The sequence below is a fragment of the Streptomyces sp. bgisy027 genome (assembly GCF_057710365.1).
The window spans coordinates 168,548-280,496 of record NZ_JBYIVZ010000006.1; the positions used below are offsets into that span (position 1 = coordinate 168,548).

The 111,949-nt window shown below is 72.3% G+C and carries 104 protein-coding genes, 3 pseudogenes and 2 riboswitches (2 of these 109 cut by a window edge); of the genes and pseudogenes, 35 read left to right on the forward strand and 72 right to left on the reverse strand.

All coding sequences use genetic code 11. From position 1 onward, the window contains the following. The 10 genes from AC3ETA_RS08715 to AC3ETA_RS08760 form a co-directional block, all read right to left on the reverse strand. Positions 1-482: the beginning of an alkaline phosphatase family protein gene (locus AC3ETA_RS08715; RefSeq protein ID WP_432192224.1), read on the reverse strand. The gene continues 904 nt to the left of window position 1, outside the view; only the first 482 of its 1,386 coding nucleotides appear in the window; the start codon lies at positions 480-482; the stop codon falls past the left edge of the window. Then, a complete protein-coding gene (gene eboE / locus AC3ETA_RS08720) occupies positions 479-1,636 on the reverse strand; it encodes a metabolite traffic protein EboE (RefSeq protein ID WP_432192225.1) in 1,158 nt (385 codons plus the stop codon). The genes AC3ETA_RS08715 and eboE overlap by 4 nt, the downstream gene beginning before the upstream one ends. Positions 1,637-1,643: 7 nt before the next feature. Further along, the gene (locus AC3ETA_RS08725; protein ID WP_432192226.1) at positions 1,644-2,498 is read right to left on the reverse strand and encodes a TatD family hydrolase; all 855 of its coding nucleotides are present in this window, start codon (positions 2,496-2,498) and stop codon (positions 1,644-1,646) included. Positions 2,499-2,500: 2 nt separating this feature from the next. Beyond that, positions 2,501-3,202, reverse strand: a complete 702-nt coding sequence (locus tag AC3ETA_RS08730) for an EboA domain-containing protein (RefSeq protein ID WP_432192227.1) — start codon at positions 3,200-3,202, stop codon at positions 2,501-2,503. Positions 3,203-3,306: 104 nt separating this feature from the next. Next, positions 3,307-4,167 carry a sugar phosphate isomerase/epimerase family protein gene (locus AC3ETA_RS08735; RefSeq protein ID WP_432192228.1) on the reverse strand — a complete coding sequence of 287 codons (861 nt, stop codon included), beginning with the start codon at positions 4,165-4,167 and terminating at the stop codon, positions 3,307-3,309. Positions 4,168-4,200: 33 nt separating this feature from the next. Further along, the gene (locus tag AC3ETA_RS08740) at positions 4,201-5,457 is read right to left on the reverse strand and encodes a UbiA family prenyltransferase (RefSeq protein ID WP_432192229.1); all 1,257 of its coding nucleotides are present in this window, start codon (positions 5,455-5,457) and stop codon (positions 4,201-4,203) included. A 130-nt stretch (positions 5,458-5,587) separates the two neighbouring features. After that, positions 5,588-7,000, reverse strand: coding sequence for a phytoene desaturase family protein (locus AC3ETA_RS08745; RefSeq protein WP_432192230.1), 1,413 nt, complete (start codon positions 6,998-7,000; stop codon positions 5,588-5,590). A gap of 100 nt (positions 7,001-7,100) precedes the next feature. Next, positions 7,101-7,949: an inositol monophosphatase family protein gene (locus tag AC3ETA_RS08750; RefSeq protein WP_432192231.1), complete on the reverse strand. Its 849-nt coding sequence runs from the start codon at positions 7,947-7,949 to the stop codon at positions 7,101-7,103. Between the two features lie 118 nt (positions 7,950-8,067). Beyond that, positions 8,068-9,894 (reverse strand): gamma-glutamyltransferase family protein, encoded by a 1,827-nt coding sequence (locus AC3ETA_RS08755; RefSeq protein WP_432192232.1) that lies wholly within the window; start codon positions 9,892-9,894, stop codon positions 8,068-8,070. Between the two features lie 52 nt (positions 9,895-9,946). Then, positions 9,947-10,372, reverse strand: coding sequence for a (2Fe-2S) ferredoxin domain-containing protein (locus AC3ETA_RS08760; protein WP_432192233.1), 426 nt, complete (start codon positions 10,370-10,372; stop codon positions 9,947-9,949). A 56-nt stretch (positions 10,373-10,428) separates the two neighbouring features. Continuing rightward, a riboswitch (cobalamin riboswitch) is annotated at positions 10,429-10,603 on the reverse strand. A gap of 111 nt (positions 10,604-10,714) precedes the next feature. Between AC3ETA_RS08760 and AC3ETA_RS08765 the strand changes: the two are divergent. From AC3ETA_RS08765 to AC3ETA_RS08775, 3 genes and pseudogenes are all read left to right on the forward strand, one after another. Next, positions 10,715-10,840, forward strand: a pseudogene (locus AC3ETA_RS08765) (3-hydroxyacyl-CoA dehydrogenase family protein); the annotation flags it as partial. Then, positions 10,834-11,055: riboswitch (cobalamin riboswitch) on the forward strand. It overlaps the preceding pseudogene by 7 nt. Positions 11,056-11,210: 155 nt before the next feature. After that, positions 11,211-13,529, forward strand: a complete 2,319-nt coding sequence (metE, locus tag AC3ETA_RS08770) for a 5-methyltetrahydropteroyltriglutamate--homocysteine S-methyltransferase (protein WP_432192234.1) — start codon at positions 11,211-11,213, stop codon at positions 13,527-13,529. Positions 13,530-13,623: 94 nt separating this feature from the next. Next, entirely contained in the window at positions 13,624-14,211 is a 588-nt protein-coding gene (locus AC3ETA_RS08775; protein ID WP_432192235.1) for a histidine phosphatase family protein, read from the forward strand. Positions 14,212-14,321: 110 nt separating this feature from the next. Here AC3ETA_RS08775 and AC3ETA_RS08780 read toward each other — a convergent pair whose 3' ends face one another. Together AC3ETA_RS08780 and AC3ETA_RS08785 are read right to left on the reverse strand one after the other, a co-directional pair. After that, complete coding sequence (locus AC3ETA_RS08780) at positions 14,322-15,080, reverse strand: CbtA family protein (protein ID WP_432192236.1); 759 nt, start codon at positions 15,078-15,080, stop codon at positions 14,322-14,324. Positions 15,081-15,100: 20 nt separating this feature from the next. After that, entirely contained in the window at positions 15,101-15,322 is a 222-nt protein-coding gene (locus AC3ETA_RS08785; RefSeq protein WP_432192237.1) for a CbtB domain-containing protein, read from the reverse strand. Between the two features lie 365 nt (positions 15,323-15,687). Between AC3ETA_RS08785 and AC3ETA_RS08790 the strand changes: the two genes are divergently transcribed. The 3 genes from AC3ETA_RS08790 to meaB are packed head-to-tail and all read left to right on the forward strand — an operon-like array spanning position 15,688 to position 20,680. Next, complete coding sequence (locus AC3ETA_RS08790) at positions 15,688-17,490, forward strand: methylmalonyl-CoA mutase family protein (protein WP_432192238.1); 1,803 nt, start codon at positions 15,688-15,690, stop codon at positions 17,488-17,490. After that, positions 17,490-19,652: a methylmalonyl-CoA mutase gene (scpA, locus tag AC3ETA_RS08795; protein WP_432192239.1), complete on the forward strand. Its 2,163-nt coding sequence runs from the start codon at positions 17,490-17,492 to the stop codon at positions 19,650-19,652. Before AC3ETA_RS08790 ends, scpA begins: the two co-directional genes overlap by 1 nt. Beyond that, positions 19,649-20,680 (forward strand): methylmalonyl Co-A mutase-associated GTPase MeaB, encoded by a 1,032-nt coding sequence (gene meaB, locus AC3ETA_RS08800; protein ID WP_432192240.1) that lies wholly within the window; start codon positions 19,649-19,651, stop codon positions 20,678-20,680. The genes scpA and meaB overlap by 4 nt, the downstream gene beginning before the upstream one ends. On the opposite strand, the gene AC3ETA_RS08805 is transcribed toward meaB, so the two are convergent. Together AC3ETA_RS08805 and AC3ETA_RS08810 are read right to left on the reverse strand one after the other, a co-directional pair. Next, on the reverse strand, positions 20,629-21,318 hold the full coding sequence (locus tag AC3ETA_RS08805; protein ID WP_432192241.1) for a response regulator: 690 nt from the start codon (positions 21,316-21,318) through the stop codon (positions 20,629-20,631). The genes meaB and AC3ETA_RS08805 overlap by 52 nt on opposite strands. Further along, complete coding sequence (locus AC3ETA_RS08810; protein WP_432192242.1) at positions 21,315-22,418, reverse strand: sensor histidine kinase; 1,104 nt, start codon at positions 22,416-22,418, stop codon at positions 21,315-21,317. Before AC3ETA_RS08810 ends, AC3ETA_RS08805 begins: the two co-directional genes overlap by 4 nt. A gap of 167 nt (positions 22,419-22,585) precedes the next feature. Here AC3ETA_RS08810 and AC3ETA_RS08815 point away from each other — a divergent pair, with 167 nt between their 5' ends. Next, entirely contained in the window at positions 22,586-23,593 is a 1,008-nt protein-coding gene (locus AC3ETA_RS08815; protein WP_432192243.1) for a carboxymuconolactone decarboxylase family protein, read from the forward strand. Positions 23,594-23,743: 150 nt separating this feature from the next. Beyond that, positions 23,744-24,412 (forward strand): hypothetical protein, encoded by a 669-nt coding sequence (locus AC3ETA_RS08820; protein ID WP_432192244.1) that lies wholly within the window; start codon positions 23,744-23,746, stop codon positions 24,410-24,412. 21 nt (positions 24,413-24,433) lie between these two features. Here AC3ETA_RS08820 and AC3ETA_RS08825 read toward each other — a convergent pair whose 3' ends face one another. From AC3ETA_RS08825 to AC3ETA_RS08865, 9 genes are all read right to left on the reverse strand, one after another. Beyond that, a complete protein-coding gene (locus AC3ETA_RS08825) occupies positions 24,434-25,981 on the reverse strand; it encodes an NCS1 family nucleobase:cation symporter-1 (RefSeq protein WP_432192245.1) in 1,548 nt (515 codons plus the stop codon). Positions 25,982-26,210: 229 nt separating this feature from the next. Further along, positions 26,211-27,233, reverse strand: a complete 1,023-nt coding sequence (locus tag AC3ETA_RS08830) for a TIGR03842 family LLM class F420-dependent oxidoreductase (protein ID WP_432192246.1) — start codon at positions 27,231-27,233, stop codon at positions 26,211-26,213. 11 nt (positions 27,234-27,244) lie between these two features. After that, positions 27,245-28,648, reverse strand: coding sequence for a dihydropyrimidinase (gene hydA / locus AC3ETA_RS08835; protein ID WP_346185308.1), 1,404 nt, complete (start codon positions 28,646-28,648; stop codon positions 27,245-27,247). A gap of 89 nt (positions 28,649-28,737) precedes the next feature. After that, a complete protein-coding gene (locus AC3ETA_RS08840; RefSeq protein ID WP_432192247.1) occupies positions 28,738-29,580 on the reverse strand; it encodes a nitrilase-related carbon-nitrogen hydrolase in 843 nt (280 codons plus the stop codon). Positions 29,581-29,735: 155 nt separating this feature from the next. Beyond that, positions 29,736-31,334, reverse strand: coding sequence for a PucR family transcriptional regulator (locus AC3ETA_RS08845; RefSeq protein ID WP_432192248.1), 1,599 nt, complete (start codon positions 31,332-31,334; stop codon positions 29,736-29,738). Between the two features lie 30 nt (positions 31,335-31,364). Next, positions 31,365-32,648, reverse strand: a complete 1,284-nt coding sequence (locus AC3ETA_RS08850; RefSeq protein WP_432192249.1) for an aspartate aminotransferase family protein — start codon at positions 32,646-32,648, stop codon at positions 31,365-31,367. Next, positions 32,645-33,487, reverse strand: a complete 843-nt coding sequence (locus tag AC3ETA_RS08855) for a nitrilase-related carbon-nitrogen hydrolase (RefSeq protein ID WP_432192250.1) — start codon at positions 33,485-33,487, stop codon at positions 32,645-32,647. Before AC3ETA_RS08855 ends, AC3ETA_RS08850 begins: the two co-directional genes overlap by 4 nt. A gap of 191 nt (positions 33,488-33,678) precedes the next feature. After that, complete coding sequence (locus tag AC3ETA_RS08860; protein WP_432192251.1) at positions 33,679-35,280, reverse strand: hypothetical protein; 1,602 nt, start codon at positions 35,278-35,280, stop codon at positions 33,679-33,681. A 132-nt stretch (positions 35,281-35,412) separates the two neighbouring features. Then, the gene (locus AC3ETA_RS08865) at positions 35,413-35,673 is read right to left on the reverse strand and encodes a helix-turn-helix domain-containing protein (protein WP_432192252.1); all 261 of its coding nucleotides are present in this window, start codon (positions 35,671-35,673) and stop codon (positions 35,413-35,415) included. Between the two features lie 60 nt (positions 35,674-35,733). Here AC3ETA_RS08865 and map point away from each other — a divergent pair, with 60 nt between their 5' ends. The 7 genes from map to AC3ETA_RS08900 all read left to right on the forward strand — a co-directional run bounded on the left by map (position 35,734) and on the right by AC3ETA_RS08900 (position 44,097). Next, a complete protein-coding gene (gene map / locus AC3ETA_RS08870; protein WP_432192253.1) occupies positions 35,734-36,510 on the forward strand; it encodes a type I methionyl aminopeptidase in 777 nt (258 codons plus the stop codon). Between the two features lie 341 nt (positions 36,511-36,851). Beyond that, on the forward strand, positions 36,852-36,962 hold the full coding sequence (locus tag AC3ETA_RS08875) for a keywimysin-related RiPP (protein WP_330356978.1): 111 nt from the start codon (positions 36,852-36,854) through the stop codon (positions 36,960-36,962). A 25-nt stretch (positions 36,963-36,987) separates the two neighbouring features. Then, complete coding sequence (locus AC3ETA_RS08880) at positions 36,988-38,835, forward strand: lasso peptide isopeptide bond-forming cyclase (RefSeq protein ID WP_432192254.1); 1,848 nt, start codon at positions 36,988-36,990, stop codon at positions 38,833-38,835. A 30-nt stretch (positions 38,836-38,865) separates the two neighbouring features. Further along, on the forward strand, positions 38,866-39,120 hold the full coding sequence (locus AC3ETA_RS08885; RefSeq protein ID WP_432192255.1) for a lasso peptide biosynthesis PqqD family chaperone: 255 nt from the start codon (positions 38,866-38,868) through the stop codon (positions 39,118-39,120). Further along, the gene (locus AC3ETA_RS08890) at positions 39,117-39,542 is read left to right on the forward strand and encodes a lasso peptide biosynthesis B2 protein (protein ID WP_432192256.1); all 426 of its coding nucleotides are present in this window, start codon (positions 39,117-39,119) and stop codon (positions 39,540-39,542) included. Before AC3ETA_RS08885 ends, AC3ETA_RS08890 begins: the two co-directional genes overlap by 4 nt. Further along, a complete protein-coding gene (locus AC3ETA_RS08895; protein ID WP_432192257.1) occupies positions 39,539-41,410 on the forward strand; it encodes an ABC transporter ATP-binding protein in 1,872 nt (623 codons plus the stop codon). The genes AC3ETA_RS08890 and AC3ETA_RS08895 overlap by 4 nt, the downstream gene beginning before the upstream one ends. A 134-nt stretch (positions 41,411-41,544) precedes the next feature. Next, complete coding sequence (locus AC3ETA_RS08900; RefSeq protein WP_432192258.1) at positions 41,545-44,097, forward strand: ATP-dependent Clp protease ATP-binding subunit; 2,553 nt, start codon at positions 41,545-41,547, stop codon at positions 44,095-44,097. A gap of 12 nt (positions 44,098-44,109) precedes the next feature. On the opposite strand, the gene ggt is transcribed toward AC3ETA_RS08900, so the two are convergent. Beyond that, positions 44,110-45,909, reverse strand: coding sequence for a gamma-glutamyltransferase (ggt, locus tag AC3ETA_RS08905; RefSeq protein WP_432192259.1), 1,800 nt, complete (start codon positions 45,907-45,909; stop codon positions 44,110-44,112). 118 nt (positions 45,910-46,027) lie between these two features. Between ggt and AC3ETA_RS08910 the strand changes: the two genes are divergently transcribed. Then, entirely contained in the window at positions 46,028-46,786 is a 759-nt protein-coding gene (locus tag AC3ETA_RS08910) for a hypothetical protein (protein ID WP_432192260.1), read from the forward strand. Positions 46,787-46,902: 116 nt separating this feature from the next. Next, entirely contained in the window at positions 46,903-48,471 is a 1,569-nt protein-coding gene (locus tag AC3ETA_RS08915; protein ID WP_432192261.1) for an alpha/beta fold hydrolase, read from the forward strand. Between the two features lie 395 nt (positions 48,472-48,866). Here the strand turns inward: AC3ETA_RS08915 and AC3ETA_RS08920 are convergent, their stop codons facing one another. Then, positions 48,867-49,274, reverse strand: coding sequence for a DUF6278 family protein (locus AC3ETA_RS08920; protein ID WP_432192262.1), 408 nt, complete (start codon positions 49,272-49,274; stop codon positions 48,867-48,869). Positions 49,275-49,487: 213 nt separating this feature from the next. Here AC3ETA_RS08920 and AC3ETA_RS08925 point away from each other — a divergent pair, with 213 nt between their 5' ends. Beyond that, a complete protein-coding gene (locus tag AC3ETA_RS08925; RefSeq protein ID WP_432192263.1) occupies positions 49,488-51,254 on the forward strand; it encodes an SGNH/GDSL hydrolase family protein in 1,767 nt (588 codons plus the stop codon). 15 nt (positions 51,255-51,269) lie between these two features. Here AC3ETA_RS08925 and AC3ETA_RS08930 read toward each other — a convergent pair whose 3' ends face one another. The 9 genes from AC3ETA_RS08930 to AC3ETA_RS08970 all read right to left on the reverse strand — a co-directional run bounded on the left by AC3ETA_RS08930 (position 51,270) and on the right by AC3ETA_RS08970 (position 63,136). After that, complete coding sequence (locus AC3ETA_RS08930) at positions 51,270-52,049, reverse strand: exodeoxyribonuclease III (protein WP_432192264.1); 780 nt, start codon at positions 52,047-52,049, stop codon at positions 51,270-51,272. Between the two features lie 56 nt (positions 52,050-52,105). Continuing rightward, positions 52,106-52,741: an MBL fold metallo-hydrolase gene (locus AC3ETA_RS08935; RefSeq protein ID WP_432192265.1), complete on the reverse strand. Its 636-nt coding sequence runs from the start codon at positions 52,739-52,741 to the stop codon at positions 52,106-52,108. A 33-nt stretch (positions 52,742-52,774) separates the two neighbouring features. Further along, complete coding sequence (gene pcaDC, locus AC3ETA_RS08940; RefSeq protein WP_432192266.1) at positions 52,775-54,073, reverse strand: bifunctional 3-oxoadipate enol-lactonase/4-carboxymuconolactone decarboxylase PcaDC; 1,299 nt, start codon at positions 54,071-54,073, stop codon at positions 52,775-52,777. A 117-nt stretch (positions 54,074-54,190) separates the two neighbouring features. Next, positions 54,191-55,198, reverse strand: a complete 1,008-nt coding sequence (locus AC3ETA_RS08945; protein ID WP_432192267.1) for a hypothetical protein — start codon at positions 55,196-55,198, stop codon at positions 54,191-54,193. Between the two features lie 111 nt (positions 55,199-55,309). After that, positions 55,310-57,502 (reverse strand): SWIM zinc finger family protein, encoded by a 2,193-nt coding sequence (locus AC3ETA_RS08950; RefSeq protein ID WP_432192334.1) that lies wholly within the window; start codon positions 57,500-57,502, stop codon positions 55,310-55,312. Between the two features lie 44 nt (positions 57,503-57,546). Then, positions 57,547-60,369 (reverse strand): DEAD/DEAH box helicase, encoded by a 2,823-nt coding sequence (locus AC3ETA_RS08955; RefSeq protein WP_432192268.1) that lies wholly within the window; start codon positions 60,367-60,369, stop codon positions 57,547-57,549. Positions 60,370-60,491: 122 nt separating this feature from the next. Continuing rightward, positions 60,492-61,070 carry a sugar kinase gene (locus tag AC3ETA_RS08960; protein ID WP_432192269.1) on the reverse strand — a complete coding sequence of 193 codons (579 nt, stop codon included), beginning with the start codon at positions 61,068-61,070 and terminating at the stop codon, positions 60,492-60,494. Beyond that, a complete protein-coding gene (locus AC3ETA_RS08965) occupies positions 61,067-62,215 on the reverse strand; it encodes an ROK family glucokinase (protein ID WP_432192270.1) in 1,149 nt (382 codons plus the stop codon). Before AC3ETA_RS08965 ends, AC3ETA_RS08960 begins: the two co-directional genes overlap by 4 nt. A 183-nt stretch (positions 62,216-62,398) precedes the next feature. Then, complete coding sequence (locus tag AC3ETA_RS08970) at positions 62,399-63,136, reverse strand: GntR family transcriptional regulator (RefSeq protein ID WP_107907907.1); 738 nt, start codon at positions 63,134-63,136, stop codon at positions 62,399-62,401. A gap of 129 nt (positions 63,137-63,265) precedes the next feature. Between AC3ETA_RS08970 and AC3ETA_RS08975 the strand changes: the two genes are divergently transcribed. Then, on the forward strand, positions 63,266-64,288 hold the full coding sequence (locus AC3ETA_RS08975; RefSeq protein ID WP_432192271.1) for a Gfo/Idh/MocA family protein: 1,023 nt from the start codon (positions 63,266-63,268) through the stop codon (positions 64,286-64,288). A 98-nt stretch (positions 64,289-64,386) separates the two neighbouring features. On the opposite strand, the pseudogene AC3ETA_RS08980 reads toward AC3ETA_RS08975, so the two are convergent. The 3 genes and pseudogenes from AC3ETA_RS08980 to AC3ETA_RS08990 all read right to left on the reverse strand — a co-directional run. Continuing rightward, positions 64,387-64,611 (reverse strand): annotated as a pseudogene (locus AC3ETA_RS08980) (cytochrome P450); the annotation flags it as partial. 44 nt (positions 64,612-64,655) lie between these two features. After that, positions 64,656-65,336, reverse strand: a complete 681-nt coding sequence (locus AC3ETA_RS08985) for a response regulator transcription factor (RefSeq protein WP_432192272.1) — start codon at positions 65,334-65,336, stop codon at positions 64,656-64,658. Positions 65,337-65,758: 422 nt separating this feature from the next. Then, positions 65,759-67,003: a sensor histidine kinase gene (locus tag AC3ETA_RS08990; RefSeq protein ID WP_432192273.1), complete on the reverse strand. Its 1,245-nt coding sequence runs from the start codon at positions 67,001-67,003 to the stop codon at positions 65,759-65,761. Positions 67,004-67,181: 178 nt separating this feature from the next. Here AC3ETA_RS08990 and AC3ETA_RS08995 point away from each other — a divergent pair, with 178 nt between their 5' ends. Beyond that, positions 67,182-67,382 carry a hypothetical protein gene (locus AC3ETA_RS08995; RefSeq protein ID WP_432192274.1) on the forward strand — a complete coding sequence of 67 codons (201 nt, stop codon included), beginning with the start codon at positions 67,182-67,184 and terminating at the stop codon, positions 67,380-67,382. 60 nt (positions 67,383-67,442) lie between these two features. On the opposite strand, the gene AC3ETA_RS09000 is transcribed toward AC3ETA_RS08995, so the two are convergent. The 4 genes and pseudogenes from AC3ETA_RS09000 to AC3ETA_RS09015 form a co-directional block, all read right to left on the reverse strand. Further along, complete coding sequence (locus AC3ETA_RS09000; protein ID WP_432192275.1) at positions 67,443-67,829, reverse strand: guanyl-specific ribonuclease; 387 nt, start codon at positions 67,827-67,829, stop codon at positions 67,443-67,445. Between the two features lie 153 nt (positions 67,830-67,982). Continuing rightward, positions 67,983-68,609, reverse strand: coding sequence for a dihydrofolate reductase family protein (locus AC3ETA_RS09005; protein WP_432192276.1), 627 nt, complete (start codon positions 68,607-68,609; stop codon positions 67,983-67,985). A 65-nt stretch (positions 68,610-68,674) separates the two neighbouring features. Continuing rightward, positions 68,675-68,911, reverse strand: a pseudogene (locus tag AC3ETA_RS09010) (P1 family peptidase); the annotation flags it as partial. A 16-nt stretch (positions 68,912-68,927) separates the two neighbouring features. Next, positions 68,928-69,149, reverse strand: coding sequence for a hypothetical protein (locus AC3ETA_RS09015; RefSeq protein ID WP_432192336.1), 222 nt, complete (start codon positions 69,147-69,149; stop codon positions 68,928-68,930). A gap of 131 nt (positions 69,150-69,280) precedes the next feature. Between AC3ETA_RS09015 and AC3ETA_RS09020 the strand changes: the two genes are divergently transcribed. Next, a complete protein-coding gene (locus AC3ETA_RS09020) occupies positions 69,281-70,027 on the forward strand; it encodes an SDR family oxidoreductase (protein ID WP_432192277.1) in 747 nt (248 codons plus the stop codon). Positions 70,028-70,400: 373 nt separating this feature from the next. Here AC3ETA_RS09020 and alc read toward each other — a convergent pair whose 3' ends face one another. Continuing rightward, positions 70,401-71,516 (reverse strand): allantoicase, encoded by a 1,116-nt coding sequence (gene alc / locus AC3ETA_RS09025; protein WP_432192278.1) that lies wholly within the window; start codon positions 71,514-71,516, stop codon positions 70,401-70,403. Between the two features lie 38 nt (positions 71,517-71,554). Then, positions 71,555-72,892 carry an allantoinase AllB gene (gene allB, locus AC3ETA_RS09030; RefSeq protein WP_432192279.1) on the reverse strand — a complete coding sequence of 446 codons (1,338 nt, stop codon included), beginning with the start codon at positions 72,890-72,892 and terminating at the stop codon, positions 71,555-71,557. A 250-nt stretch (positions 72,893-73,142) separates the two neighbouring features. Here allB and AC3ETA_RS09035 point away from each other — a divergent pair, with 250 nt between their 5' ends. Beyond that, a complete protein-coding gene (locus tag AC3ETA_RS09035) occupies positions 73,143-73,937 on the forward strand; it encodes an IclR family transcriptional regulator (protein ID WP_432192280.1) in 795 nt (264 codons plus the stop codon). 93 nt (positions 73,938-74,030) lie between these two features. Here AC3ETA_RS09035 and AC3ETA_RS09040 read toward each other — a convergent pair whose 3' ends face one another. Next, on the reverse strand, positions 74,031-74,315 hold the full coding sequence (locus AC3ETA_RS09040) for a DUF5955 family protein (protein ID WP_432192335.1): 285 nt from the start codon (positions 74,313-74,315) through the stop codon (positions 74,031-74,033). 212 nt (positions 74,316-74,527) lie between these two features. On the opposite strand from AC3ETA_RS09040, the gene AC3ETA_RS09045 reads away from it, so the two are divergent. Together AC3ETA_RS09045 and aceB are read left to right on the forward strand one after the other, a co-directional pair. Then, positions 74,528-75,130 (forward strand): nucleotidyltransferase family protein, encoded by a 603-nt coding sequence (locus AC3ETA_RS09045; RefSeq protein WP_432192281.1) that lies wholly within the window; start codon positions 74,528-74,530, stop codon positions 75,128-75,130. A gap of 210 nt (positions 75,131-75,340) precedes the next feature. Further along, a complete protein-coding gene (gene aceB, locus AC3ETA_RS09050; protein ID WP_432192282.1) occupies positions 75,341-76,963 on the forward strand; it encodes a malate synthase A in 1,623 nt (540 codons plus the stop codon). Between the two features lies 1 nt (position 76,964). Here aceB and AC3ETA_RS09055 read toward each other — a convergent pair whose 3' ends face one another. Together AC3ETA_RS09055 and AC3ETA_RS09060 are read right to left on the reverse strand one after the other, a co-directional pair. Next, positions 76,965-77,246: an Rdx family protein gene (locus AC3ETA_RS09055; protein ID WP_432192283.1), complete on the reverse strand. Its 282-nt coding sequence runs from the start codon at positions 77,244-77,246 to the stop codon at positions 76,965-76,967. Then, the gene (locus AC3ETA_RS09060) at positions 77,243-78,157 is read right to left on the reverse strand and encodes a HipA family kinase (RefSeq protein WP_432192284.1); all 915 of its coding nucleotides are present in this window, start codon (positions 78,155-78,157) and stop codon (positions 77,243-77,245) included. Before AC3ETA_RS09060 ends, AC3ETA_RS09055 begins: the two co-directional genes overlap by 4 nt. Before the next feature lie 160 nt (positions 78,158-78,317). Here AC3ETA_RS09060 and AC3ETA_RS09065 point away from each other — a divergent pair, with 160 nt between their 5' ends. Further along, positions 78,318-78,995 (forward strand): DUF429 domain-containing protein, encoded by a 678-nt coding sequence (locus AC3ETA_RS09065; RefSeq protein ID WP_432192285.1) that lies wholly within the window; start codon positions 78,318-78,320, stop codon positions 78,993-78,995. 40 nt (positions 78,996-79,035) lie between these two features. Here the strand turns inward: AC3ETA_RS09065 and AC3ETA_RS09070 are convergent, their stop codons facing one another. Then, positions 79,036-80,550, reverse strand: a complete 1,515-nt coding sequence (locus AC3ETA_RS09070) for an IucA/IucC family protein (RefSeq protein WP_432192286.1) — start codon at positions 80,548-80,550, stop codon at positions 79,036-79,038. A 93-nt stretch (positions 80,551-80,643) separates the two neighbouring features. Between AC3ETA_RS09070 and AC3ETA_RS09075 the strand changes: the two genes are divergently transcribed. The 3 genes from AC3ETA_RS09075 to AC3ETA_RS09085 are packed head-to-tail and all read left to right on the forward strand — an operon-like array spanning position 80,644 to position 84,282. After that, a complete protein-coding gene (locus tag AC3ETA_RS09075; RefSeq protein ID WP_432192287.1) occupies positions 80,644-82,164 on the forward strand; it encodes an IucA/IucC family protein in 1,521 nt (506 codons plus the stop codon). A 43-nt stretch (positions 82,165-82,207) separates the two neighbouring features. Next, positions 82,208-83,479, forward strand: a complete 1,272-nt coding sequence (locus tag AC3ETA_RS09080) for a VWA domain-containing protein (RefSeq protein WP_432192288.1) — start codon at positions 82,208-82,210, stop codon at positions 83,477-83,479. Then, positions 83,479-84,282, forward strand: a complete 804-nt coding sequence (locus tag AC3ETA_RS09085) for a hypothetical protein (protein WP_432192289.1) — start codon at positions 83,479-83,481, stop codon at positions 84,280-84,282. The genes AC3ETA_RS09080 and AC3ETA_RS09085 overlap by 1 nt, the downstream gene beginning before the upstream one ends. A gap of 49 nt (positions 84,283-84,331) precedes the next feature. Here the strand turns inward: AC3ETA_RS09085 and AC3ETA_RS09090 are convergent, their stop codons facing one another. Next, complete coding sequence (locus AC3ETA_RS09090; protein ID WP_432192290.1) at positions 84,332-84,958, reverse strand: winged helix-turn-helix transcriptional regulator; 627 nt, start codon at positions 84,956-84,958, stop codon at positions 84,332-84,334. Positions 84,959-85,045: 87 nt separating this feature from the next. Here AC3ETA_RS09090 and AC3ETA_RS09095 point away from each other — a divergent pair, with 87 nt between their 5' ends. The 6 genes from AC3ETA_RS09095 to AC3ETA_RS09120 all read left to right on the forward strand — a co-directional run bounded on the left by AC3ETA_RS09095 (position 85,046) and on the right by AC3ETA_RS09120 (position 89,249). Then, positions 85,046-86,257 carry a pyridoxal phosphate-dependent aminotransferase gene (locus AC3ETA_RS09095; protein ID WP_432192291.1) on the forward strand — a complete coding sequence of 404 codons (1,212 nt, stop codon included), beginning with the start codon at positions 85,046-85,048 and terminating at the stop codon, positions 86,255-86,257. A 26-nt stretch (positions 86,258-86,283) separates the two neighbouring features. Beyond that, complete coding sequence (locus tag AC3ETA_RS09100; protein WP_432192292.1) at positions 86,284-86,823, forward strand: HAD domain-containing protein; 540 nt, start codon at positions 86,284-86,286, stop codon at positions 86,821-86,823. Next, positions 86,820-87,419: a histidine phosphatase family protein gene (locus AC3ETA_RS09105; protein ID WP_432192293.1), complete on the forward strand. Its 600-nt coding sequence runs from the start codon at positions 86,820-86,822 to the stop codon at positions 87,417-87,419. Before AC3ETA_RS09100 ends, AC3ETA_RS09105 begins: the two co-directional genes overlap by 4 nt. 43 nt (positions 87,420-87,462) lie before the next feature. Then, the gene (locus AC3ETA_RS09110) at positions 87,463-88,101 is read left to right on the forward strand and encodes a hypothetical protein (RefSeq protein WP_432192294.1); all 639 of its coding nucleotides are present in this window, start codon (positions 87,463-87,465) and stop codon (positions 88,099-88,101) included. A 51-nt stretch (positions 88,102-88,152) separates the two neighbouring features. Continuing rightward, the gene (locus AC3ETA_RS09115) at positions 88,153-88,575 is read left to right on the forward strand and encodes an acyl-CoA thioesterase (protein WP_432192295.1); all 423 of its coding nucleotides are present in this window, start codon (positions 88,153-88,155) and stop codon (positions 88,573-88,575) included. A gap of 152 nt (positions 88,576-88,727) precedes the next feature. Continuing rightward, complete coding sequence (locus AC3ETA_RS09120) at positions 88,728-89,249, forward strand: 3'-5' exonuclease family protein (protein WP_432192296.1); 522 nt, start codon at positions 88,728-88,730, stop codon at positions 89,247-89,249. Here the strand turns inward: AC3ETA_RS09120 and AC3ETA_RS09125 are convergent. From AC3ETA_RS09125 to AC3ETA_RS09240, 24 genes are all read right to left on the reverse strand, one after another. Then, complete coding sequence (locus AC3ETA_RS09125) at positions 89,215-90,600, reverse strand: nucleobase:cation symporter-2 family protein (RefSeq protein ID WP_432192297.1); 1,386 nt, start codon at positions 90,598-90,600, stop codon at positions 89,215-89,217. The genes AC3ETA_RS09120 and AC3ETA_RS09125 overlap by 35 nt on opposite strands. Before the next feature lie 220 nt (positions 90,601-90,820). Continuing rightward, a complete protein-coding gene (locus tag AC3ETA_RS09130; RefSeq protein ID WP_432192298.1) occupies positions 90,821-92,200 on the reverse strand; it encodes an 8-oxoguanine deaminase in 1,380 nt (459 codons plus the stop codon). Between the two features lie 110 nt (positions 92,201-92,310). Then, on the reverse strand, positions 92,311-93,234 hold the full coding sequence (pucL, locus tag AC3ETA_RS09135; protein ID WP_432192299.1) for a factor-independent urate hydroxylase: 924 nt from the start codon (positions 93,232-93,234) through the stop codon (positions 92,311-92,313). Between the two features lie 8 nt (positions 93,235-93,242). Continuing rightward, positions 93,243-93,635: a hydroxyisourate hydrolase gene (uraH, locus tag AC3ETA_RS09140; RefSeq protein ID WP_432192300.1), complete on the reverse strand. Its 393-nt coding sequence runs from the start codon at positions 93,633-93,635 to the stop codon at positions 93,243-93,245. A gap of 4 nt (positions 93,636-93,639) precedes the next feature. After that, positions 93,640-94,152 (reverse strand): 2-oxo-4-hydroxy-4-carboxy-5-ureidoimidazoline decarboxylase, encoded by a 513-nt coding sequence (gene uraD, locus AC3ETA_RS09145; RefSeq protein WP_432192301.1) that lies wholly within the window; start codon positions 94,150-94,152, stop codon positions 93,640-93,642. A gap of 123 nt (positions 94,153-94,275) precedes the next feature. Further along, positions 94,276-94,644, reverse strand: a complete 369-nt coding sequence (locus AC3ETA_RS09150; RefSeq protein ID WP_432192302.1) for a helix-turn-helix domain-containing protein — start codon at positions 94,642-94,644, stop codon at positions 94,276-94,278. Beyond that, positions 94,641-94,892, reverse strand: a complete 252-nt coding sequence (locus AC3ETA_RS09155; protein ID WP_271666597.1) for a YkoF family thiamine-binding protein — start codon at positions 94,890-94,892, stop codon at positions 94,641-94,643. Before AC3ETA_RS09155 ends, AC3ETA_RS09150 begins: the two co-directional genes overlap by 4 nt. A gap of 163 nt (positions 94,893-95,055) precedes the next feature. Next, positions 95,056-96,111 (reverse strand): hydrogenase expression/formation protein HypE, encoded by a 1,056-nt coding sequence (gene hypE, locus AC3ETA_RS09160; protein WP_432192303.1) that lies wholly within the window; start codon positions 96,109-96,111, stop codon positions 95,056-95,058. Further along, on the reverse strand, positions 96,104-97,231 hold the full coding sequence (gene hypD, locus AC3ETA_RS09165) for a hydrogenase formation protein HypD (protein WP_432192304.1): 1,128 nt from the start codon (positions 97,229-97,231) through the stop codon (positions 96,104-96,106). Before hypD ends, hypE begins: the two co-directional genes overlap by 8 nt. After that, positions 97,228-97,533, reverse strand: coding sequence for a HypC/HybG/HupF family hydrogenase formation chaperone (locus AC3ETA_RS09170; RefSeq protein ID WP_432192305.1), 306 nt, complete (start codon positions 97,531-97,533; stop codon positions 97,228-97,230). The genes hypD and AC3ETA_RS09170 overlap by 4 nt, the downstream gene beginning before the upstream one ends. Positions 97,534-97,561: 28 nt before the next feature. Next, entirely contained in the window at positions 97,562-100,132 is a 2,571-nt protein-coding gene (gene hypF / locus AC3ETA_RS09175) for a carbamoyltransferase HypF (RefSeq protein WP_432192306.1), read from the reverse strand. Further along, on the reverse strand, positions 100,129-101,040 hold the full coding sequence (gene hypB / locus AC3ETA_RS09180) for a hydrogenase nickel incorporation protein HypB (protein WP_432192307.1): 912 nt from the start codon (positions 101,038-101,040) through the stop codon (positions 100,129-100,131). The genes hypF and hypB overlap by 4 nt, the downstream gene beginning before the upstream one ends. Positions 101,041-101,043: 3 nt before the next feature. Then, positions 101,044-101,442, reverse strand: a complete 399-nt coding sequence (hypA, locus tag AC3ETA_RS09185; RefSeq protein WP_432192308.1) for a hydrogenase maturation nickel metallochaperone HypA — start codon at positions 101,440-101,442, stop codon at positions 101,044-101,046. Positions 101,443-101,581: 139 nt separating this feature from the next. Continuing rightward, entirely contained in the window at positions 101,582-101,695 is a 114-nt protein-coding gene (locus AC3ETA_RS09190; protein WP_373309792.1) for a DUF6893 family small protein, read from the reverse strand. Next, positions 101,692-102,228: a hydrogenase maturation protease gene (locus AC3ETA_RS09195; protein ID WP_432192309.1), complete on the reverse strand. Its 537-nt coding sequence runs from the start codon at positions 102,226-102,228 to the stop codon at positions 101,692-101,694. Before AC3ETA_RS09195 ends, AC3ETA_RS09190 begins: the two co-directional genes overlap by 4 nt. Continuing rightward, positions 102,225-103,640: a hypothetical protein gene (locus AC3ETA_RS09200; protein ID WP_432192310.1), complete on the reverse strand. Its 1,416-nt coding sequence runs from the start codon at positions 103,638-103,640 to the stop codon at positions 102,225-102,227. Before AC3ETA_RS09200 ends, AC3ETA_RS09195 begins: the two co-directional genes overlap by 4 nt. Next, entirely contained in the window at positions 103,637-104,320 is a 684-nt protein-coding gene (locus AC3ETA_RS09205; protein WP_432192311.1) for a DUF6084 family protein, read from the reverse strand. Before AC3ETA_RS09205 ends, AC3ETA_RS09200 begins: the two co-directional genes overlap by 4 nt. Continuing rightward, positions 104,317-104,946, reverse strand: coding sequence for a DUF5947 family protein (locus tag AC3ETA_RS09210; protein ID WP_432192312.1), 630 nt, complete (start codon positions 104,944-104,946; stop codon positions 104,317-104,319). Before AC3ETA_RS09210 ends, AC3ETA_RS09205 begins: the two co-directional genes overlap by 4 nt. Next, complete coding sequence (locus AC3ETA_RS09215) at positions 104,943-105,458, reverse strand: hypothetical protein (RefSeq protein ID WP_432192313.1); 516 nt, start codon at positions 105,456-105,458, stop codon at positions 104,943-104,945. Before AC3ETA_RS09215 ends, AC3ETA_RS09210 begins: the two co-directional genes overlap by 4 nt. Beyond that, a complete protein-coding gene (locus AC3ETA_RS09220; protein WP_432192314.1) occupies positions 105,455-107,239 on the reverse strand; it encodes a nickel-dependent hydrogenase large subunit in 1,785 nt (594 codons plus the stop codon). Before AC3ETA_RS09220 ends, AC3ETA_RS09215 begins: the two co-directional genes overlap by 4 nt. 92 nt (positions 107,240-107,331) lie before the next feature. After that, complete coding sequence (locus AC3ETA_RS09225; RefSeq protein ID WP_432192315.1) at positions 107,332-108,420, reverse strand: NADH-quinone oxidoreductase subunit B family protein; 1,089 nt, start codon at positions 108,418-108,420, stop codon at positions 107,332-107,334. Positions 108,421-108,557: 137 nt separating this feature from the next. Next, positions 108,558-110,264, reverse strand: coding sequence for an enoyl-CoA hydratase-related protein (locus AC3ETA_RS09230; RefSeq protein ID WP_432192316.1), 1,707 nt, complete (start codon positions 110,262-110,264; stop codon positions 108,558-108,560). A gap of 205 nt (positions 110,265-110,469) precedes the next feature. Continuing rightward, entirely contained in the window at positions 110,470-110,718 is a 249-nt protein-coding gene (locus tag AC3ETA_RS09235) for a hypothetical protein (protein ID WP_432192317.1), read from the reverse strand. Then, on the reverse strand, positions 110,705-110,950 hold the full coding sequence (locus AC3ETA_RS09240; RefSeq protein ID WP_432192318.1) for a DUF6400 family protein: 246 nt from the start codon (positions 110,948-110,950) through the stop codon (positions 110,705-110,707). The genes AC3ETA_RS09235 and AC3ETA_RS09240 overlap by 14 nt, the downstream gene beginning before the upstream one ends. A 219-nt stretch (positions 110,951-111,169) precedes the next feature. Between AC3ETA_RS09240 and AC3ETA_RS09245 the strand changes: the two genes are divergently transcribed. Then, on the forward strand, positions 111,170-111,949 hold the 5' portion of the coding sequence (locus AC3ETA_RS09245; RefSeq protein ID WP_432192319.1) for a TIM barrel protein. 60 nt of this gene lie beyond the right edge of the window; 780 of the gene's 840 nt are visible here — the first part of the coding sequence; it begins with the start codon at positions 111,170-111,172; its stop codon lies off the right edge, out of view.

Below are 111,949 nucleotides of genomic sequence, written 5' to 3' on the forward strand. Positions count from 1 at the left end.
GGTCCCCAGTAGGTGAACAGGGGGAACGGGCCGAGCCGGTCGGTGAGTTCGTCGTGCAGGGCGGGCGGCCAGGTGTAGCAGTCGGGTTCCTTGCGGCCGTCGGAGTAGTAGACGGGGCGCGGGGTGACCGTCCAGTCGACGTCGGCGCCCATCGCGTACCACCAGCAGATGTTGGCGACCTTGTAGCCGGGGTTCGACTTCCGGGCCGTCTCCCAGATCTTCTCGCCGCCGACGAGGGCGTTGTGCTGGCGCCACAGCATGACTTCGCCGAGGTCGCGGAAGTACCAGCCGTTGGCCACCGCGCCGTGGGTGGCGGGGGGTTCGCCGGTGAGGAGGGTGGACTGGACGGTGCAGGTGACGGCGGGGAGCACGGTGTCGAGCCGGGCCTGGAAGCCGCGTTCGCCGAGGGCGGCGACGGACGGCATGTGCTTCAGCAGCTTCGGGGTCAGGCCGACGATGTCGAGTACGACCACACGGTTCATGAGGGGTCCTCCTTGAGGCCGAGGCCGGTGAGCCGGTCGCGGGCCCAGGCGAGTTCGGCGGCGATGCCGCCGGGCAGGTCGGTGGGCGGTTCGGGCAGGACGGACCAGGTGTAGGTCTCGACCTCGATGTGTGCGCAGTCGGCCGAGGGGCCGCCCAGCAGTCCGGCGAGGACCTGGTCGAGCTGGGCGGAGGTCGTGCGCAGCGGGGGCTCGGGCCGGGTGTGCAGCGGGGCGTGGAAGTGCACGCGCCAGGGCCCGCCGGTGTCGGGGAGGCCGCCGTCGAGGGCGTCCGGCAGGTCGTCCACGCCGAGGACGTCACCGTCGGCAGGCGTACGGGTCTGGTGCAGGAACCGGGGTTCGGCGAGCCGGTGCAGGGCCGCACGGGCGGCGGGGTCGGCAGGGCGGGCGGCCTCCACGGCACAGGACGCCTGGAGCTTGACGACGGGCAGGCCGGCCTCGGCGAGCCGGTGCAGCGCGGCCGCCGGGTCCTCGAACTGGACGGCGAGATGGCAGGCGTCGAGGCAGACGCCGAGCCGGTCGGGGTCCAGTCCGCCCAGTTCGCGTACCGCCTGGGCGGTGGTCTCGACGACACATCCGGGTTCCGGTTCGAAGCCGACGCGGATACGGCGGCCCGTCCACGACTCCAGCGCGGCGAGCCCGGTGGTGAGCCGCTCCAGGGCGCGGCGTGCCTCCTCGGCGCGGGCGCGGGGCCACGGGGTGCGCCAGGCGAGGGGCAGGGTGGAGACGCTGCCCTGTTCGACGTCGTCCGGGAGGAGGGCGGCGAGGACGCGGGCACAGTCGAGCGTGTACTTCAGGCGGGCCTCGTCCGCCCAGTCGGGCAGGTACACGTCCTTCTTGACGACCTCGCGGTGGAAGCCGGCGTACGGGAAGGCGTTGAGGGTGACCGTCTCCAGTCCGCGCGCCCGCAGCTCGCTCTTGAGCCGCCCCAACGCAGCGGCGTCATCGGCGAGTTCGCTGACGACGCCGCGGGCCAGCCACAGCCCGATCCCGAGCCGTCCGGCCCCGAGGCGCTCGCGGACGGGCTCGGCGTGGTCGGCGAGCTGGGCGATCACCCCGTCCAGGTCCTCCGCCTGATGGACGTTGCTGCAGTAGCCGAGGTGGACGGTGCTGCCGTCCGGGTGCACAAGGCGCATCGGATGCTCACGCTCCCCCGCGGCGTATGGAGTTGCCCTGGAAGGTCGCCGTCTCGTCGGGCTTGGGCTCCTCCAGCTCCAGTCGTCCGCTCTGCCCGTAGAAGGCGACGGGGTTGCGCCACAGCACCTTGTCGACGTCGTCCTCGTCGAACCCGGCGGCGAGCATGGCGTCGGCGGTCCGCCGGGTCTTCAGCGGATCCGAACGGCCCCAGTCGGCAGCCGAGTTGACGAGCACCCGGTCGGTGCCGTGCTCCTTGAGGATCTCGACCATCCGGTCCTCGCTCATCTTGGTCCTCGGGTAGATCGAGAACCCGGCCCAGCAGCCGCTGTCGAGGACCGGGCCGACGGTGAGCTCGTTGAGGTGGTCGAGGACGACGAGCCCGGGGGCGATGCCCGACTCCCGTACGACGTCCAGGGTGCGGCGCGTCCCGGCGGCCTTGTCGCGGTGCGGGGTGTGCACGAGGGCGGGCAGCTCGTGCTCGACGGCGAGCCCGAGCTGACGGGCGAGTGCCTCGTCCTCCTCCGGTGTCATCGAGTCGTAGCCGATCTCACCGACGGCGACGACCCGGTCCTTGGCGAGATAGCGGTCCAGTTCGTCGAGGACCGCCAGGCAGCGGGGGTCGTTCGCCTCCTTCGGGTTGAGCGCGATGGTGCAGAAGTGCTGGATGCCGAACTGGGCGGCCCGGTGCGGCTCCCAGCCCAGCAGCCCGTCGAAGTAGTCGTAGAAGCTCTCCGGCGAGGTACGGGGCTGGCCCAGCCAGAAGGCGGGCTCGACCACGGCACGCACCCCGGCCGCGTACATCGCCTCGTAGTCGTCGGTCGTCCGGGAGGTCATGTGGATGTGGGGATCGAAGATGCGCACGGTCAGTCCTCTTCCTTGAGTACGTCCGCTTCGTTGAACGCGTCCATGAGTGCGGGCGCGAGCGCGGTGTCGACGACGTCCGGGAAGGCACGCACGACGGGCCGGACGTCGCGGGGCACGTCCCGTCCGGCGACGATCCGCTCGTGCGCGAAGTCGGCCAGCATCCGGGCCAGTTCACGGTCGGCGCGGATGTCGAGGCCGCTCACGCGGTCGAGCGGGATCTCGCAGAACACGCACTTCAGTACGGCCTGGCGGTACTCGGCGTCCGGGAGGTGCACGGCGGCGTACGGGCCGAGCGCGGCCTCGATCAGGGTGGTGTCGTTGCCCCGCAGCGCCTCCCGGACCAGGGGCAGCGCCAGGTCGCCCAGGTCGAGCAGCGGCAGGGCCCGAAGGACCGCACGCTGTTCGGCCGGGTCGCCGTGCCGATGGAGCCGGGTGACCTCGTCGGCCAGCGCCCGCCCGCGCAGGGGCAGCGCGGTGAGCAGTACGGCCCGGGCGGCCTCGTCGACGGTCCAGTACGCGGTGAGGCGACCGCGCCCGCAGCGCCGCCGGACGGCGGGGAACAGCCGCCGCACGGCGCCGGGTTCGGCGGCCACCTCGGCGGCACTGCCGGCGAGCCAGGCGCGGGCGGCGGGGTCCAGTACGCCGGCCAGGGCGGGGCGGGGGTCGGGAGGGGGCGAGGAAGAGGCGGTCGTTTCAGCCATGGGGGCAACTTCCAGAGAAATGGGGAGAGTAGGTGCGGTGACCTGGTGAGGGAAGAGTGGGCCCGGCAGGGACCGGAAGCGGTCCCTGCGCGTGAGGAGTGGGGCTACAGATCCGCGGCGGCGCGTTCGGCCGCGCGCAGGAACTCGATCGAGCGGCGGGCGACCTCGGGTGCGTCGAGCGAGCCGCCCTGGATCTCCACGGAGACCAGTCCGCGACGGTCGAGGTCGTGTAGAGCGGCCAGCACGGCCGGGAAGTCGATCTCGCCTGCGCCGAACTCCAGATGCTGATGGATCCCGCGCCGCATGTCCTCGATCTGCACATTGCGCAGAAGAGGCGCGGCCAGGCGGACGCACTCCAGCAGCGGGCTCTCCTCCACACAGTGCGCGTGGCCGATGTCCAGGGTGATCCCGAACAGCGGGTGCTCGCCGACGAGTCGGGCCAGCCGCAGACACCGTTCGACGGTGTCGACGAACATGTACGGCTCCGGCTCGAAGGCCAGCGCCACTGTGTACTCCTCGGCGCTCTCCAGCACCACCTCGACGCCTGCCGCGAGCCGCTTGAAGGCGTCCTCTTCGGGCAGCCCTTCCGGCGCCGGGCCGCTGCACAGGTGCACGGTGGGCGAGCCGAGGTCGGCGGCGATGCGCAGAGCGCGGCGCAGCAGGTCGCTCCTGGGCTCGGAGCCCTCCGACATCAGCGTGGGCAGGTGCTTGCCCCAGGGGTCGAGGAAGAAGGGCGCGCCGGTCTCCACGGTCACGTCCAGCCCGAGCCGGCCGAGTTGCCGGGCGAGCGCGGTGACGCGGCGCGGCAGGTCGTCGGCGTACGGGTCGAGGTGGTTGTGGTCCAGGGTGAGCGCGACACCGTCATAGCCGAGGTCGGCGAGGACGACGAGGACGTCGGCCAGCCGATGGTGGCTGAAGCCGTTGGTGCCGTAGCCGAACTTGAGGGGCGTGGGGGGAGGTCTCATGCTGCCGGTTCCTCACACGGAGGTGGGTGGGTCTCAGGTGGGGGATATACGCCGTGCCAGCCGTCGCGCGAGGGGATGGACGATGCCGAGGGCAGCGGCGGCACGGGGTGCGCCGCCCCGCGCGATCAACGCCGCCTGAAGAGGCATCAGCCCGAGGATCCCCGCCCCGACGGCCCGCTGCACGTTGTCGGCCGAGGGCTCTCGCACGGCCCGGATCTGCGCGGTCCCGTACGCCCCGAGATAGGCGAGAGCGGCACCGGTGGTGACAGCGGCCCGAAACTTTCCGGAGGAGGCGACCCGCAGCCCTTCGGAGGCCGAAGCGCGGATGCCTGCGGAGAGTGAGGTGCGCATGCCTGCGGAGGCCGAAGCGCGGATACCTGCGGAGGCCGAGCCACGCATGCCTTCTGAGACTGAAGCACGCATGCCTGCGGAGGCTGACGCACCGAGCCTCTCAGAGGCGGCGACGCGCAGCCCTTCGGGCGCGGCGGCGCAGAGTTCCCTGAAGCGGGCGGTGCCGGCAACGCCCTTGAGGGGCGCGGGGAACTGCGCGACCAGCCCCGACGGCGCCGCAGACGAAACCCGCCCGGTCCCGGCACCCCCGAACCCTCCCAGCACAACCGGCCCGACCACACCGAGCACGGTCGCCACCGACACACCCAACGTCCGAACCGGAACCCGCACCGGCGCCCCACCGATCTCGTGCCGGCTCAACGCCATCAACGTCCCGGTATGCGCACCGACCACCACCGCAGGCACAGCCGCACGCCGCAACGCGGTACCCACCGACGCGGCACCGGCCCCCGGCACGACCGCCCCGGCCAGAACATCCAGCATCCGGGCCCCCGCCATCGCGGCGCCGCCCGCCCCCGTGGACTTCAGCTTCAGGTCGTACGCCCAGACCAGCCCGGCCAACGGAAGCGCGGCGCAGACACTGCGGCGGCCACCCGCAACCGCCGCGAGACCCAGCCCCACCGCCGTCAGCCCACCGGCCACGGCGAGAGCGGCGCGGCGCGGGACGCGCCCGGAAGGCACCGGCCGATCGGGACGTTCGACGCCGTCGACGGCCGCGTCGGCGTAGTCGTTGAGGGCCATGCCGGCCCAGTACAGACAGACGGAGGAACCGATCACTCCGAAGGTACGGGCCCCCAGCGGCCGTCCGGCGGCGACCGCTCCCGCGATCACGTCACCGGGGACACTCAGCGCGGCCGGCGCTCTGACGAGCAGGGCGAGGTCGGAGAGGCGCACGGCAGACCGGGATCGACAGCGGACAACCGCTTTCCGATCTTTCATGGCCGCACCCTACTCGCGGCCGTTGAGCATCCAGCCACCTACCCCCCGGTAAGCGAAGTGACAAAGAAGACACAGGTTTTCCTTACCCTGCGACCTCAACTACCGGTAAAGGTAAGTCGTTTGGGCGGCGTCAGGACTCCTGCCGCAGCCGCCGCCACACCGCCTTGGCCGCGTTGTGCCCCGACATGCCGTGCACCCCCGGTCCGGGCGGGGTCGCCGACGAGCAGATGAAGACCGCCGGGTGCGGGGTGGTGTAGGGGAACAGCGACAGCTTGGGGCGCAGCAGAAGCTGGAGTCCGGACGCGGCACCGGAGCCGATGTCGCCGCCGACGTAGTTGGCGTTGCGCGCGGCGAGTTCGGCGGGGCCGGCCGTCGCACGGGCGAGGACGCGGTCGCGGAATCCCGGGGCGAAGCGCTCCAGTTGGCGCTCGATGGCGTCCGTGAGGTCGCCGGTCCAGCCGTTCGGGACGTGTCCGTACGCCCAGAAGACCTGCTTGCCCTCGGGGGCGCGGGAAGGGTCGACGACACCGGGCTGCACGGTGATCATGAACGGCTTGTCGGGTGCCCGGCCCTGCCGGGACGCGGCGCGCAGGGCGGCGTCGATCTCCGCGCTGTTCCCGCCGATCTGCACGGTGCCGGCGCGGCGGGCCTCCGGCGCGGTCCACGGCACCGGGCCGTCCAGCGCGTAGTCGATCTTGAAGACGCCGGGGCCGTAGCGATAGCCCTCGTAGTAGTTGCCGAGGCCGGCGATGCGGGCCAGGGCGGTGGGCGAGGTGTCGAAGACGTACGCGCGCGCGGGCGGCAGGTCGTCGAGCCGCTTGACCTCGTAGTCGGTGTGGACGCTGCCGCCGAGGTCCTCCAGGTACGCGGTGAGCGCGTCGGAGATGGACTGCGAGCCGCCGCGGGCAAGGGGCCAGCCGCGGGCGTGCGCGGCGAGGGCGAAGACCAAGCCGATGGCGCCGGTGGCGAAGCCGCCGAGGGGGGCCATGACGTGCGCGACGAGACCGGAGAAGAGGGTCTTGACCTGCTCGTCCCTGAAGCGCCGCATCAGCCACGTGGACGGCGGCAGCCCGACCAGGCCGAACCGGGCGAGGGTGACCGGGTCGCGGGGCAGCGCGGTGAGCGGCAGGGACATGAAGTCGCGGGCCAGGGTGTCCCACTTGGGCAGGAACGGTTCGACGAGCCTGCGGTACGGTCCCGCGTCGCGCGGGCCGAAGGAAGCCGCGGTCTCGGCGACGGACCGGGACAGCACGGCGGCGGTGCCGTCGGCGAAGGGGTGCGCCATCGGCAGGTCGGGGTGCAGCCACTCCAGGCCGTAGCGGTCCAGGGGCATGGTCCGGAACACGGGTGAGTTGATGCCGAGGGGGTGCGCGGCGGAGCACGGGTCGTGACGGAAGCCGGGGAGGGTCAGCTCCTCCGTACGGGCGCCTCCGCCGACGGTGTCGCGTGCCTCGAACACGGCCACGGAGAAGCCGCGGCGGGCCAGCTCCACGGCAGCGGTCAGTCCGTTCGGCCCCGCTCCCACCACGACCGCATCGAGCATCGACGGCACCTTCGGACTCCTTCGTCAGCCGACGGCCTTGAAGGATCAGGATATGCCGGGGCACTGACGGCGCAGGGCGCGGGCGGCTTCGCCCTGGGGGTCAGCGCACCCCGCCGGACAGCAGTCCCGCCACCCGACGGGCCGTGGCCGCGTCCCGCGCCGCCGTGAACGGCAGTGCGTTGCCGCCGGTGATCCGGAACGGCTCGCCCGTGCGGGTCAGGTGGGCGCCGCCCGCCTCCTCGACCAGGAGGATGCCCGCGGCGTGGTCCCAGGCGGCCTCCCAGCTGAACGCGGTCGCGTCCAACTCGCCCCGTGCGACGGCCAGATACTCCAGGCCGGCCGATCCGCAGGAGCGCGGTGCGACGCCGTCGGTCCACAAACCGAGCAGGCCGCGCTTTTGGTCATCGGTCGTGTAGTCCGGGTGGGACGTGGCGATTTCGAGGTCACGGCCGGGTTCCGGCGCGCCGGACCGCAGCCGTACGCCGTCGAGGTGGGCGCCCCGGCCACGTACCGCCGTGGCGAGTTGGTCGCGGGCCGGGGCGTAGGTCCAGGAGGCGAGCAGGACGCCGTGCCGGGCGAGCGCGACCAGCGTGCAGAAGCCGGTGTCGCCGTTCACGAACTGGCGGGTGCCGTCGACGGGGTCGATGATCCAGACCGGCGCGTCGCCGCGTATCGCCTCGTACGACGCCGGGTCGGCGTGCACGGCCTCCTCGCCGACCACGACCGAGCCGGGCAGGAGCGCGCTGAGGGCTCCGGTGAGGAACCGCTCGGCGAGCCGGTCGGCGTCGGTGACCAGGTCGTGCGGTCCGCTCTTCTGGTCGATCTCGTGCTCGGCGAGCTGCCGGAAGCGGGGCATGATCTCGGCCGCGGCCGCCTTGCGGACCGCTTCCTCCACGTCGGCCGAGTGCTGTGCGAGAAACTCTTCGATGGTTTCGTTGTATTCGATCACGCGTCAATAAGAACACGACCCTCTGACAGTCCCTGCCCGCCGGGTGGCCGGCGGATGGCATCGACGTGAACATGAGGGGCCGGTATCAGCAGGTCGGAAGCCCGGGGGCGGCGTTTCCTCAGCGCCCGACCGCGTATCCCTGCATGCCGCGCGGATTCGCCGCGGCCGACAGGACGCCGGTCTCCGGGTCCCGTGCCACCACGCACAGCCGGCCCTCCGACCAGGCGTCACCGACGGTCACCTCGTGACCGCGCCGCCGCAGCTCCTCCACCACCGCGGCGTCCGTCCGGGACTCCACGGTGACGCTCCCCGGTCGCATCCCGCGCGGGTGGAAGGAGCCGGGGAAGCTGTCGTTGTGCCAGTTCGGGGCGTCGATCGCGCCCTGGAGGTCGAGACCGCCGCGGACCGGGCCGCGCAGGGCGACGGCGAGGAGGAAGTGCAGCTGCCACTGGTCCTGCTGGTCCCCGCCGGGTGTGCCGAAGGCCATGACGGGCACCCCGTCGCGCAGGGCGATCGAGGGCGTGAGGGTGGTGCGGGGCCGCCGGCCCGGCGTCAGGGAGTTCGGCAGGCCCTCCTCCAACCAGGTCATCTGGAGCCGCGTGCCGAGCGGGAAACCCAGCTCGGGCACGAGGGGGTTGGACTGGAGCCAGCCGCCGCTGGGGGTCGCCGCGATCATGTTGCCCCAGCGGTCGACGATGTCGAGGTGGCAGGTGTCGCCCCGGGTCCCGCCGTCGGCGGCGACATCGGGCTCCCCCGGCACCGGGGACGTGGGGCGCTTGGCGACGGTCGGTTCCCCCGCGCCCGGCGCGTCGGAGGCGGGCCGGACGTCGGCCGCCACGCGCGCGTGCGCGGACAGTCGCGGGGTGCGGCCGCCCGGGCTGCCGGGCCGCATCTCGTGGGACGCCTTCTCGCCGATCAGCTCCCGCCGGTCGGCGTTGTACTCGTCCGACAGCAGGTCGGCCAGCGGCACCTCGGCCGCGTCGCCGTACCAGGCCTCCCGGTCGGCCATGGCCAGCTTGCAGCCCTCGATCAGCAGGTGGACGTACTCGGCGGACCCGTACCGCGGCAGCTCGGGCGGGAGCAGCGCGAGCTGCTGGAGGAGGACGGGGCCCTGGCTCCAGGGGCCGGCCTTGCACACGGTCCAGCCGTTCCAGTCGTACGTCGCCGGCGCCTCGTAGGTCGCGGACCAGCCGGCGAGGTCGGCGGCCGTGAGCGTGCCGGAGTGCCGCTCGCCGCTGGTGTCCACGGTCGGGCGGCCGGCCTGCCGTACCAGGGCCTCGGCGATGAATCCGGACCGCCACACCTCGCGCGCGGCCTCGATCTGGGCGATCCGGTCGCCTGCGCCCGACACCTCGTCGAGCAGCCGCTTCCAGGTGGCGGCGAGGGCGGGATTGCGGAACGGCTCCCCGGGGCGGGGCGCCCGGCCGCCCGGCAGATACACCTCGGCCGAGGAGAGCCACTCCGTCTCGAACAGCTCCCGCACGGTCTCCACCGTCTCGCCGACCCGCTCCACGGGCGCGTGCCCGTGTTCGGCGTACCCGATGGCGTACCGCAGCACCTCCGCAAGGGGCTGGGTCCCGTGGTCCCGCAGCAGCAGCATCCAGGCGTCGAAGGCGCCGGGCACGGCGGCGGCCAGCGGCCCGGTCCCCGGCACCAGTTCCAGTCCGAGTCCCCGGTAGTGCGCGACGGTCGCCCCGGCCGGCGCCGGACCCTGCCCGCACAGCACCCGTACCTCGCCGCCCGCCGGGGCGAGAAGGATCGGCACCTCGCCGGCCGGACCGTTCAGGTGCGGCTCGACCACGTGCAGCACGAACGCGCCCGCCACCGCGGCGTCGTACGCGTTGCCCCCGCGCTCCAGCACCGCCATCGCGGACTGCGAGGCGAGCCAGTGCGTGGAGGACACCATGCCGAAGGTGCCCTGGAGGGTGGGACGGGTGGTGAACATCGGGTCTGTCACCTCGCTGTCGCGCGGATCGGTCCTTCCGATCTTCAGGCACTCACTGTTCGGGGTTCAACCTTCCGGCGTCCCCGGCCCGCCGGGGCGGTGTGAAGGTGTAGAGGTCGAGGACGTCAGGGCAGGGCGCGACGCCGGGGCCGCCGGCCCTGACCCAGGTGATGACGTCCTCGGTGGCCTCGGGGTCGTTCACGAGGCCGAGCCAGACCGGGCGGGCGCCGGCCGCGCGGGCGGCTGCGGACGGCTGGACGACGATCACGTTGGCGTGCTCGCACACGTCGAGGCAGCCGGAGACGCGCACGGGCACGTTGTCGGCGAGGCGAGCGGTCTGCCGCGCGTGGTCGACCCCGGTCACCTTCGGGGTGCCGCAGCAGCAGTCCCGGCAGACGACGACACGGCACGGTGCGGGTGCGGCGGCGGTGGGTGCCGGAGGGTCGGTGGGCGCGGGGCGGGAGGGGAGCACGGGCATGCCTCGGGTGTCGGGGCTCGTACGCGGAGCCTGGCCTACGGACGTCCTCCCCGCCCGGGGGCGTGAAGGTGCCAGCAGGTCTTCGGACTCGGGTTCGTCCGGTCGGGGCGCCTTCCCGGTCTCCCAGTGGCGCGTGCCCCGCCCGTCCCCCTCACCGCTGCGCGTCAGTTCCGGATTCGCACCGGATTCCCTGGCCTCGGTTGTGGCTCGACTGGCCCGCCGAGGCTATCAACTCCGCATGCCGCTCAGGTCGTGCGCCCGGTCACGGGGTACGGCACGAACGTGCTGGTGTTCTCGTCGACGCGCAGGGTCCGCCCGAGGAGCGGCGCGGCCCGCCGGGGGTCCCTCTACGACGCGTTCAAGGAGCCCCTGTATGCCCCTCCCCCGTTGCCGCTGCGGATGGTCGAGGCGGGGCTGCTGGGCCGCAGGAGCGGGCGGGGGTTCCACACGTACGGCCGGGTAGGCTGATCCGTGCAGCTGGTTCGCCCCGTCCGCCAGGCGGGGTGTCGTAAGAGGGAACCCGGTGGAAATCCGGGACTGCCCCGCAGCGGTGAGCGGGAACGACCGCCGTCATGAGCACTGAGCCCGACGTACCGGGCCTGGGAAGCGACGGCCATTAGGAGTCCTCAGGAGATGAGGACGTGCCCGCGAGTCCGAAGACCTGCCAACTGCCCGCGCGCGAACCACTCGTGCGCGGACATCCCGGTGACCTCGAGGGCGGGTCGGCGTACATGACCGAGCGGACGGCCCTGCGGCCGCTGCCGTCCGGTCCGTCACCCCTTCGCACTCTCGTCCCGTCGCCGGGATCTCAGGGAATCGTCTCGCGAAGGAGATCTCCGTGACCACCAAGCCCACAGCCGCGGCAGCACGGGCCACCGTGTACGGCTACCCCCGTCAGGGCCCGGACCGGGAACTGAAGAAGGCGATCGAGGGCTACTGGAAGGGCCGCGTCACCGCCGACGCCCTCCGAGCCACCGCCGCCGAACTGCGCCGGGCCAACTGGCGCCGCCTCGCCGACGCCGGCATCCACGAGGTGCCCACCGGCGACTTCTCGTACTACGACCACGTCCTGGACACCAGCGTCGCCCTCGGCGCGATCCCCGAGCGGCATCGCGTCGCCGTCGAGACCGACGCCCTGGACGGCTACTTCGCCATGGCCCGCGGCACGCAGGACGTCGCGCCGCTGGAGATGACGAAGTGGTTCGACACCAACTACCACTACCTCGTACCGGAGTTGGGCCCGGACACGGTCTTCACGGCGGACTCGGCCAAGCAGGTCGCCGAGCTCAGGGAGGCCCTGGCGCTGGGCCTGACCGCCCGGCCCGTCCTCGTCGGCCCGGTCACCTACCTCCTGCTCGCCAAGCCGGCGCCCGGTGTCGCCGCGGACTTCGAGCCGCTCACCCTGCTGGACCGGCTGCTGCCGGTGTACGCGCGGATCCTGGCCGACCTGCGCGCGGCGGGCGCCGAGTGGGTCCAGCTGGACGAGCCTGCGCTCGTCCAGGACCGCACCCCGGCCGAGCTGAACGCCGCCGGGCGCGCCTACCGTGACCTCGGCGCGGGCACGGACCGGCCGAAGCTGCTGGTCGCCTCCTACTTCGACCGGCTCGGCAAGGCGCTGCCCGTGCTGGCGAAGGCGCCGGTCGAGGGGCTGGCGCTCGACTTCACCGAGGCCGCGGGCGCCAACCTCCAGGCGCTGGCCGCGGTCGGCGGACTGCCCGGCAGGCGGCTGGTCGCCGGTGTCGTCAACGGCCGCAACGTCTGGGTCAACGATCTGTCGGCGTCGCTCGCCACGCTCGGCACCCTGCTGGGCCTCGCTGACCGGGTCGACGTCGCGGCCTCGTGCTCCCTGCTGCACGTGCCGCTGGACGCGGCGGCCGAGCGCGACATCGAGCCGCAGATCCGGCGCTGGCTGGCCTTCGCCCGGCAGAAGACCGCCGAGGTCGTCACCCTCGCCAGGGGCCTCGCCCAGGGCACCGGCGCGATCACCGCCGAACTCGCCGCGAACCGGGCCGACCTGGCCTCCCGCGCCGGCTCCCCGATCACCCGCGACGCGGCCGTACGGTCCCGTGCCGCGGCCGTCACCGCCGAGGACTCCCGCCGCTCGCAGCCGTACGCCGAACGGGCCGCGGCCCAACGCGCCCATCTCAGGCTGCCGTTGCTGCCGACGACCACCGTCGGCTCGTTCCCGCAGACCGGCGAACTGCGCTCCGCACGCGCGGACCTGCGGGCCGGCCGGATCGGCACGGCCGCCTACGAGGACCGCGTCAGGACCGAGATCCAGGAGGTCGTCGCCTTCCAGGAGAAGACCGGCATCGACGTGCTGGTGCACGGCGAGCCCGAACGCAACGACATGGTCCAGTACTTCGCCGAGCAGCTCACCGGGTACCTCGCCACACAGCACGGCTGGGTGCAGTCCTACGGCACCCGCTGCGTCCGCCCGCCGATCCTGGCCGGCGACATCTCCCGGCCCGAGCCGATGACGGTGCGCTGGACGGCGTACGCCCAGTCCCTCACGGCTCGCCCGGTCAAGGGCATGCTCACGGGGCCGGTCACCATGCTCGCCTGGTCCTTCGTCCGCGACGACCAGCCGCTCGGCGAGACAGCCCGCCAGGTCGCCCTCGCCCTGCGCGACGAGGTGACCGACCTGGAGGCGGGCGGCGCCTCCGTCATCCAGGTCGACGAACCGGCACTGCGGGAGACCCTGCCGCTGCGTGCCGCCGACCGCGCCGGGTATCTCGCCTGGGCCACGGAGGCGTTCCGGCTCACCACCGGCGGGGTCCGGCCGGACACCCAGATCCACACCCACATGTGCTACGCAGAGTTCGGCGACGTCGTCCAGGCCATCGACGACCTCGACGCGGACGTCATCAGCCTGGAGGCCGCCCGCTCGCACATGCAGGTGGCCCGTGAACTCGCGGCCCACGGCTACCCGCGCGAGGCCGGTCCGGGTGTCTACGACATCCATTCCCCGCGGGTGCCGAGCGCGCGGGAGGCCGCCGAACTGCTCCGCACCGGCCTGAAGGCGATCCCCGCCGAACGGCTGTGGGTCAACCCCGACTGCGGTCTGAAGACCCGCGGCTGGCCGGAGACCCGGGCCTCGCTGGAGAACCTGGTGGCAGCGGCCCGTACGGTACGGGGCGAGCTGTCCCCGTCCTGACCCGGCCGACCGGCCGGGTGCCCTCGCCGCGGAAGCGGTGAGGGCACCCGGGCAGCCAGGAGCACGTCATGACCCCGGCCCGAGGAGCGACCACGTGACCAGCCGCGTCACCTTCATCCCACCCGCGATGAACGCAGCCCTGCGCCGGGCCCGCTTCGACGACGGCCGGACCCCGCTCGACGACACCGGCACGGCACAGGCACACGCGGCCGCAGGCGCCCTGCCGCCGGCCGCCCGGGTGCTCACCTCGCCGAGCCTGCGCTGCCGGGAGACCGCCGAGGCGCTCGGTCTGCACGGCCCGGCGGTCCCGGAACTGGCGGGGCCGGACGTGAGCCGCTGGCGGGGCCGCCCGCTCGACGAGGTGAGTGCCGCCGAGCCGGAGTCGGTGGGCCGCTGGCTCACGGACCCGGACTGCGCGCCGCACGGGGGTGAGTCGGTGCGGGAGTTCTGCGGCCGGATCGCCCGGTGGCTGACGGACGCCCGGGACCTGGACGGCCGTACGTTCGCCGTGGTCGAGCCGGAGGTCGTGCGCGCGGCTGTCGTGCACGCGCTCGGGATGCCCGAGGCGGCCTTCTGGCGGCTCGACGTCGCCCCGCTGACGGCGACGGAGCTCAGTGGGCGGAGCGGGCGCTGGAACCTGCGGCTGGGGCGGCCCCTCGCCGCACCCGACGCCGACCGGTGACGGCCACCGGGGTCACGGCTTGCCCTGTCTGTCCGGTCGACTCGGTGCCCGGGGAACGCGAGAGGGCCCCCGGACGGTTCCGCGGGCCCTCGTGCGTGAGCGCGTACCGGTCAGCTGGGCGCGGCCGCCGCCGAGGCCCGTGCCGCGGCGGCCGGCCGGGGGTTCAGCAGCCGCTCGGCCAGCTCGCCGAAGAGCAGCCCGAAGCCCGCCCACAGCGTGACCTGCATGGCCAGCGCGGACAGCCGGAACCGCCACAGCACGGTGGCCGGGAAGTCGGCGGGAACCTCGTTGACGACCGGCAGGAACGCGAACGCCAGGCCGGTCACCAGGGCCAACGCGGCCAGGGCGACGACGGTGGCGTACCAATTGCCCAGTCTCGGGGCGAGTCGCTTGCCCAGGATGGTCGCGGCCACCGCAAGGAGGACGCTGAGCACCATCATCAGGAAGTACAGGGTGGTCCGCCTGCCGATGGTGTCGGGGTCGCCGACGGCGGGCGGGTTGGCCGGGTACTTCAGGAACGGCACGATGTAGACGGCGAGCAGCGCGCAGCCGGACAGCAGCAGCGCGGTGGCCCGCGGGGAGAAACGGCCGACGCGGCCGAGGGCGAAGCAGTAGGCGAGAGCGGCGATGCCGCCGAAGGAGACGCCGTAGATCAGGACACCGGTGGCGAGGCCGGCGGTGGACTGGAGGCTGCGGGAGACGAGTTCGGCCTCGTGCTCGTGCCCGGCGGCGTGGGCCTCCTCGAAGCCGATCGCCTTGTCGACGCTCGGCTCACCGAGGACGTAGGCCACGATCAGCGCGAGGACGCCCGCGCCGAGGCCGGCGAGCATGCCTCGCACGAGCAGATTTCGTACGGTTGCGGAGTTCATGAGGGCCTGGCTCCCCGGCGTCAGTGGCAGGGGAAGCCGAGCAGGTGGCGGGCGTCGTGCACCCACTCGTGGACGTCCGCGCCGGAGACGACGGAGGTGGCGCCCTGCTCGGCGCCGACGAAGTACAGCAGGACCAGCATCAGGATGCCGAAGAAGACCGCCCACGGGACGATCGTGCCGATCGGCAGTTTGGCGGGGAGAGCGGTGGGGTCGGCGGTCGGCTGGGCGACATGCTGTGCCATGGCAGGGCTCCTTCGGGAGTTCGCGTCCCATCTCGGTGGTGCACATGACGACGGCCACGGGTCTGACTCACCACCCCCGCGAGGAGGGCGGCATACAGTGGCGCGACCGTGCCGGATTCCCACCGGCTTCCGTCGTGCCGTCGTCGATATCGTCCTGACCGTACTCCTCGACCAGGACATGACCAATGGCAGGCGGGCTCGTGGGACCTTGCTCTGACCGAACCTTTGCCTGAGACGAAAGCCGCGGAACGCCCCTTCCCCGACCACCGGGAAGGGCGCGGAGACGCAGGTCACAATGTGGGAGAGGGCAAGGTCACAGCCCTGCCCACTGCTGCTCCTTTGTCGATCTGACCTAGCATCCGAGCATGACGGTCCTGCCTGACGACGGGCTCTCGCTGGCCGCCGAGTTCCCTGACGCAACCCATGAGCAGTGGCAACACCTGGTGGAAGGTGTGCTGCGCAAGTCGGGCAAGGACGTCTCGGGCCCGGCCGCGGCAGACGCCCTGTCCACTGCCCTGGAGGACGGGTTGCGCACCCGCCCTCTGTACAGCGCGCGTGACGCCGCGCCCGATGCCGGCCTGCCCGGGTTCGCCCCGTTCGTCCGCGGCGGTCGCGCCGAGGGCAGCACGGCCGGCGGCTGGGACGTCCGGCAGCGGCACACGGCCCTCACGGACGGTGTGGTGCTCGCGGACCTGGAGAACGGCGTCACCTCGCTCTGGCTGGTCCTCGGCGAGGGCGGCATCCCGGTGACGGAACTCGGCCGCGCGCTGGACGGCGTCTACCTCGACCTGGCCCCCGTCGTCCTCGACGCGGGCACCGAGGTGGAGCCCGCCGCGCGCGAGCTGCTGCGGCTGTACGAGGAGCGGGGCGTCGCCAAGGAGGCGGCGCGCGGCAACCTCGGCGCGGACCCGCTGGGCCACGAGGCCCGTACCGGAAAGTCCTCCGAGTTCGCCGCCGCTGCCGCGCTGGCGCGGCTGTGCGCCGAGGAGTACCCGGGGGTGCGGGCGCTGACCGTGGACGCGCTGCCGTACCACGAGGCCGGTGGCTCGGCGGCGCAGGAGCTGGGCGCCTCGCTGGCGACCGGCGTCGCGTATCTGCGGGAGCTCGACGAGGCCGGGCTAACGGTCGAACAGGCCGCCGCGCAGCTGGAGTTCCGCTACGCCGCGACCGCCGACCAGTTCCTGACGATCGCCAAGCTGCGCGCCGCGCGCCGGCTGTGGGCGCGGGTGACGGAGGTGTGCGGGGCGTCGAGCGCGCAGGTGCAGCACGCCGTGACCTCGCCGGTGATGATGTCGCGCCGCGACCCCTGGGTGAACATGCTGCGCACGACGGTCGCCACGCTGGCCGCCGGCGTCGGCGGCGCCGAGTCCGTGACGGTGCTGCCCTTCGACCACGCGCTCGGCCTGCCGGACGCGTTCGCGCGGCGTATCGCCCGCAACACCTCGACCATCCTCATCGAGGAGTCCCACCTGGCCCGGGTGATCGACCCGGCGGGCGGCTCCTGGTACGTGGAGCGGCTCACCGACGAACTGGCCGAGGCGGGCTGGGAGTTCTTCCAGCGCATCGAGCGGACCGGCGGCCAGGCGGCCGCGCTGCGCTCCGGGCAGCTGGGCGAGGACCTCGCCGCCACCTGGGAGGCCCGCACCGGCAGGCTCGCCAAGCGCCGCGAGCCGGTCACCGGAGTGAGCGAGTTCCCGAACCTCGCCGAGCAGCCCGTGGAGCGCGAGCCCGCCCCCGAGCCCCGCTCCGGCGGACTGCCCCGCGTCCGGCGCGACGAGGCGTACGAGGCGCTGCGCGCCCGCTCCGACGCCCACCTGGCCGCGACCGGCTCCCGGCCGCGGATCTTCCTGGCCGCGCTCGGCCCGGCCGCCGCGCACACCGCGCGCCTCACCTTCGCCTCGAACCTGTTCCAGGCGGGCGGCATCGAGCCCGTCACCGGGGGCACCTTCGCCGAGAGCGGCGCCACCGAGGTGTGCCTGTGCTCCAGCGACGCGGTGTACGAGGAGCAGGCGGAGGCGGTGACCGGGCAGCTGAAGGGCGCCGGCGCCTCGCACGTGTTCCTCGCTGGGCGGCCGGGGGACCACCCCGGTGTCGACTCGTACGTCTTCGCCGGCTGTGACGCCGTCGCCGTGCTGTCCGCCACCCTCGACCGCATGGGAGTGTCCTGATGGGAATCCCCGACTTCTCCGGGATCGAGCTCGGGGAGCCGAGGACCGACGCCGGCGTCGACGAGTGGCGGAAGGCGGCCGGGAACGACGGAGCCTACTGGGAGACCCCGGAAGGCATCGCGGTCAAGCCGCTGTACACCGGCCGTGACCTGGAGGGCCTGGACTTCCTCGGCACGTACCCGGGCATGGCGCCGTATCTGCGCGGCCCGTACCCGACGATGTACGTCAACCAGCCCTGGACGATCCGCCAGTACGCGGGCTTCTCCACCGCCGAGGAGTCCAACGCGTTCTACCGGCGCAATCTCGCGGCCGGCCAGAAGGGCCTGTCGGTCGCCTTCGACCTGCCCACGCACCGGGGTTACGACAGCGACCACCCGCGGGTGACGGGCGACGTCGGCATGGCGGGGGTCGCCATCGACTCGATCTACGACATGCGTCAGCTCTTCGACGGCATCCCGCTGGACCGGATGACCGTGTCGATGACGATGAACGGTGCCGTGCTGCCGGTGCTGGCGCTCTACATCGTGGCGGCGGAGGAACAGGGCGTCGCGCCCGAGAAGTTGGCCGGGACCATCCAGAACGACATCCTCAAGGAGTTCATGGTCCGCAACACCTACATCTATCCGCCGAAGCCGTCGATGCGGATCATCTCCGACATCTTCGCCTTCACCTCGCAGCGGATGCCGCGCTACAACTCCATCTCCATCTCCGGCTACCACATCCAGGAGGCCGGTGCGACGGCCGACCTGGAGCTGGCGTACACGCTCGCGGACGGCGTCGAGTACATCCGCGCGGGCCGTGAAGCGGGCCTGGACGTGGACGCGTTCGCGCCGCGCCTTTCGTTCTTCTGGGCGATCGGCATGAACTTCTTCATGGAGGTCGCCAAGCTGCGGGCGGCGCGCCTGCTGTGGGCGAAGCTGGTGAAGCAGTTCGACCCGAAGAACACCAAGTCCCTGTCCCTGCGCACCCATTCGCAGACCTCGGGCTGGTCGCTGACCGCGCAGGACGTGTTCAACAACGTCACGCGCACGTGCGTCGAGGCGATGGCGGCGACGCAGGGCCACACGCAGTCGCTGCACACCAACGCCCTCGACGAGGCGCTCGCGCTGCCCACCGACTTCTCGGCCCGTATCGCGCGCAACACCCAGCTGCTGATCCAGCAGGAGTCGGGCACGACCCGGGTCATCGACCCGTGGGGCGGCAGCGCGTACGTGGAGAAGCTGACGTACGACCTCGCCCGGCGTGCCTGGCAGCACATCCAGGAGGTCGAGGCGGCGGGCGGCATGGCCAAGGCGATCGACGCCGGCATCCCCAAGCTGCGCATCGAGGAGGCCGCGGCCCGCACCCAGGCCCGGATCGACTCCGGACGCCAGCCCGTCATCGGCGTCAACAAGTATCGCGTCGACAGCGACGAGCAGATCGAGGTGCTCAAGGTCGACAACTCCTCCGTGCGCGCCCAGCAGATCGAGAAGCTGCGGCGGCTGCGGGCGGAGCGCGACGAGCGGGTCTGCCAGGACGCGCTGGAGGCGCTCACCCGGGCCGCCGACGGCGAGGGCAACCTGCTGGAGCTGGCGGTGAACGCGGCCCGCGCGAAGGCCACCGTCGGGGAGATCTCGGACGCCCTGGAGAAGGTGTACGGGCGGCACGCGAGCCAGATCCGTACGATCACCGGCGTGTACCGCAACGAAGCCGGCGAGTCGCCGTCCGTGGACCGCACCCGCACCCTCGTGTCCGACTTCGAGGAGGCCGAGGGGCGCCGTCCGCGCATCCTGGTCGCCAAGATGGGCCAGGACGGCCACGACCGCGGCCAGAAGGTGATCGCGACCGCGTTCGCCGACCTCGGCTTCGACGTCGACGTCGGCCCGCTGTTCCAGACGCCCGCCGAGGTGGCCCGCCAGGCCGTCGAGGCCGACGTGCACATCGTCGGGGTGTCGTCGCTGGCGGCCGGTCACCTCACCCTCGTACCGGCGCTGAAGGAGGCGCTGGCCGAGGAGGGCCGCGAGGACATCATGATCGTGGTCGGCGGGGTGATCCCGCCGCAGGACGTGCCGACGCTCCTTGAGATGGGTGCGGCGGCGGTCTTCCCGCCCGGGACGGTGATCCCGGACGCCGCGTACGACCTCGTACGGCGGCTGGGGGCCGACCTCGGGCACGAGCTGTGATCGATCTCGACGCGTATGTGAAGGGCGTGCTCGACGGGAAGCGTGCGATCGTCGCGCGCGCCATCACGCTCGTCGAGTCGACCCGGTCGCAGCACCGGGTGCTGGCGCAGCGGTTGCTCACCGAGCTGCTGCCGCACAGCGGCAAGGCGCGCCGGATCGGTGTGAGCGGGGTGCCTGGGGTCGGGAAGTCGACGTTCATCGACGCGTTCGGGACCATGCTCACGGGGCTCGGGTACCGGGTCGCGGTGCTGGCCGTCGATCCGTCGTCCAGCCGGACGGGCGGGTCGATCCTGGGTGACAAGACCCGGATGGAGCGGCTGGCGGTGGACCCGGCGGCCTTCATCCGTCCCTCCCCCACGGCCGGCACGCTGGGCGGCGTGGCCAAGGCCACCCGGGAGTCGATCGTGGTGATGGAGGCGGCCGGCTACGACGTCGTCCTGGTCGAGACGGTCGGCGTCGGCCAGTCGGAGACCGCGGTCGCGAACATGGTCGACTCCTTCCTGCTGCTGACACTGGCCCGTACCGGCGACCAGCTCCAGGGCATCAAGAAGGGCGTCCTGGAACTGGCCGACGTGCTCGCCGTCAACAAGGCCGACGGCCCGCACGAGCGCGACGCGCGTGCCGCGGCCCGGGAGCTGGCGGGTGCCCTGCGGCTGATGCACGGCAGGGACGCCGTCTGGACACCGCCCGTCCTGCACTGCAGCGGGCGAGAGTCGATCGGCCTGGACACCGTCTGGGACCGGCTCGAACAGCACCGCACGCTGCTCGACTCCACCGGTCGGCTCGCCGCCAAGCGGCGCGAGCAGCAGGTCGACTGGACCTGGACCATGGTCCGCGACGAGCTGCTGGGCCGGCTCCATGCGGACCCGTCGGTGCGGGAGGTCGCGCCGGGCCTCGAACAGCAGGTCAGGGACGGCGAGTTGACGGCGACGCTGGCCGCCGAGCGCATCCTCGCGGCGTTCGGGGGCGAGCGCGATCAGCCCACCGGGCTGTCGGGACTGCGCGGCGCGACCAGCCCCGACTCGTAGGCGAACACGACGAGTTGGGCCCGGTCCCGCGCCCCCAGTTTGGTCATCGCCCTGCTGATGTGGGTCTTCGCCGTGAACGGGCTGATCACCATGTGCGCGGCGATCTCCTCGTTGGTGAGCCCGCGCGCCGCCAGCGCCGTGACCTCCCGCTCGCGCCGGGTCAGGCACTCCAGACCGGGTGCCGTGGCCCGGTCGGGAGGGCGGGCGACGAACTCGCCGATGAGGGTGCGGGTGACGGCCGGGGACAGCAGCGCCTCGCCGCGGGCCACCACCTCGATCGCCTGGAGCAGGTCGGCCGGTTCGGTGTCCTTCAGCAGGAAGCCGCTCGCGCCGGCCCGCAGCGCCTCGAAGACGTACTCGTCGTGACCGTAGTTGGTGAGGATCACCACGCGCACGGCGGCGAGGGCGGGGTCCGCGGCGATGCGGCGGGTCGCCTCGATGCCCGTCATCACCGGCATCTGTACGTCGATCAGCGCGATGTCGGGGACCTGGGCGCGGATCAGCGCGAGGCCACGCGCGCCGTCGCCCGCCTCGCCGACGACCTCGATGCCGTCCTCGGCGTCCAGCAGGGCCCGGAAGCCCGCCCGCATCAGTGCCTGGTCGTCGACGAGGGCCACCCTGATCACGTCGTCCGTCATCCCGTCTCCCCCAGCGGCAGCCGCGCCCGCACCGCGAATCCGCCCTCCGCGCGCGGGGCGGCCTCCAGTGTGCCGCCGAGAGCCGCGACGCGCTCGCGCATACCGGTGAGGCCGATGCCGGCGGTGGGGGGACGGGACGGGTCGGCGGTGCCGTCGTCCTCGACACCTATCGTCAAGTCGCCTTTCGTGTAGGTGAGCTGGACGCTCACCTTGGCCGGGCCCGCGTGCCGGGCCGCGTTGGTGAGCGCTTCCTGGACGATGCGGTACATGGCCCGGTCGACGGTCGCCGCGAGCGGCCGCTCGTCGCCGGTCACGGTCAGGTCGACCGCGAGCCCGGCGGCCCGCGCCCGTTCCACGAGCAGCGCGGGCGTGCCGGTCGGCTCGTCGGTGCGCAGCACCTCCAGCGTGGCGCGCAGTTCGCGCATGGCTTCGCCGCTCGCCTCCTGGATGGCGAGCAGGGCGGGCGGCACGTCCTCGCCGCGCTTGCGGGCGAGGTGCACGGCGACCCCGGCCTGAAGCTTGACGATGGAGATGCTGTGGGTGAGGGAGTCGTGCAACTCCCTTGCGATGCGCAGGCGTTCCTCGCCCGCCCTGCGCAGCGCCGCTTCCTCGCGGGTGCGTTCGGCCTCCAGCGCGCGCTGCTCGGTCTGGCGCAGGTACGCCTGCCAGTTGCGGTCGGCGAGGCCGGTCACGACGGCGCACAGGAACCATCCGGCGAGGAGCAGTGCCTCGCGTACCACGTCCGAGGTCGCCGAGCCCACCGTGACGTAACCGGCGAGGAAGACGCCGGCCGCCGCGGCCGCCGTGCCCCGGTGCCCGGTCCGGGCGGCGGTGTGCACCGCGCCCACGACGGGGAGGGCGAGGCTGCCGGCGGGTCCGGCGTGGACGACGTCGGCGAGCAGGCAGGCGGTGGTGATCGCGAGCACCGCGCGCGGGGCGGTGCGGTGTGCGGCCAGGGTCAGTGAACCGGCCGCGATCAGTACCCAGTCGACGGGCCCGGCACGGTCGTCCGCCACGGCGGCGAGCACGGTGATCGCGCCGACCACGACCGCGACGGTCGCGTCGGCGAACCGCTCGCGTGTGCTGCGTTGCCCGCTCATGCCCGCACACTAGACCGCGCCACCGGCAGCGACGTCAGCCCTGTGGACGGCTCCTGGACTACTCCCGGCGCGGTAGTGCGGCACATCGGCCCGCCCCGCCGGCGCAGCCCGGACTCCGTTCGCCGGTACGACGACCCGCACGGCCCCGGCGGCGCAGGCTACTGCCCATGTCCACACCCTTCCGTCACACCGAGCCCCTGCCGCCCGCCTCGGCCGCCGGCACCGTCGCCGAGGTCTACGCGCAGATCGCCCTCGACTTCGGCATCTCCGAGCCCTCCACCTTCGTGGTCCTGTCCTCCGCACCCGAACTCCTCGCCCCTGCCTGGGCGTTGATGCGCGAGTCGCTCATCGCCGGTCCGGGCAGCCGGACCGGCAAGGAGCTGGTGGCGCTCGGGGTGTCGCTCGCCAACAGGTGCCCCTTCTGCGTGGACGCGCACACCGTGCTGCTGCACGCCACCGGGGACCATGCGCTCGCCGAGCGGGTGGCCCGCGGGGACATGCCGCAGAACGAGGAGCACGCGCGCCTGCTCTCCTGGGGGCAGGACACGCGCGTACCCGGCGCCGACCTGGAGCCGTACCCCTTCCCGCGCGAGCACGCCCCCGCCTATCTCGGCACCGCGCTCACCTTCCACTTCATCAACCGGATCGCGTCGGCCCTGCTGACCGAGAACCTGCTCCCGGCGGGCGCCCAGCGCTTCCGGGCGGTACGGAGCGTCGCGGGCCGCGCGCTGTCCCGGACCGTGCGCCGCACCGCCCGCCCCGGCCAGTCGCTGGCGCTGCTCGACGACATCGACGCCGGTGAGGCGCCCGCGTGGGCGCGTGGCACGCCCGTCGGTGTCGCGTACGCGTCGCTGCTCAGGGCGGCCATGAGCGGCGCGGGCCTGCTCGGCGCCGAGGACCACGACCTCGTGGAGGCGGCCCTCCAGGACTGGGACGGCACACATCCGCCGCTCGCCCTGGACGGGGTCCCGGACCGCCGGGAGCGTCCCGGTGCGCGGCTGGCGCTGCTGGCCGCGCTGGCGCCGTACCGCATCACCGACGAGGACGTGGCCGCGTGGCGCGGGCCGGAGCACACCGACCACTGTCTGGTGCATCTCGTCGCCTACGGCGCCTTCATCGCCGTGGACCGCATCGAAAGCGCCTTTTCCGCCCAAATCACCCAAGAGGCTCTGTAATTGACCCAGGGCACCACGTAATCGAGACCCGTCCGTAATGGCGTCGGCACGGAGCGAGTTGACCCTTCCGCCTCACAGTCAGTCATGTGACACTGGCGTCCCGTCCGCAGTGCGGACTGCTTCCGCACCGTCCCCCACGAGAAGTGCGCCGTGCGTTGTCTTCCCTTGCCGCTTGCTCTCACCGCACGACTGTCGCCCGTCGTCGTGCTCGCCGCCGCGGGCTGGGCGCTGTCGTCCTCACCCGCCGCGACGCCGGCCGCCGAGGAACGGACGGCGACGCAGAAGACGGACGAGGACTCGCCCTCGGCCCCCGCGACGGCGGCTGCGTCGAAGACGTACGCCGCCGCTCCCTCGCCCTGCGGCAGCCTGGGCTCGAAGTCGATAAAGGACCTCGTGCCCGGCGCCAAGACGGGCGGCAAGGAGATTCCGTCCTCCGACTCCAAGCTGCGCCGCACCTGCTCGTGGAACGCGCTCAAGGGCTACGAGTACCGCTGGCTGGACGTGTCCTTCGAGATCACGGCGTCGGACGAGGCGGCCGAGGAGTCCTACAAGGGGCGCGTCGCGGACAAGAGCGGCGGGGGCACCGTGCCCGGGATCGGCGACGCGGGCTACTCCGTGGTGAACCTCAGCACCGACGACGGACAGCAGACCCGCGAGGGCACGGTGCTGGTCCGCGCGTCCAACGCGCTGGTCTCCATCACCTACAGCGGCAGCGACTTCGAGTCGAAGAAGGCGCCCGGCACCGACGACATCAACAAGGGCGCGATCAAGGCGGCCAAGGAGGCGGTCGCCGCCCTGGAGGACGGTCAGAAGGGCTGACCGTCCTCCCCGGCTGCCTTCTCAGGCGTCCGCGCGTTCCTTGCGGCCGCCCATCAGCACCACGTACAGCACCAGCGAGGTGCCCAGACCCACCGCCCAGCCGTAGTCGGCGAGCGGCTTGAGGAACGGGATCACTCCGTCGGCCGGGAACGGTCCGGTCTTCGAGCCGTCCGCGCCCACACCCGAGTACGAGCCGCCGACCGCGAGGACGCCGCCCACGACGAAGGCCGCGACGGCCCGCCAGTTCCAGCCCGAGGAGTACCAGTAGCGCCCACCGGGCGTGTACAGGTCGGCCAGGTGCAGGACCGTACGGCGGACGATCCAGTAGTCGGCGATCAGGATGCCCGCGACCGTGCCGAGCAGGCCGCCGACCACGCCGAGCCAGGTGAAGATGTAGAACTCCGGGGTGGAGATCAGCTTCCACGGGAAGATCAGGACGCCGACGACACCGGTGATCAGCGCGCCCGTACGGAAGTTGATGAGCTTCGGTGCCAGGTTCGCCAGGTCGTACGCCGGGGAGACCACGTTCGCCGCGATGTTCACGGAGACCGTGGCGACCAGCACCACGATGAGGGCGAAGAGCAGGCCGAAGGCGTTGTCGGCCTTGGCGGCCAGGGCGACCGGGTCCCAGATGGCCTCGCCGTAGACGACCTCGGAGCCGGAGGTGACCAGGACGGCGAGGATCGCGAAGAGCGTCATGGTCGTCGGCAGGCCGAGGGACTGCCCCCAGGTCTGCGCCCGCTGGCTGGCGCCGAAGCGGGTGAAGTCGGGGATGTTGAGGGAGAGCGTCGCCCAGAAGCCGATCATTCCCATCAGGGACGGGAAGAAGACCGGCCAGAAGTCGGCGCCCCAGCCGAGCTTCGAGGGCTGGTCGAGCAACGCGCCGAACCCGTCCGCCTTGACCGCGATCCAGACCAGCAGGACCAGCGCGCCGACGATCACGAAGGGCGCGGCCCAGTTCTCGAAGTGCCGCAGGAAGTCCATGCCGCGGTAGATGATGGCGATCTGCACGGCCCAGAACAGGATGAAGCAGAGCCACAGCGGCCAGGGGTTGCCCGCGATCTTGCCGGCATTCTCCCAGTGGCCCCCGGTGAGCCTGGAGCCGAGCGCGAAGATGCCGCTGCCGCCGATCCAGGTCTGGATGCCGAACCAGCCGCAGGCCACGGCCGCCCGGATCATCGCCGGGATGTTGGCGCCGCGCAGCCCGAAGGAGGCCCGCGCAAGGACCGGGAAGGGTATGCCGTACTTGGGCCCGGCATGCCCGGTGGCCAGCATCGGCAGCAGCACGATGACGTTGGCCAGCGCGATGGTGAAGACGGCCTGCTTCCAGTCCATGCCGAGCGCGACCAGGCCGGAGGCCAGGGTCCAGCTGGGGATGCAGTGGGCCATCGAGATCCACAGGGCGGCGAAGTTGTACGTCGTCCACTTGCGCTCGGCGACCGGGACGGGACGCAGGTCCTCGTTGGCGAAGGGGCTGTCGGCGGGGTACGCCTCCGGGGCGAGCTCGATCCGGCCGCCGGTGTCGGCGGACCGGGATATGGGCGACCCCTTGGGGACTGTATTGGTCATGAGCAGGCCAATCGATCTTGGACGGGAACGGGAGAGGCCGTGCGGGGGCCGGCGGGGCGACGGGAAGGAGTGGGTGCGGTGCCGCGAGTGCGGGCGGGCCCACCCCTGCCCGGGCCCCGCCACCCCTCCCCTCCCCGGGACGGCGGGGAGGCCGGGACCGGTGGGGAGGGAGACAAGGGGTGGGGGGTCGGTGGAGCGGTGTGGTGCTGTGTGAACTCGCCCAGCGGCGTCAGGAGTTGACCGCGGGGATGACCGACGAGCCGTACGCGTCGATCACCGCTTCCTGCGCGTCGTGCATGTCGTAGACGGCGAACTGGTCGACACCCAGCTCGCGCAGGGCGTTCAGCTTCTCGATGTGCTTCTCGACCGGGCCGATGAGGCAGAACCGGTCGACGATCTCGTCGGGCACGAACGCGGTGTCCGGGTTGTCGGCACGCCCGTGGTGGGAGTAGTCGTAGCCCTCACGGGCCTTGATGTAGTCGGTGAGTTCGTCGGGTACGGCCGCTGAGTGCTCGCCGTACTTCGACACCAGGTCGGCCACGTGGTTGCCGACCATCCCGCCGAACCAGCGGCACTGCTCACGGGCGTGGGCGAGCTTCTCGGGCGAGTCGTCCTCGGTGACGTACGCCGGGGCCGCCACGCAGATCCTCACCTCGGACGGGTCGCGGCCGGCCGCGCCGGCCGCGTCCTTCACGGCCTTGACCATGTACTCGGTCAGATAGAGGTCGGCGAGCTGCAGGATGAACCCGTCGGCCTCCTCGCCGGTCATCTTCAGGGCCTTCGGGCCGTACGCCGCCATCCACACGGGGAGTTCGGCGCCGGGCTTGATCCACGGGAACCTGACGACCGTACCGCCGCCGAGATCGGCCTCACGGCCGCTGCCGAGCGCCCGGATGACCTTCATGGCCTCGCTGATCCGGGCCAGGGTGTTGGGCTTGCGGCCGGCGACGCGCATGGCCGAGTCGCCGCGGCCGATGCCGCAGACCGTGCGGTTGCCGAACATGTCGTTGAGGGTGGCGAAGGTGGAGGCGGTGACCTCCCAGGTGCGGGTGCCCGGGTTGGTCACCATGGGCCCGACGGTCAGGTTCTGCGTGTTGGCCAGGATCTGGCTGTAGATGACGAACGGCTCCTGCCACAGCACGGCCGAGTCGAAGGTCCAGCCGTAGGTGAACCCGCTGCGCTCGGCGCGTTTCATCAGGCTGACGACCCGCGAGGCGGGCGGGTCGGTCTGCAGGACGAGTCCGAAGTCCATGTGCTCCGCTCCTAGTTGAGGTACTGGCAGGTGGAGCGGGGCGTGTAGACACCGTGCCCGGCGTGACCGGTGTACTCCCGCTCGGTGATGACGAGTTCGCCGCGCGAGAGGACCGTCTCGACCCGGCCGGTGGTCCGCCTGCCCTCGTAGGCCGAGTAGTCGACGTTCATGTGGTGCGTCTCGGCGGACATGATCTGGGTGGCCTGCGGGTCGTAGATCACGACGTCCGCGTCGGCGCCCGGCGCGATGGTGCCCTTCTTCGGGTACATGCCGAACATGCGGGCCGGGGACGCGCAGGCGATCTCGATCCAGCGGCGGCGCGTGATGCGGCCCTCGACGACGGCCTGGTGGAGCAGGTCCATGCGGTTCTCGATGCCCGGCATGCCATTGGGGATCTTGGAGAAGTCGCCCCGGCCGAGTTCCTTCTGGCCGACGAAGCAGAAGGGGCAGTGGTCGGTGGAGACGACCTGGAGGTCGTTCGTCCTGAGGCCCTTCCACAGCTGCGCCTGGTGCTCGCGCGGCCGCAGCGGCGTCGAGCAGACGTACTTCGCGCCCTCGAAGTCCGGCTCGGCGAGGTTGTCGGTGGACAGGAACAGATACTGCGGGCAGGTCTCGCCGAAGACGTTCAGGCCCTCGTCGCGCGCCCTAGTCAGCTCGGCCACCGCCTCCATGGCCGAGACGTGCACGACGTACAGCGGAGCGCCGGCGACCTGCGCGAGCCTGATCGCCCGGTGGGTGGCCTCGGCCTCCAGCAGTGCCTTGCGCACCTCGCCGTGGTAGCGCGGGTCCGTCTCGCCCCGGGCGAGTGCCTGCTCCACCAGCACGTCGATCGCGATGCCGTTCTCGGCGTGCATCATGATCAGTCCGCCGTTCTCGGCGGAGCGCTGCATGGCGCGCAGGATCTGGCCGTCGTCGGAGTAGAAGACCCCCGGGTAGGCCATGAACTGCTTGAAGCTGGTCACGCCCTCCTCGACCAGCAGGTCCAGCTCCTTGAGCGTGTCCTCGTTCACGTCGGAGACGATCATGTGGAAGCCGTAGTCGATGGCGCAGTTGCCCTCGGCCTTGGCGTGCCAGGCGTCGAGGCCCTCGCGCAGGGAGCGGCCCACGCTCTGCACGGCGAAGTCGACGATCGTGGTCGTGCCGCCCCAGGCGGCGGCCCGGGTGCCGGTCTCGAAGGTGTCGGAGGCGAAGGTGCCGCCGAACGGCAGCTCCATGTGGGTGTGGACGTCGACGCCGCCCGGGATGACGTACTTCCCGGTGGCGTCGATGGTCCGCTCGGCCGTCCATGCCTCGGCGGCGGACGTTCCGGCGGCGGCGAGGGCGGCGATACGGCCGTCCTCGATCAGGACGTCGGCGTGCAGCTCGTCGGATGCGGTGATGACGAGGCCGCCGCGGATTACTGTTCGGCCGGTCATGGGTCCTCTCCCTCGTGGTCGCGTGCGGGTCGTTCGTGGCTGGTCGCGCAGTTCCCCGCGCCCCTGAGTCGGCTGCGCTGCCGGCGTTTTTACGGTGCCGTCAGCGGGCCGTACGTCCCCGGCTCCCGGTCCCGGTAGAACTGCCAGCGGTCGCGGACCTCGCGGAGCTTGGCCAGGTCCAGGTCGCGGACGACGAGTTCGGTCTCCTTGTCGCTCGCCACCTCGCCGACGAACTGGGCCTCCGGGTCGACGAAGTACGTGGTGCCGTAGAAGTCGTTGTCGCCGAGGTCCTCCACGCCGACCCGGTTGATCGCGCCGACGAAGTACTCGTTGGCGACGGCCGCCGCCGGCTGCTCCAGCTGCCACAGATAGCGGGAGAGTCCGCGCGAGGTGGCCGAGGGGTTGAACACGATCTCGGCGCCGGCCAGGCCCAGCGCCCGCCAGCCCTCCGGGAAGTGACGGTCGTAGCAGATGTAGACGCCGATCTTCCCGACCGCGGTCTCGAAGACCGGCCAGCCGCTGTTGCCCGGGCGGAAGTAGAACTTCTCCCAGAATCCCTGCACTTGGGGGATGTGGGTCTTGCGGTACTTGCCGAGGTAGGAGCCGTCCGCGTCGATCACGGCGGCGGTGTTGTACAGGACGCCCGGCTGCTCCTCCTCGTACATCGGCAGCACGAGGACGATGCCCAGCTCCTTGGCGAGCGCCTGGAAGCGCCGCACGGTCGGACCCTCGGGGATCTGCTCGGCGTACTCGTAGAACGCCTTGTCCTGCACCTGGCAGAAGTAGGGCCCGTAGAACAGCTCCTGGAAGCACAGCACTTGAGCACCCTGCGCGGCCGCGTCGCGAGCCGCCTGCTCGTGGACCTGGATCATCGACTCCTTGTCGCCGGTCCAGGCGGTCTGGAAGAGGGCAGCGCGGATCACTCGGCTCATCGGGACCTCCGGTCACTCGGTGTGCCAGAAGGCTAGGAAGTCCGAAGCGGCGCTTTGAGTTGCACGGTGTCACGTCTGCGGGCATGCGGCGTGTCACGGTGTCACCCTGTCGTGATCCCATGTTTCACCGCCGTTTTCCCAGGTCGTGGCAGGTTTCAGCTCTGTTGCGCGTCGTGCGCGAGGAGTGCGATGTGCACGGACGCGGCCTGTTCGAAGTCGTCGAGGTCGACGCCGAGCCGTGTCTGTATCGCCTCCAGCCGGCGGTAGAGCGCGGGCCGCGAGACATGGTGGAGCTGGGCGGTGCGGGACTTGTTGCGGCCGGTCGCGAGATACGTCCGCAGCACCGAGAGCATGTCGTCGTCGGCCGCGCACAGCAGCCCGTCCAGCTCCCGCTCCGCGAAGGACTGCACATGCGGGTCGTCGCGCAGCAGCCGGATCAGACCGCGCAGATGGACGTCCCTGAGGCGGACGACGGCAGGGAGGCCGAGGGCGGCCGAGGAGTCGGCGGCGTCGGCGACGTGCTGGGCCTCGCGCAGTCCGGTGGGCACGTCGTCCCAGGCGGTACGGGGGTCGGCGGCGGCCACGACGGTGCGGGCGGCCTCGGAGTGCACCCGGGCCGCGAAGTTCGCCGTGAGCACCGGGGCGTCCTGGTCCCGGGCAAGGCTCAGCAGCACCGCCACGGCCCCGTCGGCCAGCTCGGCGACGAGCCCGGACAGCCCCACCATCCGCAGGACGCGGTCGAGTTGGCCGGGTTCGACGTCCCGGACGACCAGCGGGACGAACGTCCGCCGGTTGACGGGCAGCCCGGCCGCCCGCGCCCGTGGCAGCAGCTGCCGTGCCGGTACGACCCCGCTGACCAGGTCGGTGAGCAGGCTCTGCGCGGACTGCTCCTCCCAGGTGTGCGCGGAGTTCCCGCCGAGCATGCGGTGCAGGACGAGGGCCTCGGCGGCGCGGTCGGCGAGCAGCCGTCCGGTGGCGGTGTCGCCGCGGTGCCCGCACAGCATGATCTGCCCCCAGCGCTCGCCGCGCCCGCCGAGTTCGGCGCGGATCCAGCCGTCGCCCTCGCTGCCTCCCGCAGTGCCTGAACGGCCTGGGTGGTGCCCCCATGCCTGCCGGGCGATGCGCTCCCAGTCGCGCAGCACGTCGTCCACGGCGGACCGCTCCCCCGCGGTGGCGAGCACGCGGTGGGCGAGGTTGGTGACGACGACGGGGCATGCGCTGTGCGAGGCGACCTCGTCGAGCAGGCTCTGCAACGGGGCGCCGGCGGTGATGAGCGCGGTGAGGGTGGTCCGTACGGACTCCGAGAGGCTGACGGCGGCGAACTTGCGCCGCACGAGCCGGCACTGGACCTCTTCGGTCAGCTCGGCGAAGGGGAACGGCCGGTGCAGGACCACCATGGGCAGCCCGCACCGCTCGGCGGCCCGGCGCATCACCTCCGGCGGGGCGGGGAACGCCCGGCCGAGACCCAGTACGACGGCCGCCGCCTCGGCCCGGTGCAGCGAGCGGATGTACTCGGCCTGCTTGTCCTCGTCGCCGGCGAGCAGCACGCCGGTGGTGAGCACCATCTCGCCGCCGGTGAGCATCACCCCGACGTCCGGCGCCTCGGCGACGTGCACCCAGCGCACCGGCCGGTCCAGCTGACCGGCGCCGGCCACCACCTCGGGTTCCCCGGCCAGCACCCGCTCCAGGGTGAGGACCTGCCGGACCGACAGGGCGGGTTCGGAGAGTTCCGTGGGCTCCGAGGTGGTGGTCATGACGGCGTTCCCTTGCTCGGGTGGGTCGTGCTAGAGGCTCCTCAGAGCGTTCTCGAGGATCGCGGCGCCCTCCTCGGCCTCCGCGACGGTCAGGGACAGGGGCGGGGCGACGCGCAGGGCGCTGGTGTTGTGGCCGCCGCCCTTGCCGATGAGCAGGCCGCCCTCGCGGGCCGCCTCCAGCACGGCGGAGGCGGCGGCGGGGTCGGCCTCGTCGGTGCCGGGCCGGGTGAGCTCGATGCCCAGCATCAGGCCGCGGCCGCGCACCTCCCTGACGTGCGGCACCTGCGCGGCTACGGCCCGCAGCCGCTCCAGGAGCAGCCCGCCGACCCGCCGGGCGTTGCCCTGGAGGTCGTGTTCGATCAGGTAGGAGAGGTTGGCGAGGCCGGCCGCCATGGTGATCTGGGTGCCGCCGAAGGTCGAGATGCTGTTGGAGTCGAGGCAGTTCATGATCTCGGCGCGGGCGACGACGCCGCCGATGGACATGCCGTTGCCGATGCCCTTGGCGAAGGTCAGCATGTCCGGCGGGCCGGAGCGGGCGTGCGCCTGCCAGCCCCAGAAGTGGTCGCCGGTGCGGCCCCAGCCGGTCTGCACCTCGTCGGCGATCCACAGGATGCCGCGCTCGGCGAGCACCTCGCGGAAGGCGGCGTACAGCCCGTCCGGGCCCGAGGTGAAGCCGCCGACGCCCTGGACGGGCTCGGCGATCAGCGCGGCCGGCGGGCGGGTGTGGCCGAGGAGGTCGGTGAGGTCGTCGACGCAGGCGGCGATGAAGTCGTCGTCGGAGAGGTCGGCGTAGGGGCCGCGGGTGCGGACGCCGCCGTGCACGTACAGCGTCTGGAGCGGCGACAGCGAGGTCGGTGACCAGCCGCGGTTGCCGGTGATGCCGACCGCGCTGAAGGAGCGGCCGTGGTAGCTGTTGCGCATCGCGAGGATCGAGTTGCTCTGCTTGTAGGTCGTCGCGAGCAGCAGGGCCGTGTCGTTGGCCTCGGTGCCGGAGGTGGTGAAGAAGACGCGGGCGTCCGGGATGCCGCTCAAGTGGGCGATGCGCTCGGCGAGTTCGACCATGGGCCGGTTCAGGTACAGGGTCGAGGAGTGGACGATCCGCCCGGCCTGCTCGCTCACCGCCTTGGTGACCTCGGGCAGCGCGTGCGCGGTCATCGTGGTGAGGATGCCCCCGAAGAAGTCGAGGTAGCGGTTGCCCGCGGCGTCCCAGACGTGGCGGCCCTCGCCGTGGGTGATCTCCAGCGGCTCCTCGTAGTACAGGGCGAGCCAGTCCGGCATGACGGCACGGTGGCGTCCCAGCAGGTCCTTGGTCACGGCTGTACCAGCCCTTCGTAGGCGTCGGGGCGGCGGTCGCGGTAGAACGCCCACTGCTGCCGCACCTCGTCGATCAGGTCGAAGTCGAGATCGCGCACCACGAGCTCCTCGCTCTTGTCGCTGGCGATCTCCCCGACAACCTGCCCACGCGGATCGACGAAATAGCTCGTCCCGTAGAAGTCGTTGTCGCCGTACGGCTCCTGGCCCACCCGGTTGATCGCGGCGACGAAGTACTCGTTGGCGACGGCCGCCGCGGGCTGCTCCAGCTGCCACAGGTAGGCCGACAGGCCGCGCGAGGTGGCGGACGGGTTGTAGACCAACTGGGCGCCGTTGAGGCCGAGTTGCCGCCACCCTTCCGGGAAGTGGCGGTCGTAGCAGATGTAGACGCCGATCCTGCCGACGGCGGTCTCGAAGACGGGCCAGCCGATGTTTCCGGGCTTGAAGTAGTACTTCTCCCAGAAGCCCTTGACCTGCGGGATGTGGTGCTTGCGGTACTTGCCGAGGAAGGTGCCGTCGGAGTCGATGACGGCGGCGGTGTTGTAGTAGAACCCGGACTGCTCGACCTCGAAGACGGGCACGACGATGACCATGCCGGTCTCGCGGGCCAGCTCCTGCATACGACGCGTGGTGGGCCCGTCGGGGACCGGCTCGGCCCAGCTGTAGTGCTCGGGGTCCTGGACCTGACAGAAGTAGGGAGCGTTGAAGACTTCCTGGAAGCCGATGATCCTGGCGCCCTGCCGGGCCGCCTCGCGTGCGTGCTCCTCGTGTTTCGCCACCATGGACTCGGTGTCGCCGGTCCAGGTGGCCTGGACCAGAGCGGCGCGTACGACGTTGGCCATGAGCTGCTCCTTCGACGGGACGTCAGAGCCTCTACGCCCGTAGAGGGGGGCCGTAGAGGCTCGAAAGTAAGCCCCTGGAACAGCCTTGCCAAGACCGTCGTCGTTAACCCGCTGAGTCGATCAGGTTTCACCCTCCTGTGGGTGATGGATGGGGCCGGTGGGAGGGGTGTGCCGGGTGGTGCGGGCTCCGGTCAGGCGGCGAAGCCCGCGACCCGCAGGGCGTGGACGAGGTCCCACCGGCACTCCTCGGAGACACCCTGGGCGGCCTCCAGCAGGAGCGGTACGAGTGCTCGCGGGTCCGTCTCGACGCTGCGGGCGGCCTCCTCCGGGGTGCGCACGCGGACGTACGCGTCGAGGAGCGCGCGGACCTCGCGGCGGCGTCCGGCACCGGCCAGGCCCAGTACGGCCTGCCCTATCTCGGGCGCGGGTCGCAGCACGCCCTGCCGCAGTATCTGCTCCCCGTCCTCCGCGCGCCCCGCGGCGGTCAGCGCGTCGGCGGCGGCCACGAGTCCCTCGGCCGGCAGCGAGGCGGCCTCCCACAGCAGGGTCGCCCAGTCCGCCCCGAGCCCGGTGCGCTGCATCTCGGCGGCGAGCAGCGGCAGGCGTACGGCGGGCCAGTGCGCGGCCTCGACGAGCAGGGCATGCGCCTCGCCGCTGCGGCCCTCACGCCGCAGCCGCACCAGTGCCTCGACACACCCGGCGACCTCCCGCCGGTCCTGCGGTCCGGCCGCCTGCGCCTGCGGCTCGGGGGCAACGGCCACACCCTCGTCGTCGGCCCCGGCGAACCGGGCTCCGCGCGGGGTGCGGCGGGTGGTGGCGGGCTGGGCGGGCAGCGTGGGCAGAACGGGCTCGGCGGTCGGCGGTACGACGACGGGGGCGGCCTCCTCCTCGACCATCCCGGCGAAGCGGGCGCTGCCGCGGCGGCGTTTGCGCTGCTTGGGGACGGGAGTGGTGTGGGCGTCCGGGTCGCGGGGCGGCACGGGGGCGGCGGTGTGTCCGGTGTCCGGCTCCTCGGGCACCCTGGCCGCATTCTCGGCGGCGTACGGACCCGCGGGCCGCTCCTGGCCGGGGCCGTCGGGCGCTCCCGCACGCGAGTGCCGCTCCGCGGGGCCGGCGGCCGAGCCGCCGGCCCGGTGCCCCTCGCCGAACCGGTCCCCCCGCAGGCCCTCGCCCCCGAACCGCCGGGCCCGGGACCCGTCACCCCCACCGCGCCCGTCATCGACGCGGAAGACGCCACCGTCCTCCGTCCCCTCCCGCTGGATCGCCTGCCCCCGTGCGCTCGCCGCGCGGCGGTCCAAGTCGGCCATCCGGAAGCGGAGTTCGGCGCATCGGGCGGTCGCGCGTTCGTGGTCGTCGCGGGCCCAGGCGAGGTCGAGCTGAATGGCTTCCGCCTGGTCGCGGCTGGTGGCGGAGGTGAGCAACCGGTTCAGTTCCGCCTGCCGTTCGGCGGCGTAGCGCTGCTCGCGGAGCATGACGTCGAGGCGGTCCCCGATGGCGTCGCGCCCGCCGGGACGGGCGTCGTAGGCGGCGAGGGCGGCCGCGTGCAGGGCGCGGGCGCGTTCGGTCTCGGGGCCGGCGCCGCCGGATCCGTACCGCGCGGCGAGGTCGTGCAGCAGGGACTCCACCACGTCCCAGGGCGGCACCTCACGGCCGTCGAGGCAGGCCCGCATGCCCTCGGGGTCACGCTGCCAGAACACCCCGCACCAGCCGCCGCCCTGATCCAGGCGCGCCGTGAGACCGTCCAGGTAGTTCACGAACTCCCGCATGCGAGCCGGGAGTTGATCCACTGACATTGCTCAACTCCCGCCAGACCGGAGCACTCCGGTCCGTTAGGCAACACCAGCTGTGTTACGGATGTGCTACGGGGAGTTTTCCGGCTGAACGCAGAGTACGCCCGACCTACCGGAACGTGACGTGCGCCTCGTTCAGGCGGCGGCCTCGACGGCCGGGGCGCACCGCCCGACCAGTTCATCCATGGACAGTCCGAGGGCCGCGGCCAGGGCGGCCACCGTGAAGAAGGCGGGCGTCGGCGCCCGGCCGGTCTCGATCTTGCGCAGCGTCTCGGCGGAGATCCCGGCGTTCGCCGCGACCTCCGCCATGCTGCGGCCGCCGCGGGCCTCGCGGAGCAGCCGGCCGAGCCGTTCGCCGCGTTCACGCTCTTCGGGGGTGAGAGGGGTGCGCACCATGACACCCATTCTAATACCGCCCCGAGCGACCCCCATTCAAATACCGGTATAGTAATTGGCATGGTGGAACTGAAGACGGACAAGTCGATCGATGCGATGTACGAGACCGGACAGGTCGTCGGCCGGGCCCTCACGGCCGTGCACAAGGCCGCCGACGTGGGGGTCTCCCTGCTGGAGCTGGACGAGGTGGCACGCGAGGTGCTGCGCGACGCGGGAGCGGCCTCACCCTTCCTCGGCTACCGCCCCTCGTTCGCCCCCACCCCCTTCCCCGCCGTCATCTGCGCCTCGGTGAACGACGCGATCGTGCACGGCATCCCGACCGGCTACCGCCTGCGCGACGGCGACCTGGTCTCCATCGACTGCGGCGCCGAACTGGGCGGCTGGGCGGGTGACTCGGCGATCAGCTTCACGGTGGGCCGGGCCCGCCCGGCGGACGTACGGCTGATCGAGACGACGGAGCGGGCGCTGGCGGCGGGCATCGGGGCGGCCGTGGTCGGCAACCGCATCGGCGACATCGCCCATGCCATCGGCTCGGTGTGCCGGTCGGCCGGGTACGGCATCCCGGACGGGTTCGGCGGCCACGGCATCGGCCGCAAGATGCACGAGGACCCGGGGGTGCCGAACGAGGGCCGCCCGGGCCGGGGCATGCCGCTGCGGCACGGCATGGTGCTGGCCATCGAGCCGATGGTCGTCGCGAGCGGCCGGGACGGCTACCACGCGGCCCCCGACGGCTGGACCCTGTGCACGAACGACGGCTCCCGCGCGGCCCACGCGGAACACACGGTGGCGATCACCGAGACGGGACCGCGCATCCTCACGGCCCGGGAAAGCCTCTGACCGCCCCGTCCCCCGAGCCTCGGACCTGCCGGACATGGTGTGCACAGCAGGGTGCGCAGTGCGCCCCGGCGGCTACCGCCCCCGGTTTCGGGCAGGGCGGGCGCAACCATCGGCAGGGCGCACCTGGGAACGATTCTTCGCACATGCGCACGGCAAGCCGCCGGCCGCCGCGACACCTTCACGCCCGGGGCGCGCGCCCTGTCGCCGGATCAGAGTCGCCAGCCTTCTCGTATGTTCATACTTTCGTGCCGCGTCTTGCCTCGCCCTCACTTTTCGCAGCTAGCTGTGTGCTGCGCCCAGCCCGATGTGGGGCTCGGGCCACGACTCAGTGAGGAGTAGTCATGAAGAAGGCATACGAAGCGCCGACGCTCGTCCGGCTCGGAACGTTCCGCGAGGAGACGGGGCTCCTGGGACACCACGGCAACGACCGTCTGATCCTGAGCAAGAACTGACGGGCGACGGCACTGACTCGACGTCATGACTGAACTGCACGCAAGTGCGGGGACGGGCCTCGGCGACGCGGACTTCACGGTCTTCCCGGACCGTGCGGACGCGGCCGCCGTGGCCCGCTCCTTCGCCCGGCCCGGCTCCCGCACCCTCACCCACGCGTCGGGCCGGCCCTGGCTGGTCGGCCACTGGCACGACGACGAGGTCGTCACGGCGAGCGCCCGCGACAGCGCCATCGCGGTCATCGGCTGCTGCCGGATCGAGGCCGACGAGCTGCGCCGCGCGGCCGAACAGCTGCGCGACCTGACGGAACTCGACGCTCTCGCCCGGTCCCTGCCCGGCAGCTTCCATCTCGTCGCCGCGCTCGACGGCCGGCTCCGGGTGCAGGGCACCGCCTCCGGCCTGCGGCTGGTCTTCCACGCGGAGATCGACGGCGTACGGGTGACCGCCACCCGCGCCGACACCCTCGCCGCCCCTCTCGGCCTCGACCCCGATCCGCAGGAACTGGCCGTCCGGCTGCTGTGGCCCGCCCCGTACCCCCTGTTCGAGACCTCCCTGTGGCGCCCGGTCACCGCCGTGCCCCCGCAGGACGCCGTGCTCGTCGCCGCCGACGGTCGCTCCGCACGGCACACCCGCTGGTGGACGCCACCGGAGCCGGTCCGGCCCCTCGCCGAGGCGGCGCCGCTGATCCGGACGGCACTGGAGGAGGCCGTCGACGCGCGTACCCGGCAGGGCGGCGTGGTCAGCTGCGACCTGTCCGGCGGGCTGGACTCCACGTCCGTCTGCTTCCTCGCCGACCGCTCCCCCGCCCGCGTGGTGGCCGGCACCTGGCCGGGCCGCGATCCGGCGGACTCGGATCTACACTGGGCCGAACTGGCCGCGGGGCACCTCCCGGACGTCGAGCACGTCATCTGGGACGCGGACGCCTCACCGCTGGTCTACGAAGACCTGCTCGGTATCGACGACCTCCTGGACGAGCCCACCATCGGCGTCATGGACCGCTCCCGGGTCCTGCACCACCTCCCTGCCCTCGCCGCCCGCGGCAGCCGGGTGCATCTGACCGGCATCGGCGGCGACCACGTGGCCTGGTGCTCCGAGGCCTACCACCACCGGCTGCTGCGCACCCGGCCGCTGTTCGCCGTACGGCAGCTGCGCGGGTTCCGGGCCCTGTGGGACTGGCCCCTCGGCGGCACCGTACGCGCCCTGGCGGACTCCCGGCCGTACGGCAGGTGGCTCGCCGACGCGGCCGGACGGCTGTGCGATCCGGCCCCCTCCTCCTCCGTGGCCTCCGGTCTCGGGTGGGGCACGGCACCGCGGCTGTTCGGCTGGGCGACCACGGACACCGAACGGCTGGCGCGGCGGGCACTGCTCGACGCCGCGCCGACGGCAATGCCGCTGCATCCGGACCGGGGGATGCACACGGACCTGGAGCAGATCCGTTCGACCACGCGCATCATCCGCCAATGGGACCGGATGGCGGCCCGCGCCGGTCTGCCGATGGCCCACCCCTTCCTCGACGACCGTGTCATCGAGGCGTGCCTCGCCGTACACCCCGCCGAGCGCGTCACCCCGTGGGCGTACAAGCCGGTGCTGACCACCGCGATGCGCGGCCTGGTGCCCGAGGCGTGCCTGCGGCGCACGACCAAGGCCACGGCCGCCATGGACGCCGCAGACGGACTGCGCGACCACCGCGCCGACCTGCTGGCCCTGTGGGCGGACTCCCGGCTGGCCCGGCTCGGTCTGGTGGACGGCGCCGAGCTGCGCCGCCTCGCCCGGCGGCCCACCTCTCCGGGACTGTCCGACGCCATCCTCTACTCCACGATCGCCGCCGAGGTGTGGCTGCGGGGACTGTCCCGCACCCACGCCCGCACTCCTTGAGAACCCGCACCGCGTGAGAAAGGCGAGCGCATGCCCTTGAGGTTCGACGCACACGTCGCCACGGCCGAGACCGACTACGGCACCGTCCTGCTGGACGAACGGGCCGGTACCTACTGGGAGTTGAACCCGACCGCCACCCTCGTGGTCCGCACCCTGCTCGACGGCGGCGAGGAGGCGGACGCGACCGCCGCCCTGGTCCGCGAGTTCGACATCGACCGGGCGCAGGCCCAGCGGGACGTCGAAGCGCTCGTCGGGCAGTTGCGCGAGGCGGGCCTGGCCTCATGACGACGCCCAGCGCGCTGGAACGCCCCACCGGCGTGCCCCTCGGCCGCCGCCTCGCCGCCCGCCTGGTCCTGCTGCCCGCCGTCGCACTCGCCCTGCTGCCGCCCCGCCGCATCCGCGCCGTCCTCGGTGTCGTACGCCGCGGGGCCGCACCCGCAACCGCAGCGCGGGCCCAGCAGGCGAGGGACGCGATGTGCGCCGTCAGCCTGCGCTGCACCGGGCCGAAAGGGTGCCTGCCGCGTTCCCTGGGGGCCGCGCTGCTGTGCCGGCTCCGGGGGACCTGGCCGACGTGGTGCGCCGGGGTCCGTGTCGTCCCGCCCTTCGGCGCGCACGCCTGGATCGAGGCGGAGGGCCGGCCCGTCGGCGAGGACGTACCCGACGGCTACCTCGCCCGGCTGGTCGCCGTCGAGCCGGCCGAGCGATGAGCGGTGGCACGGCGCCGGATGCCGGGCCGGCGGCCGGCACCGCGGTCGCGGACGGCGGGCAGGAAGAGCCCCCTGCCGAGGACAGGTCGACCCGCGCGGCCGTGGCCACGCTGTACCGGCTCACCGCCGGGCACCGGACGGCCGTCGCCGTGGCCACCGCACTGACGCTGGCCGGCTCCGCCCTGGGGCTGGCCCAGCCGCTCGTGGCCCGCCAGGCGGTGGACGCGAGCGGCCGCGGACAGGTCGTGTGGCCGCTGCTGGCGCTCCTCGGCGCGCTGTTCCTGGTGGAGGCGGCGATCGGGTCGACGGGGCGCTTCCTGCTGGAGCGGATCGGCGAGGGCGTCGTACGCGGGCTCCGCACGAGCCTGGTGGGACGCCTGCTGCGCCTGGAGATGCGCGAGTACGACCGCCACCGCAACGGTGACCTCATCGCCCGGGTCACCACCGACACCACCCTCCTGCGCGAGGTCGTCTCGCAGGCTCTCGTCGACCTGGTGACCGGAAGCCTCGTCGCCGTCGGAGCGCTGATCCTGATGGCCTGGCTCGACCCGCTGCTGCTGCTTCTGGTCACGCTGACCGTGGCCGTCGCCACCGCCGTCGTCGCCTCGCTGCTCCAGGGCATCCGCAGGGCCTCCGAGCGCATGCAGGACTCCGTCGGCGCCGTCGCCGCCGATCTGGAACGGGCCCTGGGCGCCCTGCCCATGGTCCGGGTGCACCGCGCCGAGGAACGCGAGGCGGCCAGGATCGGGGCCCGGGTCGACGAGGCGTACGACGCGGGAGTACGCACCGCGAAACTCGCGTCCGTGATGAGCCCCGCCGTCGAACTCGCCGTCCAGGGCTCCTTCCTCGTCGTCCTGGTCGTCGGGGGCCTGCGCGTCGGCGGTCACGCGGGCTCCCTCGGCGACCTCGTCGCGTTCCTGCTGTACGCCTCGTACCTCGTCCTGCCGCTGTCCTCCGTGTTCCACGCGGTGAGCCTGATCCAGCGCGGCATGGGCGCCCACCGACGCGTCGAGCAGGCGCTGCGGCTGCCCGTGGAGCGCACGGGGCCGTCGGTCGCGCGGTCCCGGCCCGTGCCGTCCGCCCCCGCCGAGCGGCCCGTGCTCGCGCTGCACGACGTCGGCTTCGGCTACACCCCGGGCCGGCCGGTGCTGTCCGGCGTCTCCTTCACCGTCCCCCACCGCCGGCACGTCGCCCTCGTGGGCCCCTCGGGAGCCGGCAAGAGCACCGTCTTCGCGCTGGTGGCGGGATTCCACGAACCGGACGCCGGAGCCGTGCTGTTCGACGGTCTGCCCGCCGCGGAACTCGGCCGTGACGCCTGCCGCCGGCGCATCGCCATGGTCGACCAGAACACCCATGTCGTGCACGGCACCCTGCGGGAGAACGTCACCTACGCCGTGCCCGACGCCCCGGAGGCGGAGATCCGGCGGGTCCTCGCACTGGCCCGGCTGGAGGAACTCGTCGACCGGCTGCCCGAAGGACTGGACACCGTCGTCGGAGAACGCGGCAGCACCCTCTCCGGCGGCGAACGTCAACGCGTCGCCCTGGCCCGGGCCTTGCTCGCCCGCCCCGCGCTGCTGCTCCTGGACGAGCCCACCTCCCACCTCGACGCGATCAACGAGGCGGCGCTGACCACGGTGATGAAGGACGTCGCCCAGGAATGCGCCCTGCTGGTCATCGCCCACCGGCTGTCCACCGTGCAGCACGCCGACCGCATCGTCGTGCTCGACCGGGGCCGCAGCACCTCCTGCGGGAGCCACGAGGACCTGCTGGCCCGTGATCCCCTCTACCGCGACCTGGCCACGAGCCAGATGCTGCGCCCCGGCGGCGCACCGTCCGCGGACCGCGGCGGCCCTCGGGCGAACGGCTGAGGCGTTCCTGCACATGCCCCCTGAGCCAGAACGTGCCATCGTGGCATGAGCGAGCCCGAACCGGGTTACCCGACTCCGGCACGTCGATCAGCGAGGGCGACCCTGCCCGCGCAGGGAAGCCGGATGGGAACGCCATGAGCAGCGGCTTCAGTGGTCCCGAGGACTACGACCCCTTCGGAGAATTCCTCGCCCGCTTCTTCGGCGGACCGCGCCCCGGCCCGCGCCAGATCGACATCGGGCGGCTGCTCAGTCAGCCCGCCCGCGAGCTGGTGCGCGGCGCCGCGCAGTACGCCGCCGAGCACGGCAGCCGGGACCTGGACACCCAGCATCTGCTGCGCGCCGCGCTGTCCGCCGAGCCGACCCGCAGTCTGCTCAGCCGGGCGGGCGCGGATCCCGACTCGCTGGCGACGGAGATCGACGAGCGCTCGGGCCCGACCCAGCACCCGCCGGGCGAGGGTCCGCCACCGACCTCGCTGTCCCTGACACCGGCCGCCAAGCGCGCCCTGCTGGACGCGCACGACCTGGCCAGGGCCCGGGGAGCCGGTTACATCGGCCCGGAGCACGTGCTCAGCGCCCTCGCCGCGAACCCCGACTCGGCGGCCGGGCACATCCTGAACGCGGCCCGGTTCGGCCCCACCGGCATGCCGCCCGAGGCGCCGGACGCGACGCAGTCCCGCCCCATCGCCGACCAGCGGCCCCGCGTCGACACCGGCACGCCCACCCTCGACAAGTACGGCCGCGACCTCACCGACCTCGCCCGCCAGGGCCGTATCGACCCGGTGATCGGCCGGGACGGGGAGATCGAGCAGACCGTCGAGGTGCTGTCCCGGCGGGGCAAGAACAACCCGGTGCTGATCGGTGACGCGGGCGTGGGCAAGACCGCGATCGTGGAGGGCCTGGCCCAGCGGATCGCCGACGGCGACGTGCCGGACGTGCTCAGCGGCCGCCGGGTGGTCGCGCTCGACCTGACGGGCGTGGTCGCCGGCACCCGCTACCGGGGCGACTTCGAGGAACGGCTGACCAACATCGTCGACGAGATCCGGGCGAACTCCGACCGGCTGATCGTCTTCATCGACGAGTTGCACACCGTCGTGGGCGCCGGGGGCGGCGGCGAGGGCGGGTCCATGGACGCCGGGAACATCCTCAAGCCGGCGCTCGCCCGCGGCGAACTGCACGTGGTCGGCGCCACCACGCTGGAGGAGTACCGGCGGATCGAGAAGGACGCGGCGCTCTCGCGCCGCTTCCAGCCGATCCTGGTCCCCGAGCCGACCACCGCCGACGCCATCGAGATCCTGCGCGGCCTGCGCGACCGCTACGAGGCCCACCACCAGGTCCGCTACAGCGACGAGGCGCTGGTGGCCGCCGTGGAGCTGTCCGACCGCTATCTCACCGACCGCCGGCTCCCCGACAAGGCCATCGACCTGATCGACCAGGCGGGTGCCCGGGTACGGCTGCGCGCGCGGACCAAGGGCACGGACGTACGGGCCATGGAACGCGAGGTCGAGCAGCTGACCCGGGACAAGGACCAGGCCGTCGCCGACGAGAGCTATGAGCAGGCGACCCAGCTGCGGGACCGTATCGTCGAGTTGAGGAAGCGCATCGCGGACGCCTCCGGGAACGAGGAGGTCGACGAGGGCATCGACCTGGAGGTCACCGCCGAGGCCATCGCCGAGGTGGTGTCGCGGCAGACCGGCATCCCGGTGAGCAGCCTCACCGAGGAGGAGAAGGACCGCCTGCTCGGCCTGGAGGATCATCTGCACGAACGGGTCGTCGGGCAGGACGAGGCGGTGCGCGTGGTGTCCGACGCGGTGCTGCGCTCGCGGGCCGGACTGGCGAGCCCCGACCGGCCGATCGGCAGCTTCCTCTTCCTCGGCCCGACCGGCGTCGGCAAGACCGAACTGGCGCGGGCGCTGGCCGAGTCGCTGTTCGGCAGCGAGGAGCGCATGGTGCGCCTGGACATGAGCGAGTACCAGGAACGGCACACCGTGAGCCAGCTGATCGGCGCCCCGCCCGGCTACGTCGGTCACGAGGAGGCCGGCCAGCTCACCGAGGTGGTGCGGCGGCACCCGTACTCGCTGCTGCTGCTCGACGAGATCGAGAAGGCGCACCCGGACGTCTTCAACATCCTGCTCCAGGTGCTGGACGACGGCAGGCTGACCGACTCCCAGGGCCGCACGGTGGACTTCACCAACGCGGTCATCGTGATGACGAGCAACCTCGGCTCGGAGGCGATCGGCCGGGGCGGCGCCGGGATCGGGTTCGGTTCGGGCGACGCGGAGGCCGACGAGGAGGCGCGCAACGAGCGGATCCTGCGGCCGCTGCGCCAGCAGTTCCGGCCCGAGTTCCTCAACCGCATCGACGAGATCGTCGTGTTCCGCCGGCTGACCCCCGAACAGCTGGAACGGATCACCAATCTGCTGCTGGACCGGACCCGTCGGCTGCTGCACGCGCAGGGCGTCGAGGTCGAGTTCACCGGCGCGGCGGTCGACTGGCTCTCCGAGCGCGGCTACCAGCCGGAGTACGGTGCCCGCCCGCTGCGCCGCACCATTCAGAAAGAGGTCGACAACCAGCTGTCCCGGCTGCTCCTGGACGGCCGGATCGGCGAGGGCGGCCGGGTCACGGTAGACGTGGCGGACGGGCAGCTCGCCTTCCGCACGGAAGACCTGCCGCCCGCCCCCGAGTTGTGAGCCGAGCCGGGGCTACGGCGCCGGCCGCACCACCATCGCCGAGCCGCCGCCGCGCCGTACCTTCTCGGCGGCCGCGAGCCACTTCCCGTTCGGCAGTCGCTGTACGCCGGTGGCCGCGCCGATCTCCGGGTTGAGCCGGAAGCCGTGCCCGACGGCCTCCAGCCGCGCCCGCAACGGGCTCTCGTACAGGCCGGGTTCGAGCTCGGTCGTCGCCTGGTTGCGCTGGCTGGCGCGCGGCGCGGCGATCGCCTCGACCAGCGGCAGGCCCCGGTCGAGGAAGCCGGTCAGGGTCTGGAGCACGGTGGTGATGATGGTGGCCCCGCCGGGCGAACCGAGTGCCACGACGGGCTTGTCGTGCCGGTCGAGGACGATCGTCGGCGACATGGACGAGCGCGGGCGCTTGCCGGGGCCCGGCAGGTTCGGGTCGTGCACGGCCGGGCTCGCCGGGGTGAAGGAGAAGTCCGTCAGCTCGTTGTTGAGCAGGAAGCCGCGGCCCGGGACGGTGATGCCGCTGCCGCCGGTCTGCTCGATGGTGAGGGTGTAGGAGACGACGTTGCCCCACTTGTCGGCCACGGTGAGGTGGGTGGTGCTGTCGCCCTCGTAGGTGGTCGGGGCGGCGGTGCCGCGCGCGTCGCAGGACGCCGGGTCACGCGGGTCGCCCGGCGCCACCGGGCTCGTCAGCACGGCGTCGTCCTTGATCAGGCACGCCCGGGAGTCGGCGTAGCGCTGCGACAGCAGCTCCTTCGTCGGTACGTCCTCGAAGGCGGGGTCACCGATCCAGCGCCCGCGGTCGGCGAAGGAGATACGGCTGGCCTCGATGTAGCGGTGGAGGTAGCGGACCTCGCTCGCCTTCGACAGGTCCGCCCTCTCCAGGATGTTGAGGGCCTCGCCGACGGTGGTGCCGCCGGAGGAGGAGGGCGCCATGGAGTACACGCCGAGACCGCGGTACGAGGTCTTCGAGGGCGCCTGGGACTTGGCCCGGTAGGCCGCCAGGTCCTTCGCGGTCAGGTCGCCGCGGCGGGCCTTCCAGCCGGAGGCCGGGTCCACGGGCGGGTTGTCGACGGTGTCGACGATGTCGTCGGCGAGGTCGCCCCGGTAGAACGCGCCGACGCCGTTGTCCGCCAGCTCGGCGTAGGTGCGGGCGAGGTCGGGGTTCTTGAAGGTGGAGCCGACGACCGGCAGGGCGCCGCCCGGCAGGAACAGCTTGGCGGTGTCCGGGAAGTAGCGGAACCGGGTCTCGTTGGCGGCGGTCTGCGCGCGGAAGGTTTCGTCGACCCGGAAGCCGTCGCGGGCGAGGCGCTCGGCGGGCTTCAGGACCGATCGGAGGCTCTTGCTCCCCCACCGGTCGAGCGCCTTCTGCCAGGTGGCGGGGGTGCCCGGGGTGCCGACGCCGAGGCCGCTGCTGACGGCCTCGGCGAACGGGATCGCGGTGCCGTTCTCCGTGAACAGGTCCGAGTCGGCGCTCAGCGGCGCGGTCTCCCGGCCGTCGATGGTGCGCACGGTGCGGGACCGGGCGTCGTAGTGGACGAAGTAGCCGCCTCCGCCGACGCCGGCGGAGTAGGGCTCGGTGACGCCGAGCGCGGCGGCGGTGGCGACGGCGGCGTCGACGGCGTTGCCGCCCTTGCGCAGGACCTCGATGCCGGCGGCGGAGGCATCGGCGTCGACGCTGGAGACGGCTCCGCCGTAGCCGACGGCCACGGGAACCTTCTCGACGGCGTGGGTGCCGGAGCCGGGCGGCGCCGCCGCTCCCACCGACACCACGGCGACCGAGATCGCCAGGACCGACAGTTTCCGCGCGACAGGGCGACGCATCCGCACCTCCAGTCAGGGACCGTTCGCGCAGCCTATTCGATCGGCATGCCCGCGTCAGCCTGCCCTCACCGCCTTTCCTCGAACGTGGGTTTGCGTTCGCCCGCTAGCATGCGCGCCCATGAATGACGACGTACGCAACATCGTCCTGGGCGTGGTCGCGGCCGGTGTCAGTGCCGCGCTCGGCTGGCTCGCCCGCACCTATCTGTGGAAGCGCAGGCTGCGCCGCAAGCAGGCCTTCTTCGGGCTGCCCGACAACGCCGAGTCCTTGCTGGTGGTCAACCGCGGGGCCGGCGGGCCCGAGCTGACGGTGATGCGCTACGACGTGTTCGCGCTGCTCGAACTGGCCGCCCTGATCAAGGACTGCAACGCCCACGCCCAGATAATCCCGCACGACGCGGCCCGCCAGGGCTTCGGCGAGCGCACCGAGTTCTGTGTCGGCGGCCCGGCGTCGAACCGGCGGATGGCGGCGCATCTGGGCTCGCTGCTGCCGGGTGTGCTGGTGAACGTGGACTCCGAACCCGGCCCGGACCGGGGGGCGTTCCAGGTCGGTTCCGAGCGCTACCGGCTGGAGGTCGGCAAGGAGGAGTACGCGCTCCTCGCCCGGCTCACCGTCGGCGAGAGTCAAGGCCCGCGCCCCGTCTTCCTGTTCTGCGGACAGACCGCCATCACCAACCAGGCGGCCACCCGTTACCTCGCCCGCAACCACGAGCGGTTGTCCCGCAAGCACGGCAACGGCACCTTCGCCCTGCTGCTGAAGGTGGTCAACTCGCAGGCGTACGGCCCGGACGTGGTGGAGCTGGTCGCCGATGTCACACGCGCCGCGCAGACCCCCTTGCCGACACCCGCGGCTCCGCGCAACAGCCACCGTGCCTCCTGAGGTCCGCCACATTCCACATATCGTTACTGGCACGTAACTTACTGACGGGTTACTTGCGGTAAGGGGCCACGGTTACCGTCGGGTCACTTTGCACTGACACGAGTGAGGAGTGACCCGTGGGACAGCACAGCAAGGCCCTGCGTACGACCGCCGTGGGCGCCGTATCCGCGACTCTGGTCGCCGGTAGCGCCCTCGGGCTCGCCCCCGCGGCCCAAGCGGCCCCGAACAGCGTCCGCTTCGTCGACATCAGCGGCGACGGCGGGACGACCCTCAAGGCGAACGTCGTCACACCGGCCGGCGCCGACGGCACACATCGCCACCCGCTGCTCGTCATGCCCACGAGCTGGGGCCTGCCCCAGGTCGAGTACTTCGCACAGGCCCAGAAGCTCGCGAACTCGGGCTACGTCGTCGTCAGTTACAACGTGCGGGGCTTCTGGCAGTCCGGTGGCGAGATAGAAGTGGCCGGGCCTCCCGACATAGCCGACGCGTCCAAGGTCATCGACTGGGCGCTCGCCAACACCCCGGCCGACAAACGGCAGATCGGCATGGCGGGCGTCTCGTACGGCGCCGGCATCAGCCTGCTGGCCGCGGCACACGACAAGCGGGTCAGGGCGGTCGCCGCGCTCAGCGGCTGGGCGGACCTCATCGACTCGATCTACTCGGGCCGCACCCAGCACGTGCAGGCGGCCGCACTGCTCGACGGCGCGAGCCTGGTCACCGGCCGCCAGAGCCCCGAGAACCGGCAGATCTTCAACGACTTCTACGCCTCCAACCTGTCCAAGGAACAGGACATGATCAATTGGGGGAAGAAACGTTCGGTCGCTACATACCTGGACCAACTCAACGACAGCGGCCCCGCGGTCATGATGGCCAACGCCTGGGGCGACACCATCTTCCCGCCCAACCAGTACGCGGACTTCTACGAGAAGCTCACCGGCCCCAAGCGCCTGGAGTTCCGCCCGGGCGACCACGCCACCGCCGAACTGACGGGGCTGTTCGGCCTGCCCAACGACGTGTGGACGGACACCGAGCGCTGGTTCGACCACTACCTCAAGGGCGAGGACAACGGCATCAACCGCGAGCTGCCGGTCCGGCTCAAGTCCCGGTCCGGCGGCGGCTACGAGGGCTACCCGGACTGGAAGTCGGTGGGCACGACCGGCAAGAAGATCTCCCTGGCGGGCACGACGACGATCCGCGCGAACGTCGACTCGGGAGCCAACGGCGGGGTCGTCTTCCTGTCCAGCATCCTCGACCAGGTGGCCCAGGTGCCCCCGATGGCCGCGATCCCGCTGCTGCCCCGCCGCTGGGCGGCCGTGTGGAAGTCGGAGAAGTACTCCTCGGCCCAACGCCTGCGCGGCACCTCGAAGTTGCACACCACCGTCACCCCGACCAAGGAGAGCGGCACCCTCGTCGCCTATCTGTACGACGTGGGCCCGCTCGGCCTCGGCAAGCTGGTCAGCAACGCGCCGTACACCTTCCACGGACAGACGCCCGGACAGCCGTTCGGTCTCGACCTGGAGCTGTACTCCACGTCCTACGACGTCCCGGCAGGGCACCGCCTCGCGTTGGTCGTCGACACGGTCGACCCGCTCTACATCGAGCACAACCCGTCCGGCGCGCGGCTGACCTTCTCCTCGCCGGCGAACGACCCGTCGTACGTGTCGATTCCACTGCGCGAACAGTGATCTCCGGCCGGCGCCGGACGGGTATGGCTCTGTGACTGCTGCCCCCTGCTGCCCCTGTCCCCAGGGGCCGTGGGGGGATCCCCACCCGGCAGCAGCGTCCCTGGTCGTGGGCGGGGCCACCGCCACGGCCTTGGGGACGGACGAAACATCGTAGTCGAGGTCCGACCCGGCGGGGTCGGAAGGGTTCACGGACCACGAAGCGACATGTCCCCCACATGGTTGTCGACGTCACGCGGCACGATCAGTGGATCGCCAGCCATGCCCAGCCCCAGTCCTGTTCACTACAGCGATGGCCGCAAACTATCTGGACAAGAGCTGACTTATTGCGCGACACGCACTTTTCAGACATAAGCCGTATTTACTTGGTGCTTATGCCGCGCCTCACGGCCGGGTGCTCACGCCTCCGCGACCTCCGCGTACAGCTGCGACAGCTCGGGCACTCCGCTCACGGCCCACTCCCGCCCCGAGGCGACGACGTCGAACTCCCGGCCGGACGCGAGGCGGACGACCGGCTGACCGTCCGGCCAGATCTCCCAGGCGGCCCCGGGCACGGTACGCACGATCACGGTGCCGAGATACAGCCCGGCGTCGTTGCCCAGCCAGGGCAGGATCTCCGCGTCGTCCCGCCAGCGCGGCACCATCTGGTCGAGCTCCTCCAACGAGGCCGCGGTGTCGTCGAGTTGGATCCCCGCCCGGGACGCGTGGGAACGCAGCAGTTCGCACTCGGAGAGCAGTTCGGCGATGCCCTCGGGGTCGAGGGCCCCGCGCTTCTCGTGCCGATGGCCAAGAAAAGGGATCTTCATACGCACAGCGTGTCATTCGCACGGCCGAACGCACCACAGGCGCGCGGACCGTCGATTCCGGTCGAGTTCACGCCGACTTGTGGCATGGCTCGTTGACGGGTCACGGGGGCCTCTCTAACTTCTCCGTGCGTCATGCGTCTCGTCGGAACGAACCGAACCTGTCATGCGCAGTCATACGCAGTCCTGAGCGGTCGTGAACGGGAGGAGTCGGCCGTGCGCCGATGTGTGTGGATCTCCGCGGTCGTCCTTGCCCTCTTCGCCGCCCTGGTGCCGGGTGTGTCCGCACACGCGTCCGGCGAGCGCAGAGCCGTGCCGCTCCCGCTGGAGCGGCTCTTCGACAACACGGCCGTCAGTGACGACGCCCGGCCCGCCGCAGCCGACTTCGACGGGTCGGGCGCCTCTTTGTCCGCACAGGACCTCGCCGCCGCCGGGTGGACGCCGGGCCGCGCGCTGACCGTGCAGCGCGCCCGGCTGACCTGGCCCGACCGGCAGCCGGGCGAGCCGGACAACGTCCTCGCCGCCGGGCAGGACGTGCGGGTGCGCGGCCAGGGCGACGCGCTCGCCTTCCTGGTGGCGGGCACGGCAGGGATCGACGTGGGCGGGGCGGGGACGGTGGTCTACGCCGACGGCGCCCGGTCCGGGTACCGGCTGACCGCGCCCGACTGGCGCACCGGCCCGCTCGCCACCAAGGCGGTCGCCCTGCCGCACATCAACACACCCGGCGGCCAACTCGCCGAGCGGGCACGGCTGTACGTCGTGACGGTGCCGATCGTGGCCGGGCACCAGGTCGCCTCCGTACGGCTGCCGCAGGCGGCCGGGCTGCATGTGTTCGCGGTGGCGGTGCGGGCACCGGCCGCGGGCTGGACGGGGAGTTGGGCCGCGGCGACGGGTGGCCATCCGGCCGTGGGACCGTGGACCGACCGGACGCTGCGCCTGGTGGTGCACACCTCGGCGGGCGGTCCGCGGGTGCGGCTGCGGTTCGACAACACCTTCGCGGCGGGGCCGGTGCGGATCGGTGGCGCCACCGTGGCGGTGCAGCAGTCGGGCGCCGCGGCGAAGGCGACGCCGGTCCGGGTGTCGTTCGGCGGCGCGGCGGGCGTGGAGATCCCGGCGGGCGCACAGGCGTACAGCGATCCGCTCGGCTTCGCCGTGCCCGCGGACACCAACCTGCTGGTGAGCTTCCATCTGCCGGGGACCGTGCCGGCCGCGCCCGTGCACCGGCTCGCGCAGCAGCGGTCGTACGTGAGCGAGCCGGGCGACCACACCGCCGACCTCGCCGCCTCCGCCTATCCGACCGTGCTGACCAGCTGGCCGCTGCTGACGGGCGTCGACGTGAGCGGCGGGCCGGGGTCCGTGGTGCTGCTGGGCGACTCGATCACCGACGGCGACAAGTCCACGCCGGATGCGAACCGGCGGTGGCCCAATGTGCTGGCCACCCGGCTGCTGAACCAGAGCGCGGTCCCGCGCTACGGGGTCCTCAACCAGGGAATCTCCGGAAACCGTGTGGTCTCCGACCGCTATCCCGGGGACGGCGTCTCCACCGACACGGCCGGCGTGAGCGCACTCCACCGGTTCGACCTGGATGTGCCGGCCCAGACGTCGGCGCGTACGGCCGTCGTGTTCGAGGGCATCAACGACGTGCGCTGGGACACGACCGCGGAGCGGGTGATCGCCGGGCTGCGCGAGATCGCGGACCGGGGGCATGCGCGGGGGCTGCGGATGCTGGCGGCGACGATCCTGCCGTGCGCGGGCGAGGCGCGCTGCACGGCCGCGGCCGACGCCGAGCGGGTCGAGATCAACGCCTGGATCCGCGGCGCCGGGGTGTACGACGGGGTGCTCGACTTCGACGCGGTCGTACGGGACCCGGCACAGCCCTCCCGGATGCTTCCCGCCTACGACAGCGGGGACCATCTGCACCCGGGAGACTCGGGGCTGGCCGCGATGGCCCGGTCGGTGGATCTGCGGGCGCTGGTCCCGTGACCACGGCCGGGTTTCTCAGACGTCCAGGTCCACGACCACCGGCGCGTGGTCCGAGGCGCCCTTGCCCTTGCGCTCCTCCCGGTCCACGTAGGAGTCGGTGACCGCCTTGGCGAACGGCTCGTTGCCGTAGACCAGGTCGATGCGCATGCCGCGGTTCTTGGGGAAGGCGAGCTGGCGGTAGTCCCAGTACGTGTAAGGGTGGTCGTACTTCAGGGGGCGCGGGACCACGTCGGACAGGCCGGACTCGCGCAGGGTGGCGAGGGCGGCGCGCTCGGCGGGGGTGACGTGGGTGAGGCCCTCGAAGGCGGCCACGTCGTGGACGTCGTCGTCCGTCGGCGCCACGTTGTAGTCGCCCAGCACCGCGAACGGGCGGCTGCCGCCCGCGTCGCCGGCGACGGCCGCCTTCAGAGCCTCGAACCACTGGAGCTTGTAGGCGTAGTGAGGGTGGTCCACTTCGCGGCCGTTCGGTACGTACACCGACCAGACGCGGACCGGGCCGCAGGTCGCGGAGATGGCCCGGGGCTCCTGCACACCGTCGTAGCCCGGGTCGCCCGGCAGGCCCTTGACGACGTCCTTGAGGCCGACGCGGGAGAGCACCGCCACGCCGTTCCACCGGCCGGTGGCGTTGACCGCCGCCTCGTAGCCGAGGTCGCGCAGCGGGTCGAACGGGAAGGCGTCCTCGGCGACCTTGGCCTCCTGGAGGCAGAGCACGTCGGTGCCGCTGCTCTCCAGCCAGGCCAGGAGCCTCGGCAGGCGTGCGGTGATCGAGTTCACGTTCCAGGTCGCGATGCGCATGTCTCACAACCTACCGGGCGGGACTGACAACCCGGCCCCGCCCGTGGTGGGGCCGGTCACAGCTGCGCGGAGTCCCCCGGCGTCAGGCGCAGGTGCTCCGAGCCGCCCAGGGCACCGATCTGGCGGTCGTAGATCGGCCGGGCCAGGTCGGTGAGAAGGGCGTCGTGGATGTCGTAGGCGCGCTGGGGCTTGACCTCGCGGACGTAGTCGATGACCTCCGCGATCTTGTTCCAGGGTGCCATCACCGGGAGCATCAGTGTCTCGACGGGGTGGTCGGGCACGGTGAGGGCGTCGCCGGGGTGGAACAGGCGCCCGCCGTCGACGAGGTAGCCGACGTTGGTGACGCGCGGGATGTCCGGGTGGATGACGGCGTGCAGCTCGCCGTGGACCTGGATGTCGAAGCCGGCGGCGGTGAAGGTGTCGCCGTGGCCGACGGTGTGCACACGGCCCGGGAACGCCGCCGAGATCTGCTCGGCGACGGACCTCAGCGTCCAGATCCGCGCGGCCGGGTCGGCCTCCATGGCCGCCCGCAGCCGCGCCTCGTCGAAGTGGTCGGGGTGCTCGTGTGTGACGAGGATCGCGTCCGCACCGACCGCGGCGTCCTCCTCGCTGAACCCGCCGGGGTCGAGAACGAGGCTCTGTCCGTCCTTCTCCAGGCGGACGCAGGAGTGCGACTTCTTCGTGAGCTTCATGGGTCCATCCTTGCGCGCACCCGTCCGGGATGCTCACTCCTGGGGAGTGGTCTCCTCCCTGATGACCCTCTGCGCGACCTTGAACGCGCTGTTCGCCGCCGGTACACCGCAGTACACCGCCGCCTGGAGCAGCACTTCCTTGATCTCGTCCGGGGTGAGGCCGTTGCGCAGGGCGGCGCGGGTGTGGAAGGCGAGTTCGTCCAGGTGGCCGCCCGCGACCAGGGCGGTGAGGGTGACACAGCTGCGGGAGCGCCGGTCGAGGCCGGGTCTGCCCCAGATCTCGCCCCACGCATAGCGGGTGATGAGCTCCTGGAAGTCCCCCGAGAAGTCGTCGGCCTGCGCCAGCGCCCGGTCGACGTGCGCGTCGCCGAGCACCTCGCGACGGACCTTGATCCCCGCGTCGTACGGATCCGCCCGCCCCGTCGTCTGCTGCGGTACGACGGCCGGGGCGATCTCGGCGATGGGCGCGGGCTGCGACGGCACGGGGGCCAGGACCGGCTTCGCGGAAGGGACGACGATGGCCATCTGGCCGGTCGTGGAGTCGTAGGCGGGCTGCCAGGCGGTGGAGAAGTGGCGGACCAGCAGGTCGGTGACGGCGGCGGGCTGCTCGACCGGGACGAGGTGGGAGGCGCCGGGGACCACGGCGAGCCGCGCGTCCGGTATGCCGGCGACCAGGGTGCGGGCCTCGGCGGGGCCGGTGACCTGGTCGTCGGAGCCTACGAGGACCAGCGTGGGCACCGCGACGCCCGCGAGCTGCGACCGTACGTCGAAAGAGGCGAGGGCCTCGCAGGCGGCGATGTAGCAGCCGGGGTCGGTGGTGCGCACCATCTGCACGGCCCACTCCGTGATGGCGGGCTGGGCGGCGGCGAAACCGTTGGTGAACCAACGGTCCGGCGAGGTGCGGGCGATGGGGTCGAGGCCGTTCGTGCGCACGATCACGCCGCGCTGCCGGAACTCGTCCGCCGTGCCGAAGCGCGGTGAGGCGGCGATCAGCGCGAGCGAGGCGATGCGCTCGGGGTGGCGCAGGGCGAGTTCCAGACCGAGGGCACCACCGAGCGCGCAGCCCGCGTAGCCGAAGCGCTGCACGCCGAGGCCGTCGAGGGTGACGAGGAGTCGCTCGGCGAGTTCGGTGACGGAGCCCGCCGGGTAGGCGGGTGCGCCGCCGTGTCCGGGCAGGTCGAACCGGAAGACCCGCCACTGCTGGGTCAGCTCCGGAACCTGCCGGTCCCACATGTGCCAGGTGGTACCGAGCGAGGGGCCCAGGATGAGGACCGGGGCATCTTCCGGGCCGTCGAAGCGGTACTGGAGGGCGGGGGTCTTCGTCTCACTCACCGCTCCACGCTAACGTCCGCATCCGAACACCGGCCCCACGGACCCCACGTCCTCACACCTGACTCCCGCAGATCGGCGAGGAATTCTCACACGGCCTTCACGGGACGGGGGTTCGGCTCAGCCGCGGACGGTGACGCCGTACCGGGAGCGCAGCCGCCACATCTCCCAGGCCGAGACCGCGGTCACCGACAGCGGGCCGCCCAGCACGGAGCAGAACTGGGCCACCGGCGGGCCCGCGGGCATGCCTTCACTGATCAGGTTGAAGATCGCGAGGAGCCAGACCAGGATGCCGGTGACCACGGGCGGCAGCATCGGGTGCACATGCGCGGTGTTGAAGGCGCTGCGGGCGGAGTACAGGGACGCCAGGAACAGGAACGGCAGGCCCCAGAGGATTGCGGCCATCGTGACGAGCGCGACCGGCACCACCAGCCAGGGGTTCTTGCTCTGCATGACGCCGCTGCTGCCCACGAAGTAGATGATCGCGGCGACGACGGCGAGGGACAGCAGAAACCAGCCGACCGCCTTGAGCGGGGCGTGCAGGCGCGAGCGCAGCTGCGGTCGCAGATGCGGGGGCGCGTAGTAGATGAACCCGAGGATGACCAGCGGCCCGGTGCAGATCAGCAGGAACGGCGTGACGATCGCGTTGGCGAAGCCCGCCTCCGCCGCGTTGTTCCAACGGTCCTTCTCCACGCCGTAGGCGAGGATCAGCCCGATGGTGGCCAGCACGCCGAGCACCGTGCGCACCACCTGCACCCGGTCCACGGTGCGGTCCACGATCCGGTCCCCGCTCCGGTGCACGAACAGCTTCGTGGCGACGCGGTGCGCGGAGCGCAGCAGCAGGACGGCGAGGAAGAGCGGCGAGAAGTACCAGAGGCAGCCGCGGCGGCGGGCCACCGGCACGGGACGGCCGGGCGGCGGGCCGTAGGGGTACGGGCCGGGTTGGGGGTCGGGGTACGGATTCGGGTTCGGCGGGGGCGGGCCGTAGGGGTTGCCGCCGTTGCCCGGCCCGTAGGGGCCGTTGGGCGTCGGGCCCGGTCCGTACGGGGCGCCCCAGCCCTGGCCGCCGGGTCCGTTGCCGCCCGGTTGTCCCGAGCCGGGTCCCGGACCCCATCCCCCCGTTGCCATGGCCTCTCCCGCCGTTCGTTTCCGGCCAGTTGCTGTGTGCCGCCTGGGCGACAACGCGGCAGTGTAGTTGCTCTCCGGGAAGGGCTGTCGTCGCTGCAGGGCATGGTCGGGTCAGGCTTCCGGCGGCGGGAACCCGAGGTCGTTGAGGGCGCCGGCCGGGTCGAGACCGGTGAGCGCGCCGACGGGGTCCAGGTCGGGAGTGCCGCGGGGCCACCAGTCGTCGTGGCCCGGTTCCGACTCGTACGGGTACCACAGGCCGTCGCGGCCGAGGCGGAGTTGGACATGGCCGCGGGGGTGGGTGAGGCGGTTGTGCCAGGGGCGGAAGGCCGGGAGGTCGGCGGCGAGCAGGAGGGGGCGGGCCCGGTCGAAGCGGCCGGCCGGCGGATCCCAGCGGTCTTCGAGGACGGCGAGCCCTTCGAGCCCGCCCTGCCGCCAGGCCGCGACCGCGCGGGCCAGGTCGGCCGGGGTGCGGTCGGTGGCCGCGGCCAGGGAGGCGTACAGGGCGCGGGTGGCGGCGGTCAGGCCCGAACCGGGGCGGGCGGCGGCGAGCCGTACGGCGTCCTGCCACAGGGTCAGTTCGGCGACCGGGTCACGGCCGGTGCCGAGCAGGGCGTGGGCGCGGGCGGCGGCGTCCGTCGCCAGCTGGTCCAGCGCGAAGGGGTCCGGGCCGCCCGGCGCCGCCGGGTAGACAGGGGGTTGCTCGGGGTGCGGGGGCATCGGCAGGGGTGCCGGGAGCGACGGAAGCCGGCGCGCCGGGTCCAGTGCGTCGGTGGCGCGTACGCCCGCGAGGGGCGCAGGCTGCTGTTCCTGTGCGGCCCGGGCCGCGCGGGCGGCGCTCAGCCGGGACAGCGCGTCGAGCAGCTGCCGTTCGCCGCGGCCGCGCAGCAGGAGCAGTACGAAGGGGTCGGCGTCCAGCAGGCGTGCCGTCTGGTAGCAGAGGGCGGCCGCGTGCTTGCAGGGGTGGCCCCGGTCCGGGCAGCTGCAATGGGGGTCCAGGTCGCCCGGTCCCGGCAGCAGCGGCACCCCGCAGCCGGCGAGGGACTGCGGCATCTCCTTGTCCAGCAACGCCGCGATGTGGCCGGGCCGTTCGGCGACGGCGTCCAGGAACCGCGCCCAGTCGGCGTCGTCCAGCGTCCGCAGCCGCACCTGCACACGGTACGGACGCGGACGGCTCCCCCGCACGTACGCCACCACCAGCCCCGGCGTCACGGTGATGGCATCGACATGCCCTTCCTGCGCGTAACCCCGCCCCCGCGCAAGCCGCTTGGTGTCGAGGGCGCCCTCCTCCAAGGCGGTCACCCAGGCGTTGCCCCACCAACTCTCGGCGAACCGGGTGTCGTCCGCGGGGCCGGGCCCGAAAGCCGGGAAGGTGCGCCGGAGTTCACCGTCGCGGGAAGGGGCGGCCATGGAACGGGGGACTTGGGGGGTGGGGTTGGCGGGGAGGGGCGAGGGTGCGGGCAGGGAGGCCGGTGGAGAGAAGGGGTCGTCGTCGGTGGGTGGCGCGGCGGGGGCAGCCGTCGGGTTGTGACGCGGGTGGTCGGCCGAATCGGACAGCCCGGAACCCTCGTCGCCCTCGGGAGGATCCGAGGACGGCATCAGGAAGGCACCGGCGAGCAGGCTCTGCACGTCACGGACCCGCATACGGTCGGCGGCCCGCACCGGCCGGCGGGGCGGTTCGCCTCCTCGCTGCCGGACGTCGTCGCCGCCCGCGTCCCGTCGGCGTCGGTCCCCGGCTCCGGAATGGGTCGCTGCCGCGGGCCGGCGCGGAGTACCGGCGCCCCGGCCTCTCTTGACCCCTGCCTCCGGCTCGGCCCGCCGCCGCTCCTCCAGGGCCGCGCGCAACGCCTCACGCGCCGCGTCCCCAGGGCGCGGACCGGGACGGCCGGACCTCGCAGTGGATGCCTCAGGACCGGGTTCGGACGGCGTGCCCGACAGGCCCGCCTGGGCCGAGTCCGCTTCCACGCTTGACCGATCCGTGTCCGGACCGGATGCGGGCAACGCTCCGGACAGCGGCTCCTCATGGCCTTCCGCACCGCCCGGAACATCGGCAGAGCCGACGCCCGTGCCCTCCGGACCTCGGTCACGGTCTCGGGCGGGCCGCACTGCCGCACGCGCGGCATCCCCCTGCCGGGCGACCCGCCGCTTGTCCTCACCCGCGGCCGGCCTCTCCCCCACAGCGGCCCCTTGCTCGGACTCCCGCCGCTCCCGAGCGGCCCGCAGCGCACGGCGTGCGGCATCGGCCGGTCGGTGCTCGGCGTCCTCACGCCGACTCGTCGCGTCCTCTGCCGACGGTTCGTACGGCACCTCCGGCTCCTCGCCCTCCGAGCTCCTCCGCTCCCCCGCCGCCGTCACGACTCCCTCCTGAGCGACACGAGGTCGGACAGCTCGTGGTCCGTCAGTTCGGTGAGGGCCGATTCGCCGGAGCCGAGGATCGCGTCGGCCAGGGCTCGCTTGGATTCGAGCATTTCGGCGATGCGGTCCTCCACGGTGCCCTCGGTGATGAGGCGGTGGACCTGGACGGGCTGGGTCTGGCCGATGCGGTAGGCGCGGTCGGTGGCCTGCTCCTCGACCGCCGGGTTCCACCAGCGGTCGAAGTGGACGACATGGCCGGCGCGAGTGAGGTTGAGGCCGGTGCCGGCGGCCTTGAGGGACAGGACCAGGACCGGGGCCGCGCCCTCCTGGAAGCGGTCCACCATCCGTTCGCGGTCCGGGACGGGCGTGCCGCCGTGGAGCAGTTCCACCGGGACCGCCCGGGAGGCGAGGTGGGCGGCGATCAGGCGGGCCATCCCCACGTACTGTGTGAAGACCAGCGCCGAGCCGTCCTCGGCCAGCACCGTGTCGAGCAGTTCGTCCAGCAGGGCCAGCTTGCCGGAGCGGGCGGCGAGACCGGCGGCCGGTGCCGCCGTCTGCTCCTTCAGATACAGCGCGGGGTGGTCGCAGACCTGCTTCAGGGACGTCAGGAGCTTCAGCACCAGCCCCCGGCGCGCGATGCCCTCCGCCGTCTCGATGGCGAGCAGCGATTCACGCACCACGGCCTCGTAGAGCGCGGCCTGTTCACGGGTGAGCGGGACGGGGTGGTCGGTCTCGGTCTTGGGCGGCAGTTCGGGGACGATCCCCGGGTCGGACTTCTTACGGCGCAGCAGGAACGGCCGCACCAGCCGGGCCAGCCGGGTCACCGCCTCCTCGTCCTCACCGTTCTCCACGGCACGCGCGTGCCGGGCGCGGAAGGACTTCAGCGGACCGAGCAGGCCGGGTGTCGTCCAGTCGAGCAGGGCCCAGAGCTCGGAGAGGTTGTTCTCCACCGGTGTGCCGGTCAGTGCCACGCGCGCGGGCGTCGGGATGGTGCGCAGCGCCTTCGCCGTCGCCGAGTAGGGGTTCTTGACGTGCTGTGCCTCGTCGGCCACGACCATGCCCCAGGTGTGCTCGGCCAGTGACGGTGCCGTCGACCGCATGGTGCCGTACGTCGTCAGGACGAAGCCGCCGTCCATGTCGTCCAGGGTGCGGTCCGGGCCGTGGAAGCGGCGGACGGGGACGCCGGGCGCGAAACGGGTGATCTCCCGCTGCCAGTTGCCCAGCAGGGACGCCGGGCAGACCACCAGGGTCGGGGCGGTCCGGGCACGCTTCAGATGCAGCGCGATCACCGTGATCGTCTTGCCGAGCCCCATGTCGTCGGCCAGGCAGCCGCCGAGTCCGAGGGACGTCATCAGGTCCAGCCAGGCCAGGCCCCGGAGTTGGTAGTCGCGCAGGGTGGCGTGCAGGCCCGGCGGCGCCTCGGCCGGCCGTACCCCCGCCGTGAGCCGGTCCCTCAGGGCCGCCAGTGCGCCGACCGGCACCGCCTCGACCGTCTCGCCGTCCACCTCCGCGGTGCCGGTGAGGGCGACGGACAGCGCGTCGACCGGGTCGAGCAGGCCCAGTTCGCGCTTGCGTGCCTTGCGGACGAGAGCCGGGTCGACCAGGACCCAGCTGTCCCGCAGCCGGACGACCGGGCGGTGCGCCTCGGCGAGGGCGTCCATCTCGCCCTCGGTGAGCGGGTCGCCGCCGATCGCCAACTGCCAGCGGAACTGCAGCAGTTCCTCGCTCTCGAAGAACCCGGTGCCGTCGGTCGCCGAGCCGGGTGCGGGCCGTACGATCGCCGCCGCGCTGAGGTCCTGCGCCAGGTCCCGGGGCCAGTGCACGGCCACCCCGGCCGCCGCGAGGCGAGTGGTGGCCACGCCCAGCAGGTCGCCCAACTCCTCGTCCGAGAGAGCCAGTACGTCGGGCACGTCCTGCTCGGCGAGGCGGTCGAGGGGGGCCCACACCCGGGCCGCGCGGCGCACCGCCAGAGCGGCGTCGACCCGCGCGCGTGGCCCGAAGGCGTCGTCGGCCCGACCGGCCCACAGGGCGGCCGCGTCGGCCACCAGGGTGGGGTCGGCGAGGCTGTGCACCTGGACGACGGCCGCGCCCGCGCGACGTGTGCCGTCGTCGCGGTCGTCGAAGAGGTCGTACGCGGACAGGTCCAGGCGCAGCGAGATCCGTACGCCCGCGTCCATTCCCGCCGCGACCTCGGCCGCCCAGTCGTGGGCGTCGGGCAACCGCTGGGCCTCGCGCGCGGCGAAGGGCCTCCCCGAGACGTGCGGCGCGGCCGGGGTGCGGGGCAGGGTGTCGGCGACCGCGTCCAGGAAGGCACGCATCAGCGCCTCCGGCTCGGGCAGCCGCAGCGGGCCGGGTCCGGGCAAGGGGACCGCGTGACCCTCGTGGGGCAGAGCGGCGGCGACCGCGCGCAGATGCGCGATGTCGTCGGGGTCGAGGGGGCCGGCGCGCCAGGCGTCGTGGCCGGCGGGGGTCAGGCCGGGCAGCAGCCGGCCGCGTGCGGTGAGGCGCAGGGCGTGCAGGGCGGCCGCGCCCCAGCAGGCGGTGGCGGGGTGGGCGGCCGGGTCCCGCCGCGCCCGCACGAGCAGCGGCAGGGCGTCGTCCAGGGGCAGGGTCAGCGCGGGGGCGGTCCTGCGGCGGACTCCGGCGCCATGGCGTCGTACGACGGTGAGCTCGGTGTCCTCGGCGGGCAGCGGGCCGCCCTCCGGGTCCCAGAAGGCGATCCGGCCCTCGCGCGGAAGGGGCGCGGGCAGGAAGACGGCCGCGAGCCGCACGGGGACGTCGTGCCCCGCCCTCTCGGCCACCGCGGTCATGTCGCTCATACGCCCTGTCACCTCCCGCCTGCGAGTCAGATCAACCGTCTTCGACTCTACGGGCGGGGTCTGACAATCGGCCCCGGCGGCCTGCCCTGAGCGGGGAACGCCACTCGGTGATCACGGGGGTGTCAGGGGACCGTGCGGGAAACCGCGTACACGAACGGCCGGTCCGGGTCGGACAGGTTGACGACGATGTCCTGGGTGGGCGCCGGGTTCTTCTGCTTGCGCACGAGGCCGTACCAGGGCCCGGAGTCCTTGAAGTGCCAGCCGGTGATCTTCTGGTCGCGGGCGTTGATGGTGACCTCGTCCGCCTCCAGGTCGTCCCGGTCGGCGCCGATGGACGCGAGGAAGACGTCCAGGTTGTCCTTGGTGGTCTCGAACTGGACGTAGAGACGGCTGGTCTTCCAGTTGTTCGTCTCGTAGTAGGCGACCTTGTACGACGGCAGCGGGATCGGGATCTGGTAGATCCGGCGCTGCACCCTCGACGGCCAGCCCTCGGTGAGGCCGGTCGCGGAGTACTTCGCCTCTTTGTCCTTGCCGCTGGCGCGGCTCTGGTTGGCGGAGATCACCAGGTAGCCGGCCGGCACGCCGATGAGCAGCACGATGATGAGCAGGGTGAGCGCCCGGCGGCGGATCCGGTGGCGACGGCCCTCGGGCTCGGACCGGTCGTCCGGCGAGTCGGCCTTGCGGGGTACGGACACGGTCACGCCGACCCCTGGGACGTCCTGCGGGCCTCCGCGAACCGCGCGTAGCGCTCGTAGCGCTCCACCCTGCGCCGGTTGGCGCGCCGGAACCGGCGGGCGACCAGGCGGGCCAGGTCGGCGGCGCCGACCATGCCGGCCTCGGGGCCGAGCTGGGCGCGGGTGATGCGGGCCTCGGGGCGGTAGCCGCGGCCGGTGAGGTGGCGTTTGAAGGCGTCCCGCGCGGGGCCGATCAGCAGGTCGTCGGCGGCCGACACACCGCCGCCGATGACGAAGCAGGAGGGGTCCAGGGCGGCCGCGAGGTTGGCGATGCCGACGCCGAGCCACTGGCCGATGTCCTGGAGCAGCTCGATGCACATCGCGTCGCCCTCGCGGGCCAGTTCGGTGATCATCGGGCCGGTGATGTCGCCGATCTGGCCCTTGACGTGCTCGATGATCCCGTACGCCACCGGCGAGTCGGCGGCGGCCAGCTCCTTCGCCTCGCGCACCAGCGCGTTGCCGGAGCTGTACTGCTCCCAGCAGCCGCGGTTGCCGCACGGGCAGCGGTGGCCGCCGGGCACGACCTGCATATGGCCGAACTCGCCGGCGACGCCGTACTTGCCCCGCTTGACCTGCCCGTCCTCCAGGATCGCGCCGCCGATGCCGGTGCCCAGGGTGATCATGACGAGGTGGTCCTCGCCACGGCCGGCGCCGAAGCGCCACTCGGCCCAGGCGGCGGAGTTGGCGTCGTTGTCGACCAGCACGGGTACGGCGAGCCGGCCGGCCAGGCGGTCGCGCAGGGGCTCGTTGCGCCAGGACAGATGGGGCGCGAACAGGACGCGGTTGCGGTCCGCGTCGACCCAGCCGGCCGCGCCGATGCCGACGGCGTGCACGTCGTGGCGGTCGGACAGGTCCAGTACCAGTTCGACGATGGTGTCCTCGACGACCTTCGGACTCTTGGACTTGTCCGGGGTCTCCGCACGGACCTTCTCCAGGATGTTGCCGTCGGCGTCCACGACGCCCGCCATCACTTTGGTGCCACCGATGTCGATGCCCACGGTGGGGACTCTGGGCGCCGTCAGGTGTGAGCGGCGCTCTCTGGGGCCGACCGTCCTCAGAACGGGGGCCCGCCGTGAGCCGATGGGGGCGGTGAAGTCGCGGTAGGTGCTCATCAGGGCCGATTCTGCCTCACCGCCGGTACGGGTGCCGTACGGGGAAACAATGGGGTGGTTCACGTCATACGCCGCGTGCGGGTCGTTTGTGGCCGCTCGCGCCGTTCCCCGCGCCCCTCGGGAGCACTCACAACACGGGCGTTGCGTTGTCCTGACATTGCAACGTACCAAGCGGTCTGTCGTTCACGACCGCACGAGCAGCTGGAACTCGAAGGAGTAGCGGCTCGGGCGGTACGTGTGTGTGCCGTACTCCACCGCGCGGCCCGTGTCGTCGAACGTCACGCGCTGCATCGTGAGCAGCGGGGCACCCTCCTCCTCGGCCAGACGTTCGGCCTCGGCGGCGGTGGCGGCGCGGGCGCCGATCGTCTGGCGGGCGCTGTGCAGGGTGATACCGGCGGCGCGCATCAGCCGGTACAGCCCGGTGGCCTCCAACTGCGCGGTGTCCAGGCCGAGCAGACCGGGCGGCAGGTAGTTGCACAGGTACGCCATCGGCTCGCCGTGTGCCAGGCGCAGCCGCTCGATCCGGTGCACGTCGCTGTCCTCGGCCACCCCGAGCGCCGCCGCGACCTCGGCGGACGCCGGGACGACGGTGTTGACGATCACCCGGGTCGCGGGGCGCTGACCGGCCGACTCCAGGTCGTCGTAGAGGCTGCTGAGCTCCAGCGGGCGCTTGACCTGGCTGTGCACGACCTGGGTCCCGACGCCCCGGCGGCGCACCAGCAGGCCCTTGTCCACCAGCGACTGGATGGCCTGGCGGACCGTGGGACGGGACAGGCCGAGGCGCGCGGCGAGCTCGATCTCGTTGCCCAGCAGGCTGCCGGGCGTGAGTGCTCCGTGCTCGATCGCGGCTTCGAGCTGCTGGGACAGCTGGAAGTACAAGGGCACCGGACTGCTCCGGTCCACGCTGAGCTCGAGTTCCACGGTCGGGTCCTGTTCTGGTTTCGGCACGGGCCGACTGTAGCTCTACGCGTTGTTGACGGGAAGTCGTGTAGTTTGATTGTCCGGACATTTGCATTGACAGCGTACGCACTGAACCCGCACTTTGTTTCCATGCGCATCGGGGTCATCGGTACGGGCCGCATCGGCAGGATCCACGCCAACACGCTCAGCCGTCATCGCGACGTCGGCTCCTTGATCCTCACGGACGCGGACGCCTCGCGCGCCCAGGAGCTGGCCCACCGGCTGGGCGAGACCGCGGCGCCCGGCGTGGACGAGATCTTCCGGTGGGGCGTGGACGCGGTGGTGATCACCACGGCGACGTCGGCCCATGCCGAACTGATCGGCCGGGCGGCCCGGGCGGGACTCCCGGTGTTCTGCGAGAAGCCCATAGCCCTCGACCTGCCGGGCACCCTGCACGCGATCGGGGAGGTGGAGACCGCCGGGACGATCCTCCAGATGGGCTTCCAGCGGCGCTTCGACGCGGGCTACGAGGGCGCCCGCGAGGCGGTGCGCTCCGGCCGGCTCGGGCGGCTGCACACGGTGCGGGCGCTGACCAGCGACCAGGCGCCGCCGCCGGCCGACTGGCTGCCGCTGTCCGGCGGGCTGTACCGGGACACGCTGATCCACGACTTCGACGTGCTGCGCTGGGTGACCGGGCGCGAGGTCGTCGACGTGTACGCGGCCGGGTCCGACGCCGGGCCCGCGATGTTCCGTGAGGCGGGCGACGTGGACACCGCCGCGGTGGTCCTCACCATGGACGGCGGCACGCTCGCCACGGCCACGGCGACCCGGCTGAACGGCGCCGGGTACGACGTGCGCATGGAACTGGCCGGTGAGCTGGACACGGTCGTGGTCGGGCTGGACGACCGTACGCCGGTGGCGTCCACCGAGCCGACGGGGCCACCCGCGGCGGACAAGCCGTGGCCGGGGTTCCTGGAGCGGTTCGGGCCCGCGTACGAGGCGGAGCTGAACGCGTTCGTGGAGGTCGTGCGCGGCGAGCGGGCCAACCCCTGTGACGGCCGGGAGGCCTTGCAGGCGCTGCGGATCTCGGAGGCGTGCGAGCTGTCGAGACGCGACCGAAGACCGGTCGCCGTCGCCGAACTGCCGGGTGGGACCCAGAACACCGCGATGTGAGGGCGAGCCCCCGAGGAGTCCCCGCGGCGCGTGCCTCTACCACCGCACCGGCAGGCTCCGCACCTCACGTATCAGCACCCCCGGCAGCCACTGCCCCGGAGGAAGGTCACCCCGATCCTGCTGCCGTCCTTGAGGAGTCTGGGGTCGGCGAGCGCCGCGCGGGCCTCCTCGTGCCCGACGACGAGCCAGGTCTCGTGGTGCGCGTCGGGCTTCTGGAGCCGCACCCGGTGCACCGGGCCCTCGGCACGCAGCCGCGCGTACACGGGGTGCGGGTCCGTGCGGAACCCGTCGCCGAGCTCCCCGAGGTCGATCACTTCCACCATGACGCTCCCCCTCCCACCGCACCGAGAACGCACGGCATCCCGCACTAGTGCCCGTTGTCCTCCATTTCCTCCAGCAACCCCGCGTCGTACGCCAACAGGGCGATCTGGACACGGTTGTTGAGGCCGAGCTTGGCCAGGACGCGCGAGACGTGGGTCTTGACGGTGGCGACGCTCATGAACAGTTCGGAGGCGACGTCGGCGTTGGAAAGGCCCCGGCCGACCGCGACGGCCACCTCGCGTTCGCGGTCGTTGAGGGCGCTGAGCCGCGCGCGTGCGCGCGTGCGGCGGGTGTCGGCGGCGGAGCCCGCGGCGTGGTCCATCAACTGCCGTGTCACGGTGGGCGACAGGACCGGGTCGCCGGCCGCGACGCGGCGCACGGCGGCGACGATCTCGGCGGGCGGGGTGTCCTTGAGCACGAACCCGGCGGCCCCGGCACGCAGGGCGCGCAGCACCTGGTCGTCGGCGTGGAAGGTGGTCAGCAGCACCACCTGCGGGGCGTCCTTCCTGCCGCGCAGCCGCTCCGTGGCCGTGAGGCCGTCGACCGACGGCATCCGGATGTCCATCAGCACCACGTCCGGCCGGGTGCGGTCGACCAGCGCCTCGACCTCGGAGCCGTCGGACGCCTCGCCGACGATCTCGATGTCGTCGGCGCCGCCCAGCATGAAGGACAGGCCGGCCCTGACCAACGGGTCGTCGTCGACGAGGAGGAGCCTGATCGCAGTCATGTGCCTTACGTAATCACGGTTGCACGGAGTTCGGGGTGCCGGACCGCGTGGAGTGCCCATTGCCTTGTGGGTCATGCCGGAACGTCGGCGCCGAGCCTGGCAGCAGCCCAACCCGGGCCGCAGCTCGACTATCACAATTACCTTCCGGGTAGAGCCCGAACTGGGCTCGTGGCCTCCGGGGCCGGTATGGCTCTTTGCCCCTGTCGTTGATGATCCGGGGGGGTGCTGCCGCCGGTCCTGGCGGCACCGGGTGGTCGCTGATGGAAGCGTGTCCGCCTTGCGGCAGGGCTGCGTAATGTGGCTGCCGATCTCCGGTGCCCCCCGGGGGACGCGTCGACGGGCGGTACCCGCTGCGGCGCCGCGCGCGCAACAGCACGCGGCGGAGGGGCCGTTGGGCTTCGCACGCCATGGCTCCCCGAGCGTCACGCCCACGGCAGCCGGCCCCGCACCTCGAAGCCCCCGTCCGCCGCGGGCCCGTGCTCCAGCCGCCCTCCTGCGAGCGTGGCCCGCTCGGTGAGACCGATCAGGCCCTGACCCGAGCCGGGAACGTGCGGGACCCGGCCCTCGGGCGCGGGATTGCGCACCGCGACCGACAGGCCCTCGCCCGGTGCGCCGGTCACCGTCACCGTGACCTCGGCGCCCGGGGCGTGCTTGCGGGCGTTCGTCAGGCCCTCCTGGGCGATGCGGTAGGCGGTGCGGCCGACGGAGGACGGTACGGCGCCCGGATCGGTGACGCGCTGGACGAGGGTGACCTTCATGCCGGCCTCGCGGGACTCGGCGACCAGCGCCTCCAGGGCCGCGAGGGTCGGCTGCGGGCGGCCGCCGTCGTCGGCCTCGCCGGCGCGCAGCACGCCGATGATCTCCCGCAGGTCCTGGAGTGCCTCGTGGGAGCTCTCCCGGATCACGCCGGCCGCCCGCTGGATCTCCTCGCGGGGCGCGTCGGGCCGGAACTCCAGGGCGCCCGCGTGCACGCTGAGCAGCGTCAGCCGGTGCGCGAGGACGTCGTGCATCTCCCGGGCGATGGCCTCGCGCGCGAGTCGCTGCGCCTGCTCGGCGCGCAGGACGGCCTCGGTCTCGGCCCGCAGGGCGCGGTCGCGCAGGCTCAGCATGAGCTGCCGTTTCGACCGTACGAACATGCCCCAGCCGACGATCGCCCCCGTCACCAGCACGCCGAAGACGAGCGCCCAGACGTACGGCACGTCGGGGTCGGGGCGCAGCCAGAAGAACACCGGGACCAGCGCCAGTTGCGCCACTGCCACCCAGGCGACGTACCGGAAGGGCCGGTGCACGGCGAGCGTGAACAGGGCGACCACCGCCGCGCCGCCCGCGGTGTTCGAGACGAAACCGACCGGGATCATCGCGACGGCGAGCCCGAGGGGCCAGCGGCGCCGCAGCCACACCGCGGCGCACGAGAGGGCGCCCAGCACCTGGTCGAAGGTGGCGTAGCCGTCCGGCAGGTCCTCGTTGCGCAGTGTGTCGGCGGCCAGCAGCCCGATGAACACCGCGAGCAGGAAGCAGCAGAAGTCGACCACCCAGTCGCGTGCCGTGCGCCGGGTGCGCCCGGAGCGTCCGGGGTCGAGTCCGAGCTCCTTCACCAGGGCGGACGGCAGCAGCCAGCGCGGCCCCGCGAACGCCTGCGGGGCGTGCTCCTGCTTGTCACCACTCACGGTCGACAAATCTACGCAGCGAGGGGCACCGATGCGCCTCCGCGGGCGCGATCGCCGACCAAAGTCTCGGCATCGCCGACTTTGGACGCACCGGTCTCTGCGGAAGGCGGACTTCCGGCGGTCATGCCTCGCCCCGCGGCCGATTGGTGTGGGGGGACCGCGGGGCGAGAGTCAGGACATGAAGCAGTTGCTGGAGGTTCTCGGATTCATCGCCCTGGTGCAGGGCATCGCCGGTCTGGTGCACGAGTTCACCGACTGGAAGTGGGGCCTCGTGCAGCGGGTCGGCTTCCTCGACGGCTACGAGATCTACGCGAGCGTCGCTCTGCTCGTGCTGGCGTTCGCGCTGTTCGCCGCCGCCGAGAGCCGGAAGTCCGGCTGAATCCGGACCGGACTTCCGGCCGGTCGCGCCGCTGCTCGGCGTCGACCGTGGCCCGCGGACTCAGCAGCCGTGGTCGACCAGGTCGAACGACTCGTAGTGGTCGGCCGTGTAGTAGTCCTCCTGGTTCTCCTCACCGGTGACGATCCGGCGAGCTCCGCGTGTGGGGGAGCCGGGAGTGATGACCGTGTACTCGTGGTAGTACCCGGCCGACTGGCTCGGCAGGATGCCTTCCCGGTTCTGGAAGACGGTGCCGTCCTGGTCGTACGGGAAGGGACCGCCCTGCTCGATGAGGTCGAGCGTGTCGTGCGCCTGGGCGGGCAGGTCGCTGTAACAGATGCTGCCCACGGCCGCGGCGGCCGGAGTGGCGGTGACGGTGCCACCGACGAGGAGGGCGGACAGGACGGCGGCTGCGGCGCCGATGCGAGCGATTCGTGGGGGGAATCTCATGGCTTCATGATGACGCGCGTAGACAGTGGCATGTCAATGTCAAGAAGGGGGATTTTCCCTTCGAGTCCGATGAGTTCTCGGGAAGTTAACGTGCGCCCCGACGCTCTCACCCGATCTCCATGAGGCCGTGCGAGAGCGCCGACGTGGGGTGTCTCACGCATTCTCGGGAAGTTCGAACGTGCCGTACTCGGGGCGGCCCGCCAGGTCGTAGGAGTTGATGGCGACGCCCTTGCTCGTGCTGCTGCCACCGGTGTGCTTGAAGGCGGTCGGCACGGCGCCCTCGGTGAACAGCCGGTGGCCCGAGCCGAGCACGACCGGGAAGGTCAGCAGGTGCAGGGTGTCCACGAGACCGAGGGCCAGCAGCGAACGGACGAGGGCGCCGCTGCCGTGCACCTGGAGCTCGCCGTCGGTGCGGTCCTTGAGGGCGGTGACCTCCTTGCCGAGGTCGCCGCTGACCACGGTGGTGCCGGCCCACCCGGGGTCGGTCAGCGTGGAGGAGGCGACGTACTTCGGCAGCGCGTTGAGCTTGGCGGCGACCGGGTCGGCGGGGTCGGTCACCTTCGGCCAGTACGAGGCGAAGATGTCGTACGTACGCCGCCCGAGCAGGAAGGCCGCCGGGCGCCCGAAGACCCCGGCGATGAACTTCCCGAAGTCGTCGTCGGCGTACGGAAAGACCCAGCCGCCGTGCTCGAAGCCGCCGCGGGTGTCCTCCTCCCGGCCGCCGGGCGCCTGGTAGACGCCGTCGAGGGTGACGAAGAGGGTGGAGACGAGCTTGCCCATGACGAGTGCCTCTTTCCGAAGTGGCGTCTTCTGTCATGAGCTCAGACCCCGCCGGCACCCGCAACTCATCGGTGGGCCGGCTGCCGCAGCAGGGCGAGCAGCCCTTCCGCCGGCAGCGCGTGGCGCGTACGGCCGCCGGGGCCCGTGGTCGTGGTGGCGGTCAGCAGGGCGTTGAGGACCGCCTCCTCCACCGCGTCGAGCACGGCGGTGAAGAGCGTGTCGTCGGGCGCGAGGGCGGGCCCTGCCGGACTGCCCGTCGGCCGGGTGCCGAAGGCGATGCCGTAGTCGCCGCTGCCGTGAGCGCCCTGCTCGCGGTCGTCACCTCCGGCGGCCGCGTGCCGACCAGCCGCTGCCGACGCCCGCCAGTTGGAGGGCCAGCACCATGAGGCCGAGCAGCATGATGTTGGTGGAGGTGAAGGTGTCGTTGGTCGAGATGTCCGCCGCGTTGATCAGGAAGGCTATGAAGAACAGGACTGCGGAAGCTATGGCCAGCACGATGTCCGCCCTTTCGTCGACGCCGGCCGATGCGCCGGTCGCCATCCGGATGCCCCGAACCCGCCCGAGCATGCGGCGGGGCGACGGGCTGGCCTTCGACGGGCGCCGCGACCCCGCCGGGACTCGGTGTCCGTTCGCCGCCAGCATCACCGTCCGCGCGGAGCTGGGATGGACTCATGACAACCACTTACGGAACTCTGCACGGCAAGGTCGCCCTGGTCACCGGGGGCAGCCGCGGCATCGGCGCGGCCACGGCACTCCGGCTGGCTCGGGAGGGCGCGGACGTCGCCGTGACGTACGTGCACGGCAAGGAGGCGGCCGAGGAGGTCGTACGGGCCGTCGAAGCCCTGGGCCGGCGGGCCGTGGCGCTCCGGGCGGACGCCGGTGACGCGGAGGAGGCGCAGGGCGCTGTGGACCGTGCCGCCGAGGCGCTCGGGGGCCTGGACGTGCTGGTGAACAACGCCGGCATCGGTGTGCTTGGCCCGCTGGAGGGTCTGTCGCTCACCGATGTGGACCGGGTCCTCGCGGTGAACGTCCGGGGCGTCTTGCTGACGTCACGGGCGGCGGCCGCCCGCATGGCCGCCGGGGGCCGCATCATCACCATCGGCACCTGCATGACCCAGCGGGTGCCCGGTCCCGGCGGCACGCTCTACGCGACGAGCAAGTCGGCCCTCATCGGCCTGACGAAGGCGCTGGCCCGCGAGCTGGGCCCGCGCGGCATCACGGCGAACATCGTCCATCCCGGTCCCATCGACACGGACATGAACCCGGCCGACGGCCCGTTCGCGTCCGGCCAGGCGGCCATGACCGCGCTGGGCCGCTTCGGCACGGCCGACGAGGTGGCGTCGACGGTCGCGTACCTGGCCGTGGCGGACTACGTCACGGGTACGGAGTTCGCGGTGGACGGGGGCCACGCGGCGTGAACGGACGTGGGGCGCACCGGTGCTGTCCGGCCGGTGCGCCCCACGGGTCCGGGAGTGCCGATGCCGTCCGGCCGGCACGCCTCACGGGTTCGGGCGCACCGACGCCGTCCGGCCGATACACCCCACAGGTTCGGGCGCACCGACGCCATCCGACCGATACACCCCACAAACTCAGGCGCACCGACGCCGTCCGGCCGATACACCCCACAGGCTCGGGCACACCGACGCCATCCGACCGATACACCCCACGGGTCCGGGCACACCGACGCCATCCGACCGATACACCCCACAAACTCAGGCGCACCGACGCCATCCGGCCCGCCTCACGGAATCAGGCGCGCCGGTGCCCTGCGACCCGTGCGCGCCGGCGGGTTCAGCCGCCCAGCTCCTGGTGGCGTGCCGCCAGCCCCGCCGCGCCCTGCTCGGTCAGGGAGCCGTGCAGGCGCAGGCGGGCGATGCCGCCGTCCGGGTAGATGTCCACGCGCGCGTGCGTGCCCACGGCCGGGGTCGGCAGGACGAAGCGGTGGTTGGTGTCGGGCTGGAGGCGGGTGCGGGGCAGGACCTCCGTCCACTCACCGTCCTCGCCGTCCTTCACCGACACCGACGCCCAGCCCGCGCTGTTGCCCTTCAGGTACGCCGTGTCGATCTCGACGGCCCGGATCCGGGACTGCGCCACCAGCCGGTAGCTGATCCAGTCGTTGCCCCGGTCGCGGCGCCGGCGGGTCTCCCAGCCGTCGTCCATCTTGCGGGAGCGCCCCGGCTGGATGGTGTTCGTGGCAGGCGAGTAGAACAGGTTGGAGGCGTTCTCGACCTGGCCGCCGTTCTCCAGGGCGACCACGTCGAAGGTGCCCAGCACCGACAGCCACTCGGGGTCGGGTACGACCTCGCCGTGCACGCGCAGACGGGCGATGCCGCCGTCGGGGTGCTGGTTGACGCGCAGGTGGGTGAAGCGCTGCTCGGCCAGGACGGCGAAGCCGTTCGCCGCGTGACCGCCGACCGGCGTGCGCGGGACCAGTGTCGTCCACTTGACGTCGTCGCCGAGCAGTTCCTCGGGGGACGGCGAACCCGGTACGGACGCGCCCTCGACGGACACCGCCTGCGGGTAGTTGCCGCGGAAGTGGGCCGTGTCGACGACGATGCCGCGGATCACGCCGGGCGCGCCGAGGCGCACCAGGGCCCAGTCGTGGTCCTCGGCCGTCGGCCACGGGTGCTCGGACGAGGCACCGCGGCGGCGCCTCGTCTCCCAGCCGTCCATGATCTTGCCCTTGTGCCCGAAGTGCTCGGGGTCGAACTCGGCCCGCTCGGGCACCAGCAGGTTCTCCCGCTGGGCGAAGAACTCGTCGTTGGCGGCGATGACTCCGGCACCCAGCCGGCGGTCGGCGAGGTTGGCGTACTGGGTGAACGGGAAGTCGGCGGTGCGGTAGTCCGCGTACGGGTCGCCGCCGCCGTAGGGGTTCGCGTCGCCGGTGAAGCTGGGTATCGCCGTCACGGTGATCAGTTCTGCCTTTCGAGATCGATGGGTGGGATTCAGTTGGTCCGGGTGAGGAGTCGCCCCTTCGGGTCGGTGAACTCGCCGTCCGCGACGATGCGTTCGCCGCGCAGCCAGGTGGACTTCACGACGCCGTACAGGGTCTTGCCGGCGTACGCCGTCACGCGGTTGCGGTGCTGGAGGGCGGCCGGGTCCACGGTGAAGGTCTCGTCGGGTGCGAGGACCGCGAAGTCGGCGTCGCGGCCGGCCTCGATGGCGCCCTTCCGGTCCAGTCCGACGAGCTGCGCCGTCCGCGCGGACATCCAGCGCACCACGTCCTCCAGGCCGTGCCCGCGCCTGCGGGCCTCGGTCCAGACGGCCGCCAGGCTCAGCTGCAGCCCGGAGATGCCGCCCCAGGCGGTGGCGAAGTCGTCGGTCTTCAGGTCGGCCGTGGAGGGCGAGTGGTCGGTCACCACGCAGTCGACGGTGCCGTCGGCCAGCGCCTGCCACAGCAGGTCCTGGTTGGCGGACTCGCGGATCGGCGGGCAGCACTTGAACTCGCTGGCGCCGTCCGGGACTTCCTCGGCGGTCAGGGTGAGGTAGTGCGGGCAGGTCTCGACGGTGATCCGTACGCCGTCCCGCTTGGCCTCGGCGATCAGCGGCAGCGCGTCGCTGGAGGAGAGGTGGAGCACGTGCACCCGCGCGTCGAGCCGCTTGGCCTGCGCGATCAGCTGGGCGATCGCGGTGTCCTCGGCGTCGCGCGGACGCGAGGCGAGGAAGTCGGCGTACTTGGGGCCGCCGTGCTGCGGGGCGGCGTCGAGGTGATGGGGGTCCTCGGCGTGCACGATCAGCAGGCCGCCGAAGGAGGTGATCTCCGCCAGGGACCGGGCGAGCCGGTCCTGGTCGAGATGCGGGAACTCGTCCACGCCGGACGGCGACAGGAACGCCTTGAAGCCGAAGACGCCGGCCTCGTGCAGCGGGCGCAGGTCCTTGACGTTGTCGGGCAGGGCACCGCCCCAGAAGCCGACGTCGATGTGCGCCTTGTCGGCGGCGACCTTCTGCTTGACGCGGAGGTTGTCGACCGTCGTGGTCGGCGGGAGGGAGTTGAGCGGCATGTCGACGAGGGTGGTGATACCGCCGGCCGCCGCGGCGCGCGTGGCGGTCCAGAAACCCTCCCACTCCGTGCGGCCCGGGTCGTTGACGTGCACGTGCGTGTCGACCAGGCCGGGCAGCAGGACGTCGTCGCCGAGGTCCACCAGCCGGGCGCCGGACGGGACTTCGGCGTCGTGGCCGAGTACGGCCGTGATCTTGCCGGCGGAGACCGCGACCGAGGCGGCCCGTGTCCCCTCCGGGGTGATGACGCGCGTCGAGCGCAGCACCAGTTCAGCGTCGGACACCCGGACCCCTCTCTGCCGCCCCTTGACTTCCGCTCAGCAGAATTCAACGTTCTGTTGAAGGAGTCTTCACTCCCGTTCCGGTGCCGTCAAGGGCACACTTCTCCACAATGCACCCGTGCGACACTCTCTGGACGTTTCCACAAAGCGGAATTATGATTCCGTCAAGCAGAACGTAGCTACGCACAACCAGGGAGTCAACCGACCGACGGGTAGGCTTCAGCCCTTCCACCGGTCCCGAAAGGAACGCGCCGTGCCGACGTCCAGCGCCAGCACCACCGACACCGCCAAGCCCAACGGCGGCGGCGTCCAGTCCCTCGAGCGCGCCTTCGACCTGCTCGAGCGGATGGCGGACGCGGGCGGCGAGGTGGGCCTCAGTGAGCTGTCCGCGAGCAGCGGGCTGCCGCTGCCCACCATCCACCGTCTGATGCGCACGCTCGTGGCCTGCGGATACGTCCGCCAGCAGCCCAACCGCCGCTACGCCCTCGGCCCCCGCCTGATCCGCCTCGGCGAGTCGGCCTCCCGGCTCCTCGGCACCTGGGCCCGCCCCTACCTCGCCCGACTGGTCGAGGAGACCGGCGAGACGGCGAACATGGCCCTGCTCGACGGCGACGAGATCGTCTACGTCGCCCAGGTGCCGTCCAAGCACTCGATGCGCATGTTCACCGAGGTCGGCCGGCGTGTGCTGCCGCACTCCACCGGCGTCGGCAAGGCGCTGCTCGCCTCCTTCCCGCCGGAGGAGGTACGGGCGCTGCTGTCCCGTACGGGGATGCCGGCCGCCACGGAGAAGACGATCACCACGCCGGACGGCTTCCTCGCGGCCCTGGAGGACGTACGGCGCACCGGCTACGCGGTCGACGACAACGAACAGGAGGTCGGGGTCCGCTGCCTGGCGGTCTCCGTCCCCGACTCCCCCACCGCGGCGGCCATCTCGATCTCGGGTCCGGCCGGCCGGGTCACCGAGGCGGCCACGGAGAAGATCGTCCCGGTGCTCCAGCAGGTCGCCCACGAACTGTCCGAGGCCCTGGCCACCCAGAACCAGGCCTGACGGAGGCGCAGCGCCCGGCGGGCAGGACACACGGCGAGCGCGCCGTCACGCCGCCCTGCGCCCAGCGGTTCACGCTCCGGCGTCGACCTTGGGCTAGCGGCGTGGTTCGCCGAACATCTCCACCGCGTCGCGCACTTGGGTCAGACCCGGGGACAGGGCGCTCACCGAGCCGATCGCCCCCGCGATCAGCAGCAGGGACCTCCGCAGTCGAGGCGTCTCCGGTGCTCCCGTGACCGCCATCGCGGCCAGTGCGGCGAGTTCGTCCTCGGCGATGGCGCGGTCCGGGAACTCAGCGGGATGCGCGGCGAGTTCGCGGCGCAGACGGGACACCGCCGACCGCAGTGCCGCCACCCTCGAGTCCTCGTCGCTGCCCGTCACCGGCCTCTGCCCCAAGCTCCGCAACAAAGCTCCCCCTCGCACGCCGTTGTGCGCCAGCCACCGCGCAATCCCCGCCGAGCACCCCTGGCGCAGCTCGGGCGCCGGGGACGCCGGTCAGTAAACGCCACCCGTTGCCGAAGCGCCACCACGCGGACGGAAATTCAGTCGTTGGGAGTCGGGGCGCTCGCGCGGGTGTCAGGTATGCAGGACGCATGACTGAGAAAGAAGCCCCTGCGGTCGCCGGCCTGCTCCTCGCGGCCGGCGGCGGACGACGCCTCGGCGGACGCCCCAAGGCCCTGCTCCCGCACCGCGGCCGACCGCTCGTCGAGCACGCCGCCGGGGTGCTGCGCACGGCCGGCCTGACCCGCGTGCACGTGGTGCTGGGGGCGCGCGCCGCCGACGTACGCGAACAGGCGGAACTCGGCGACTGCGTACTGGTGGAGAACCCGGACTGGGCCGGCGGGATGGGCTCTTCGCTGCGCGCCGGGCTCGATTCGCTGACCGGCACGGGGGCGAGGGCGGCGCTCGTCTCGCTCGTCGACCAGCCCGGCATCGGACCCGGGGCCGTGGCGCGGGTACTCGCCGCGTACGAGAACGAGACGTCACTGGTCTCGGCCGCCTACGACGGGGTACGCGGGCATCCGGTCCTGTTCGGCGCGGCCCACTGGGCCGGCATCGCGGCGACCGCGACCGGCGATCAGGGAGCACGCGCCTACCTCAAGGAGCACCGGGAGTCGATCACGCTCGTCGAGTGCGGGGACGTGGCACAGCCGTACGACATCGACACGGAGGCCGACCTGAGCCACCTTGAGTGAGCGGGGTGGCACCGAGCGCCACCTTGCCTCGACTCAGAGAATCTCGATATCAACAAACCATTGAACTTCCACCATGAGGAAACTAGTATCCACTGCTCAGAAGCGCCTGACCGCTCCAAAGGCGCCATCAGCCGTTCCCGGGAAGACTGGCACCCGGTGCCAGAAGCTCGACAGCTCGTCCACGTAGCTCGCTGAAGGAAGTGACAGCTCATGTCCGCACCAGCGCCGTCCCCGCTGGCCATCGTCGACGCCGAGCCCCTGCCGCGGCAGGAGGAGGTCCTCACGGAGCCGGCCCTCGCCTTCGTGGCCGAGCTGCACCGCCGGTTCACGCCCCGGCGTGACGAACTCCTCGCCCGCCGCGCCGAGCGCCGCGCCGAGATCGCCCGCACCTCCACGCTCGACTTCCTCCCGGAGACCGCCGCGATCCGCGCGGACGACTCCTGGCGGGTGGCCCCGTGCCCGCCCGCGCTCCAGGACCGCCGGGTCGAGATCACCGGCCCCACCGACCGCAAGATGACCATCAACGCCCTCAACTCGGGCGCGAAGGTCTGGCTCGCCGACTTCGAGGACGCTTCCGCCCCCACCTGGGAGAACGTCGTCCTCGGCCAGGTCAACCTGAGCGACGCGTACACCCGGAACATCGACTTCACCGACGAGAGGTCCGGCAAGTCGTACGCCCTCAAGGACGCCGACGAGCTCGCGACCGTCGTCATGCGCCCGCGCGGCTGGCACCTGAACGAGCGTCACCTCCAGGTCGACGGCGTGCCGGTGCCCGGCGCCCTCGTCGACTTCGGTCTGTACTTCTTCCACAACGCCCAGCGCCTGCTCGACCTCGGCAAGGGCCCGTACTTCTACCTGCCGAAGACGGAGTCGCACCTGGAGGCCCGCCTCTGGAACGACGTGTTCGTCTTCGCGCAGGACCATGTCGGCATCCCGCAGGGCACCGTCCGCGCGACCGTCCTGATCGAGACGATCACGGCGGCGTACGAGATGGAGGAGATCCTCTACGAACTGCGCGACCACGCCTCGGGGTTGAACGCCGGCCGCTGGGACTACCTGTTCTCCATCGTCAAGAACTTCCGTGACGGCGGCGCCAGGTTCGTCCTGCCGGACCGCAACGCGGTCACGATGACGGCCCCGTTCATGCGGGCGTACACCGAACTCCTCGTCCGCACCTGCCACAAGCGCGGCGCGCACGCGATCGGCGGCATGGCTGCGTTCATCCCGTCCCGCCGGGACGCCGAGGTCAACAAGGTGGCCTTCGAGAAGGTCCGCGCCGACAAGGACCGCGAGGCCGACGACGGCTTCGACGGCTCCTGGGTCGCCCACCCCGACCTGGTCCCGATCGCCATGGAGTCCTTCGACAAGGTCCTCGGCGACAAGCCGAACCAGAAGGACCGGCTGCGCGAGGACGTCCACGTCGAGGCGGCCGACCTCATCGCGATCGACTCCCTGGACGCCAGGCCGACGTACCCGGGTCTGATCAACGCCGTCCAGGTCGGCATCCGCTACATCGAGGCCTGGCTGCGCGGTCTCGGCGCGGTCGCCATCTTCAACCTCATGGAGGACGCGGCCACCGCGGAGATCTCCCGCTCCCAGATCTGGCAGTGGATCAACGCGGGCGTCGAGTTCGAGAACGGCGAACACGCCACGCCGGAGCTGGCCCGCAAGGTCGCCGCCGAGGAACTGGCGAACATCCGCGCCGAGATCGGCGAGGAGGCCTTCGCGGCCGGCCACTGGCAGCAGGCCCACGACCTGCTCCTGGAGGTCTCCCTCGACGAGGACTACGCGGACTTCCTGACGCTGCCCGCCTACGAGCGGCTCAAGGGCTGACCTACTCCTGAGACGCCTTGTCCGAGTGGCCCAGGGACTTTCCCGGGGCCACTCGGTCGCGTACGGCCCGCTTGACCGCCGTCGGCTCGGGGAAGCCCTGCTCGCGGCGGTCCCAGACCGTCTCGCCGTCCACCCGGACGACGAAGATCCCGCCCTTGCCGGGCTTCAGCGCCAGTTCGTCCAGCTCCGCCTCGAAGGTGGTGAGCAGTTCCTGCGCCAGCCAGGCCGCGCGCGGCAGCCACCTGCACTGGGTGCAGTACTCGATCTCGACACGACCGCTCATCCGAGGTGCACCGCCCCGTCCTGTTCCGCGGCCGGCCTGCCGTGCAGGTCGGGGACCTGCTTGAGCCAGTTCGGCCGTCCTTGCTGAGACTTCGCCGCCCTGCGGGCCTCCTCGGCGGCGAGTTCCTCCCGGGTGGGGAAGTCGGTGGGGAGCCAGGCGGCGGAGGCCCGCACGCGCGCGTGAAGGTGCTCCACGTAGGCCCCGCGGGCCGCCTCGGGCGTCGCGTGGCCGGGCTCGTCGGCCAGCCAGGCGTCCGGCACCTCGTCCACGATCGTCCGCAGCAGTTCCCCGGTCACCCTGGGCGCCAGCTCCGCGTCGGCGGCACGCACGTCCGGGCTGTAGTGGCCGAGGGCGTGGTGGCGGAAGTCGTAGGACTTCTCGGGGTCGGCGCCGTCCCAGCGGTGGTGGAAGATCAGGGCCGCGCCGTGATCGATCAGCCACAGGCGCGGCGGGACCGTGCCGGACGTCGGCCAGATCATCAGGTTCGAGCTGTGGACCGTGCGGTCGACGTTGGCGGTCAGCGCGTCCAGCCAGACGATCCGGCCGGCCTCCAGCGGGTCCACGCGGAACGTCTTCGCGACCTCCGGGGTGAAGTCCCGCGCGCCCGGCAGGAAGTCCATGCCGAGATTGACGCCGGCGCTCACGGCGTGCAGCTCGCGCACCTCCTGGTGCGGCTCGCTGTCGGCGACGGCCGGGTCGAAGTGCACCAGGACCAGCTCGGGGAACCGCAGTCCCAGGGCCCGCGCGAGCTCCCCGACGATCACCTCGGCGACCAGCGCCTTGCGGCCCTGCGCGGAGCCGGTGAACTTCACGACGTAGATGCCCAGATCATCGGCCTCGACCACACCCGGCACGGAACCGCCGGACCGCAGCGGCTCGACGTAGCGGGTCGCGGTGACCTCTCTCATCATCTTCCAAGGCCCCGCATCTCGTTTGCCTCGCATTCCACCATTCCAGGATCAGCTCCGCCCGGTGCGATCCAGAAAACCTTAACCAGGCGAGACGGCCGGGTCTTCCCGCGACGGCCGGGTACCTTCCTTGCACGCGACCGACACGGGAGAACGAGTGCTGATGGACGTCCTGGGTGTCGATGCCTGCGGCAAGCAGGGCTGGGTCGGGATCAGGGTCATGGACGGCAGGTATGCCGGGAGCCTGGTGGACGTCCGGCTGGAGACGTTGGTCGAACGCGCCGGTGAGGTCTCGGTGATCGCGGTGGACATGCCGCTGGGGCTGGTCGAGCGTGGCTGGCGTGCCGCGGATCTCGGGGCGCGGGTGCTGCTCGGGCAGCGGCGCAGCACCGTCTTCCTCGTGGCGCCGCGGCCCACGTGGCTGGAGTCGGAGTACGTGGCGGCCGGCGACCGGTGCCAGGAGCTGACCGGGCAGCGGCTGAGCCGGCAGGCGTGGGCGCTGGCTCCGAAGCTGCTGGAGGCCCGGGCGTGCCGGCTCGCCGACGAGCGGATCCACGAGGTGCACCCGGAGCTGTCCTTCCGTGCCCTGGCCGGCGGGATGCCGCTGGAATGCGCGAAGAAGACCTGGCGCGGCCAGAACACGCGCCGCGCGCTGCTGGCCGCGGCCGGCGTCGTACTGCCGGACGAGCTCGGCGAGGCGGACCGGGTGCCGGCCGACGACGTGCTCGACGCCGCCGCGGCGGCCTGGTCGGCGGACCGGATCGCTCGGGGAGTCGCGGAACGGGTCCCGGAGGTGCCGGAGTTGGATGCGGAAGGACGTGCCGTGGAGATCCGGTACTGACCGGCGGGCGGTGCGGCCCGCCTGCCGCCTCTTTCCGCACTCACCCGGCCAGCGGGTTCGGCAGCGGCAGATAGCGCGCCGCCGCACCGTCCGCGCCCGTCCAGCGCAGGAGCAGGTTGGTCTTGCCGGGCAGGGTCGGGGACGACAGGAGGGCCGGGAGCTCGGGGAGGTCGTGGCGGGACAGCTCACGGCGGAGCGCGGGCCAGGGGTCCAGGGCCGGGTGGTGTGCGACGAGGGCGCCGGCGATCTCCACCAGGTGGTTGACGACCAGGCAGTACACCAGGCGCTCCCAGCCGGCCTCCCGTGACACCTCCGGCAGCAGCTTGACGCCCTCGGCGTCCCGGAACAGCGCCTGGACCGGCGTACCCGCGGCGTCGACGGCGACCAGGGTGTTCTGCAGATGTGCCTCCAGGACGACGCCGTGGTCGGCGAAGGCCGCGAGGGCGGGCGGGACGACCTGGGCCAGATACGCCTCCCACCATGACTCCGGATCCTCGGCGCCGGCCAGTGGGCTGCCGTCGAAGCCCTCGACCAGTCCGGCGGCGAGCAGGGGCGTCGCGCCCGGGAGCACCCTCCCGCGCAGCCCGTCGCGGACCAGGACCGCGAGTTCCTCGAAGGCGAAGCCGGCGGTGCGGTAGCCGTGGTCGGCGAGCCAGGCGGCCGGGCCGTCCTGAGCGGCGAGGGCGGCGGCCGCGGCGGTGTCGGTGCGGCGCAGTCTCAGCAGGTCGTGGCGCCACAGCCGGCGGATGTCGTTGGTGATGCGGACGTCCAGGCTGAACTTCAGGAACAGGTCTCGCTCGGGGGCGTACAGCGTGCGGATCGCGGCCGTCGGCCAGGCGTCGAAGCCGGTCGTGCCCAGCCGCAGCAGGCGGCCGTCCGCGAACGCGGCCGCGAGCTCCCGGCCGGCCAGATCCAGCTGCCAGGGGTGCGCCGGAAGCAGGCGGTAGCCGGGCGGGGCCTCGCCGAGGGCGTCCAGGGCGGTGGTGTCGCCCTCCTCGACGACCGTGTCCTCGCGCACGCCGAGCAACGTCAGCGGGAAGCGGGCGTGCGCCTCGGGGGCGTAGGGCAGCCAGGTGGCGACCGGGCCGCCGCCGCGCGCCTTGGGTGCGGGGTGGTAGGGGTGGCCGGTCAGGAGGGACTGCTCGGAGCGCAGGTAGCGGTCGTCCGGCGGCGTGGCACGCGCGCGTGCCGTGAGCAGCGCGGCCACCGCGTCCCGGCTGTCGATCATCTCGGCGGGCAGTTCGTGGTTGGAGAGCCCGGTGTGGCGGCGCAGCTCGTCGGCCACGAGTTTCACCACTTCGGTGTGGCCGACGCGCCGCCAGGCGCCGTCCACCCGCACCTCCGGCTCGGCGGGCCGCCGCTCGCCGAGCACCCGCACCAGCCGGCCCGTGCCGCCCAGCCGGTACACCCGCCGCTCGCCGTCCGCCCCGCCGGACCCTGTGCACGGTTCGGCGACCTCGCGCAGCAGGCAGTTGAGCAGGGGCGCGAGCGCGCGGGCGTCGGCGCGGTCCGCGACGTCGGCCGCGGTCGGAGGGGTGAGGTGCACGTGATCCACTCGTTCTCTACGGTCCGTTCAGGTGGGAAGACGATCAGTATGTCTGTCGTCGGCGCCTGCCCGACGCCCTACTCGTACCCGAGGAGCCCGCCCGTGCACCGTCCTCAGAGCGCAGAGGCCGAGGTCGCCGCCGAACTGGCCGAAGTGCGCCCCGACCTGGTGTCGCGCTACACGGCCGAACTCCCCGGAGCCCGGGCGGCCGTCCTGACCCGGCTGTGGCGTGCGCTCGCGTACGAGCCGCTGCCCTGGGTGACCGCGCGTGAGCGGGGCGGCGAGGGCCTGACCCTGCGTCTTTCGGACGGCCGCCGGCTGCACGGCCCGCATGCCGACCCGTACGCGACCGCCGGGTACGTCACCGACGTACGGCTCGACGGCACGTCGTACGACGATCCGGCCCGGCTGCTGGCCGAGCTGTCCGTGGCGCACGGGACGTCGTTCGCGGCCGAACTCGGCCACAGTGTCGCCTCGTTGGCGCTGTCGCGGGCCGGGCAGGTGGCTCGCTCCGAGGAGTGGCCGTCGCCGGAGTGGGAGTGGGAGTGGGAGCAGCGGGTGGTGGACGGGCATCCGTTCCACCCCAACTGCCGTTCCCGGCCCGGCTTCTCGGTCGCCGAGCAGCTGGCGTACGGGCCCGAGCACCGGCCGGTGGTGACGCTCGGGCCGGTGCCGGTGCGGGCGGCGGAGTGCCTGGTGACGGGCGCGTGGCCGCAGGATTTGCGGGACGGCGGGCGGCTGCTGATCCCGGTGCATCCGTGGCAGGCCGAGCACGTCCTGAAGCGGCCCCGCGCCCCCTACGACGACGGGATCGCCGCGCATCCGCTGATGTCCCTGCGCACGCTCGCGCTGCCGGGAGGGCCGCACGTCAAGACGGCGCTCAGCGCCCGGCTGACGTCGTCGGTGCGGGACATCTCGGGGTACTCCATCGGTCTTTCGGCCACCCTGTCGTCGTTCGCGGAGATGCTCGCGGCCCGTATGGACGGGCTGCTGCACGTCACGCGCACGCTGGGCGCGGCCACGGCCGGCTCGCCCGATCTGGCCGCGGTGGTGCGCGAGTCGCCGCGGGCGTACGAGGGGCCGGGCGAGCGGGTGGTGCCGGTGGCCGCGCTGGCGACCACGCAGCTGCCCCGGTCGCCGCAGTGGTTGGCTGAGTTCACTCGGCTCGCGCTGACCGTGGGGCTGCGGCTGCTGGAGCTGGGCGTGGCGCTGGAGGCGCACGGGCAGAACCTGCTCGTGGTGCTGTCGGCGGACGGCTCGCCGGTGCGTCTGGTCTACCGCGACCTCGCCGACATCCGGGTCGGCCCGGCGCGGCTGGCCCGGCACGGCGTCCCGGTGCCGGAGCTGACCGGGCGGATCGTCACGGACGATGTGACGGCCCTGCGCCGCAAGTTGTTCGGCTCGCTGGTGGCGGGGGCGCTCGCGGGTACGGCCGGCTCGGGCCCGGCGTTGCGCACGGCGCTGGAGGCGGTCGTACACGACCTGCCGGACACCGCGGACCTGGCGGCGCTGCGTACGCAGCCGCTGCCGACGAAGGCGCTGACGCTGATGCGGCTTTCGCCGGGGACGCCGGGGGATCGGTGGGCGCGGCTGCCCAACGCGCTGGTCAGCGAGGTGTTCTGACCTCGTTTTGAAGCAGGACACCTGAGATCAATAGGATCCGCCGATGATCAGAACACAACGGCTGGCGGCAGGGGTCTGTGCCCTGCTCGCCGCGCTCACGGCCGGGATAGCCTTCCCGGCCGGGGCGGTCGCCGACGAAACCACCGCCACCGCCCCGAAGGTCGATCTCGTGATCGACGTCAGCGGCTCGATGCGGGCCAAGGACATCGACGGCCAGTCGCGGATGGCCGCGGCGAAGCAGGCCTTCAACGAGGTGCTGGACGCGACCCCGGAGGAGGTCCAGCTCGGCATCCGCACCCTCGGCGCCAACTACCCGGGCGACGACCGGAAGACGGGCTGCAAGGACACCGCCCAGCTCTACCCGGTCGGCCCGCTGGACCGCACCGAGGCCAAGACGGCGGTGGCGACGCTGACGCCCACCGGCTGGACCCCGATCGGCCCCGCGCTGCTGAAGGCCGCCGACGACCTCGACGGCGGCGAGGGCTCCAAGCGCATCGTGCTGATCAGCGACGGCGAGGACACCTGCGCCCCGCTCGACCCGTGCGAGGTGGCCCGCGAGATCGCCGCCAAGGGTATCGGCCTGACCATCGACACACTCGGCCTGGTCCCCAACACCAAGCTGCGTCAGCAGCTCAGCTGCATCGCCGAGGCGACCGGCGGCACCTTCACCTCGGTCGAGCACACCGACGAGCTCGCCGACAAGGTCAACCAGTTGGTGGACCGGGCGGCGGATCCGGTGGTGACGCCGGTCGCGACGACGGGCGCCGATCGGTGCGCGAAGGCGCCGACGCTGAAGTCCGGCCTGTACACCGACCGTGCGGAGTTCGGGCAGCAGCGCTGGTACCGCGTGGACGTCGAGCCCGGTCAGGAGCTGCGTACGTCGGTGAGCGTGTCGGCCGACCGGGCCGTGAACCCCTCCTACGGGGTGCTGCTGCGGGCGGTGACCGAGCGCGGCCGGGAGATCGTGCGCGGCGAGGCCGCGGGCAATGGCCGCACGGACATCGTGTCCACCGGCCTTCGCTACCCGAAGGCGGAGGCCGACGGCGACGACGAGGACACCGCGCCCGCCGAGACCGTGTGCCTCCAGGTCACCCAGTCCTTCTCGGCGGGCTCCGGCGTGCAGAGCACGCCCGGTCTGCCGCTGGAGCTGACGGTCGACGTCGTGGACGGGCCGTCGGCGTCGAGCGACGTGGCCTCCTTCGGCCTCGGGCGCGGCTGGTGGCTGCTGGGCGCGCTGATCCTCACCGGCTTCCTCGCCGGTGTCGTCTGGGGCTGGCTGTCGCGCTGGCGGTTCGCGGTCTGGAGGACCAACTGATGCGGATCACACGAGTGCTGAGCGGCGCCCTGCTGGCGCTGGGGCTGGCGGCGGGTCCCGCGGCGGCCGACTCCTCGCCGTCGCCGAGCGCCTCGGAGGAGGGTGGCGCGCCGACCACGGCGGGCACCTCCTTCCGTACGGCGACCGAGGTCGACCAGGGGCGGACGGCCACGGCGAGCGCCTCCACCGGCGACTACCTGTACTGGTCGTTCCCGGCTGACGCCGGACAGCGCCCCACCGTGAAGGCGACGGTGAAGCTGCCGGACACGCACGCCGCCGAGACCTGGCAGATCGACGTGTACGACGGACTGCGCCGCCGTCAGGCCTGCCAGTACGGCGCCCAGACGCGCACCGCCGCGGCGAACAGTGCCTCGGTCGAGCTGACCTGTGTACTGCGCACCGTGCGGGCCTGGTCGGAGCAGTGGGCCGACGACCCGCTGCCGGGCACGTACTACATCCGGCTGACGACCGTGGAGGTGCCCACCTCCGACCTGGGTCTGCCGGTCGGTGCCGAGGTCCGCGTCGACTCCGAGGACATCGGCGGTTCGGCCGCCGTGGACGGGTCGCTGGCGGAGCCGCTGGTGCCGGGCGTGGCCGTCAAGCCGCAGGAGGACGAGGAGAGTTCGTCCGCCTCCGCGGTGCTCTCCAGCATCGAGCCCGACGACGGCTGGGCCTCCGGCTGGTGGTCGGACCGCTGGGTGTGGACCGCGATCGGCGGTGTGCTGGCCGCGCTCGCGGGGATCGGCGGTTACGCGCTGACCCGTGGCACGGGACGGCCCTCGCGGGTGCCGCCGGGCGCCTGACACACCATCACAAGGGGCTCATCGCACAGGCGGTGGGCCCCTTGGGCGTTCACGCCTCCTTGAGCGCCTTCGCGAGCGTGCCCTCGCCGGTCACCTCGATACGGCCGCCCCGCACCGCTTCGGTGACGCTCAACTCCCCGCGGGCCACGGCCTCGCACGTCCCGGAGTCCAGGACCAGCCGGGCGTCGGGCTCCCCGGGGGCGGGTCCGTCGCCGTAGACCGGTCCGTCCTCGGCGCCCACGTGCAGATGGAAGTCGCCCTCATCCAGGCGGACTTCGACGAGACCTTCCCCGTCCAGCGCCCGCAGCAGCGGCAGCGCGAACCAGTGCGCGCGCACCGCGTCGGTGGGTCGCCGCTCGCCGAGCTCGGCCTGGCCCCACTCCCCGAGCGCCTGGAGCACGGGCAGCAGCTCCCGGCCGCGCGGGGTGAGTTCGTAGACGTAGGCGGCTCCGGGCGGCTGCAGCCGGCGCCGGGTGCCGATGCCTTCCCGCTCCATGTCCTTCAGCCGGGACGCCAGGACGTCGGTGCTGACGCCGGGCAGGTCGGCGTGCAGGTCGGTGTAGCGCCGCGGGCCGGCCAGCAGCTCCCGGACGATCAGCAGGGTCCAGCGGTCGCCGACCGCGTCGAGCGCCCGGGCGGCGGAACAGTACTGGTCGTAGCTTCGGCGAGGTGACATGCGACGCAGTCTAGACATGTTGTTGGACTTTCCAAGCTCGAACTTGGTAAAACCAAGCAACACACGAAACCGGAGGGGCGAGCGCGCATGGAGTTCCGGCAGTCGAGCAAGCTGAGCGAGGTCTGTTACGAGATCCGCGGACCGGTCATCGAGCACGCGAACGCGCTGGAGGAGGCGGGCCACAGCGTGCTGCGCCTGAACACCGGCAACCCCGCGCTCTTCGGCTTCGAGGCGCCGGAGGAGATCCTCCAGGACATGATCCGGATGCTCCCCCAGGCGCACGGCTACACCGACTCCCGCGGCATCCTCTCCGCCCGCCGCGCCGTCGCCCAGCGCTACCAGACGCTCGGCCTGGCGGTCGACGTCGACGACGTCTTCCTCGGCAACGGCGTGTCCGAGCTGGTCTCCATGGCCGTACAGGCACTGGTCGAGGACGGCGACGAGATCCTCATCCCCGCCCCGGACTTCCCGCTGTGGACCGCCGTGACGACACTCGCCGGCGGCAAGGCGGTGCACTACCTGTGCGACGAGCAGTCCGAGTGGTACCCGGACCTGGACGACATGGCCTCCAAGATCACGGACCGCACCAGGGCCGTGGTCATCATCAACCCGAACAACCCCACCGGCGCGGTCTACCCCAAGGAGGTCCTTCAGGGCATCCTCGACCTCGCCCGCCGGCACGGCCTGATGGTCTTCGCCGACGAGATCTACGACCAGATCCTCTACGACGACGCCGTGCACCACTCGGTCGCCACCCTCGCCCCCGACCTCGTCGTCCTCACCTTCTGCGGGCTGTCCAAGACGTACCGGGTGGCGGGCTTCCGCTCCGGCTGGCTGGTGGTCACCGGTCCGAAGCAGCACGCGAAGGACTACCTGGAGGGCCTGACCATGCTGGCCTCCATGCGACTGTGCGCCAACGCGCCTGCCCAGTACGCCATCCAGGCGGCGCTCGGCGGCCGCCAGTCGATCCGGGACCTGACGACCCCCGGCGGCCGTCTGCACGAACAGCGCGACGTGGCCTGGGAGAAGCTCAACGAGATCCCCGGCGTGTCCTGCGTGAAGCCGAAGGGCGCGCTGTACGCCTTCCCGCGCATCGACCCCGAGGTGCACAGGATCCACGACGACGAGAAGTTCGTCCTGGACCTGCTGCTGCGCGAGAAGATCCAGGTGGTCCAGGGCACCGGCTTCAACTGGCCGACGCCCGACCACTTCCGCATCCTGACCCTGCCGTACGCGGAGGACCTGGAGGCGGCGATCGGGCGGATCGGGCGATTCCTGAGCGGATACCGGCAGACATGACCGCCCGGGGTGGGTAGGACCCCTCCATGAGCACCCGCCCCTTTCTGCTGCTCGACGTGGACGGCCCCCTGAACCCGTTCCGCGCCCTGTACCTCGGCCATCGCGGCTACGTCACACGCCGGCTGCACCCGGCGAACTGGTCGCAGCGGCAGCGGCCCGGTTCGCTGCGGCAGCGCCGCGGGCTGCGCGTGCGGCTGCATCCGGAGCACGGGGCGCGGCTGCAGGCGCTGCCCTACGAGCTGGCGTGGGCGACGACCTGGCAGCACCAGGCCAACGAGATGATCGCGCCGGTCATCGGGCTGCCCCGTGATCTGCCGGTCATCGAGTGGCCCGAGATGTTCACCGCGGATCCCGACGGGCTGTACTGGAAGACCCGGCACGTGGTGGCGTGGGCGGCCGGCCGGCCCTTCGTCTGGGTCGACGACATGGTCACCGACCGCGACGTACGGCATGTCGCGGCCCACCACGGCGGCGCCGCGCTGCTCCTCCCGGTCGACGCGCGCAGAGGGCTGCGCGAGCGGGATTTCGTGGAGTTGGAGCGCTGGGCTCTTAGCCTGAGGTCATGAGTGATCTCTTTCTCGTCCGGCACGGCGAGACCGAGTGGTCCCGCTCCGGACGGCACACCGGCTGGACCGACGTACCGCTCACCGAGCACGGGCGGGAGGAGGCGCGGCGGCTCGTGCCGCTGATCCGCTCGCACCGGATCGGGGCGTCGTTCGTCAGCCCGGCGCAGCGGGCACGGGAGACGGCCGAGCTGATCGGGTTGCACGACACACGGGTCGACACCGATCTGCGGGAGTGGGACTACGGCGGCTACGAGGGCATCACGACCGTGGAGATCCAGGCCGGACGGCCCGGCTGGTTCCTGTTCCGCGACGGTGTCGCTCCGGGGCCGCCCGACCATCCCGGGGAGACACCGGAGGAGGTCGGGGAGCGTGCCGACCGGATGCTGGCCAAGGTGGACGCGGCGTTCGCGAACACCGAGGGATGTGTGGTGCTGGTGGCCCACGGGCACTTCCTGCGCGTGCTCACGGCCCGGCGGCTCGGGCTGCCGCCCGCGGACGGGGCGCTGTTCCAGCTGGCCACGGGGACGGTGTGCCGGCTGAGCACCGAGCACGGGCGGCCGGTGATCTCGGGGTGGAATGTCAGACCCGGGCCGTAGCCTTCCCAGCAGATGAGGTCGCCGCCCCGGGGAGGAGCACGCCGTGACCAGACCACCGACCGCGGCCCAGCGGCGTGTCATCGACGCCGCCGATCCCGACACGGGACGGATCAGGGGCACGGAGACCCAGCTCGCGGCACTGGTGAAGCGGGGTCTGGCCTTCCGGCATCCGCGACCGCCGCACGATCACTTCCTGACACCGGCGGGACACCGGATACGGGAGACCGAGCAGCCGGCGCCCGCACAGGCCGAGGCGACCGGTGCGAGGGGCGTGTTCGCCGCGCGGATCGGCGGTGAGGAGGGCGCCCCGCGGTCGGGTCCGGCACGGCTGCGCGAGGTGCGCGGGGCCTGGCAGGGCCTGCTGGAGATGCGCCGGATGACCAATCCGGACGGAGCCCCGGACCGGCCCTGCGGCTGGGAGCGCACGCATCTCGTGCAGGCAGCCGCGCTCGCGCTGGAGGCGGCCGGCCACCCACCGGCCGAGCCGGACTCCGAGGAGGGGTACCGGGTGCGGGCCACCCCGCAGCCGGAGGCCGTCGCCGTGCAGGTCGGGGACCCGGACGACGGCGAGCGGCTGCGGGCCTGCGCGGCCACACTGGAGGAGGCGGGCTGGCAGGTCGGCGAGCACACCGAGCCGCGCAGCAGAGCGCGCTATCTGCTGGCGTCCCCACGACGGGCATGATGTGCGTGCCAAGATCGGTGCACTGAGCACCGAAGGCGAGAAGGGGAAGCAGTGAGCGAGCAGTTCTCCGTCCGGGTCACCGTCCGCGGCTACGAGACCGACGCCCAGGGGCACGTCAACCAGAGCGTGTACATCAACTACGCCGAGCACGCCCGCTGGTCACTGCTGCAGGCCGCGGGCATCACCCAGACGGGGCTCATCGGCAAGGGCGTGGGTCCCGTCGCCCTGGAGACGACGATCCGCTACAAACGCGAGCTGATAGCCGGTGACGAGATCGAGGTGACGTGCGCCTTCGAGTGGTCGGGCGGCAAGACGTTCCGCATCCGGCAGCTCGTGCGCAAGACGGACGGCACCGTTGCCGCCGAACTCACGGCGGTCGGCGGCCTGCTGGACCTCCAGGAGCGCAAGCTGGTGGCCCGTCCCGACGAGGTCTTCAAGGAGCTGTCGTCGGACCCGAGCATGTTCGGGCTGTAGTCACACCCGCTCCTTGTCGTGCTCGACGCCGTGGGCCGCGCGTGACTCGGCGGTGCAGACCCTGTTGCGTCCGGCGGTGCTGTCGGCACTGGCGAGGAGGAGACGGCACTCGTCCGTACGCCGTCTGCGGGCCCGCCTCCGGGCCCTGCTCCATGCTGGGCATCGGCGCGGCGGTCGCCGGGGTGCAGGACGGCGACGGGTTCACGGCGGACGGCCCGGAGGAGTACACCTTCTCCGGTGAACTGCGTCCGATCGGCGAGGAGTTCGTGCCTCAGGCGCCGGCCGTGAGCGGGCTGGACCGGGAGCGTCTCCTGGCCGAGGGCAGTGAACCGGCGGTCGCGCTCACGGAGTTCAGCGCGTGGGTGCGGGCGGTGAGCGCGGGGGCGCAGCCGGTGATGTGCGGCTGTCCGGCCTCGTACGACTGGACGTTCCTGTACTGGTACCTGATCCGGTTCACCGGGGCGAGCCCGTTCGGTCACTCCGGCTGTCTGGACATGAAGACCCTGTATGCCACGAAGGCGGGCCTGCCCCTGCGGGCGGTGGCGAAGGGCTCGATGCCGCGTGAACTGCTGTCGCGGCGCCGTCACACGCACCATGCGCTGGACGACGCCGTCGAGCAGGCCGAACTGTCCGCCAACCTCATGGAGTGGCAGGGGCCCGGGTCGCCCCGGTGATCTCCTCTCCCGCTTCCATGGGATGAGTGACGTCCTGGGCGTCACTGCTCCCGCCCAGGTGGTTGAAGACGAGGTTCAGGGCGACCGCCGCCACACAGCCCGTCGAGATGCCGGAGTCCAGGACGATCCTGACCGTCTCGGGGAAGGCGTGGTAGAACTCCGGCGCCGTGATCGGGATGATGCCGACGGCCAGCGAGACGGCGACGATCAGGATGTTGTTGTCCTTGTCCAGGCCGGCCCGCACCAGGGTCTGGATGCCGCTCGCGGCGACCGACCCGAAGAGGACCACGCCCGCGCCGCCCAGCACCGGGCGCGGTACGACGGCGATGAGGGAGGCGGCCATCGGGCACAGGCCCATCAGCACCAGGAAACCGCCGCCGACGGCGACCACGTACCGGCTGCGGATCTTCGTCATCGCGACCAGACCGATGTTCTGGGCGAAGGCGCTGCACATGAAGCCGTTGAACATCGGGCTGAGCGCGGAGCCGAGGGTGTCGGCGCGCAGGCCGGCCGCGATGGTCTTCTCGTCGGCCGGGCGGTCGACGATCTCACCCAGCGCCAGCATGTCGGCGGTCGATTCGGTCATCGACACCACCATCACCACGCACATCGAGATGATCGCGGCGAGCTGGAACTGCGGGGCGCCGAAGTGGAACGGGGTCGGGAAGCCGACCGCGGCCGCGTCCGCCACCGGCCCGAAGTCCGTGACGCCGAACGGGATCGCGATCAGGGTGCCGGCGACCAGGCCGAGGAGTACGGCGATCTGCTTGACGAAGCCGCGGGTGAAGCGGCGCAGGAACAGCACGATGAGCAGCGTCCCGGCGGCCAGGCCGAGGTTCGTCGCCGAACCGTAGTCGTGGGCCGCCGGGTTGGGGCCCTGGGCCCAGCCGAAGGCGACCGGCAGCAGCGAGATGCCGATCAGCGTGATGACCGTGCCGGTCACCACCGGTGGGAAGAAGCGCACCGCCTTGCTGAAGAAGGGGGCGGCGACGAACCCGAGGAGGCCGGCGACGATGACCGCGCCGAAGATGATCGGCAGGGCGTCGGACCTGTCGTCGGTGGAGGCGACGATCGCCGTCATGGGGGCGACACCCGCGAAGGTGACGCCGTTGACGAAGGGCAGGCGGGCGCCGATCTTCCAGATGCCGAGCGTCTGGAGGAAGGTCGCGATGCCAGCGGTGAACAGGCAGGCGCCGGTGAGGAAGGTCAGTTCGGCGGGGGTCAGGCCTATGGCCGCGCCGACTATCAGGGGTGGGGCGACGACTCCCGCGTACATGGCGGCCACGTGCTGAAGGCCGGTCGTCGCCATTTTCAGGGCGGGGAGTTTCTCATCGACAGGGTGGGCGGACACTGCGGCTCTCCTCCGGTCGGTTAAACGCGTCGACTCTGACGCGGGTTCAAGGAGGTGGTGCGCGGTCGTGCGGGACCGGGGACGGGCCGTTCCGGGGGAAACGGAGACCGTTCCGGGGCGCACGCGACACGCGCGCCCCGGAGACGGTCGCCGTGGACCCCGCTCGGGTCCACGGCCACCGGTCGGGAGCCGTCCCTCCCGACCGGAGATCTGCGGTTGCTCAGCCCTGCGCGGCGATCTGCGCGAGGCGCCGGGCCTGCTCGCGCGTCGAACGGGCGATCGCGTCCTCGTCGGCGGTGAGCAGCCTGCCGTCCTCCACGATCTGCCGGCCGTTCACGAACGACGCGGTGACCGGGGCCGCCGCACCGAAGACCAGCGCGGTCACCGGGTCGGCGATGGAGGCGTGGGCGAGTGTGTCCAGCTTCCACAGCACCAGGTCGGCGAGCTTGCCGGGCTCCAGGGAGCCGATCTCGGCGGCGCGGCCGAGCACCTGCGCGCCGCCGAAGGTGCCGAGGCGCAGCGCCTGCCGGGCGTTCAGCGCCGCTTCCCGGTGCGCGCCGAGGCGGTTGATGAGCAGGGCGTTGCGCAGCTCGGTGTGGAGTTCGCCGGACTCGTTGGAGGCGGTGCCGTCGACGCCGAGGCCGACCGGGACGCCGGCCGCGAGCATGTCGGGGACGCGGGCGATGCCGGCGGCGAGGCGGGCGTTGGAGGACGGGCAGTGGGCGACGCCGGTCTTCGTGCGGGCGAAGGCGGCGATGTCGGAGTCGTTCATGTGGACGCAGTGCGCCATCCACACGTCCTCGCCGAGCCAGCCGGTGGACTCGAAGTAGTCGGTCGGGCCCATGCCGAACAGCTCGTGGCAGAACTTCTCCTCCTCCACGGTCTCCGAGCCGTGGGTGTGCATGCGCACGCCGAGGCGGCGGGCCAGCTCGGCGCCCTGCCTGAGGAGTTCGGTGGAGATGGAGAACGGCGAGCAGGGGGCGACGGCGACCTGGGTCATCGCGTCGAAGGAGGCGTCGTGGTGCTGCTTGACGGTCTCCTCGGTCGCGGCCAGCGCGCCTTCGAGGGTCTCGACGGCGAAGTCCGGCGGCAGCCCGCCGTCCTTCTCGCTGCGGTCCATGGAGCCGCGGGCGAGGGTGAAGCGGACGCCCATGTCGCGGGCGGCTCCGATGATGGCGCCGGACAGGTCGCCGGAGCCCTGCGGGTAGACGTAGTGGTGGTCCATGGCGGTGGTGACACCGCCGCGGGCCATCATGGCCAGGGAGCCCTGCGCGGCCGAGCGGACCATCGGCTCGTCGATGCGCGCCCAGGTCGGGTAGAGGGCGACGAGCCAGTCGAAGAGGTTGTGGTCGGTGGCCAGGCCCCGGGTGATCCACTGGTAGAAGTGGTGGTGGGTGTTGATCAGGCCGGGGGTCACGAGATGGCCGGTGGCGTCGATGCGGCGTACGACGTTCTCCAGGCCCTCGGGGGCCCTGCCCGCGCCGAGCGACTCGATGCGGTTGTCCGCGACGACGATGTGGCCGGTGGCGTACTCGGTGTCGTTCGCGTCCACCGTCGCGATCGAACAGTTCTCGATGACGATGCGCTGGGCTGCTGCCATGATTCGTCCTTTGCGCTGTTGTGGAGAGGGCACGGCAGGACCCTGGGGGATTTGAGTGCCGCGGCCGGGTCGGGGACCTCACCGGCCGCGGGTGCCGATATGTGGGGTTACTACAGGTTGGTGAGGTCCACCGGGATCTTCGGCTCGCAGCCGTCCCGCAGGATGGTGGCCTCGATCAGGCCGTAGGGCCGGTCGGCGGCGTAGTACACCTCGTTGTCGTTCTTCAGCCCGAACGGCTCCAGGTCCACCAGGAAGTGGTGCTTGTTCGGGAGGGAGAAGCGGACCTCGTCGATCTCGCTGCGGTTGTTGATGATCCGCGAACCCATCTGGTACAGGGTCTGCTGGAGCGAGAGGGAGTAGGTCTCGGCGAAGGCCTGGAGCATGTGCTTCCTGGTCTGCTCGTAGGACTTCTCCCAGTTGGGCATCCGCTGCTCGTCGTCGGTCCAGTTGAACCGCCAGCGGCCGGATACCTGGGTGGCGAGGATGCGGTCGTACGCTTCCTTGAGCGTCGTGTACTTGTCCTTGACGTAGCCCCAGAACTCGGAGTTGGTCGAGTTCATCACGACGAGGTCCTTGAGGCCGGAGACGACCTCCCACTTCTCGCCGTCGTAGGTGATCTGCGTGAGCCGGGTCTCCTGGCCCTTGCGGACGAAGGAGTGCTTGACCTCGTCGGAGCCGATGAACCGGGAGTTGGCGTCGGACGCCTCGATCCGCTCCCAGGCGTACTCCTCGATACGGATCCGGGCCGTCCGGATGGGCTCCTGGCTGGTCACGAAGTGCCGGGCCAGGTGGATGCCGAACTGCTCGGCCGACTCGATGCCGTGCTCCTTGGCGAACGCGAACACCGTGTTCTTGGTGGTGTCGGTCGGCAGGACGTTGGCATTGGAGCCGGAGTAGTGGACCTCGTCCATGTCGCCGGAGAGGGCGACCGAGACATTGAGGTCCTTGATGTGGTGGGTGGCGCCGTCCCGCGTGATCTTTACGACTCGGTTCTCGGCCTTGCCGTACTGGTTCTGTCCCAGGATCGTGGGCATGGTGTCTGCTAGCTCCCTCGGTATACGGAGTAGCCGAACGGGTTGAGCAGCAGCGGTACGTGGTAATGCTCCCCGGGCTTCACGGCGAAGGTGATCGCCACCTCGGGGAAGAACACGGCACCGCTGTCCCGATTCGCGGGGGCGTCCTGCTGCGCATCGGCTTGCTTCTTCTCGGAGTACGGCTCGACGGCGAAGTCGAGCCGTACGTGTGTGGTGCCCTCCGGCAGCGCCGGGAGGTCCTTGCACCGTCCGTCCGCGTCGGTCGCGGAGCCGCCGAGCGCCTGCCAGTCCGCCTCGCGCCCGGCACGGGCGGAGAGCTGGACGGCGACACCCTCGGCGGGGCGGCCGACGGAGGTGTCCAGGATGTGCGTGGACACGGAAGCGGTGGTGCTGGTGCTCATGGGGTCAGGCTTCCTCTTCGACGAGTCGGGCGAGCCGGATACGGTTGATCTTGCCCAGCTCGGTGCGGACGATCTCCCGCTCCTGCTCCGGCGAGTTGCCGGTCCGCTCCTTGACCGCGTCGCGCATCTGCTCGCCGGTCCGGCCGGTGGCGCAGATCAGGAAGACATGGCCGAACTTGTCCTGGTAGGCCAGGTTGAGTTCGAGCATCTCCGTCCTGAGCTCCTCGGAGGCGCCGGCCATGCCGCGCTGCTCCCGGGCCGAGGTCGGGTCGCCCGGCTTGGGGCGGCCGATCGGCGGGTGCCCGGCCATGGCCTGCGCGAGGTCCTCGGCGGTCAGCTCGGCCATGGCGGCGTCACTGGCGGTGCAGAGGGCGTCGAAGGTGGCGTAGGGGCGGCCGGCGAGCAGCCGGCGCACCCATGCCGTGGAGGCGCACGCCTCGTGGAGGGCGGCGTGGGCCGCGTGCTCCTCCAGGGCGTTGAACCGGGCCAGGCCCGGGGGCGTGGAATTCGACGTCACGGGAGCCTCCGTGGCCGCGAAGGGCCTTCGTACTGAACGGGCGTGCCGATAGCTAACGCCCTACGACGACGAGACGTCAACACTTTGTTGAAAATTCGCGATGTCGATACCGGGCGGGACGTGTCAGGTGTTCTTGTCCCGGTTCAGATAGTTATAGACCGTGAAGCGGCTCACGCCGAGCGCGCCGGCGACCGTCTCCACTCCGTGCCGCACGGAGAAGGCGCCGCGCGCCTCCAGTATCCGTACGACCTCCTGCTTGGCCTTGCGGTCCAGGTCGGCCAGCGGCTTGCCCTTGCGGCGCTCCATGGCGGCCAGGATGTGATCGAGGGAGTCGGCGAGCTGCGGCAGGCGTACGGCGACGACGTCCGCACCCTCCCAGGACAGCACGACGTCCTCGGGCCCCGCCTCGTCCGGCGGGAGTATCTCGCCGCCCATGGCGTCGACCAGCGGCTTGACGGCCGCGATGAAGGGCTCGTCCCCGGTACCGGTCACTCCTCGCCCTCCCCGACCACGTTGACCTGGAGCGAGATCCGGGTCGCGCCGGCCTCCAGGGTCCTGCGCAGCAGGGCGTCCACGGCGGTGAGCACGGCGTCGCCGCCGCCCTCCGCCGTGTTGCCGAACGGGCCGACGTCCACCGCGTCCAGCTCGGCCGCCTCGATGACCTGGCGGGCGACCAGCGCGTGCGCGGGTGCCTCGTCGAGGTCGAAGGGCTCGGTCGTGAACTCCACTCTCAATCGCACGCGCTCAACCTAACGCGCGCGCGATTGTTCGGGCAGCCCCTTCTTCACCGGCCCGACCCGCCTTGACAGGCCAGGATGAGCCACGACATGCTTCCGCCCAGCGAAATCAAATTTTCACTGGGCGGAATCGTGGTTGCGGGAGCATCCGAACCCGGAGTCCGGTTCAGCAGATCCTCGGCAGTTGCTCCCCCAGCGGCAGGTCGACCACGCGTGTGCCGCCCAGCCCTGTGCGGGCCACCACCATGCCGGGGTGGGCCTCGACCGCCTCGCCGATGATCGCGGAGTCCGCGCCCAGGGGGTGGGCCCGCATCGCGTCCAGTACGGCGTCGGCGTGCTCGCGCGGGACGAAGGCCACCAGCTTGCCCTCGTTGGCGATGTACATCGGGTCCAGGCCGAGGATGGCGCAGGCGCCCGCCACAGCGGGCGGGACGGGGACGTCGCGTTCCCGGACGACCACCCCCGCGCCGGAGGCCGCCGCGATCTCGTTGAGGGAGGCCGCGAGGCCGCCCCGGGTGGGATCGCGCAGCACGTGCAGATCCGGGGTGACGGCGAGCATGGTGTCGACGAGGCCGCCGAGCGCCGCGCAGTCGCTCTCGATCTCCACGCCGAACTCCAGGCCCTCCCGGACGCTCATCACCGCCACCCCGTGGACGCCGATCGCACCGCTGACGATCACGACGTCACCGGGCACGACCCGCTGCGGACGCAGGTCGACGCCCGCCGGGACGACACCGATGCCGGCGGTGTTGACGTAGATCCCGTCCCCGTGCCCGGCCTCCACCACCTTGGTGTCACCGGTCGCCACCTCCACGCCCGCGGTCCGCGCGGCGGCGCCCAGCGCCTCGGCGACCCGGGTGACCGTCTCCAGCTCGACGCCCTCCTCCAGGATGAACCCGCAGGAGAGATAGGCGGCACGGGCGCCGCCCATGGCGAGGTCGTTGACCGTGCCGTTGACCGCCAGGTCGCCGATGCTGCCGCCGGGGAAGAACAGCGGGCGTACGACGTAGGAGTCCGTGGAGAAGGCCAGCCGGGCCCCGCCGAGGGAGAGGACGGCCGCGTCGCCCATCTGCGCGAGCACCTCGCCGCCGAAGGCCGGGGCGAAGATCTGCTGGACCAGCTCGGCGGAGAGGGCACCTCCGCCGCCGTGGCCCATGACCACGCGCGGCCGGTCGCGCAGCGGAGCCGGGCAGGTCCACGAGGTCAGATCGAGGTCAGACAACGGGGCTCGCCTCCCGGGCCGTGGCGGCGGGCACGTCGAGCCGCCGGTACAGGTAGTACGCCGCGCAGGCGCCCTCGCTGGAGACCATCGTGGCGCCCAGCGGTGTACGAGGGGTGCACAGGGTGCCGAAGGCGGCGCACTCGTGCGGCTTGAGCAGGCCCTGGAGGACCTCGCCGCTGCGGCACTCGGCCGGCTCCTCGGTCCGGATCCCCTCGACCGAGAAGCGGTGCTCGGCGTCGTGGTCGCGGTACTTCGGCGACAGCCGCCAGCCGCTGCCGGGGATCACGCCGATGCCCCGCCAGGCCCGGTCGGTGACCTCGAAGACGTCCTCCAGCATGGCCCGCGCGGCCGGGTTGCCCTCGGGCCGTACGGCGCGCGCGTAGGCGTTGTCGACGGTGTGCTCGCCGCGCTCCAGCCGGGCCACGGTGCGGCGCACGCCTTCGAGGATGTCCAGCGGCTCGAAGCCGGTCACCACGATCGGCACCCGGAAGCGCTCCGCCAGCTCCGGGTACTCCCCCATGCCCATGACGCTGCACACGTGCCCGGCCGCGAGGAAGCCCTGCACCCGGCAGCTCGGCGACGACATGATCGCCTCGATGGCGGGCGGGACGCGGACGTGGGACACCAGCATGCTGAAGTTCTTGACGCCGTGCCTGCGGGCCTGATGGACCGTCATGGCGTTGGGGGGCGCGGTCGTCTCGAAGCCGATGCCGAAGAACACGACCTCGCGGTCCGGGTTCTGCCGCGCGATCCGCAGGGCGTCGAGCGGCGAGTACACGACGCGTACGTCGCCGCCCTCGCCGCGTACCTGGAACAGGTCCCGGCCGGTGCCGGGCACCCGCAGCATGTCGCCGAAGGAGCAGAAGATCACCTCGGGGCGGGAGGCGATCTCCAGCGCCTTGTCGATGACCTCCAGCGGGGTCACGCAGACCGGACAGCCCGGTCCGTGGATCAACTCGACCTCGTCGGGCAGGAGCTGGTCGAGACCGTGCCGGATGATGCTGTGCGTCTGTCCACCGCACACCTCCATCAGGGCCCACGGCCGGGTCACCGTGGCCCGGATGTCGTCGAGCAGCCGACGGGCCAGCTCCGGGTCCTGGAACTCCTCGATGTACTTCACTGGTTGCCCACCTCTTCCACCGTTGCCACGCCCGCCTCCGCCGCCGCCATCTCCCAGGCGTCGCCGAACTCCTCCTGGAGCATGCCGAGTTCGGCGAAGAGCTCCAGCGTCTGCTTCGCCGACTCCTCGTCCAGCCGCTGCAGGGCGAAGCCGACGTGGACGATGGCGTACTCGCCGACCTGAAGGTCCGGCAGATACTCCAGGCACACCTCCTTGACCACGCCGCCGAAGTCGACGGTGGCCATCCGGGTGCCGTCGCGTTCCTCGATCTCCAGCACTCTGCCGGGTACCGCAAGGCACATGGGCCTCTCCTGTGGGGTCGGGTGTCGTTCAGTCGTCGGTCGTCGTGCGGGCGGCCACCATCAGCTGGCCCAGCGCCAGGCCGCCGTCGCCCGGTGGCACCAGGCGGTGGCGCAGCACCGTGAAGCCGTCCTCGCGCAGGGCGGCCGCGCAGGCCGAGGACAGCAGCGTGTTGGCGAACACGCCGCCCGTCAGGGCCACCGTGTCCGGGCCGTGCCGCTCCCGCGCCCGACGGCACAGGGCGTGCACGAGCGCCGCCACACCGCGGTGGAAGCGGGCCGCGACCGTGGCCGCTGTGCGGCCTTCCCGCAGGTCCCGGACGATCGCTCCGATGACGGGCGCGGCGTCGGCCCGGACCGGCTCGCCGTCGCCGAGCGCGAAGGCGTACGCGGTGGTGTCGTCGGCGGGTGCCTCCAGGGCGGCGGCCTCCAGCTCGATCGCGGCCTGTGCCTCGTAACCGGCGCGGTGGCAGACGCCGGCGAGTGAGGACACGGCGTCGAAGAGCCGCCCCATGCTGGAGGTCGGCACACAGTTCAGATCGCGCTCCAACTGCCGCTGGAGCAGGCGCAGTTCGTTCGGCGGGCAGGCGGCCGTGCAGGGCAGGTCGCCGGACCAGTCGAGGCCGGCCGCGCGCAGCTGGGCCAGTGCCATCCGGTACGGCCTGCGCACCGCGGTGTCGCCGCCGGGCAGGGGGACGTACGCCAGGTGCCCGAAGCGGGTGAAGCCGGCGTAGTCCGCGAGCAGGAACTCACCGCCCCAGACCGCGCCGTCGTCGCCGTGGCCGGTGCCGTCGAAGGCGACGCCGATCACGGGCCTGGTGCCGTCCAGGCCGTGCTCGGCCATCGCGGCGGCGATGTGCGCGTGATGGTGCTGGACGCGTACGACCCTCCGGCCCGCCGCGTTGCGGTCGGCCCAGCGGGCGGAGCGGTAGCCGGGATGCCGGTCGCCTGCCAGCCTGCGCGGCCGTACTCCGGTGATGGACTCCAGCTGCTCAACGGCGCGTTCGAAGGCGCCTTGGGTCGCGAGATCGTCCATGTCGCCGATGTGTGCCGACAGCCAGGCCTGCCGTCCCTCGCCGAGACAGAAGGCGTTCTTGAGGTCGCCGCCGGTGGCGAGGGCGGGGCGGACCGGCAGCGGCAGGGTGAGCGGCAGCGGGGCGTAGCCGCGGGAGCGCCGGAGCACCAGCGGCTCGGTGTCGCAGACGCGGACCACGGAGTCGTCGCACGGCACATGGATCGGCCGGTCGTGCGTGAGCCAGCCGTCGGCCAGGTGCGCGAGCCGCTCCAGGGCCTCGTCGTCGTCGGTGACGATCGGCTCGCCCGAGACGTTGCCGCTGGTCATGACGAGCAGCCGGGGGCCGTCCGGGTCGCCGGGCAGACCGAGCAGGAGATGGTGCACCGGCGTGTACGGCAGCATCACCCCGAGGTCGGGGCTGCCGGGCGCGACGGCCTCGGCGGGGCGCGGTCCCCCCTCTGCGTACGACGGGTCCGGGCGGCGGCGCAGCAGGACGACCGGCCTGACCGGGCCTTCGAGCAGCCGCCGCTCCTCGGGGCCCAGCCGGACGAGGTGCTCCACGTCGCTCACGGCCCTCGCCATCACGGCGAAGGGCTTGTCGCCGCGTGCCTTGCGGCGGCGGAGCAGAGAGACGGCGTCGGCCTTCGTGGCGTCGCAGGCCAGGTGATAGCCACCGAGCCCCTTCACGGCGAGGATCGCACCGCGGGCGAGCATGGCGCGGGCTTCGGCGACCGGGTCTGACCCGGCGGTGCGGTCGGCAACCGGGGCCGGCCCGGCGATACGCTCGCTGACCGGGGCCAGCCCGGCGACACGCTCGGTAACCCCGTCACCCCCAGAGGTTCGCTCGGCAGCCCGGTCCGGCCCGGCGATACGCTCGGTGACCCCACCACCCCCAGAGGTTCGCTCGGTAACCCGATCCGGCCCGGCGACACGCTCGGTAACCCGGGCCGACCCTGAGGTTCGCTCGCCCCCCGGGGCGATCAGCCGCAGTCGGGGTCCGCAGGACGGGCAGGCCACCGGCTGTGCGTGGAAGCGCCGGTCGGCCGGATCGCCGTACTCGCGGGCGCAGTCGGGGCACATCGGGAAGGCGGCCATCGTGGTGTTCGCCCGGTCGTACGGGACTCCGGTGACGATCGTGAAGCGCGGACCGCAGTGGGTGCAGTTGACGAAGGGGTGGCGGTGGCGCCGGTCGGCCGGGTCCGCCAGTTCGGCGAGGCAGTCGGCGCAGGTGGCGGTGTCCGGGGAGACCAGCGTGCGGACCGGACCGCCACTGCGGGAGGCGAGGATGATGAATGCCTCGCCCCCGGCGGCGGGCAGCTCCTGGTGGTCGACGGACTCCACCCGGGCCAGCGGAGGCGCCTGGACCGCGAGCCGGTCGCAGAAGCTGGCCACCGCCGCGACACTGCCCTCCACCTCGGCGACCACGCCCTCCGGAGTGTTGGTCACATGCCCGACCAGGGCGAGTTCGGTGGCGAGGCCGTAGACGTACGGCCTGAAGCCCACGCCCTGCACCACGCCCCGGACGAGCACGCGCCGCCGGTGCGGCGGGTCCTGGGCGACGGCGGCCGGCCGCGGCGGGGCGCTCACGAGTGCGTCGGGGCCGCGGTGGCTGCGGTGTCCGCCGCGACCATGTGGGAGTGGTCGTGGGAGGGACCGTGGTCGTGGCTGTGGCTGTGGCTGTGGTCGTGACCATGGCCGTGGTCGTGGTCGTGGCCACGGTCGTGGGAGGGACCGTGGTCGTGGTCGTGGCCACGGTCGTGGTCGTGGTCGCGGTCGTGACCATGGCCGTGGTCATGGTCGGCCTCCGGTCGGCGGGCCATGACCGGTGCGTGCGGGGGCGCGCCCTCGGCCGCGGCGAGAGCCCGGTCGAGCAGGGTGCCGACACCCCGGTCCCGGCGGGCCGAGGTCAGGACCACCTCCACGCCCGGGTTGACCCGCTGCACGTTGGCGCGGAACGCGTCCTCGTCGAACTCCACCGCCCGAGCGATGTCGGTCTTGGTGACCACGACGAGATGGGCCAGGCCGAAGGCGGTGGGGTACTTGAGCGGCTTGTCCTCGCCCTCGGTCACGGAGGCGAGGACGACCCGCAGGGTCTCCCCCAGGTCGTAGGAGGCGGGGCAGACCAGGTTGCCGACGTTCTCCACGAACAGCAGCCGGGTGCCGTCGGGCAGCCATCCGTCGAGGTGCCCGGCGAGCATCGCCGCCTCCAGATGGCACAGCCCGTCGGTGAGCACCTGCTTGACCGGGACGCCGGACCGCGCGAGCCGTTCGGCGTCGTTCTCGGTGGCGAGGTCGGCGGTGAGCGCGGCGACCGCGACGGACCGCTCCCGGGCCAGCAGCAGTTCGCGTTCCAGCAGCGCGGTCTTGCCGCTGCCGGGGCTGGACAGCAGGTTGACGACGGTGGTGCCCCGGGACTCCAGGTGCGTCCGCAGGAGATGGGCGGTCGCGTCGTTCTTCGCGAGCACGGCCTGTTGCAGGTCGACGACACGGCACATGGTTCAGCACTCCTCGGGGATCGGTTCGCGGGCGTCCGCGCGCGGCGGACCGCCGTCCTCCCAGCGCACCTCGGCGATCTGGAGCTCCCGGCCCGCGAGCAGCTCGACCTCGGCGCCGCCGCACTCGGGGCAGGTCAGCCGGGGTGGCATGCCGACGGCCCACTCGTGGGCGCAGGGCGTGCAGCGGGCCCGGCCGGGCACCGGTTCGGTGACGAGTTCGGCGCCTTCCAGCAGGGTCCCGGCGCAGGCGAGTTCGAAGCAGAAGGCGAGGGAGTCGGGCACGACGCCCGCCAGTTCGCCCACGCGCAGCCGCACCGCGCGCACCGCGGTGACCTCCCGCGTCTGTGCGGCGGCCGTCTCCACCTGGTCGATCACGGCCAGCGCGACGGACATCTCGTGCATGGGTCCTCGTCCTTAAGGGGCCGGCCTTCATTAGAGGCGAGCCCCCGGGGCCCGGGAGCCAGGCACGCCGTGGCCGGTGCGCCGGGTACGCCGTTCGACGCAAGGCGGCGCACCCGGCACTCGCCCGGTGGGGGTGGGTTCACATCCGGCGGATCCGGAGGTAGCGCCGCAGGTCGGGCAGGACCTGGGTGGCGACGGCGGCCGCGGCGGCCAGCGCGGCGCCTGCGGCCCCGGCGGCGAGGATCTTCTTCATCCCGTCTCTCCTCCTGTGGAAGCTTCGGCGGTCGTGGTCCGTACGGGGACCGGCATCCCGCCTGCCAGCAACTCTTCGATCAGGCGCACGGCCCGGGGTACGGCGTCGGACACCTGCGGGCTGAGCCCCATGCCCTCCTCGGTCGAGGCCGGTTCGCAGCCGACGACCAGGACGCGCCGCGGTGGCTGTCCGCCGGTGCCGGCGCAGAGCGTGTCCAGCAGCGCGAGCACGGTGTCGGGCGTCATGCGGTGGCCGTCGATCGCGGGGACGGCGTCGCCTGCCTCCCGGGGGCCGTCGTGCTCGATGACGTACAGCGTGCCGGGGGCCTCGCCGCGCGCCGTCGCGTCGACGAGGACGAGGGTGTCGTAGCCGTCCAGGAGCTGGTAGGCGAGGTGCACCCCGCGCACTCCGATGTCCGCGACCTCGACGTGGGACGGCAGTTCCCGTTCGGTGAGCCGGCGTGCCGTCTCCACGCCGAAGCCGTCGTCGCCGAGGAAGACGTTGCCGATGCCGGCCACGAGGGTGCGCTTCATCGGGGACCCTCCGGCACCACGACCTCGTCCGGCTGGAAGTACAGATAGCGGCCCTGCTCCCGGCGGATGTCGGCGCCGGGGTCGCCGTCGACGGTGACCGCGAGGTGCACCGCGCCGTCGACATCGTGCAGCACCGCCTCGACGGTGGCGGTGCGGCCCTGGAGGAACAGGTCCTGGGCGTCGGTGTGCCGCAGGCCGGGGCGCAGTTCGACACGGCTGCCCCTGCCGACGGGCCGGCCGTCGACCATGACCCGGTCCTGCCCGGGGTCGAAGCCCGCGTCGCTCGCCGGGTCCCACCAGGGCGTCTCGGGGCGGGTCACGCCGAACTCGTCGGGGAAGCCGTCGGGCTCGCCGGTGATCTGACGCAGGCCGCGGACCGCGCCGTGCAGGCGTTCCAGTACCTCGGCCGGCATGGAGTCCGCGAGGTCGATGACGGCGGCGGCCCGTGCGTCGGTGCCGCGGGCCTCGCGTTTCTCCGCGTCGGTGAGGGCGGCGGTGCGCAGGGCGAGGATCTCGTCGATCTCGGTGGCGTCGTAGAGGGCACCCAGGCTCTCGGGGGCGATGGCCGGGTGGTCCTCCAGGATGATCGGCGAGGACAGCACGAGGTCCGCACGGTCGGGTTCACCGGCGAGCACGGGCCAGGTGTGCAGGTTGCGGCAGGCTGCGACCGCGCCCTTGGCCCACTCGGGCGGATCGGTCATCGACAGGAAGGAGCCGGCGCTCAGGGCCATGAGGAGGTGCGTGGCCACGAGGGAGTGCGGCAGCGCCGCGTCCCGGTCCGCGGCACGGCCCTGCGGCGGCGTCCAGGCGGTGGTGTTCTCGACGACGGCGGTGAGCCGCGACACCCGGTAGGGACCGTCGAGTTCGCTCGCGGAGAGCCGTACCACCCCGGTGACCTCGGCGCTGCGCCGGACCAGCCGGCCGACGGTCCGGCCCGTCGTGTCCAGGACGGGCTCGGTGTCCTCGACGGCGCGCTTGCGGAAGGGGAACTCGATCCCTTCGCCGGTCAGTCGTGCGACCGGTGCGACCAACTCGACGCGCTCCTCGGCCCCTTCGTCCCAGGGCACCAGCACCCGGTCGTCGAGGTGGAGTTCGGGCACGGTCTCGAAGCCGCCGCCGGGCAGGGCGCGTTGCACGGTGCGGCGGCGGGCGTGCAGGAAGCGGACCTCGACCGCGAGGCTCGCCTCCGCTCTCGGCTCCATCAGGCACTCGGTGTGCTGGAAGTCGTGCTCCTCGCACTCGGCGCCCCAGGCGGGCGGCACCAGGACGCCGAACTGCCAGCGCAGCCGGTTCTTGGCCGCCGAGGCACGGTAGGGGTAGAGCACGTAGCCCTCGAAGAGCACGGCGTCGGCCACCTGCCGGGCGAGGGCGAGGCGCTCCTCGGTCTCGGGGGCGAACGCGGGGGCGGTCAAGGCCGGGTCCTTCCGGTGGTGCCGGTGAGGGTGCGCAGCGGGTCGCTCGCCGGTGGGGCGGCGCCCGCGAGCAGGGCCTTCAGCGTCGCCTCCCAGGAGGGCAGCGCGTGCCGGGAGCGGTAGGCGAGGAGGGCGTTCATGGTGTCGTCGGGCAGCCGGATCCAGCCGCAGCCGGGGAAGTGCTGCTCGATCATCGCCCGCCAGGTGGCGACCGGCATCCTGAAGGACGCCTCGCGGTCCCACGGGACGGGCTCCACACGGAAGCCCCCGGTGCCGGTGAACGCCGTGCCGGAGAACAGCATCAGCAGCGGGACCTCGCCGTCGGTGAGGGCGTCCAGGTAGCGGGTCGCGGCGATGTCCATGTCGTAGGTGCAGGGCACGACGAGGTCGGTCTCGGTCTCGCCGGTGAACGCGGAGACCATCACCGGGACCTGCGCGAACTGCACCGGCTGGAGGGTGCTGCCCCAGCGGGCGCGCTCCCCGAACAGATCGGTGAGCCCGTCGGCCTCGGCGGGCGCGTAGCCGCGGCGGGCGGGCTCGATGCGCATCTGGCAGCGCAGGGCGACGGCGTGCACGGGGACATCACCGGAGGCGGTGACCCGCAGCCGGAAGACCAGAGTGGGACCGGCGGCGTAGCGGTCGGCACGGACACCGACACAGGAGAACGAGAACTCGGTCATGTGCGCTCCGCCTCGTCCAGGGGCCGGACACGACTGCGGACGTCCTCGAAGAAGACGTCCAGCGCGGCCCGCGCCTCCGCACCGCCGTCGAAGCCCTGCCACAACAGCCGCATCCGGCCGACGAGTTCGTAGCAGACGTCGATCGGGACGAGGTGGCACTCGAAGGCGTCGCCGTCGCGGCGCAGCAGGAGTGCCTCCACGTCGGGTTCGAGGAGGGCTGCGAGCCGGCTGCCGCCGAGGACCTCGTCGAAGGCGGCCGGTTCGAGTTCGCTCTCGGTGGCGCCGGCCGGGCTGGGGTAGAGGGCGACCAGCCGGCCGAGGGCCGCGTTGCGGAAGAAGAAGACGACGCCGACCGGGATCCGCAGCGCCTCCCACGCCCGCTCGTCGAGGCGGTGCCCGGGGTCGGTGAGGTAGCGGGCCGGGACCGCGCGGAAGCGGCCCGCGGCGGCGCCCGGCTGCTGCATGAGCAGCGCGCAGGCGCCGCAGGCGCAGACGAGGGCGCGTCGTTCGGTGTCGACCAGGTGGCGGTGGTCCTCGGGCACCACGACCGCGCACAGCTCGCATCGCTCGGGCTGCGGCGGACGCTCGGTCAGGAACCGCCGCAGGCCGACCGTGGCCGCGGTCACCGGGTCTTCGTCCCGATCTGCAACAGGGCGGGCGCCGACTCCACCTCGACGGCCCTGACCTCGGGCGCGAAGCAGGCGAGCGCCGCCTCGGCGGCCTCCCGGGCGCCGCTGCCGGAGCCACAGCCGCAGCCGCCGCTCGCGGCCGCCCGCAACCGCAGGGTGCCGGTCTGCTCGTCGAGGCCGGCCACCTCCAGGTCGTGCTGCCGCACGCTGTCCAGGGCCCGGCCGATGCGGGTGTCGCGGTCCTCGGGGTGCAGGTCGTGCAGGACCAGCAGGCTCGCGACGAGTTCGTCGCCGAGGAGCCGCGGCAGCGGATCGCCGGGGGCGGCCGACAGCAGGTGCAGGACGCGGGCCAGTCCGGAGCCGTAGAAGTCCATCAGGCACCGGACGAGTTCCTCGGCCGCGGCGGCGCCGGCCGGCTCGCCGCTCGCGCTCAGCCGGTCGAGGATCTCCTCGATGCGGCGGCCGGTCTCCTCCGCGCTCGCCGGCCGCGCCGTCGTCGTCGCGCTCATCCGCCCAGCCCGCTCAGGCCGGTGGGGACGTGCAGGCTCTTCACGGTCTTGCCGCCGCCGACGTACATGTGGACGCCGCAGGGCAGACAGGGGTCGAAGCTGCGGACGGCGCGCATGATGTCGATGCCCTTGAAGTTCTCCGGGGAGTTCTCCTCGAAGATCGGGGTGTTCTGCACGGCGTCCTCGTACGGGCCGGGGGTGCCGTAGCTGTCACGGACGCTGGCGTTCCACGGGGTGGGCGGGTACGGGTGGTAGTTGGCGATCTTGCCGTCGCGGATCACCATGTGGTGCGAGAGCACACCGCGCACGGCCTCCGTGAAGCCGCAGCCGATGGCCTGGTCCGGGACTTCGAACTTCTCCCAGGTCTGGGTGCGTCCGGCGCGGACCTCCTCCAGGCCCTTCTCGGCGGCGTGCAGCGCGACAGCGGCGGCGTACGCCTGGAAGTAGGTGCGGGCGCGGTTGCGCTCCAGGGCGTTGGACCACTGCGGGATCTTCCACTCGAAGGTGGTCTCCGGCTTGGTCATCGTGCGCGGCAGGTTGATGACCACGCTGTGGCCGGTGGCCTTGACGTACCCGATGTCGACGAGCCCGGACAGGGCGGTGGACCACAGGCGGGCGATGGGGCCGCCGCCGGTGTCGAGGGCGAGGTGGTCCTTGCCGTCGAACCAGCGCGGGGACATCACCCAGCTGTACTTGTCGTCGAAGTCGCGCTTCTGCGGGGCGGGGATGGTGTGCTGGTTCCACGGGTGGCGCGGGTCGACCGGGTTGCCGAGCGGGTCGTGGGTGACGAACTGCTCCTGGCCCTGCCAGTCCTCGTAGTAGGAGCTGCCGAGCAGGATGCGGATGCCGAGGTTGATCTCGGTGAGGTCGTTGGTGACCAGCTTGCCGTCGACGACGACACCGGGCGTGACGAACATCCGCCGGCCCCAGTCCGTCATGTTGGCGTAGGTGAAGTCGCAGTACTCGGGGTCGTTGAGCGCGCCCCAGCAGCCGAGCAGGACGCGGCGGCGGCCGACCTCCTCGTAGCCGGGGAGGGCCTCGTAGAAGAAGTCGAACAGGTCGTCGTGCAGGGGCACGACCCGCTTCATGAACTCCACGTACCGCATGAGGCGGCTCATGTAGTCGGTGAAGAGCTGTACGGAGGCGACCGTGCCGACGCCGCCCGGGTAGAGCGTGGAGGGGTGCACATGGCGCCCCTCCATCAGGCAGAACATCTCCCTGGTGTAGCGGCTGACCTGGAGGGCCTCCCGGTAGAACTCGCCCTCCAGCGGGTTCAGCGAGCGCATGATGTCGGCGATGGTGCGATAGCCGTGCTCGGCCGCGTGCGGGGCCTCGGTGCGCTCGGCGAGTTCGAGGACGCCGGGGTTGGTCTCCCGGACCATCTTCTCGCAGTAGTCGACCCCGACCAGGTTCTCCTGGAAGATGTTGTGGTCGAACATGTACTCCGCGGACTCGCCGAGGTTGATGATCCACTCACCGAGGTGCGGGGGCTTCACGCCGTACGCCATGTTCTGCGCGTACACCGAGCAGGTGGCGTGGTTGTCGCCGCAGATGCCGCAGATGCGGCTGGTGATGAAGTGGGCGTCGCGGGGGTCCTTGCCGCGCATGAAGACGCTGTAGCCGCGGAAGACGGACGAGGTGCTGTAGCACTCGGCGACCCGCTTCTGCTTGAAGTCGATCTTCGTGTGGATGCCCAGGCTGCCCACGATCCGGGTGATGGGATCCCAGGACATCTCCACCAGGCCGCTGCCGTCGCCGGCCGCCTTCGTCTTCGCTGCCATCGTCGTTTGCCGTGCCCTTCGTTGCGCGGGAGGTTCGGGTTGGGTGCGGGGGGGGGTGCACGAAGCAGGGGCGGATCAGGGGTGACGGAGCGTCACCACGGCGGCCGGTAGCCGGTGGTGATCTTCTCTCCGGTACGGCGCCACTTGGGCTCCTTGTCCACCGTCTTGCCGGTGACCTGCCGCAGCTTGCGGACCACGGCGCCGTAGACGGAACTGCCCGATACGGACAGCTTGGCGCCGGGGGGTTCGTCCATGAACGGCATGAACTTGTCGGGGAATCCGGGCATGGTGCAGGCGATGCAGATGCCGCCGACGTTCGGGCAGCCGCCGACACCGTTCATCCAGCCGCGCTTGGGCACGTTGCACTTCACCACCGGGCCCCAGCAGCCGATCTTGACCAGGCACTTCGGGGAGTCGTACGACTCCGCGAACTCGCCCTGCTCGTAGTAGCCCGCCCGGTCGCAGCCCTCGTGCACGGTGGCGCCGAACAGCCAGGTCGGACGCAGCTTGTCGTCCAGCGGGATCATCGGGGCGGCGCCGGTCGCCTGGTAGAGCAGGTAGGTCAGCGTCTCGGCGAAGTTGTCGGGCTGGATCGGGCAGCCGGGGACACACACGATGGGGATGCCTGCCTGGGACTTCCAGTCCCAGCCGAGGTAGTCGGGGACACCCATGGCACCGGTCGGGTTGCCGGCCATCGCGTGGATGCCGCCGTACGTGGCGCAGGTGCCGATGGCGACCACGGCCAGGGCCTTCGGGGCGAGCCGGTCGATCCACTCGCTGGTGGTGATCGGCTGGCCGGTCTCGGGGTCGTCGCCGAAGCCGCACCAGTAGCCCTCGGGCTTGATCGCCTCGTTGGGGATGGACCCCTCGACGACCAGCACGAACGGGTCGATCTCGCCGCGCTCGCCCTTGAAGAACCACTCGATGAAGGTGTCGGCGCCGCCGACCGGGCCGCACTCGAAGTCGATGAGCGGCCAGTGCACCTGGATCTTCGGCAGCCCCGGCAGGACGCCGAGGACGATCTCCTCGATGCTCGGCTGCATGGCCGCCGTCAGCGCGACCGAGTCACCGTCGCAGCTCAGGCCCGCGTTGATCCACAGGACATGGATCGTGGGTGTCTCGTCGGCGGGCGCACCTGTGGTGTCCGCAGCGCCGACGGTCTCCGGCGTCGCCTCAGTCATGGGACCGCCTCCAAGGGAGGTAAGGGATGAAGGACCGCATTTCGGTCCATCGGATTCTTGGTATCAGCGGTTCGGCCGGGGTGAAACACACCGTGGGCCATTCGTGTGACACGGACGGCACTGGTGGTGGGGCCGCTTCACGCAACCGGGGGCGCGGTGAGGTGCGGCGGGGTGCACGGGGGCCGGCGCTTGTGGACGAACGCGCGGCGCAGGGCGTGGTACGGGGCGTCCGGGTCGTCGAAGGTCCGGCGCATGCGGGCCAGCTCCCGTTCGCGGAAGCCGGCGAGCGGGGTCGTGGCCTCGCGGCGGTCCAGCTCGGCCTTCTTCGCGGCGATCTGGGAGGCCGTCGCCGGCAGTGCCGCGAGGCGTGCGGCCAGGGCGCCGGTCTCCCGGGCGAAGTCGCCGGGGCCGCAGTCGATCACCCGGTCGGCCAGTCCGAGGCGCAGGGCGCTCGCCGCGCTCACGGGCAGCGCCTCCCGCATGAGCCGTTCGGCCAGGGCCGGCCCCACCCTGCGGGGCAGGGTGCAGGTCCAGTACTCGGAGCCGTACAGGCCCATCAGGCGGTAGTGCGGGTTCAGCACGGAGCCGGAGCGGCACCACACCTCGTCGGCCGCCAGGGCGAGCATCGCCCCGCCCGCGGCGGCGTTGCCCGCGACGGCCGCGACGACGAGCCGGTCGGTGGTGGTCAGGACCGCCTCCACGAGGTCGTCGATGGCGTTGATGTTCGCCCAGGACTCGGCGGCGGGGTCGGCGGCGGCCTCGATGACACCCAGATGGATCCCGTTGGAGAAGAAGTCCCGCTCGCCGCCCAGCACAAGGACCGAGGTGGGGCGGGCGCACGCCTCCCGGTAGGCGTGCAGGAGGCGCCGGCACTGCTCGGTGCTCATGGCGCCGCCCGGGAAGGAGAACGTCAGGAAGCCGGCGCCGCCGTCCTCCCGGTAGCGGATGTCCGTCCAGGTGCGCTCGCGCGCGTCGGGCAGCACGGGTGGCGCGTGCTCCGGCAGGGGCGGCAGCCGGTCGCCCAGGGCCCGCACGGCGGGGAGCTTGAAGGTGGGCGGCCGGCCTGGCAGGCGGCGGGGCCGCAGTTCCGGGATCCACACGGCGCCGTCCGCGGTGGCACGGCAGATCGCTCCGGCGCGGGTGGCGAGGAGTTCGCCGGGGCGGCCGCGCAGGGTGCCCTCGGGGTGGCCGCCGTGCAGGTACCACTCGCCGCCCGGCAGCAGGTCCAGCACGCCGGGCTGCGAGTCGGCCGCCCGCAGCTTGCGCACGACGGTCTCGGTGGAGTCGGCGGCCCAGTCGATGCGCCGGACGCTCTGGTCCAGGTACGGCCGGACCCGCACGGGCACGCCCGCGAGTCCCGCCTCGTCCTGGGCAGCGGGGACGTGGGTGCCGCCCGCGAAACGCTCCACGGCGAGGAGTACGGCGGTCAGCGCCGCGTCGGCGACCTCGCCCCGGTACAGGTCGCTCTTGGCCACCGGAGGGACCCGGCACGGCACCGAGGCCCACACGTCGCCCGCGTCCATCTCGGCGGCGGCCTGAAGGACCGTGACGCCCCAGTGCTCGGCGCCCTCGTGGATCGCCCAGTCCAGGGAGGACGGCCCGCGGTCGCCGAGGGGCCCGGGGTGGACGATCAGACAGGTGTGGGCCGACCACACCTCCTCGGGGATGGCCGTCCTCAGCATCGGCGCCACGACGAGCTGCGGGGCGTGGCGCCGTACGGCTTCAGCGAGGGAGCGGTCCGGCAGGGCGAGTTCCACCGCCACGTGGTGGCCGCGGTCGCGCAGCTCGGCGTGGACGCGCTGGGTGAGGCTGTTGAACGCGCTGGCGACGAGCAGGATCTGCACGGCTGCCTCCGGGCGGACGACCGGCGGCCGGGAGTGACCGCCGACCGCGATCCTCGGTCACGCCGGCGTGCGGTCCGCGGTGACAGACGGTGGGGTCATCCGAATGACAGACGGTGGCATCGTCCGAACGCGCGGGGCGGGTCGCCGGCCGATGCGGCCTGGGCGCGGGTCATGCGCCAGGTACGGGCCGAGGCGCCGGCCGGTGTCACCAGGCGCGGGTCATGCGCTGCCACAGGGAGCGCGTCCGGCCGAACCCGGTCTCGTGGGTGAAGACGTGGGTGCACGACCGGCACTGCAGGTGCAGCAGGCTGCCGGTGTTGGAGAGCAGATAGCGCCAGTGCCGCGAGCAGGTGCGCTGCTCCTCGCAGTCGCCGCAGCCGCGGCGGTCGTCGCAGTTCGGGCAGGCCACCCAGGCGCGGCGCCCGATGTCCGCCTGCGGGTCACGGGGCAGCATGCCCGCCTCCTCGCGGCGGGAGCACGCCGGCCGCGACCAGCTCGTCGTAGACGCGCTGCTGGTCCGCGTCGAGGCCGGAGTACAGCAGCTCGTACGCCTCTTCCTCACCGCGCAGGGCGGCGAGGGGGTCCCAGTCGGGGCCGAGGGCGTCCAGTACGTGGGCCCGCCGGAGCATCTCGTGCGCGCTCAGGTCGACGGAGAACTCGACGGGTGCGGGGCCGTGGGAGGACATACGACCGAACGTAGGTAAGCCTTCCCCGCCCGGGCAAGGGCGGGTGGGAGAAGTCACAGCAGGTCAGAGCCGACCGTACACCCCCGCTCACTGCCCGGCGTCGGCGTTTTTGCCTGGCCCTCCTCTTGACAAGGCACGGCCGCGAACGGCAATCTTCCATTAAGCAGAAACGAACTTCCGCAATACGGAATCTCGACACGGAAGGGAGCGCCGACCCCCATGGGATTCGCAGAGCAGCGCTTCAACGTCAACCTGTCGATCCTCTTCACGGAACTCCCGCTCCTGGAGCGCCCCGCGGCCGCCGCCGCGGCGGGCTTCACCGCGGTCGAGCTGTGGTGGCCCTGGGTCGACTCCCCCACCCCCGAGCGCGCCGAGCTCGACGCCCTGAAGAAGGCGATCGAGGACGCGGGCGTCCGGCTCACCGGCCTGAACTTCTACGCAGGGCAGCTGCCCGGACCGGACCGCGGCGCCCTGTCGGTCCCGGGCGAGGAGTCGGAGAGGTTCCGCGCCAACATCGACGTGGCGGCCGACTTCGCGGCCTCGCTCGGCTGCACGGCGCTCAACGCCCTGTACGGCAACCGCGTCGAGGGGGTGGACCCGGCCGAGCAGGACGCGCTCGCGCTGGAGAACCTCGCCCTCGCGGCCCGGGCCGCCGACCGGATCGGCGCGATCCTGCTGATCGAGGCGCTGAACCAGCCCGAGTCGCCGCTGTACCCGCTGGTGAGCGCACCGGCCGCGGTGAGCGTCGTCGACCGGGTCAACGAGGCCACCGGCCTGGGCAACGCCCGTTTCCTCATGGACCTCTACCACCTGTCCATGAACGGCGAGGACCTGCCGGCGGTGATCGAGCAGTTCGCGGCGAAGACCGGTCACGTCCAGATCGCCGACAACCCGGGCCGCGGCGCTCCGGGCACGGGGACGCTGCCGCTGGAGGAACTGCTCGGCCGGCTGACGAAGGCGGGATACGAGGGCTGGGTGGGCCTGGAGTACAAGCCCGGC

Excerpts from the sequence above, each read along its gene's own strand:
- AC3ETA_RS09005 (WP_432192276.1), bottom strand. The coding sequence starts at position 68,609 with ATGGGCAAGCTCGTCTCCACCCTCTTCGTCACCCTCGACGGCGTCTAC.
- AC3ETA_RS09085 (WP_432192289.1), top strand. The coding sequence starts at position 83,479 with ATGCGGATCACACGAGTGCTGAGCGGCGCCCTGCTGGCGCTGGGGCTG.
- AC3ETA_RS08810 (WP_432192242.1), bottom strand. The coding sequence starts at position 22,418 with ATGAGCGGGCAACGCAGCACACGCGAGCGGTTCGCCGACGCGACCGTC.
- AC3ETA_RS09015 (WP_432192336.1), bottom strand. The coding sequence starts at position 69,149 with ATGGCGACCGGCGCATCGGCCGGCGTCGACGAAAGGGCGGACATCGTG.
- AC3ETA_RS09100 (WP_432192292.1), top strand. The coding sequence starts at position 86,284 with ATGAGCACCCGCCCCTTTCTGCTGCTCGACGTGGACGGCCCCCTGAAC.
- AC3ETA_RS08860 (WP_432192251.1), bottom strand. The coding sequence starts at position 35,280 with ATGTCAGTGGATCAACTCCCGGCTCGCATGCGGGAGTTCGTGAACTAC.
- AC3ETA_RS09065 (WP_432192285.1), top strand. The coding sequence starts at position 78,318 with ATGGACGTCCTGGGTGTCGATGCCTGCGGCAAGCAGGGCTGGGTCGGG.
- AC3ETA_RS08975 (WP_432192271.1), top strand. The coding sequence starts at position 63,266 with ATGCGCATCGGGGTCATCGGTACGGGCCGCATCGGCAGGATCCACGCC.
- AC3ETA_RS09055 (WP_432192283.1), bottom strand. The coding sequence starts at position 77,246 with ATGAGCGGTCGTGTCGAGATCGAGTACTGCACCCAGTGCAGGTGGCTG.
- AC3ETA_RS08815 (WP_432192243.1), top strand. The coding sequence starts at position 22,586 with ATGTCCACACCCTTCCGTCACACCGAGCCCCTGCCGCCCGCCTCGGCC.
- AC3ETA_RS09240 (WP_432192318.1), bottom strand. The coding sequence starts at position 110,950 with ATGTCCTCCCACGGCCCCGCACCCGTCGAGTTCTCCGTCGACCTGAGC.
- AC3ETA_RS08880 (WP_432192254.1), top strand. The coding sequence starts at position 36,988 with ATGACTGAACTGCACGCAAGTGCGGGGACGGGCCTCGGCGACGCGGAC.
- AC3ETA_RS08790 (WP_432192238.1), top strand. The coding sequence starts at position 15,688 with ATGACGGTCCTGCCTGACGACGGGCTCTCGCTGGCCGCCGAGTTCCCT.
- AC3ETA_RS08805 (WP_432192241.1), bottom strand. The coding sequence starts at position 21,318 with ATGACGGACGACGTGATCAGGGTGGCCCTCGTCGACGACCAGGCACTG.
- AC3ETA_RS09130 (WP_432192298.1), bottom strand. The coding sequence starts at position 92,200 with ATGGCAGCAGCCCAGCGCATCGTCATCGAGAACTGTTCGATCGCGACG.
- AC3ETA_RS08785 (WP_432192237.1), bottom strand. The coding sequence starts at position 15,322 with ATGGCACAGCATGTCGCCCAGCCGACCGCCGACCCCACCGCTCTCCCC.
- scpA (WP_432192239.1), top strand. The coding sequence starts at position 17,490 with ATGGGAATCCCCGACTTCTCCGGGATCGAGCTCGGGGAGCCGAGGACC.
- AC3ETA_RS08930 (WP_432192264.1), bottom strand. The coding sequence starts at position 52,049 with ATGCGCATCGCGACCTGGAACGTGAACTCGATCACCGCACGCCTGCCG.
- pucL (WP_432192299.1), bottom strand. The coding sequence starts at position 93,234 with ATGCCCACGATCCTGGGACAGAACCAGTACGGCAAGGCCGAGAACCGA.
- AC3ETA_RS08935 (WP_432192265.1), bottom strand. The coding sequence starts at position 52,741 with ATGAAGCTCACGAAGAAGTCGCACTCCTGCGTCCGCCTGGAGAAGGAC.
- AC3ETA_RS08910 (WP_432192260.1), top strand. The coding sequence starts at position 46,028 with ATGAATGACGACGTACGCAACATCGTCCTGGGCGTGGTCGCGGCCGGT.
- AC3ETA_RS09220 (WP_432192314.1), bottom strand. The coding sequence starts at position 107,239 with ATGGCAGCGAAGACGAAGGCGGCCGGCGACGGCAGCGGCCTGGTGGAG.
- AC3ETA_RS09090 (WP_432192290.1), bottom strand. The coding sequence starts at position 84,958 with ATGTCACCTCGCCGAAGCTACGACCAGTACTGTTCCGCCGCCCGGGCG.
- AC3ETA_RS08955 (WP_432192268.1), bottom strand. The coding sequence starts at position 60,369 with ATGAGCGACATGACCGCGGTGGCCGAGAGGGCGGGGCACGACGTCCCC.
- AC3ETA_RS09095 (WP_432192291.1), top strand. The coding sequence starts at position 85,046 with ATGGAGTTCCGGCAGTCGAGCAAGCTGAGCGAGGTCTGTTACGAGATC.
- AC3ETA_RS09120 (WP_432192296.1), top strand. The coding sequence starts at position 88,728 with ATGCTGGGCATCGGCGCGGCGGTCGCCGGGGTGCAGGACGGCGACGGG.
- AC3ETA_RS08825 (WP_432192245.1), bottom strand. The coding sequence starts at position 25,981 with ATGACCAATACAGTCCCCAAGGGGTCGCCCATATCCCGGTCCGCCGAC.
- AC3ETA_RS09170 (WP_432192305.1), bottom strand. The coding sequence starts at position 97,533 with ATGTGCCTTGCGGTACCCGGCAGAGTGCTGGAGATCGAGGAACGCGAC.
- AC3ETA_RS08900 (WP_432192258.1), top strand. The coding sequence starts at position 41,545 with ATGAGCAGCGGCTTCAGTGGTCCCGAGGACTACGACCCCTTCGGAGAA.
- AC3ETA_RS09190 (WP_373309792.1), bottom strand. The coding sequence starts at position 101,695 with ATGAAGAAGATCCTCGCCGCCGGGGCCGCAGGCGCCGCGCTGGCCGCC.
- AC3ETA_RS08855 (WP_432192250.1), bottom strand. The coding sequence starts at position 33,487 with ATGGCCAACGTCGTACGCGCCGCTCTGGTCCAGGCCACCTGGACCGGC.
- AC3ETA_RS08755 (WP_432192232.1), bottom strand. The coding sequence starts at position 9,894 with ATGTTCACCACCCGTCCCACCCTCCAGGGCACCTTCGGCATGGTGTCC.
- ggt (WP_432192259.1), bottom strand. The coding sequence starts at position 45,909 with ATGCGTCGCCCTGTCGCGCGGAAACTGTCGGTCCTGGCGATCTCGGTC.
- AC3ETA_RS08735 (WP_432192228.1), bottom strand. The coding sequence starts at position 4,167 with ATGAGACCTCCCCCCACGCCCCTCAAGTTCGGCTACGGCACCAACGGC.
- AC3ETA_RS08895 (WP_432192257.1), top strand. The coding sequence starts at position 39,539 with ATGAGCGGTGGCACGGCGCCGGATGCCGGGCCGGCGGCCGGCACCGCG.
- AC3ETA_RS08885 (WP_432192255.1), top strand. The coding sequence starts at position 38,866 with ATGCCCTTGAGGTTCGACGCACACGTCGCCACGGCCGAGACCGACTAC.
- hydA (WP_346185308.1), bottom strand. The coding sequence starts at position 28,648 with ATGACCGGCCGAACAGTAATCCGCGGCGGCCTCGTCATCACCGCATCC.
- eboE (WP_432192225.1), bottom strand. The coding sequence starts at position 1,636 with ATGCGCCTTGTGCACCCGGACGGCAGCACCGTCCACCTCGGCTACTGC.
- AC3ETA_RS08845 (WP_432192248.1), bottom strand. The coding sequence starts at position 31,334 with ATGACCACCACCTCGGAGCCCACGGAACTCTCCGAACCCGCCCTGTCG.
- AC3ETA_RS08875 (WP_330356978.1), top strand. The coding sequence starts at position 36,852 with ATGAAGAAGGCATACGAAGCGCCGACGCTCGTCCGGCTCGGAACGTTC.
- AC3ETA_RS09105 (WP_432192293.1), top strand. The coding sequence starts at position 86,820 with ATGAGTGATCTCTTTCTCGTCCGGCACGGCGAGACCGAGTGGTCCCGC.
- AC3ETA_RS08985 (WP_432192272.1), bottom strand. The coding sequence starts at position 65,336 with ATGACTGCGATCAGGCTCCTCCTCGTCGACGACGACCCGTTGGTCAGG.
- AC3ETA_RS09000 (WP_432192275.1), bottom strand. The coding sequence starts at position 67,829 with ATGAGATTCCCCCCACGAATCGCTCGCATCGGCGCCGCAGCCGCCGTC.
- hypB (WP_432192307.1), bottom strand. The coding sequence starts at position 101,040 with ATGTGCCGTGTCGTCGACCTGCAACAGGCCGTGCTCGCGAAGAACGAC.
- AC3ETA_RS09045 (WP_432192281.1), top strand. The coding sequence starts at position 74,528 with ATGACTGAGAAAGAAGCCCCTGCGGTCGCCGGCCTGCTCCTCGCGGCC.
- AC3ETA_RS09060 (WP_432192284.1), bottom strand. The coding sequence starts at position 78,157 with ATGATGAGAGAGGTCACCGCGACCCGCTACGTCGAGCCGCTGCGGTCC.
- AC3ETA_RS08740 (WP_432192229.1), bottom strand. The coding sequence starts at position 5,457 with ATGAAAGATCGGAAAGCGGTTGTCCGCTGTCGATCCCGGTCTGCCGTG.
- AC3ETA_RS08830 (WP_432192246.1), bottom strand. The coding sequence starts at position 27,233 with ATGGACTTCGGACTCGTCCTGCAGACCGACCCGCCCGCCTCGCGGGTC.
- AC3ETA_RS09195 (WP_432192309.1), bottom strand. The coding sequence starts at position 102,228 with ATGAAGCGCACCCTCGTGGCCGGCATCGGCAACGTCTTCCTCGGCGAC.
- AC3ETA_RS08890 (WP_432192256.1), top strand. The coding sequence starts at position 39,117 with ATGACGACGCCCAGCGCGCTGGAACGCCCCACCGGCGTGCCCCTCGGC.
- AC3ETA_RS08965 (WP_432192270.1), bottom strand. The coding sequence starts at position 62,215 with ATGAGCACCTACCGCGACTTCACCGCCCCCATCGGCTCACGGCGGGCC.
- AC3ETA_RS08730 (WP_432192227.1), bottom strand. The coding sequence starts at position 3,202 with ATGGCTGAAACGACCGCCTCTTCCTCGCCCCCTCCCGACCCCCGCCCC.
- AC3ETA_RS08920 (WP_432192262.1), bottom strand. The coding sequence starts at position 49,274 with ATGAAGATCCCTTTTCTTGGCCATCGGCACGAGAAGCGCGGGGCCCTC.
- AC3ETA_RS08865 (WP_432192252.1), bottom strand. The coding sequence starts at position 35,673 with ATGGTGCGCACCCCTCTCACCCCCGAAGAGCGTGAACGCGGCGAACGG.
- AC3ETA_RS09205 (WP_432192311.1), bottom strand. The coding sequence starts at position 104,320 with ATGACCGAGTTCTCGTTCTCCTGTGTCGGTGTCCGTGCCGACCGCTAC.
- AC3ETA_RS09215 (WP_432192313.1), bottom strand. The coding sequence starts at position 105,458 with ATGAGCGCGACGACGACGGCGCGGCCGGCGAGCGCGGAGGAGACCGGC.
- aceB (WP_432192282.1), top strand. The coding sequence starts at position 75,341 with ATGTCCGCACCAGCGCCGTCCCCGCTGGCCATCGTCGACGCCGAGCCC.
- hypA (WP_432192308.1), bottom strand. The coding sequence starts at position 101,442 with ATGCACGAGATGTCCGTCGCGCTGGCCGTGATCGACCAGGTGGAGACG.
- AC3ETA_RS08840 (WP_432192247.1), bottom strand. The coding sequence starts at position 29,580 with ATGAGCCGAGTGATCCGCGCTGCCCTCTTCCAGACCGCCTGGACCGGC.
- map (WP_432192253.1), top strand. The coding sequence starts at position 35,734 with ATGGTGGAACTGAAGACGGACAAGTCGATCGATGCGATGTACGAGACC.
- AC3ETA_RS08745 (WP_432192230.1), bottom strand. The coding sequence starts at position 7,000 with ATGCTCGATGCGGTCGTGGTGGGAGCGGGGCCGAACGGACTGACCGCT.
- AC3ETA_RS09235 (WP_432192317.1), bottom strand. The coding sequence starts at position 110,718 with ATGCTGCCCCGTGACCCGCAGGCGGACATCGGGCGCCGCGCCTGGGTG.
- AC3ETA_RS08780 (WP_432192236.1), bottom strand. The coding sequence starts at position 15,080 with ATGAACTCCGCAACCGTACGAAATCTGCTCGTGCGAGGCATGCTCGCC.
- AC3ETA_RS09020 (WP_432192277.1), top strand. The coding sequence starts at position 69,281 with ATGACAACCACTTACGGAACTCTGCACGGCAAGGTCGCCCTGGTCACC.
- uraH (WP_432192300.1), bottom strand. The coding sequence starts at position 93,635 with ATGAGCACCAGCACCACCGCTTCCGTGTCCACGCACATCCTGGACACC.
- AC3ETA_RS09080 (WP_432192288.1), top strand. The coding sequence starts at position 82,208 with ATGATCAGAACACAACGGCTGGCGGCAGGGGTCTGTGCCCTGCTCGCC.
- AC3ETA_RS08995 (WP_432192274.1), top strand. The coding sequence starts at position 67,182 with ATGAAGCAGTTGCTGGAGGTTCTCGGATTCATCGCCCTGGTGCAGGGC.
- AC3ETA_RS08760 (WP_432192233.1), bottom strand. The coding sequence starts at position 10,372 with ATGCCCGTGCTCCCCTCCCGCCCCGCGCCCACCGACCCTCCGGCACCC.
- AC3ETA_RS08945 (WP_432192267.1), bottom strand. The coding sequence starts at position 55,198 with ATGGCAACGGGGGGATGGGGTCCGGGACCCGGCTCGGGACAACCGGGC.
- AC3ETA_RS09225 (WP_432192315.1), bottom strand. The coding sequence starts at position 108,420 with ATGACTGAGGCGACGCCGGAGACCGTCGGCGCTGCGGACACCACAGGT.